This is a genomic window from Arthrobacter sp. MDT2-16 (assembly GCF_054510925.1).
The window spans coordinates 1-113,605 of record NZ_JBTNDP010000005.1; the positions used below are offsets into that span (position 1 = coordinate 1).

Genomic DNA, 113,605 nt, shown 5'->3' on the forward strand with positions numbered 1-113,605 from the left:
GTAGCCGATGGTCACGTCGTTGCCGTTCACATTCGCTCCCTGCAGGGGTGCGAAGGACTCCGAGGTGCCGAACAGGCCGGTCTTGACGGTGACCCAGCTCGGATCCTGGGTCTGGTCATCCAGATACACCTGGCCGACCGAGCCGATCTTGGCGCCGTGGGAATCCAGGACATGGCCGCGGCCCGAGAGGATGGTGTCGATGTCGTTCTGCGTGATCATAGAAATCTCTTTTCGTGGAGGGTCAGGCATGATGCCCGGTCACTGGTAGTGAGTATCAGCCGGTGCAGCGTTGTCCGTATCGGGATAACGGTGCTGGCGACAGGTACTAGCTGGTAATGAAGGCCCGCGTCAGGAGCCTATGTTGAGGTCCGGCGTCAGTGGTCGGTGATGCCGGCCTGGTGGTTGATGCCGGCCTGGTCGACCTTGCGGTGGAAGCTCATGCCGGCCTTGCCGCCGAGGATCGCGCCGATCAGGGGGACGAGGACCGCGATCGCCAGGCCGATCAGACCGCTGGCGGTCAGCAGACTGCCATCAACCGGAATGCGAGGTGCGCCACCGATGCTGGAGAGGATGTTGAACTGATCGCCCGCGATAGCGGCGAGGATCGCGACGACGATCGCGATGATGATGCCCCACAGCCACACGGCCACACCCTGCTTCACACCGTCGAAGCGGGCCATGCGCCCGGCGACGTAGCCGCCGCAGTAGTAGGCAAGGAACAGGACGATCGCGAGCACGATGCCGCTGACGATCCCGAGCGTCTCTGCGTTCTGTGTGGCCTGGTTCGCGGCGTCGGATGCGCCGCTGGTGTTCGCCGCTCCCACGCCAACACCGATTGCCGTCGCGAGGGCGCCGAGCAGGACGGTCATCCCGATGGCGGTGAGCCAGCCGAAGAATGCCGAGCCCCACTTGATACCGCCGAAGCGTTCCTTCTGCGCAGCAACGACGTCGTTTCTGCGGCTCTTGGGGGTACTGGCCCCTGAGGTGTTGTGCTCTGCCATGTCAGATCTTCTTTCGTCTCAGATACACGAGCCGCTTCGTGGGGACCTTCTGTGCGGTGCGCCTTCGACAGAGTGTCGGAGAATCCACGATGAAAGGCCCCGCCGCGCCAGCGTGCGGGTGATTGTTCGCCCCTGTTCGGGCGGTGAAAGAGCGTCTTCATAACTCCTTCGCAGAGGCAGCGCCCCCGCTTACAGGACCTAAGCATACTGATAGTAAGTTTACTTGTCTTCTCCGTCCGCGTGCTTCTACTGTGGACATGACACCTGCTGGTGGCACTCAAGGGGCGCCCTCAAGACCGGCCCTTACTCGTACGAAGAGGACGAGAAGAAGAGGACGAGATGAGGTCCATAGGTGGGTGGCCCTTCCCCGCCCTCAAGGCGCGTAATGCCGGCTAAGAACGTTAACAGTCCGTAGCAAGGAATCAGAGAGGTCGGGAAGAGAACGAGGTGGCTCTATCAGCGGAGGAACGCCGTCAATGGCGTGAGCTCGAGCGGCAGCTGACCCCGGAAACCTCCACGATGGCCCAGCCAGCCAGGAATCGCGATATCAAGCGCCACACGACTGGTTCGGTCGGTTCAATCATCGCCCTGGTCGTTGTGCTGGTCGCCTTCTCTGTGGTGATCCTCGCCGTCGTCGTGAAGGTCCTGCTTCTCGGTGTCCTGGGATTCGTCCTGATGATCTTCGGCGGAACACGCTTCCGAATTCCTGTACGCGAAGGTCCGCCGGCAAAAGCAATAGCCCCGGCATCTAGGGCGTCGTGTGATGAACACTGACTCTTTGTCTTCCCTGCAGCTCCTGGCCGTAGCGGCACGAGCCGACCGGCGGGAATCGGCGTCCTACCTGAAAACGCTCGGACTACCCCAACTTGGCTTCTACACCCTCGAGTACCTCAACGAGCGAAGCCCTATGATGCAGTCTCTCGCAAACACGGACATCGACTCATGACGAAAGAGTCGGTTACGAGACACTCGCGGGCGGAGCTTCGCGGCGCGATGATTACACCCAGTGCCGCTCCGAGCTGGTCGACGTCGACCCCTTGGGGTAGCGCTTCGGGGATCCGCCACGGGCTGCGCGACGGACCGTTGTTGCACGATGTCTAGACCCTCGCACGCTAATGGGAAAGCCGCGAAAGGACCTTAGAGCAACGTGATCTGGGCCAATCCGCCTGTGGCGTTCAGGTGTACCCGGCGCATCAGTGCTGAAGTCTCAGTAGCGCCCGCCTGGGGCGCCCTCACCGGGCTCTTCGTGCGGTGGGTCCTGCGGGACGACGCCGCTTCCTAAGTGCGATGCTAGCGGTGCGCCATGGGGAGTCCGGCGCGGTGTTGCGATGAGCGACTGGCTTACGGACTGGTGACTTCGCCCTACCCGATACGATCCGAAGACAAGAAGACAAACGGTGCAACCGACCGTCCCCCCGCCACCTTCCCGTCGTCAGGAGAACGCAATGTCCTCGTTCGGTGAGGTGCTCGCTCCGCGCCGGTTGGGTATCAGCTTCAGATGGTTGCTCGCGTCCACCTGGACGAGCAACATCGGTGACGGGATCGCCCTCTCGGCCGCTCCGTTGCTGATCGCGTCGGTGACGTCGTCGCCGCTCCTGGTCGCGTCCGGGGCGATGATGCAGATCCTGCCGTGGCTCCTATTCGGACTCCTGGCGGGTTCGATCGCCGACCATCATGACCGGCGCCGACTGGTCATGCTGGCGAACGGGGTCCGGGCCGTCATCGTCCTGGGTCTCGTGACCGTCCTCGTGACCGGTCACGTGAGCATCTGGGTGGTGCTCGTCTCGGCTTTCCTCTACGGAACGGCCGAAGTCTTCGCGGACACGGCCGGCAGCACGCTGCTTCCCATGACAGTGCCATCGGCCGATCTCGGAGTCGGCAATGCCCGCCTGCAGGCCGGATACCTCGTGGCCAACCAACTCGTCGGACCGCCGCTGGGCGCTTTCCTTTTCGCTGTCGGCTCGTTCTGGCCATTCACCGTGCAAATCCTCTGCGTGAGCCTCGCCGTCGTCCTCGTCTCGAAGATGGCGAGGACGCCTCCTCCGCAGCGGGACGTGACTGCTCTCGACGACGGCATCAAGCCTCGGCCCATCCGGGAGGGTCTTTCCTGGCTACGTGGCAACGCGCCCGTCCGGACGCTGATCCTCATCATCCTGATCTTCAACGTGACGTGGGCGGCCCCCTGGTACGTCCTCGTGCTCTACGCCACGGAGTACCTCGGCCTCAGCGCCGTCGGCTACGGCCTGCTCGCGACCTCCGCGGCTCTGGGCGGACTCGTGGGGATCAGCTGTTTCGGCTGGCTCGAACGCAGGGTCCGCCTGGCAACCATGATGCGGGTCTGCCTCAGCCTTGAGGTGCTGATGCACCTTGGCTTCGCTCTCACGACGTCGGCCGTGCTCGCCTTCGTGATCATGTTCGGGTTCGGTGTCTATGCCTTTATTTGGGGCACCATCTCGACGACCGTCCGGCAGCGCCTCGTTCCCCTGTCCCTGCAGGGGCGCATCGCGTCCGTCAACATGGTGGGCGTATTCGGTGGGCTCGTGATCGGGCAGCTGCTCGGCGGGCTGATCGCCCAGGTGTGGGGGCTGACCGGGCCGTGGTGGTTCGCCTTCGCGGGCTCCGCCCTCACCCTCGCCCTCCTGTGGAAGGCCATCTCGAACATCTCCGCAGCCCCGCCTGCCCTGGAGTCAGAGGCACCGACCGGTTAGAGATCGGGCTGGGGATTTACCCTGTCGTTGTTGCGGATAGCACTCGAAGTCGCCTACACAGATCAGGGCGTCGCACTCTCAAAGAAATCTGGCAACGAGGTCCTGGTGAACCCGACGGGAATTCCATTCCGGACCATGAAAGCAAGGTTGCAGGGTCTCGCTCGCTGGCAAGTCACGTTCTTCCAGGAACTCGAAACGCTCGAGCAACGGACAAGCAGAGAAGGCTTTTCCATCGACGACAAACGTGCACGCTAAAGGATCGGCTATTGGACGCCGACGGTTCGCGATAAAACCGGGCCCAGCCGCGCCTCGTCTGCCTTCTTACATCCGATCTCCGACCGGCACTGATGAGGAGTTCGCGAGGCGGAGAACTATTCGTCGGGGAAGAAGTGTCACGATGCGGCTCGTCCATCGGTTCGCCTGGCCCGACACACTGCTAACCGGTGACCTCCGCTTGTCCAGCGCGCGGAACGCTGCTGCGACGACCTGCTGTGGCGTTTCGAAGCGCACTCCCTCTTCATCGCTCTGGGAGCTGCGATAGAAATCCGTCTTGGTCGGGCCGGGCGAGAACGCCATGACCGTGACCCCGGTGTCGCGGAGTTCATGCGCCAACGCCTCGGTGAAGCGCAAGACGAACGCCTTCGACGCGGCGTAGACCGCCATGCCCGGTGTGGGCATGTAAGCGGTGAGGCTCGCGATGTTAACGAGGGCGCCCTTCCCAGAACGCAATAGACCAGGCAGGAATGCGCGGCACACGTCCACCACCGCATCAATGTTCACAGCGAGCTGATCCTCGATGTCCGCCCGGGCCATGTCGACGAAGTCCCCCGTGCGCCCGATGCCGGCGCAGTTCACGACCGTGTCGACGTGCACGCCCCTCCTGCCGAGCTCATCGAGGAGACGCGTCCCACTGTCCGGCTGCGACAAGTCGAGGGCGATGGTCGTCACCTCTCTTCCGAACTCTTCCCTCAGTGCCCGGGCGAACCCGTCGAGGACCTCGATCCTCCGTGCGACGAGGACGAGATCCGCACCCCGCGCAGCGAAAGCGCGCGAAAACTCGCGACCTATCCCGGAGCTCGCACCGGTGACGAGGGCGGTTGTGCTCGAGTAGTCCATCTAGCTGCTCCTATAGGTTGACAGGTGTTAACCATAGCGCCGGGTGAACGCGTGTCAACGTGCTTGTGTCGTATCTCCCGCTATGTGCGAAGGTGAAGTCATGACGACGACCGCACGGGCGCGCTCCGGGGATCAGCTGCGCGGCGAGCTCCTCGCCGCGGCGACAGAGCTACTCTCCCAGCGGCTGTCGGTCACTCCACCATCCCTCCGCGAAACCGCACGCGCATGTGGCGTCTCGGCCACGGCTGTCTACCGCTACTTCCCATCGCAGCAGGCATTACTCCTGGCCGTCGCAGGTGAGAGCCTCGCCGACCTCGAGACCGCCGTCGACGAGCATGGGTCAGCTGGCGCGCTACCCATAGACCGCTTGCAAGCGCTACGGGCGATGGCCATCGCGTACGCGACGTGGGCCGTCGCCAATCCGGGGGCGTATCAGCTGCTCTTCGAAGGGCGCGACCTCCTCGAGAACCCGACGGTGATCGACGCCGGCGTCGACCGCTTGCAAGGGCGGCTCGAAGACCGGCTCCGCGGACTGCCTGCCGGCGGCAGGGACGAGACGGTGCAGGCGGAGTTGCTCTGGATTGCGCTGCACGGCTTGGTCGTCACTCGGATCCGCAAAGCGCATCACGCGTGGCGACGAGAGGTAACAGAGGACGCACTGCTCCTCGTTGACGCTTTCACCGCCTGAAACCGCTTCGAGGGTTCGCGGTGCAATGATGCGGAAATGCCCTTCCCATCAAGCCCGCTTGTTCGCTGGAGCAAGGATGAGCGGACATGACTACGGGGGCTGCTGAGAGCTTGAAGGTTGAGGCTCTGTGCTTCAGTAATTCCGTCTGCATAGGTCACAACCACAGGCAGGCCTGCGTCAGCTGGGGCGTCGAACTGGGGCGTTGAATTCGTCGCCAGGGTGACTGCATGACGATTGTGCTGCCTGTCCGCGCCCCTGCTGAGCGGAGCTCGACTTACGACAAGTCGGTGACCATCAGGGTCGACATGGCGATGTTCGGCGAGGTCACTCACTCGGTGCGGGACGCGCGTCCCCCGCGGTCACCGCTCGTCGCCGAGCCGAAGGCGTGCAGATCGAGCTCGATGCTCAGAAGGTCGGAGGCGACTCGCCCACGCACGCTCGTGCCCTGCTCGTCGAGAGGCGGGCTTATGACCGCGGCACCGAGCCGCCCGGGGGCGGAGAGCACGATCGCTCCGGAGACGCTGGACTTCGCGGGGATGCCGATTCCACGCATCCAACGGCCTGAGCCGTCATACACACCGCAGGTCGCCATGACCGAGACGACGTCGCGAGCCACGGCCGGCGGGACGACGCGCTCCTTGGACACCGGGTTGACTCCGCCGCAGGCGAGGGTCGCTCCCATCACCGCGAGTGCCTTCACGTCGACCAGGACGGCGCAGGCGCGAGCGTAGACGGCGACGGCATCGTCGGCGCCGACGTGCAGGGTTCCCTCCGCCCGCATGAGGTGTGCGAGGGCGTGGTTGCGGTCGCCGAGGAGGTGCTCGTTGTGGGCGACGCTTTCATCCACTTCGAGCCGACGCCCGGCGAAGGCGGAGAGGCCTCGGAGGATCCGCTCGTTACGCTCGTCGACATCGCTGCCGTCGATGAGCGATGCCGTGAGCAGCGCTCCGGCGTTGACCATCGGGTTGGGTGGGCGGCCGGTGCCGCTCTCGAGCTTGATCGCGTCGAAGGCTTCGCCGGTCGGTTCGATTCCGATGAGATTCAGGGCCTCGCCGTCCGTGTCCAGCAGGGCCAGGGCGAACAGGAATGGTTTGACCGCCGACTGCACGCTGAATGGTGATTCCGCCTGCGTAGTGCCGCGCACCGTCCCGTCGGGCAGGGCCAGGGCCAGGGCGCATTGGTCGGCGTCCGCGGCGGCGAGTTCGGGAATGCTGTCGTCCACCGATCCGCCGTTCTTTTGCATGACCCGCGCCCGCAGATCCTCGAGGTCATAGGTTCCTGCATCCGGCGTCATCCCTCTACAGTGACACAGGTCGTGCTCAATGAAGGCAGTAACGGGTGCGATCGGCTGCGTGCAGGGAAATGGCCTACAACGACCCATTCGGCTGACCATTCCCTAGCGTGTGCTGGTTGTTGTGAGGATGGCTCTCTCGCCACGGTGGAATGATGGGCCTGCGGGGCTGACTCCGCTGCAAGCATTGAATGGAACCCCGCAATGGCGGTTGCCTACCAGTGTGGCTGCTGAGGACATATAGGTGCGCGTCGCCGGCGCAACAACCACCCAGAGCATCGGCGTGCTGTTGCTGATGCATATCGGTGAATCCGGCGCCCCCGCCACCGACATGCGGCTTGGCCTGGCCTTCGGTGACCTTCACATAGCCGTCGGCGCTGCGGTCCTTGACTTCCGGCCGTCCGTCCCAGCCGTGGGCGTGTTCCTTCCCCCGGAAGCCTCCTTGCCCTCATCGCCGCACTCGGAGGAGGGTACTGGGCCGGCGCCTGGGCCTTCGGGCTCACCGCCTGGGCCTTCCTATCCAGCGAACTCACCACAAGCTCACGACGAAGCTGACCTCACCCCTGTTCCACAAAGGGATCGGCTCACGAGCGGTGTTGGGCGTGCTACGTAGTGAGATGGAGCTTTACCTGCTTGATTGCTGAGGTATTGGTACGCAGCGGTGCGATTGCTTTGCGTGCACAGAGGGCCGCCGCAATCCGCCGGCTTCAGCGGCCATGTGCGCTGTGGCACTCCGACCACACATGATCAGGCTCGGAAGCGGATCGTTGAACGGGACGGTTAGCGGTCCTTCAATCGCGTACAGCGGCCACAGCTTCGATCTCCACGAGTTGATGCTTGTATCCAAGGACTCTCACACCCAACTGAGAGCTCAGGACGTCATGTGCACCGAACGCTCGGCGGACAACCTCCCAGGCAGTGACGAGATCATCTCGATCGGTCGATGCCACGAGCACGCATGTACTGATGACGTCCTCGAGTGTGGCTCCAGCTGCCTTGAGAGCGGTCACTGCTGACGCCATCGAAACTCTGCTCTCCCTCGTGCCTGCGAAGCTCCAGCTTCTCACTTGTCACGACACGGAGAAGTACCGTTCACCGGACTGCCGAGCTTCCTGGCAGCAGGGGCTCCCACCTCAGCACGGCGTCGCGGAGTCCCGCTACAGACATTCCGCTGCTCAGACGCAGAACTGGTCGATCGAGTTGATCAAGCCATGCTTCATGACGTGCCCGGCTTCTGCCGTCGAACGCCGGATCGTCATATCCTTTCGCCCACTCCAGGAAGTCGGACCACGCCGCCTCATCAAAGGCTCCGCCGGCCCGCCGATGGACCTCGCGGGCTTCAAGGCGTCGCAATCTCTCACGCGGGTCCAGCGTCAAAAAGACCACGGCATCACATTCTTCGATGATGCTTTCTCCCCAGCCCATTACTGACCCGGACAGGACCCACCCCTCCCGCGGCACGAAAACGTCGCGCATCAGAGCCCGCCGAGCGTCCTCCGGACGCTTCACCACGTATGGAGGGACGGTGGGCACCCAGAAGTAGTCGTCGGCGTCCGCGTGAGGAACCGACCAATAGTCAGCTAATGCCCTACCGAGAGTCGTCGTACCACTTCCGCTTGCCCCCATCACATGAACCCTCGCGCGCTGCATGACTCAAGTATCGGACGCCTGCTCTGCGAGAAGACCCATGCTGCGCGTCCTCTTCCTCCGCAGCGATGCTGTCTCGACTGCCGCTCGTCAATCGGGCAGGTGCCGGCCTGAGGAGAAGTTGTTGGCTCAGCGAGCGGCGGAGGTCGAATTGCCCTTCACTCGCGTCTCTTCACTTGTTTCACGATGCCGAATGACCAGCGAGGCCGTGATGAGTATCGCCGAGAGCAACACGCAGGGAACCAGCAGGACAGCCGCTGCGATGCCCAACCTCAGGCCGAAGTGACCGCTTCATGACATCCATCGAACTGCACCGTGCCCGTCGAACTCCTGCCGGCAGCGGGAGCGGCTTGCAGGCAGCTGGGGTATCAGGCGCAGCCGAGTAGACCTTTACAGGCTAACTACTTAGAGACACAATCTAGTCATGGAAGTCTCCACCTCAACGCCCCGAGACGCAGCAAGCGTGGACTGGCCAAGCGACTGGCTCAGGGCCACCCTGGGGTTTCTCGCCCTCCGCGCCCTATCCCCTGGTCCCTCCTACGGCTACGCGATCATCAGCGAACTTGAGCGCTACGGCTTGGGCACGATCAAGGGCGGAACTCTGTATCCGCTTCTCACCCGATACGAAGCAGCGGGCTTGGTCACGACGGAATGGAGGGCCGGCGACGGCGGTCCGGGCCGCAAGTACTTCGCCTTGACCGATCAGGGCCGCGCTGAAGTGACACGCCTCAGCGCCGACTGGCTGCGTTTCACCGATGTCACTACCCGCTACCTCGACCAACCTGCCAGGGAGGGCTCCCCATGATCCAGCAGACCAGCGATAAGAAATGGTTCGACCAACTCGTCATGGAACTCCGGCTCCGCCAAGTCCACGGAAGCGCCATCGGTGACACCGTCGCAAGCGCGAAGGAACTCCTCAGCGATACCGGCCAGCAGGCCGAAGAAGCGTTCGGTCCCGCCCGCGACTACGCTGCTGCGCTCGAGCTTCCCGCCGCGCCGAAACACGACTGGGTGCGAAAAGCACTCTGGCCGTCACTGCTCGGGCTTTTGGCCTTCCTGCTCTTCAACCAGGCGGTCGTGTCCTCGACCCGGTCTGAACTACTCCTGGTTTCACCAGCACAACTGGCTCTCCTCGCCACACCCGTGGTGCTCGTAGCCTTCCTGCCGCTCTACCTCGACGCCATTGTCCGACGAATCTGGGCCTGCATAGCGATCACCGCTGTCTGCGCCCTCGCCGGCGTCATGTCCGGCGTCGCCACCCCGACCGACCAGGCCGAAGCATGGCTAGCGCTCGATCCGTTGCCCTGGCTCATCGGCAGCGCCCTGGTCATGGTGGCACTCTCGGTCAGCAACACCATTCGGTCATCCTCCACGACGGACGACGATGACATCACCGACCCGAGCTCGGGGGCAGTGAGTAGCACCGGAACCGGCGCGAGAGTCATCGTTCAGGTCACGAACTGGATGTTTCCCATACTCGCCCTCGCCATGCTCGGCCTTGCACTAGCACTCCGTTGAGTCGGGGGCTTCCTACTCGACGCTGCAATCCAAACAGGGCAGGAGCCAGCCCCCCTCATCACCGCTCGACGGGCTCGCGCCTCCCTCCCCCGGATCGATCGGGCGCTTGCCAGTCCCGTTTAGAGTTGGAGGGTGGTTGCCATGGGGGATGTGCTTGAAGCTGATGGTCTGCTGGTCGGGTACGTCGGCACTCCTGTCTGTGGGGAGGTAAGCCTCGGTCTGGCCTCCGGTGAGGTTCTTGCGGTGGTCGGTTTCAATGGTGCCGGTAAGTCCACTGTTGTCCGGACCCTGGCGGGGCGTCAGGACCCGTTGTCAGGGGACGTGCGGGTTCATGGTCTACCGGTGATGCCCGACGCCGTGGAGTTCCGCCGACAGGTCGCGGCCGTGTTCGATGAGGATGTGTTCTTTCCGTCACTGACGGTACGGGAGCACCTGCTCCTGGTGGCACGGGGTCACTCGGTGAGTTCTCCTGAGGAAGCCGTCGATGCTGAGCTGAAGTTCTTCGGCATCGCGGACAGAGCTCACGCGGTCCCTGACGCACTGTCTTCCGGGCAACGCCGGCGCCTGCTTCTGGCCGCGGGTTTCATCCGTCCGTCGTCACTGTTGTTCCTCGATGAGCCCGAGCACCGTCTGGATCCGGTGATGCGCGATGCGCTGTCCCGACGGATCCAGGGATGCGCTGATGCCGGGACCACAGTCGTCCTGGTCACCCATGATCCCCGGCTGCTGGTTCAGACGGCGACGGCGTGCCTGGTCATCGACGAGACCGTCAGACCCGTGAGTACAGAGCGGGGAGCGCAGATCATTGCAGGTGCCTGAACCCTGGAGGGCGACTGCAGGACTGGCGACGCCCGAGGCTGATTCGGTGCGCCTGGCCCGGAATGTTGTGAGCTTCACCAGGCGCGCGGCCGGGCAGTACAACAGGGCGCGTTCATCAACCCGCGATCTCTTCGTCGACCTGTACTCGAACGCGCTTGCAGGTGCCTGTGTGGTGATGATGGTGGCGTCCCTCGTCGTGGCACTCCGTGGCGAGATCGCGGCGAGAAACATCGGCGGGACCGCCCTGGTGGCCGCACACTGGCAGGTCGTGCCCGCCGGTATCGTATGGATGCTTCTGACCTATCTGGCATTGGTCGGGGTCGTTGTACTGGCCCGCCGGCTAGGACCTGTCACCGTCGGCCAGGCCGAAGGAGCCTGGTGGCTACCGCTACCGGTCGACCGGCGGCCCATGGTCCTCCCGTCGTTTCTCCGACGCCTGGTCGCCGTCGGCGCCGTCGCATCGGTCGCCTACGTGCCGTTCAGTCTCCTGACCGCGCTCGACCGGTCACCTTGGGATCATGCGAACTCGGCAGTGATCTTCGGTGGCGCCTCTATCGTGGCTGTTATCGGAGCCGCGGCCTTGCAACTGACATCTGCGGCCGGTGCACTCCGCGCTACGATCCTTCTCGGGCTCATTCCCGTGGCTGTCCTGCCGTTCCTGGGCTTTTCGATGTGGCCGCTCATCCTGGTCCTCAGCCTGGCTGCGGTGCTCCTCGCCTACGTGGTCCCCCGCGTCGGCGACGTGCGCGGTGTGGAGTTGCAGCGTGGGGGTGCCGTCTCGGGCCACGCCGCGGCATCCATCTTCTTCATCGACATGAACGAACTGCGCCGCTCATTGGTGGCCGCACCCTCCACGCGCGTCAGCCGCCGCGGCTCACGCTATTACGGACGACCCACCCGCCGGCCTCTCACAGCCGTGATTCGCGCCGACGTCGTGGCGTTCCTGCGCCTGCAACCCCCGCCCACCGCCGCCCTGGTATGGCTGGGATCATGCGTCAGCATCACCCTCATCACCCCAGCCCTTCCCGTGTTCCTTCAACTGACCGTGACCCTCATCGCCGGCTGTCTCGTGACGGCAGGGGCGGGAACTATCGCCCGACGGACAGCCGTCATCCCCGAGCTCGACGCGCTCCTACCCGTCAGCCCGGTCCTGGTGCGGTGCAGCCGGATGATCATGCCCGCATCAGCTATGGCAGCATGGATGGGCGCCCTGACCGGAACACTGGTAGTACTCGGTGCTGGCACTTCTTTTCTCGTGCTCCTAGGCGTCCTCGCCGGTCTCGGCATGGGAGCCGGGGCCGCTCGCGCGGCAACACGCCCCGCTACGGACTGGACCACACCACCGGTGGAAACACCCTTTGGCTCCGTACCGCGAGATCAGGTGTCCTCGCTTCTACGCGGGACAGACATGACCGTCCTCTCGATGGCCCCGCTCCTCCTCACGCTCTACCTGGATACCGTCCACCCCTGGCTGCTTCTCGCTCAGATCACCGCGAGCATCACCGCCATCACCGTCCAGGCCTCGACCCCATCCGCACGGTGAGGGATCCGCTTCCGCGCCGACCCCGGGGAGTAGGGTGACGCTGACGGAACGGCTGCAATGTGTTCTCCGCACCAGGAAATCGATGACGGCTAAGTATCAGACCGGGTCTTCTTCTGGTGCCCGAACGCCGACGTCCGGTAAGGGATTTACAGACGTACTGCGTCGGGGCGACACTGCGTGACCTCTGAACCCTCGAACGCTTCTATCGCACAAGCCGAAGAAGGACTCCAGACGAAGGCCACCTGAGCGGATCGGCGCTGAGGCGTTCGGGTGCACCCTTGCAGTACCCGCCTAGGGCTCGAAGTGTTCGAGGAGGGCATTGATGATGCGATGGGCTCGCTCCCGCGTCATGCGCTCGGCCTCGGTCGCCCGCGCAATCGCAATCCCGTCGAGCAGTGCCATGAGAGTAGCCGCGTCGTCGCTCCCGAGAACCGGGTCGACTTGCCGCAGCAACTCCGTGAGCCCGCCTTCCAGGAGACGCCATGATTCCTGATGTGCTCGGCCGATCAGCTCGCTGGTTGCCGCCTTGGATGCGAACGCCAACCAGACCACGGAAGCCGTCCTGGATTCGTCGTCGACTCCACCAAGGATGTGACACACAGCTGCGAGATTCGCGGTCGGCGTCGCGGTCGGTGTGGTCACGGACATCACTCGCTCCATGAATTGTCCGCTGACCCTGTCCATGGCCGCCATGAGCAGGTCATCCTTGGTCCGGTAGTGATGCTGAACCGCGCCGAGGGAGACGCCGGCAGCCTTCGCGACGTTGCGGATAGTCACGTCCTCGATCCCGTCCGACACGAGGATGTCCTGTACCGCCATCAGGATCCGCTCAGTGGCAGGACTAGTCATTCTCTGAGGCTACCGCCATCTGAACAATACAATCGTATTGTATGGTTGCGCCATGACGCGACTTCGATGGGGTGCCACGCTGTGGATCCTCGGCATGCTGACCCTTCCCGCGCAGGCCCTTGCAGCGATGCTCTGGCCTCAGGGTTACTCCTGGGGTTCGAACTTCATCAGCGACCTCGGTGTGACGGAATGCGGGACGTTCGACGCCGGTACGCGGGTGGAGCGCTACATCTGCTCACCGGGGCACGTCCTGGCCAACGGTTCGACGATCGTGAACGGCGCGTGCCTCGCACTCGGCGCTGTCCTGCTGTGGTCGGCTTGGCCGCGAGCGCGGACAGGCAAGGTTGCGATGGCCTTCCTCGCAAGCGGCGGCCTGCTGGTAATGCTGGTCGGGTTTCTGCCCTGGGACGTTCACCCGGAGGCTCATGACACGGCGGCCCTCGCTCAGGCGGCCATGCAATGGATTGGCATGATCCTCCTTGTCTTCGCGCTGCGCAGGAACACTGATGTTGGACGAGCAGCCCTGCTGACGGGCATGAGCGTTCTCGTTTCCATCATCGGATTCGCCCTGTTCGTCGACGCGATCAGCGGCGGCCCCGCACTGATGCTCGGCGTGGGATTCACGGAACGGATCGCCTTTGACACTCTCACCCTCTGGGGTGCGGCGGTTGGCTTCATCCTCCTTGCATCAACCAGGAGGAAGGCGTGATCCTAAGCCTCATCATCGCCTGCGAGGTCGGGTTCTGGATTGCCATCGTCGCCGGGCTGGTCGCCCGGTATGTCTTCCAGCTGAAGACCGTCAGCGCGCTGCTGCTCCTGTGCGCTCCACTGATCGACGTCGTGCTTCTGGTAACGGTCACGATGCATCTGGCCTCCGGGGCGACCGCGTCCTGGCACCACGGACTGGCGGCTATCTACATCGGATTCTCCCTGGCGTATGGGCACCGGATGATCAGCTGGGCGGACATCCGTTTCGCCCATCGATTCGCAGGCGGGCCGGCTCCGCAGAGACTGACCGGGTGGCAGTACACCCGGCGCTGCTGGAGTGACGTCGGGAGGACCCTGGGTGCAGCTCTCATCGCAGCGGGAATCATTGCGCTCATCACATGGTCCGTGGACGACTCCGACCGCACGGCCGCACTCTCCGGATGGATTCACCTACTCGGGATCGCCATCGCGATCGAGGTCATATGGGCGTTCAGCTACACCATTTGGCCGCGCAAAGCGGCCCTACGATCCGGTCGTACAACCACTTCAGGCTGACATGACCCGGCCATCGGGATACCTGCTCGTCGGATGGAGCCGCGCGATGGTTCACCCTCATCGGCACGCAGCTGTGAGCGAGAACCGAACGACGTGACGAAAGGGAGGACCACTAGCCGGTAGTAAGGTAGCGGAGCTTCACGAGCTCCGACCCCGGCAGAATGGTTGCGTCGACCAACCGTAGGCCGCCACGGGAGCCCGCATAAAGCTTGTTTCCCGTTCCGAGTAGAGCGGCGCCGACTAGAACGATCAGCTCGTCGACCAGCCCTAGCTCGAGCAGTGGATTCCACGTCGTTGCACTGCCGAACATCAGCACGTCGCCATCGCCTTTTTCCTTGAGTCGGGTGAGCTCTGCCGGCGCCGCGGTTCTGGGGACGATCCGGGTAGTCCGCGCCCATGGAGCGTCCGGATCCGGCACCATGGAGTCGCTGATGAGAATCGAGGGCAGCGTGGTGACGAAGCGCGCAATGCCGTGTTCGCGCTCGTCCGCAGACGAATCTGCCGCAACCTTCGACCAGAAATCCCAGTTCTCCAAGAACCACGTACGCCCGTACACGAGGGTGCCCGCAGTACTCAGCAGCTCGAGATTATGTGTGTTGAACGCGTCCTCGAAGGGCATCACTGTCAGATCACCGCCAGGGCCTTGGAAGTAGCCGTCGAGCGATGTGAGGACCGACACCACGAGTCTGCTCATGCCGTGAGCATACAACCCCTCCACGCGCGCCCTGCAGGTCCGCATCTGCTCCTCCCCCGTCAGCATCAGGTTGCTGATCACGATCGGCGAATCCGGCTTCTTTCTCGGTGAGCTCGATCTCCTGGCCGTTGTCACCCAGCCAATAGTAGGAACGCGGCCCAGTATCAGGCTCTGAACGCTTGACCATCGTGTACGTCGCACCACCGTGCACCTTCACCGTCGTGGGAAGACCAGAGTCTTCATGGCCTTGGGAAGAGGCTTTCGTGAGGCTGCCCGCGATTCTTCTCTCTTTTGCCGATGGTCTCGACTGCTGCAGCCATACCGAGCATGGCGGCTGAGCCGAAGGTCGCGCCGAAGGCGAGAAGTACTGCCCCTACCGCCCAGAGGCCGCTTGCATCCATTGCAGAAGCCGTGCTGATCCAGGCGAGCGTGAAAGAGGCCGAAAGTACCACCACGGCAACAACGAAGTGCAGAAGGCGATAGGCAAGTCCCACTACCACGATGCCGCACAGCAGGGCAGCCACGCCCTGCCATATCTCGTACGGGCCGGTCATCCTGCCGGTGTCCGGATCGGACTGGTACTCGGTATCCCAGCCGAACCACCCGAACCAGAGCCCTGCGGACAGGAGCGCAATCAGGACGACGGCGGCCCCTTGTTCAACGGGAGACCAGTCACGGCTGCGTGTCAGGCGCATCCTTCACTCCAGATCGTTGCCGGTTCACGTCTTCCGCCCAACCGGCGGATGATCACGTGCTATCACAAGCCGACTGACGCTGCATGGAACAGCGCAGGGTGGAGCTGCCGCCGACAACGAGAACGACGACCAGGCAGACGTAGGAAAGCAGGCCCATGCCCCGGAAGAGGAGGTTCACCAGGGCACCGGCGAACGCCGGCGCGACGATGATTCGTTCGGTTCTGGTCACTGAAGTGTCGTGGCGTCAGCTGGTCAACGGCATGCGCTGCGACACCCAGATCGGGCCGATCCCGGTCATGAACTCGTCGTCGCAGGCCTGCATGATCTGATCGGAAGGCGGTCCATCGCCACTGTAGGAGGACTGGAAGCCGAGCTGGTTGCCGTTCTGTTCAACAAGTGGTCCGACGCCGAAGCCTTTGTCCTGGAGGCAGCCGCGTGTCGCATCAACTGCGTCGCGATACTCGGCCTCGGTCACGACCAGGTCTTCCAGGACCGCCTGCTGGTATCCGCTGGCGCTGTCCCTCATCTGCTGCTTCTCATCCTCGGAGAAGGACGGAGCACTGGCGCAGCCGGCCAGCAGAAGAGCTGAACATCCGATGACACCAGCCGCAGCTGCGGTGTGCCTGGTGATCATGCTCGGGTAGTCGATCATCGGGACCCGGACTGCGGATCGGGGCCAGGAGTCCGCGAAGCGCCGGCGTAATAGGACCGCATGCCGTGCTTCACACCCAGCCGGATGATCAGGTACAGCACAAGACCCATAGCAGCTATTACGACAAGCCATACCAGCAGGATGATGAAAACTTCCGGTCCACCAAGAGCCATTGCAACCCCCATGTTCGCTGTCAGTCGCTCGCTGACCAGAGCCTAGTCCCGCTCTGATCACGGAGCACTCCGGACATGCCAGGGCAGCGCCAGCTGTAGCGGGCGCTCACCGAACCGGGTGATCACCCTCGTCGTCGTTCCATTTGCCGGTTGGCACCTGCGCGGCGAACAGCTGATCGTTCGACGACGCGTCTTGGCCGGAGAAGTCCATCTAGTTCACGCTGAACCCGTCTTGAAGGGTCGACTCGTGCTCCACTGCGGCGGGACAGGTCCAAAAGCGGGAGTAGTTGGCTTCAGCTATGCGGTAGGCCTTGACGCGATCGACCTCGCGGCCACAGGCCGAATCGGTAGTTCCCAGCACGGTGATCGCAGCGAAGAGCTTCGGCACCCAGGTTGTGAAGGGTCTGGCAGGCGGAGATCCCCATCGATAGGATCAACCGAGCTCTACACCTTGTGCCTTCGATACCTGTTCCGGACGGCATCGGATCGTCTGCTCTGCTGTAGCTGATGCGCTCGGTGACGATGTCTCTGCATCGCCTCGTAGGGTCGATGCACAAAGGCCTGCCAGCGCCTGTCCCATGGGGGTTCTCGTGACCGTTGCTTCGCTTCTCGTCGGCTGTGCGGTGGGGTTCTACACCGATGTCAGCAGACGAGATGATCAGGTAACGAGGCGCCGCCTGATCTGGCTCATCGCCGCCATGGCCTGGTGTGCGATCATGCTCACCGCAACCGATGGGCAGGGTGAGCTCGAGAACTCTCTTCTGGCCTACGCCAGCGGGACATTCGTCGGTCTACTCAGCCGGGAATACCACCGCGGTGGACCCCGATGAGCAGTGCGTCCGCTCGTGCTACGGTCCTTGGGTTCTTGCCGCGTCGGGCCCGCGCCGTGCGCTACACCGCTGCATGTCAGGGTTACGCCATGTCCTGCTTCGTGACTGGCACACTGGCCGCATGGCCTTCGAGCGATTCCCGATCCGGAGACTGACCGAGCATCCCTCCAACGCCCTTGATCGACGGATCTGGCCGGCGACCTTGGCACCCGTCGCTACAATCCTCGATAGCGGACTGGATCTCGGCCCGGCTACCGTCCTGGTGGGTGAGAACGGGTCCGGTAAGTCCACCATCATCGAGGCGATCGCGTTGGCCTACGGGCTGTCCCCCGAGGGAGGCTCGACCGGAGCGCAACACAGGACGCGGACAACAGAATCGGTACTCGCCGATCACCTCCAGCTGGTCCGAAACGCCGGCACCACCCGACGTGGGTACTTCCTGCGCGCCGAGACAATGCACGGCTTCTACACCTACCTCGAGTCGAACCCCAGCACGAGCGGGCCGGACGTTTCCTTCCACGAGATGTCTCACGGTGAATCGTTCCTCGAGCTCGTGGTCGATCGGTTTCGTGGATCGGGTCTTTGGATCCTCGACGAGCCGGAATCAGCGCTGTCCTTCTCGGGTTGCCTGGCGTTGCTCGGCGTACTGAAAGAACTCGTCGCGTCGGGGAAGTCTCAAGTGATCCTCTCGACGCACTCACCGCTCCTGGCTGCCCTGCCGAATGCGCAGATCCTCGAAGTCGGCAGCTGGGGCCTACGTGATCGACAGTGGGAAGATCTCGACCTCGTCACAAGCTGGCAGGCCTTCCTCACCTCGCCTGAGCGCTACCTCAAGCACCTCTAGCTGAACGCTACCCCGGGTACGCATACGCTGCACGGCAGTGCGCTGCCGCTGCAATCCTGCTTCCCGGCCCATGAAGGCTGTTGCCAACCGTCCGAGAACGCCCGTGACATCGTTGTCGCTGCAAGCACCGGTACCGGCACCGGCCGTGGCAGCGGAGGCGTCACGTGTCGTCCAAGGCGATCCCGGCGTCGGTCATCGTGCGGATCCACAGCAACCGGATCATCTCGTCAGAACCGCAGCGGCGGCGATCATCGCTGCCTCGCTCGGGCTCGGGAAGCAAGCCGATCTCGTGGTGGCGACGGATCGCGCGCGGTGTAATGCCGACGAGCGACGCCGCATCACCGATGCTGACCGACGCGGCGGAATGAAGGACGACGACATGAGCGGGCCTTCCTTCGGAGGGCGAATGCAAGTCCACCGGACCACGTAACGCTACGGAAGGTGCACCTCCGAGTACTGCGCCCGGCATCCGTGCCAGCAGACGCCTATCAGAACTGGAGCCTCACGAAGCACGTCCACGCGAGTGGGAGGGCCTCCGTCGACACTGGCGACGCTCGCAGTATCAGGAGTATCGGACCAGACCCTTCCTGTGATCGACCGGTCATTCTTGGGCCCGTCCCGCCGAAGGATCCTCTCCCGGGGCTCTTCAGTCTTCGGGGCGGTCTTACTCCAAATGGTGCTCAGGCCCTCCAGCCGAGGACTGCGCCGCCGATCACCATCGCACTGAACAACGTGGCGAGCGACACCGCGGGCACAAGAAGGAGCCAGTAGGAGCGATACAGCATCAACCTGACGCCGATGTAGGTCATGACCGCCCACCACCCAAGAAACAAAGCTACAGCCCAGGGCGGGGCGGCAAGGCCGCTGATCAGGGAGAGATATCCGACCCCAAGCTGCGCCACAGCAGCGCAGGCGGCCACCACTACGAAAAGCACAAGACTTCCGCCATGCCTGACAGCCGGCGAGGGATGGTGCATACCTCAAGTCTATTGAGCCTCAGAGCTGAAGGTGCTGCAGGCAGGACACCTCACAGGGAAGGGCCAGTTCGCTTTGTCAGTGCCCGCAACTCCACCCTGCAACGGACGGGCTCGAGGGTAGCGGCGCCGTCGTCGTGTGCCTGCCACGAGTCGGCCGAAGGGGCCGGGTTAGAGTCGTGGGAGCCCTTGGTGAAAGCAGGATCCGATCTTCCGCCGTATTCCACGTAGCAGTGTCCCCCTTGCTGTGGCGATAGTCCTTGTCATGACCGGTTGCACATCGGGTCAGTCACCCATGCCGACCGTCAGTGAATCGGCGGCGGACGCCGATCCCTCGGTGGTGCTTGCGGACCCCGCGGCCGGCACGCGCGAGGTTCTGGCGGGCACCGGCGGGCAGACCTCCCTCGAGATGAGCCGCGCGCTGTTCGACACCAGTCCTGCCGTCGTGGTGTTCGTCCGTCAGGCGGAGACTGTTCCTGATGTCGCGGACGCCGCTCTCATAACGGCTGTCAGTGCTGCGGTAGGTCTGCGCGTTCCCCTGCTGGTCGTAGGGCCGGGAGGGTCAGATGCCTCAGAGGCTATGGCTGAACTCGACCGCCTCAAGGCTGAGACGGTCGTCGGGTATGGTGATGCGACGGCGGACTGGACTGCCCTGGCCGGGCAGCGAGCCCTCGTCATCGGTCCGACCGGGGAGACCGATTTCGCTGCCGTCCTGAACCTGTCGGTCACCCCGGTTTCTGTTCCGGAGACGGACGTCGCCGCCGCAGTGAGTGAGCTTGATGCGAGCGAGCCACGCCTGATCACCCTGCAACCCCGTCACGGAGCAGCTCCCGCACCGCAGCAGGGCGGACCGGCTGCAACCGCCCGCCCCACGCCCACGGCCCCCGCCCACTCGGCACTGGTGGAATCCGCCACGACAGAGAAGGTCCCACGCTTCACACCTGCGGGCCGAGCAACGGACGCCCTGATTCTGGTGACTCATTCCTCTGCTGTAGCACCGCTGGCCACGGCACGGGCTGCAGGCGCTGATGTCGAGATGGTCGCCGACGCGGACCCACGATCGACCAGCAGGGCGATCGATGCCATCCGGTCCAACGCCGGCCATGCGGTATTCGCGATCGGTGATTCGTTCGGCTCCCGGGATACCTTCGCCCAGCGGGTTCGTGTTGCGGCAACAGCACCCCAATTAGCGGGCGGTGGCCAGACAGCATTTCCCGGCCGTCGGATGGTGGCCCTCTACGGGCACCCCAGCGGCCCTGCCCTCGGAGCGCTGGGTGAGCAGGGCATCGACGAGACGATCGCCCGCGTCAAGGATCTCGCCGCCCAGTACCAGCCGTTCAGCGACGAGCCCGTTGTTCCCGCCCTTGACCTGATTGCCACGGTCGCCAGCGCGGAGCCCGGCCTCGACGGCGACTATTCGAGCGCGACGTCCATCGAGGTCCTTCGGCCCTGGGTCGACGCCGCCGAGGAACAGGGCGTGTACGTCGTGCTGGACCTGCAGTCGGGGCGGTCCGATTTCCTGTCCCAGGCCAAGATGTACGAAGAGCTTCTTGCCCGACCGTCCGTCGGGCTCGCACTGGATCCGGAATGGCGGTTGCTCCCCGGCCAGCAGCCTCTTCAGCAGATCGGCACCGTCAGCACCACGGAGGTCAATGCAACCACCACTTGGCTTGCCGACCTAACGCGGGACCGGCACCTACCCCAGAAGCTCCTCATGATTCACCAGTTCCGCATCGATATGATCAGTGACCGCGCGGCCCTCGACCTCTCACGCACCGAAGTAGCTGTGACGCTGCACGCTGACGGGCATGGGACTCCGGAGCAGAAACTCGACACCTGGTCGGCGCTGCAAACCGTGTCCCCGGCAGGGGCTTGGCCCTCATGGAAGAACTTCTACGATGAGGACCAGCCGATGCTGACACCCGAACAGACGTACTCAGTCATCGACCCCAAGCCGTGGCTCATCACCTACCAGTAACGATCTTCGCGGGCCATCCAGAGCCCGGCCAGGGCTGACTACTCCAGCCCGTGATGCTAGGCCTCCTTGAGGGCCGCCATAGGATCTGCCGATGTCACCATTCCTTGGTGCTGGTGGCTCCGAAGTCAGGGTCGTCGCCTGAATCGTTTGTCCAACCAGGAGTGGATCCGGTAGCGGGATGAGGGTCGGGTGGCGCGTCCTGTAGCGCGTCCTGCCGTGAGGCAACAGGGGTCCGTTCTTCCAGTAGGGAGGAGTGGGCGTGGGCCTCGTCGTACTCCTTCACGTGATCTCCCGCGGGGCGCTGAGCATCCGCGCCGTCCACGTTGTCCGGGCTATCCGCTGTATCGCGAGGATCGGGGGTGTTGCTGGGTCCGTGGCCTTGCTCGTCCATGAGGGTGTGGGCTTCGGCTCGAATGATTTGGTGATCGGTGATGTCCTCGTCTCGCTCAGCGTTCCACGCTTTGATGCCTGCCCAGGCGACGGCGGTGAGGGGGACGGAGAGAACGGCGCCGATGATGCCGGCGAGGACGGTACCTGCGGTGAGCGCGACCAGGATGACCAGAGGGTGGACGTTGAGGGTGTGGCCCATGACGACGGGCTGCAGGAAGTTCCCCTCGAGCTGATTGACGAGGACGACGACACCCAGGACGATCAGGGCGGTCACGGGTCCGTTGGTGACCAGGGCGACGACGGTGGCGAGGGCTCCGGCCAGTGTCGCGCCGACCAGCGGGATGAACGCTCCGATGAATACGATCGCAGCCAGCGGCAGGGCTAGCGGTACTCCGAGGATGACCAGGGCGAGGCCGATGAAGAATGCGTCGACAGCTGCGACGATCGCTGTTCCGCGGACGTACCCGCCGAGCACCGCTACGCTCTGGTCTCCGACTTTCCGCGCCTTGACCAGGCGGGTTCCCTTGAAGGCCCGAAGGACGAACGCCCAGATCTTCTCGCCGTCCTTGAGGAAGAAGAACAGGATGACCACCAGCAGCAGCAACCCGGTGATGAAATTCGTGGCCGCACTGAGCCCGGCCAGCGCGGTGGTGCCGGCGGTGCTGCTGGTGACGAAATCTGCGGCAGCTTCCCGGAGGGCGTTCAGTTGCCCGTCATTCACGGGGATGGGCCCGTCCTGCACGAAATCGATGAGCTGGTTCACGCCCTGTCCGGCGCTGCTGACGAGGGTGTCGGTCTGTCCGATGACGGCGAACACGACCCCTGTCAGGAAGCCACCGATGAGCGAGAGCAGAAGGGCGAAGGACACCCCTGTCGCCAGGGAACTCGACCAACCCTTACGCCGCAGCCAGGACACGAAGGGTCCTATCGCCGACGCCAGGATCAGCGCCAGCAGCAGCGGGATGACGACCAGGCGGACCTGGACCAGGGCGTAGACCACCACGGTGAACAGGGCCAGCAGGACGAGCACCTGGATCGCCTTGTGAGCTGCGCGTCCCAGCGGACCTCCCCAGGGGTCCGCCATGGTGGGTGGACGGACGATCGCTTGTCGTGGAGCTGGTTGCGAAGTGGTAGAGCTCATGAGCAGTGGCCTTTCGGTCCGGTCCGGGTCGGTGCTGAGCTGCGTGAATGACGCTGCTCATTCAAGGCCAAAACGATACTGTCGGGGGCGAGAGTCAGAAGTGGCAATCGTCGTCAAGATGTGTCGCCGGCAGGAGTGCGTGCACCAACGACTCGCCGTTTCCGACAGCTTTGGCTCGAGCTTGACGGAGACCTCTAGTAGGCAGGCGACAGGATGAAGGTAGTGTTCACGAATCCCGATACCCTGATCTGTCGGAAAGCTAGCCGCTGGGGTCGGAAAGATCGAGGAGAAAGTATCTCGAGGACATCGACGTCAGCGCTTCAGCCGCGTATGTGCAACAGGAAGGCTTGCGGGTCGCGGTCGCCGGGTGCTTCTGGTGCTGGTGACAGGACGCGGGTCTCCTGGTAGTCAGGGGAGAACGAGGGCGAGGGCGAGGACTGTGGCACCGAGGCCGAGCAGGAAGTTCCCTGCCGCGAGCAGCAGGAGTGGCCATGCACCGAACGGGGTGTGAGGCCGCGATACATGATGGTGGTAGAACGCGCGGTAGCGCCATTCGGAGACGGCCCAGATCAGTGCCGCACACAGGACGCCGACGAAACCTGTAACCGACCAGGAGGGGTTGCCGAGTAGTTCTGGCAGCAACCTGAAGGCGACAAGAGATCCTAGAGCAACGGACAGCGCAGTGCGCCTCCAGGCCAACGCTGTTCGTTCGGGCTGCAGGCCGACGTCGAACAGCTCCCGGTCACCGCTCACGCAAGCACGATGCCGAGGATGACACAGATACCGGCGGCGCAGACGAGGACGGCGATGACCAGCCCCGAGATCGAGCTCGGGAGGGAACGCTGATGCCGCAGCGACCGCTCCGTACTGAGCCAGCCGAACCACGCCTGAACGGGCGCCAGGACCCCTGCCCCGATGAGCAGGAAGGACGCCGTCAGGCGGAACCCGGGATGCAGGCTCAGTCCGAAGACTTCAAGAGCCACACCTCCGGCGATCAACGCCAACGCGGTACGGATCCAGGCGAGGAATGTGCGCTCGTTGGCCAATGTGAATCGCGGATCCGGATCCTCACCGGCGCGGAACAGGTTCTTCGGGAACCGCTGATCGGTCATGCGCGTACCTCCAGACAGGCGATCATGACGCCCTTACCCTCGCAGCCATGGCAAGCACAGAAGCCGCACATAGCCCTCGACCAACTCTCAGGTGGCCCTCACGCGGACTTCTTCAAGGAGGACCAGCGGTGACGTTATCAGTGACCGAGGTCACCGGCGTTGCAGCGACAGGATCGTCTTTCACGTCGTGTCGCTCATTCGCCTCTCGTGTTCGCTCGTTAGCGTAGTGGTACGAGGTGCTGATTGTGCCTGCGCCGTGGTGGCCGTCTGGGGAGGTCGCCAACCGAGTTCATTGCCGAGGTTTCACCATGCACAATCCACCGAGCCCCTTCTCCGGCCCGGCATCGTCGTCGCTTCCGGTACCGACCCCGCGAGTGCTGATCGTGTCCACGGGACGTGATCGAGGGGCCCTCGCCGCGGCCCGAGCTTTCAAGAGGTCTGGCTGGTACGTGGGCGTAGGAACTCCTGATGGCGGCGGTATCCTTGGTTCCTCGAGCTCGTGCGATGTGACCTACCGTGTTCCACGGCCTCGCAATGACGGAATGCCTTTTGTTGAGGGGGTCCGTCGCGCTGCGGGCTCGGGCGGCTTCGACCTTGTGTTCGGTGGTGGAGATGACTGGATGGCGGCCCTGGCCGCGTACCGCTCGCAGATCCCCGTTCCTGTAGCCCATCCAGACTATGACGTCGTCGAAACAGTGTTGGACAAGGTCAGGCTTGCACAGTTCGCCGAGAAGGCCGGACTGGCGTCTCCGCACACGGAGCTGGCGACCGATCAAGCGTTGGCTGCATGGTCGGGGCCGCTGGTCATCAAGTGCAAGGAGCACTGGGCGCCGAATCAGACCCATCCCTTGCGCATCGAAGCCAAGCTCTTCACCAACGCTGCTACCGCCCGACCGCAGGTCCTCCGAATCCGGGCAGCCGGAGCAGAGCCGATCCTGCAGCGACCCGTCAATGGCAGCCTCGGGGCACTGATCGGGGTCTTCCACGACGGTCGGTTGCATGGGCGGACACAGCAGGTTTCGACCCGCCTATGGCCGACCCCGAACGGGGCATCGGCCCGCGCCTACACGGTGCCCGTGAACGAGGACCTGGTCACGAAGGTCGAATCGATGCTCCTGGAACTGGGGTGGCACGGCCTGGTGGAACTGCAGTTCCTCACCGGCGATGACGGTGTCCCCCACCTGATCGATTTCAACGGGCGTTTCTTCGGGTCTCTCGCCCTCGCCGAATCGGCACGTCCCGGACTCGTTGCAGCCTGGGCCGAGTCCGTTCTGGGATCGAAGAGCCCCGATCTGGGAGACGCGCGTATCGGCGCCCGGTACTCCTGGGTCGCCGGGGATCTGCGACGCGCACGGATAGAACGACGCGGCGGTCTCCTCCGGGACCTCGTCGACACCCTGCAATGGTCTGCCCGCGCCCGCCACAGTATCTGGGACCCGCAGGACATCCGCCCCTCGGTGGTGCTGACGCTGGGGCGCTTCCGCCGGTCCTAGCTCCTGGCTTCTGTGGTCCGATCTCATCGGAACCTGACACAGTCAGCGTGCACCCTGTTGCGGGGCGATCGCCCTTCCCGATCTGGTTGTGCGGAGGTTCGGAGAAGCGCGGATGGGTCGCTCTCAGGCTCGACGTCGCCGGGCGGCCTTGAGCATGTCCAACGGTACGCGGCGTTCCGGGGCCCGCATCAGCACCAGACCAGCGACGTAGGCAGCGAGGACGACGAGTCCGGTCAGTCCGCCCTGCAGCAGTGCTGGTGTACCTTCGCTGAGACGCAGGGCGGTGAGGCCGGCGACGACGGCGACGATACTGATCGCCGTGCTTCGTCCTATCAGCCTCATCCCCTCCCCCACAGCCAGTGCCTGATGCCGGCGCGCCAACAGCCATCCGTTGGCGATCGCTGCGAAGCCCAATGAGGCGCTGGTCGCCAGCGCGATGCCGGCCACTCCCATCACGGGCGCGAGGGAGATATCGCCGGCGACGTTGATGACCATCGCGATCAGGGACACGACCACCGGCGCTTTGGAATCCCCCAGCGCATAGGAGGTGCTGACCATGACTTGCCTCACGCCCATCGCCACCAGGGCAGGCGCGTACCAGAGGACCGCTACGGCGGTCGCCCGGGCGTCCTCGACGGTGAACTCTCCACGACCGTACGCGACGAAGGAGAGTGGGAACGCCGCCACCATCAGGACAAGCGTCAACGGCACCAGGATCGTGACCGTGACCGACAGGCCCCGGTTCACCAGCCGCCTGATCTCCGGGAGGTTGCCGGCCGCTGCCCCGAGCGCCGGGTACAGCGGAACAAGGAGGGATGCGATCAGCAAGGTCTCCGGCAGGTTCACCAGGCGCCACCCGTAGGACAGGGCAGTGATCGCGCCGTCGCCCAGTGTGGAGCCGACAGCCCGGTCGACGAGCGAGTTCACATTGCTGATCGCACTGCCGACGAGCAGCGGTGGCATGAGCCGAGCGATCTCACCGAAGCCTCGATCCCGGACGTCCCAGCGCGGTCGCACCCGCAGACCCAGCGACCGGAGGGGGGGAAGCTGCAGGAGCAACCGCGCCGCGGATCCGATGACGAAACCGACAGCGAGGGCCTCGATGCCGAAGCGGGGGCCGAACAGGCCTGCAGCACCGATCATGATGATGTTGAACGGGACACCCTGCAGGGAGGACCAGACAACTTTTCCATGAGCCTGCGCGACGGCGGCAAGGAGATCCGTGCCCGCGATCAGGACGGTGGCGAGCAGCACGATACGGGTCAACAGGACGGCGAGATCGGCCTGCTCGCCCTCGAACCCGGGCGCGAGGAGGGCTGTCACCGGACCCGCGCACACCCCCACCACGATGGCACCCAGACCGAGAACCACCATGGTGACGGTGATGGCCGTGTCGAAACTTCGATGACTCGCGCAGGTTGATCCTTCAGCCGCGACTTCGCGCGCGATCACGGGAGTGACCGAGCGTGCCATCGCATACGCCACCAGACCCAGAACCACGTTCATCAGGCCCTGCGCCACCAGATAGGCATCCAGTGATGGGCCGGCTCCGTATACGGCTGCTATCACCACGTCCCGGACGAAACCGAAGATCGTGGAGACCGCCGTCAGCGCCGTCACGACGACGGCAGCACGGGAGACACTCACCTGTTTGCCTCCCGACCCGATGCCTTACCCAAACCTCCCCATTCAAGCACGAGCCCGAAAGGGCCGCTAATCAACTCGACAGCAAGGGCACCGTTAGGTGCATGCCCCCAAGCTGTCGCTCCGCCCATCAGTGCTGGTGGTGCCAAGCTGGCAGACTCGGAGGATGGATCTGCCCGAGCTCACCGATCTGTGGCCTGCCGTCGACCCGGCCTTCGGGAACGTCACGCTGCGGGCGTTCCGCCCGGAGGACGCCCCCATGGCCATGGAACTCTCCAGGGATCCCTACGTCCCCGCGATGGGGACTCTTCCCCTCAATGCGGCAGATGACCAGGCACAGCAATGGATCCATCGTCAGCAGACCCGGCACACAGCCGGCACGGGATTCTCCTTCGCAATCGTCGACCACACCGAAGGACGCTGCGCAGGATTCACCGGCCTGTGGGTGCGCGAACTGCCGGCCGGCCGCGCGACGATCGGCTACGGAATCGCCCCGTCCTGCCGGGGCCGACATCTTGCAGCCGATGCGTTGCGCGCTGTCACCTCTTTCGCCTGGACGATCCCCGGACTGCATCGGGCAGAGCTCTACATAGAGCCCTGGAACACTGCCTCCATCAGGACAGCGGAGCGGGCCGGGTACCTCCGCGAGGGACTGCTCCGCTCCTACCAGGAGATCGCCGGCCGGCGACGTGACATGCTGTTGTACTCCGCCGTACGCAATTGAAACCGCCAGGTCAGCAGGCGCAAACCGTAGTCTGGCCCGATGACTGACCGATACGGCGCCGGCATCACCATCGAGGCGCTGTAAGACAACACCTGGCTGATGATCCCGGCATGGGCATACACCGGTACATCGCCGGCAGGTCCGCTGTGCTGCAGGACATCCTTGCCGTCTCAGACCTCACCGCGGAGGAGAAGCAACAGATTCAAGACCTGAACAGCCGCCAGTAATCATCGACGCCCCTCGATCACGTTCTGAAGTGCCTGCTACGAGAGGCGGAACCCGCCGACATCCCTCGAAAAGCCCGCCTGACTCGAAATAGCTCACAGTGTCGCCGACCGCTGACGGATGATCGGCCGCCTATGCCCCCCATATCAAGAACTTCATCGTTGGTTCAGGGGTCCCTATCAATACGGCTTCGGCGACGTACGGGTTTGTCGGCTGACGATCTTGAGTCGCACCATCCGCTGGATCATGACCGGATAGCCGTGCAGCACGAGTCCAGTGAGCAGTATCTGAGCAGATCCTTGGGCATGTCCCGTGGCCGCTGCAAGAACCGCCAGTAGTGCTGTTGCAACAGCACCGAGGAGATGAGCGGTCTCTGACTGCTCGGTTCCCCTGAGAAACCGGGACACCATGGAGGATCCGCTCTCCGAATGTCGCATCCGGCTGATGATTCGGTTCCAGCCCACGGAGTCTAGGAGGCGACGGACCGCCTCAGCGCCGACCAGCGCGTAAACCCGTGGTTCAGTATCCCTGACCCGATAGCGGGACCGTCCGACGTCGACCAGCGCGGGTCCCACCAGCAGAGCCATGAGGAGGAAGCCGGCCTGTGCGACGACGGCGAAGACAGGATGATCCGGACCTATCGCTGACCAGCCCGCAACGGCCAGGCCGACGCCTGTCCCTAGACCTGCAACCACTGAGCCGAAAGGCTTCCCGCGTTCGGCCATCGCCGGCTATCCGGTCGTCGTGCGCGCGACCCGATTGGCAGCTGCAGCAGACCGGGAAAGGATCACGGTTTGTATGACAAGCGCCACGAAGGCGGTAACGGGTCCGGCCGGGCCGCCGGCCAGGAAGTGAGCACTCACTGCTATCAGGATCCCGGCGACACCGGCCACCCACATCCTCCTCACGACAGGAAGAGCTGCGGTGTGCCCTGCGATCCATGCTTCATCGGAGGCTTGGGTGTACCTGGTCCTGATCCCGGCACTGGCGTTCCGGCTGATGAGGCCTTCGGCTGCTTGACGGGTCACGAAGACGCACACAGCAGGCAGAAGGATGAGGGTGAGAAGTAGGACGGCCAGGCCGATAGTCTCTTCAGACACGGTGCGCTACCAGCAGGACGCCCAGGGTCAGTGGCCGCTGGCAATCCGCATGGCCCGATCGTGATCGTGGTTGTCCGTTCCTTCCCAGGGTCATGCTTGTGAGTCTAGACCGAGGTGCTCGACGTATACCGCGGTCGCGCCCGAGCGGGCCGGGACTGTGCAGCGACGCAGGCCGAGGAGTGTGGTGCAGGTCAGGTCTTGTGGTCGAATGACGGGAAGGCCCCTGTCTCTGAAGCGTGTCTCGCCACTGGGAAGAGCAGATGCGGGCGGCGGGGCATCGGCCCCGCCGCCCGCACCTGCGATATTTCCGTTCAGTTCTCCTGATCGCGCTACTGAGGTTTGCCGTTGCCCGGTCGCACGGTGATCTCGGCCGTGGTGGTGGTTTCGATACCGGCGTGGTTGACCGCGGTGGCAGTCAGTTCGAAGCTGCCTTTGAGGCCTTCGATGGGCAGCTCGTAGCGGCCATCGATCCCGGCGAGCTCTTGTCCGTTGAAGGTGACGGTGAGTGAGCGGATACCCGACTCAGCATCTTCTCCTCTCACGTCGACCGTGAGGCCACGCTTGGCACCTACTTTGGTGTCCTTGAGCCCGGTGACCAGCGGTGCTGTCTTGTCGGGCGCCGGGGCGTTCACGTAGGCGATGCTCGGCGCGGGCGGCGTCGTCATTCCCTCGCCGAGGAAGAAGCTCGTGTGAGGGGGCTGGTTGTAGGCGGTGTTCTGCCACGCAACGCCCAGCCGGTACACCGGGTCGTGCATCAGGGTGCGGATCCGGTGCTCGGTGAGATCGGTGGTGGTGAAGATCTTCAAGGACGAATGGTCCGCGCTGCGATAGACGAGCTCCTCGCGCCAGTCACCGAACAGGTCGGCCTGAAGAGCCGGGTTGCCCTTGGTGCCGTTGCCGGTGAGGGTGCCGTCAAGTGTGAGCAGGCGGTCCTCGGTGCTCGACTCCCAGTTCCACTTCGAGATGGTGGGCGTCGCGCCGGTGGCAAGCTCAGCCGGGTCGGTGTAGTCGTGGTCGGTTATCTCGCGCAGCAGGTCCCCGTCCCACCAGGTGAGGAAGTTGGCTGCGGGGATGCTCGTGCCGAGGTCAGTGCCGTCTGCCGCGCGGAGCGATCCGACCTTCGAGTAGAACTTGTAGGTGCCTCCGATTGCCCACGCCTCATTGCCTTCATGGGTCGGGTCGATATCGCCCGCGGCGCCACGGCCGGTGTCACGGGTACCGGGTATCGACCAGAGGATCTCACCGGTCGCCGCGTCGCGCATCGTCGCTGCACGCTGTCCGCTGCTCGGCATGCTCTCGTGCACCGAGTAGACCTCGAGCCCTTCACGGGAGGGGATGTGGTCGGTGACGTGCATCGCGTCGCCGTGACCGAGGCCGGTGGTGTATAGCGGGGTGCCGTCACTGTCGATGGTCATCGATCCGAAGACGATCTCGTCAGCGCCGTCGGCGTCGACGTCCGCGATCGAGAGATTGTGGTTGCCCTGCCCGGCGAACTGGTTGCCAGACGTGGTGGAGTCGAATAGCCAGCGCTCTTCGATCTCACCATCGACGAAGTCGAATGCGGCGATAGTGGTCTTTGCGTAGTACCCGCGGCTGAAGATCATGCTGGGCTTCTCGCCGTCGAGATAGGCGGTGCCGGCGAGGAAGCGGTCCATCCGGTTGCCGCTGGTGTCACCCCATGATGCAAGCTCTCCGCGCCCCGGTACATAGTCGATAGTGTCCAGTGCCGCACCTGTCATGCCTTCGAAGACGGTCAGGTACTCGGGTCCGGTCAGGATACGGCCGCTCGTATTGCGGTAGTCCGCCGCCGCGTCGCCGATGACCGTGCCGGCACCATCGACCGTGGCATCCGCGGTCTTCATGGCGACTTCTGCTCGGCCGTCACTGTCGTAATCGAACACCTGGAACTGTGTGTAGTGCGCTCCAGCGCGGATGTTCCGGCCGAGGTCGATCTGCCACAGCCGGGTGCCGTCGAGCTTGTAGGCGTCGAGGTACACGTTGCCGGTATAGCCGGTACGTGAGTTGTCCTTCGCGTTCGTCGGGTTCCACTTGAGGACGACCTCGTACTCCCCGTCGCCATCGAGGTCACCTACGGATGCATCGTTGGCTTCGTATTCATAGGCCTCACCCGTGGGAGTCGTGCCGCCTGCTGGTCGCTGGAGCGGGATGTCCAGGGACTGATCACCCCACGGCGTGAACTCGTCACTTACAGTCACCTCATGCTGATCGATCAGCGCCGTCACGCGATAGACCGAATCACCGGTTCCTTCCGCGTCGAGCATGTTGGTACTGCCCGTAATCGGGGTCTCAGTGATACGGACGCCGTCGCGGTAGACATGGAAACCGATCGACTCCGCGTCGAGGCCGAGCATGCGCCAGCCCACGTAGACTCCGCCCTCGGTCGTGACGGCGACCGGGGCGCGGTCGAGGTATTCCACCTGGCGGCTCGGTGTGTTGTCCGGCGCCCCCGCGGCCGGCGTCACCACGAGCGTCGCGGCAGCGACGGCGGCAACTGCCGCGGCTCCCAGTGCCCGCCGTGGCATTCGTGGATGGATGAACGAAACCATACTCATCTCCCTTGATGTGTGCTGGTGGAGAAATCTTTGATCCCCCCACCATGGAAAGCGCTTTCCTTAACGGCTCCATGGTGCTTCCGCCTCCGATCTGTTGTCAAGAGCAACAGACGCATCGGCGGCATACCGACTTGGCCCGTCCGTGTGGCGGAAGCCCCAGAAGGACCGCGACACCGCGCAGATCGGGGGCTGGGTGCTGTTGCGGGGGGCGTACCCGTCCGTGCACCAACGGATAGATGACCGCTGGAAGCATCGGCCCTCGCGAGCAGGCAGTGATCCGAGATCTCGGCTCGGTTCCAGGAGGAACCCCAACTGCACGAGAGGCAGCGCCTCACTGCGTCGGTCCGATCGCTGCTATGGAAGACTGCTGGCGTGAAGACCTCATCGCGCGATCACGACCTCGTCCTCTTCGGCGCCACCGGCTTCGTGGGTGAACTGATAGCCGACTACCTCGCGGATCATGCTCCGGCGGACCTGCGTGTGGGACTCGCGGGCAGGTCGAGGGAGAAGCTCGAGGCGGTGCGGTCGAGACTGCCCGTCGCGGCACGTCACTGGTCCATCATCGAGGCCGACACGGAGCACCCCGATTCCCTCGCCGCGCTGGCCGCGGGCACGAAGGTGCTCTTCACAACGGTTGGTCCCTACGCACGGTTCGGACTGCCGGTCGTCGAGGCGTGCGCCCGGGCCGGTACGCATTATGGCGATCTCACAGGCGAGGTGTCCTTCGTCCGCGACGCCATCGACCGCTTCGACGCCTTGGCGAAGACCACCGGTGCGCGGATCGTCCACGCGTGCGGCTACGACTCCGTCCCCTCGGATCTGGCGGTGCTGCTCCTGCACAGGGCCGCGCAGGCCGATGGTGCCGGCGGGCTGACCGAGGTCCAGCTCGTGGCGACGGCCAAGGGCGGCATCAGCGGAGGCACGATCGAGTCGATGCGCGGACAGCTCGACGGCGTGCGATCGGACCCGGTGTTGCGATCGCTCGCAGCGGATCCCTACTCTCTCAGCCCGGACCGAGCGGCGGAGCCCTCGACACGGCAGCCGACCGACCTGGGCTGGATCGGCCGTTCGGAGGACGGCCTGTACACCGCGCCCTTCATCATGGCGTCGTCGAACACCCGAATCGTCCGTCGCAGCAACGCCCTGCAGGGCTGGGCCTACGGCAGGTCCCTGCGGTACGGCGAGGTGATGGGCCTGGGGCGCGGACCTGCGGGCGCCGTCGGCGCCGGGGCGACAGCCGCCGGCCTGCGTGCCTTCGGAGCCGTGATGGCCTTCCCTCCGACACGGCAGGTGCTGAACCGGGTGCTGCCTGCGCCGGGTACGGGCCCGAGCGAGGCCGCGCGGCGTGCGGGCTGGTTCCGCTCCCAGGTGGACGCATCGACGGGGACCGGCCGGCGGTACCGGGCCGTCGCAGCCGGACCGGGCGACCCCGGGTACGCCGCCACCGCCGTCATGGCCGGGGAGACAGCGCTCTCGCTGGCCCTCGACGGCGACAGCCTGCCGGCTGCCGCCGGATCACTCACCCCCGCGACCGCACTCGGCGACGTCCTGGTGGAGCGACTACGCGCCGCCGGCCACACCTACGAGGTCACTTCCCTCACCTGACGCAGGACCGGCGTGTCTACACCGACACTCTCGGTGCCGACACACCGGTCCGGGCCGACCACTCCTCGTGAAATCTCCGGCTCGGTCCCCGACCCGATCCAGGCCCACGACCTGTTGTGGGTGCTCGTGATGGGCGAGGCCGTGGTCCTCCGCGATGGGGTCGAGGAAAGGCGGTGAGCTCGATCGTCCGATGAGCGCGTGTGTCATCAGTCCAGTGGCAACGGCCATCGAGGAAGGTCCGACCTCCCTGTGATTCCGCAGTGTGACAGTAGGATGAAACGCTCGTGATGCGTTGACCGCGTTACCCGACCCGAACAGGAAAGTCGTCGTGCCGACACTGCGTGCTCCCCGATCCAGCATGGCCCGTGCCCTGTCCACCACTGCACTGCTGCTGGTCCTCACCGGTTGCTCCTTCGCCGGTCCACAACCGGATGCCGGGCAGCCTGCTGCAGAATCACCGATGAGTTCGGCACCCTCCGGTGAGTCGGCCACCGATGGGACCGTGACCACGGTCGACGACGCCTGCGCTCGCATCCTCAAGATGGTGCGCACAGCACCCGAACAGCTAGGCACAGACCCGCTGGGACTGCTGATCGAGATCGACGAGATTGCCCGAACAGCCCCGCCGGAGCTGGCCGGCCAACTCACCGAGCTCCGTGACGCCGTCGAGAGCTTCAGGCAGGGCGACGAGTCACTGATCAGTGTGGTGCGCAAGGCCCGACAGCTGCAGGAGCGCTGCTCGGCCTGACGGCAAGCAGTCTGTCCCGAGGCGGTGACCGCTGGCCCGACGTGGCTCGAACACCTCTGGAGCATCGGGGTCCTAGCGCGCGTCGGCTCCGTGCTGTGCCTCGATTGCCGCCCTGAGTTTCTTCATCCCGTCCCGTATCCGCGTCTTCACGGTAGGAGCGGGTATCCCGAGATGCTCGGCCACCTCGTTGTAGGTCAGGTGGGAGAAGTAGGCCAGGGAGATGGCCTGATGCTGCAGCGGTGACAGCACAGCCATGGCTGCCCGCACATCCGCGGCATCCTGACGTCCCAGGACTGCTTCCGTGACGTCGTCGACCCCGGCACACCAGTGCCGCCGTCCCCATCTGTCATCCCGTTCCCTTCGGGAAGTCTCCGCCCGTAGCCGGTCCACTGCACGCCGATGCGCAAGGGTCATCAGCCATGACACCGGGTGGCCCAGCTCCGGCCGGTACCGATCGCCCTGTTCCCACACCATGAGGAACACTTCCTGCGTCACCTCCGCGCAGCTCTCCGGGTTCTGAAGGGTCTTCCGCACCACGCCATAGACCCGGCGGGCGCACTGCTCGTACAGGAGTTGGAAAGCCTCCGGATTCTTCGACCCCACAGCAACAAGGACAGCGACAAGATCCGGCGGGACCCTGCCGGCATCGAAAGGGACACCCGGAGCAGCGCTTACGGGCAGGTTCGCATCAGGCGGCTCGACGGTCAGACCGCTGTCGGGAGAAGACACGGTGGAAGAGATTGTGGGGCTTCCTGAGAGAGACCGGAACCCAGGGCACTCCTCAGCCGTACCAGAACATGACGTACGCGTTCCAGCGACACGGCCATGTCGCAACCTGAGAACAAGAGGATTGAACCCCTTCGCCCTGAATGTAATCCGTCTCGCTGTTCCCCGTCCACTAGCCACACCGACCGCGGGGCAGGGCTTGCGCCGCTGGAAACAGCTGAATCAATCGGGCGACAACAGAGGTGCTGCTGTGTGCACGTGGTGGATTGAGGTGCTGGTTTAATGAGGAGGTTCGGTGTCACCGGCAGCGAATGCGGGTAACAGAAGGAAAGGCACAAGGAAGCAAGGTGGAGGCAGCGGCCATGCGCGGACGCCCTCAGTGGGCCCTGATGATCCAGGTCATGGCCACTGCAGCACTGGAGATGGACGACATCGCCGCCTCCTACCGCGCCCGCGGCGGGACTGCATCACTCGAAACCATTGATGGCTACCTGACGGGGCTGGTTGATCTGCCGTCTCGCGAAAGCGACCTCCTCGCCGACACCGTGAACGATCTGAGCCGCGATACATCATCGACCCCGCCGGTCCCCCACGCAGCGCACGACGCCGCCGACGGGTCTTCCGAAACATCACGACGCGCTCTCGGAGCTGCAGGGGCCTTCCTCCTGTCCGATGCCGAGAAGGAACAAGCACGCCTCGAGGCTGTCGACCGTACGAATCTTCTCGACACAGCGTCCGAAGAACGTTTCGACCGCATCACCCATAATGCCCAGCGGCGCTTTCACGTCAGCACGGCGATCATCACTCTCATCGACGACAAGCGACAATTCCTGAAGTCGGTCATCGGTCCGGTGGAGCAGAACATGCCCCGGACCCGTTCCTTCTGCAACACCACCATCAAGAACTCAAGCCCACTCATCGTTCGTGACACGTTCCGAGATGACCAGTTCAAGTGGAGTCCACTGGTCCTGGGCGAACCCTTCATCCGTTTCTACGCCGGATACCCGCTCCGAGGCCCCGATGGATGGATCGTCGGCACCCTCTGCATCATCGACCAGCACACACGGGCCTTCGCCCAATCCGACGAACGCTCCCTCCGCCGTCTCGCAACGCTCACCGAACTCGAACTCACCGCCTGACGGCCCGCGTAGGAGTATGAGCAGAAGCGCTCACCCACGACTCGTCAGCAGATCCGCATCGCGTCAGCACTTCGACCGCGGACGCGCCACCCCAGCCCGGCGCACTCATGATCGCGGGTACTCCCTCTCCGGCCGGACCAACCCGGCGGCCCTGACCAACCGGCTCGTACTCACTCTGTGCGCTACCCCGCTGGGTACGTACGTGGGTTCATCATCGAGCGGGTCATTGCTGGCACCCGTCGAGGAACAGCCGGTTCTCGTCAGCGGTCATCACCCACGGAGGGAGGACGTCGAGCAGGTAGCTTCTGGCCGTTCGCTGAGTAGTAGGTAGCTGTACAGCGAGTAGAAGAAGGCAGTCGTTGTGTAGTCGCCCAAGCAACCAACGCGTGGTTGCTGCTCGTGTTTCCTCCTGCCCGGCTTCATAGATTGAGTGGTGTACGACTGGATATCCCGCGCGAGGGGACCGCGCCTTCTGCATTCCTTCACGAAGTGTTCGCAGCATTCGCAGCTGCGCCAGAACTCAACCAACAGAAACAACAGGTAAAAATGAACAAGCGCACAGGGCTACTCGCCCTCGCCGTCACTGCCGGTCTCAGCACGTTCTCCGTCGCCCCGGCGTTCGCCACAGCCCACGGGGCCGAACCTGTCGAGCAGGTGTGCGGCGAAGGCACGAGCGGCAAGCAGGACCTCAACGAGCCAGGACTCTCGGAAGTCACTCTCATCGCGCCGCAGGGCCAGCTCATTGCGAGCTACTGCGTCAAAGCCGGTTCCTCCAAGCAGGGCAATGGTCCCGAGACCGTCGTCCTGCCTGTGCCTCAGTCACAGGTGACAATCAGCCACTCAAGCGGCAAGGACATCTCCCACTACTCCTACACGTCGGTTCCCACGCCTGTCGTCGGCACTCCCGTCCCGGAGGGCCCTGAGCTACCTGAGGTCCCCACCCCGGGAACCCCTGAGGTACCCGAGACGCCGGAAACTCCTGAGGTACCTTCCCCGGAGGCTCCCGCGACCCCCGCTGTGCCGGCTCCGGGGCTTCCCGAGACCCCCACGGTGCCGGCTCCCGAGCCTCCCCAAGACGAGACTCCTGTCGAACAGGAGACCCCGGCCGGGGAGCTCCCTGTCGACGGGACTCCTGTCGTCGTCGCTCCTGTCGAGGTGGAAGTCCCCGTGACAGTGGACATGCCCATCACACCCGTCATCGTGGACACCCCCGATAACGTCCTCCCGGTGCTCGACCATCAAGCGGTCGGTGTCTACTACGAGAACTGTGCGGAGGTTCGGGACGTGCTGGGCCGCGCCATCCTCCTGGGTGAGGAGGGCTTCCGTGCGGGGCTGGACCGGGACAGCGACGGTGTCGGCTGCGAGCTCGACACGGACGGCGACCGGACCGACGAGGGCGCCGACAACACCGTCGGCAACAGTGGACCTCTCATGACCGACGAGGACGAGGCCACCGTCGGCACACAGCAGCTGGCCTCCACGGGCACCGGCGAGAGCACGAGAATCGCCGGCGGTATCGGTGCCGGCCTCCTGGCCCTCGGTGCCGGTACGGTCCTCGCAGGTCGTGGCCGTCACCGTGCCATCAAGGCATAGCACGAGTCAGTAGCACGGGAAGGGGCCGGCTCCAACGAGCCGGCTCCTCCCCCGCCGACGTCGACAGAACGTCATCCTTCGCCGATAGCCCCAGTACCAGGCGCTCGTCGTCCCCGTGACGCGCCAACGGCCCCCGGAGTGCTCGCGCGACAATCCCAGCGGCCGGCGCCAGGGCCCGAGCCATGACCCGCTTCGACCGGTAGCATCCCCCTACGGTAGGCATCCACCAGTGCCCGATACGTAAGGGAGAAACAGATGGACATGAAGCTCGAGCTGGTACCGATCGCCGTCACCGACGTCGACCGTGCGAAGGCGTTCTACACGACTCAACTCGGATTCACTGAGGACGTGGATGTGCGACCGACCGACGGCCTGCGGGTGGTGCAGGTCACCCCGCCCGGGTCGGCGTGCTCGATAGGCTTCGGTTTCGGCGCGTCGATGTACGACGACATCGAACCTGGCGCGGTCAGGAACCTGCACCTGGTGGTCGACGACATCGACCGGGCATGTGCGGAACTGGCTGCCCGTGGGGTCGAGGTCTCCCCGGTGGTCGATGTCGGAGGAGGAGTCAAATACGCGTGGATCAGCGATCCGGACGGCAACACCCTGGCGCTCCAGGAGATGCCATGGCGGACGGGAGACCGCTTCTGACGGCCCCCGAATCACAGGGCAGGTGTCAGCGCGGGCTTCCACGGGATGCCGGCGAACGTCACGGGACCCCACTGTTCACGGTCGCTCGAGGTACCGCTCGCGGGTGGGCCGGTCCAGCTTCTCGATCGCGGCACGCACGGCCGTCCGCGACATCTTCTCCGCATATTCGTCGAGATGCACGAGCAGCCGGGCTCGATCGACGTCGCCGACATAGCGCAGCATCCAGCCGACTCCCTTCTGGACGAACTCCTCGCCATCATCGGCGAGGAGCGCGGCAATCCTCAGAGTGTCGTCGGTCTCGTCGCGCCTGAGATAGGCGGCGGTGGCGACTATCGCGCTGCGTCGCTCGGGCCAGAAGTCGGATCGCGCCAGGTCGTAGAGCGGTGTCCGCGGCTTGTCCAGAAGCCAGTGCCCGAGTACCTGATGAGCACCAAGATCGACCAGATCCCAGGTGTTGATCCGGTCGTGCCGCCGGAGATACAGCTCGTACAGTTCCTGGCGCCGATCAGAGGTGACCTTCTTCGCCGTTGCCGATTTACCCATGATGGAGCAGGCGCCTACCCGCACTTCGTGCGTCGGACTCTCGAGCAGCGCTTCGAGCTCCGCCACGGGCATGGACAGGGCAGTCCTGGCCAAGTTGAACACATCACCCATCCGAACGCCGATGAGCGAGTCGTCGCCGGGGAAGAACCGCTCGTACTTGATCCGCTGTTCCTCGGTGGCCATCGAACGCAGCGAGGCCTCGAAGTCAGTGGCAGTTCTCTCCGAAGTCATCGTTGCTCCCTACTGCCTTCAGCCGTTCCGTGCGTGTGCGGGACTGCTCATCATCGTTGATGGCGCGTCAGCCACCGCGGATGCCATGCAGAAACGTTCGCAGCAGACGATGACGGGACCGACCGACACAGTGGCCGGGCTCATCCTGACGCGTCGACGGGCGGCAGAACAATGGTTTCACCCTCGATGACGTGCAGGGCGCCGTGGGAGACGAGTACTGGGCAATGGGCTCGCTCCGCCAATGCGGAGCTGACGGACCCGAGGAGCAGTCCGGCGAACCCGCCGTGGCCGCGGGAGCCGACGACGACCATCGAGGCATGCCTGCTCTGCTGGATGAGGACCTCCACGGCAAGGCCACGCACAACCTGCTGTTCGATGGGGTAGGGAGCTCCATTGGGAAACGCGTCGGTCACGGCCTGGTCCAGGGCCTGGCGAGCGAGCGCTTCGTAATCGTGTTCCGGCGGGGGCGAGTACCGGCCGAAGGCGATGGGGTGCTGCCAAACCGCGAGAGCGCGTATGGTGTCGCCGGCAAGAGGCATGAGACTCACCGCGAGGTGCAGAGCGGCGATCGAGGATGGGGAACCATCGACACCGACGACGATGACGCGGGACTGTGAGGTGGAGGATGCATCCATGACGGCTCCTTCGCTGGTGAGATGCTGCTCCCTATAAGTGTCGCTGGGTACGGTTCGAACAGGTAGGGCCGGAGCCGGATGCGACTACTTCATGATTCCGAAGCCACTCCGGTAGTGTTTATTTCGCCTCATGAAGCGGGGCGCCATGGTTTCTACCGCGAAAATGAGGTCCCTTGTGAGTGATAGCAGCAGGTTGGATCCGGGACAGGCCTTCCCTGAGGATCTGACGTCGATCGACCGGGACGATCTGGACATCCTGAACAGTAGGAATCACCGCTCAAGAGATGACCAGTACATTCGCAACGGTGACGTGGATGCGGAGACCGAGGGTCAGCACCACGAGCTGCGAGAGGAACTGGACCGCAGGCAGGCGATCCGCGACACCCCCATCCCGGCCGATGATGTAGCCGCTGACGCCGGCAGCGAGGCCAAGGAAGCCTGACCTCTCCTCCAGGGTCTCGACCATCTGCTCACGGCGGCTGGGACGACGCCCAGGATCTGGCCATCGACCAGAGCGATGCCCGTCTCGAGCTGAACGCGCAGCGCACCGACTGCCGAGCAACACCGGCAGGCTTGCAGCAGGAAGCCCCGCATCCCCCCAAGGAGCTGCGGGGCTTCTCCGTGCCGCAGTGTTGTCCGGGAGAAAGGTCCTCCTCGACCTGGACGGAGCCCGGTGCGTCCCCTCAACCGGCCCGCTGAACGTCACCGCGCGACTACAGGGATCAGTAGGGATGTCCCGCCGATTCCTTCAGCGCCAGGCACAGATCCACCACACCCCTGGCGGTGTTCTTCAGGATCTCGGTCGATTCGGGTTCGATGGCGGTCTCATCATCGGTGAGAACTGTCCTGATGGTCACTTTGCCGTGCTCGAAGTAGCTGAACGCAGGGAGGCCGGCTGCGATCAGGGCCGCACCATCGGTCTCACTGACGGGGTAGACGACAGCGGGCCCCCCGATCTTCTCTACGACGGTCAAGCCGTCGGCCGAGATGTAGATATTGGCCGGTCCCGAGTTGTCGAGTTCGTCAAGGAAGCCGCCGTCCGGGAGGTCACCGCCGGGTGCGGCTATCACGTCCGTGGTCAGTTCACCCCGGACCCTGATCACCGTCGTCCCATCGCGCTTCACCCGGACTTTCTCGTACAGGTCCTGTACGTCTCCGGCCTTCAGGGTGATCGTGGTGCCGCACGCAGGAAACACGACATCCTCGTAGTACCAGGCAGGCGCTGGCTGGTAACCGTCGGTCTCGGCGGGCGGCCAGGGGGCGGGGGTTTCCTCCTCGTCGTGGGCTGTGGCCGCCGACGCCGACCCGGCGACGAGGGACAGCGTGGCGAGGAGGGAGAGGCACAGCTTCTTCTGACTGTTCATTTCAGGCTCCTGAGTTCGGCAGGAGCCCGGTTGCCGCGGATCCTGCCCCGATAAGCAATGGATGCCGTGAAGGCGACGGGTCCGACGACGGGACCGGCATTGCCGTGTCCGTCAGTCCGGGCGCACATCGCGAAAAACTACGCCCGCTCCATCAGGCAGTCAAGAGAATCCGGGGTCGGCCGACTACCCCATCTGATCCCGCTGTTGCACGAAGCGAAGTTGTCGGCGCAAGGAGAGCATGGCGGCTGCCGGGCTTCTCGATGCGAGATCGGTCGGTGGTCGTGCTCGACGCGACGACGAAGCCTCAGGCCGGTCTGGTGGCGGGCCCCGATCCTGGCATCCCGGCGTCCCATGCGGCGTCCGATCCGGTTCGACTCCCTGGGTGCCCGAAGTGGGACTCGAACCCACACACCTTTCGATACTGCATTTTGAGTGCAGCGCGTCTGCCAATTCCGCCATTCGGGCCGTCCGCGCCGCGGCCGCAGGTGAGAAAGCTGACTTCCGCCTCCGCCGGTGCGCGAATCCACTCTACATGCCGATAGTCTGTTTCCGGGAACGGGAGCACGCCGTCCACGGACCCGTCTGAACGCCATCGTGATCAAGGAGCAACTGTGTCTGAACCCACCGAATCCACGCCCGCCGGACCCGCTCGCCGGGTCATCGTGGCCGAGGACGAGACGCTCATCCGACTCGACATCATCGAGATCCTGCGGGGGGAAGGCTACGAGGTCGTGGCGGAGGCCGACAACGGGGAGAAGGCCGTGGCGCTCGCCGAAGAGCACAAGCCGGACCTCGTGCTCATGGACGTGAAGATGCCCGTCATGGACGGCATTACTGCCGCAGAGCAGATTGTCAAGGCCCGGATCGCTCCCGTGGTGCTGCTCACGGCCTTCAGCCAGAAGGAACTCATCGAGCGCGCACGCGACGCCGGTGCCATGGCGTACGTCGTCAAGCCCTTCACGCCCGCAGACCTCATCCCGGCGATCGAGATCGCGATGTCGCGCTACGAGGAGATCAAGGCTCTGGAGGCCGAGGTGTCCGACCTGCAGGAGCAGTTCGCGACGCGCAAGCTGGTGGAGCGCGCGAAGAGCCTCCTGACCACGAAGATGGGCCTCACCGAGCCCGAGGCCTTCCGCTGGATCCAGAAGACCTCCATGGACCGCCGCCTGAGCATGCGCGAGGTCGCCGAGACCATCATCAACCAGGTCAACTGAGAAGCGCATCCACCGGCGCGCAAACGCCGGGAACGAACAGGAAGACCCCCACCCTGCCGGGTGGGGGTCTTCCTGTCGACCAGGGAGAAACTACTTCTTCTTGACCGGCCAGGGACCGACGCCCTCCTTGATGTAGGAGGTGTGTCCATCCGGAAGCTGCCCGGCGTCGGTGATGTCACCGACCCGGTGCACCTTGATGGAATTGGTCGAGCCGGCCTGTCCGGGAGGGGACCCGGCGGCGATGACCACGAGGTCGTCCACCTCGACGAGGCCCTGCTCGAACAGTACCTTGTCCACCTGGGCCGTCATCTCGTCGGTGTGCGCGACGAACTCGACGAGCTTCGGCTGGATACCCCAGATGAGGGACATGGCGTTCAGCGTCGACTGCACCGGGGTGAAGGCGAAGACGGGCTTCTTGGGGCGCAGGCGGGACAGGCGGCGCGCGGAGTCACCGGACTGGGTGAACGTGCAGATGTACTTGGCGTCCAACTGGTCGGAGATCTCGACGGCGGCACGCGTGATGGCTCCACCGCGGGTCTTCGGCTTGCTGCCCAGGGGCGGCACTCGCTCGAGGCCGTGACGCTCGGTGGACTCGATGATGTCAGCCATGGTGCGTACGGTCTCGATCGGGTACTTCCCGACGCTCGTCTCGCCCGAGAGCATGACGGCGTCCGCGCCGTCGAGTACTGCGTTGGCGCAGTCGGAGGCCTCCGCGCGCGTGGGGCGGGGGTTGTCGATCATGGACTCGAGCACCTGCGTGGCCACGATGACAGGCTTGGCCCAGCGCCGCGCGAGCTCGACGGCGCGCTTCTGCACGATCGGGACGTCCTGCAGCGGCAGTTCGACACCGAGGTCGCCACGCGCCACCATGATGGCGTCGAACGCATCGATGATCTCCTCGAGGGCGTCCACGGCCTGCGGCTTCTCGATCTTGGCGATCACCGGGACGCGGCGGCCCTCCTCGTCCATGATCTCGTGGACGCGCTTGACGTCACCGGCGTCGCGCACGAAGGACAGGGCGACCATGTCGACGCCGATGCGGATGGCCCAGCGGAGGTCCTCCTCGTCCTTGTCGCTGAGGGCGGGGACATTCACGGCGACACCCGGCAGGTTGATGCCCTTGTTGTTGGACACCATGCCGCCGACAACGACCTCGGTGGTGACACTCGTGTCGTCGACCGCCGTGGCTCGCAGGGACACCTTCCCGTCGTCGATGAGGAGCAGGTCGCCGACGTTGACGTCCTGGGGCAGTCCCTTGAACGTGGTGGAGGAGATCTCCTGCGTGCCCTCGATGTCATCGACGGTGATGGTGAAGACGTCGCCCGGGGCGAGGGCGTGCGGGCCGTCGCTGAACCGTCCCAGGCGGATCTTCGGGCCCTGGAGGTCGGCGAAGATGCCGACGGGCTTGCCGAGCTCCTGCGCGGCCCGGCGGACGTTCTCATAGGTGTTGCTGTGCACGGTGTAGTCGCCGTGGCTCATGTTCATCCGGGCCACGTCGACGCCCGCCTTGAGCACGGCCAGGGTGTTCTCGTAGCTCGCGATTGCGGGACCGAATGTTGCAACGATTTTTGCGCGTCTCATAAACCTAGCCTAGTCGTGTTGGGGTAGAAGGTGTGGTGGGAGGGGCCGGTCAGAGCACGGCGATGGAGCGGTCCGTGGGTGCGACGGGCGCGGGCAGCTTGGTGGAGCCCATCAGCCACTTGTCCACCGCGGCCGCGCAGGCGCGGCCCTCGGCGATGGCCCAGACGATGAGCGACTGCCCGCGTCCGGCGTCTCCCGCCGAGAACACCCCCGGCGTGTTGGTCATGTAGTAGCCGTCGCGGGCCACGTTCCCGCGCTCGTCGAACTCGGCGTGGACCTGCTCGGTGATGCCCGCGGGCTCCGCCCCGGTGAAGCCCAGCGAGAGGAAGACCAGGTCCGCGGGGATCTCGCGCTCGGTGCCCGCCTTCGGTATGCGGCGCCCGTCCACGAACTCCGTCTCCGCGACCTTGATACCGCGCAGCACGCCGTCGTCGCCGACGAACTCGACGGTGGAGGCAAGGTAGCGTCGCTCCCCGCCTTCCTCGTGGGCGCTCGCGATGTCGAAGAGGGTCGGGAAGGTGGGCCAGGGCTGGTCGGGGCGGCGCTCGGCCGGCGGCTGCTGCCCGATGGCGAGCGTGGTGACGCTGGCGGCTTTTTGCCGGTGCGCCGTGCCGAGGCAGTCGGCGCCGGTGTCGCCGCCGCCGAGGATGACCACGTGCTTGCCCTCGGCGTGGATCTGGTCCTCGACCGCCTCGCCGGCGACCACGCGATTGGCCTGGACGAGGTAGTCCATGGCGAAGTGCACGCCCTCGAACTCGCGCCCCGGGATGGGGAGGTCGCGCGGTACGGTGGCACCCGTGGCGACGACGACGGCGTCGTACCGCCGCCGAAGCTGCCCCCAGCTGATGTCCTTGCCGACGTCGACGCCGGTACGGAAGCGCGTCCCCTCGGCCTTCATCTGGTCGAGGCGGCGCTCGAGGTGGATCTTCTCCATCTTGAAGTCGGGGATGCCGTAGCGCAGCAGGCCGCCGATGCGGTCGTCGCGCTCGTACACGGCCACGGTGTGGCCGGCGCGCGTCAGCTGCTGCGCGGCGGCGAGGCCGGCGGGGCCGGAGCCGACGACGGCGATCGTGCGGTCGGTGAGCCGCTCCGGTGGGTGCGGTTCCACCCAGCCCTCCTCGAACGCCAGATCGGCGATGGAGACCTCGACCTGCTTGATGGTCACGGGCGGCTGGTTGATGCCGAGCACGCACGAGGACTCACACGGCGCCGGGCAGAGCCGGCCCGTGAACTCCGGGAAGTTGTTCGTGGCGTGCAGCCGCTCGATCGCCTCGCGGCCCTTCTCCCGGAACATGAGGTCGTTCCACTCCGGGATGAGGTTGCCGAGCGGGCAGCCCTGGTGGCAGAAGGGAATGCCGCAGTCCATGCAGCGTCCGGCCTGCGCCTTCAGGACGCCGTTCTCCTGCGCCTCGTACACCTCCTTCCAGTCCATGATGCGCACCGGTACGGGGCGGCGTGGCTGGGTCTGGCGCTCGCGCACCTTCAGAAATCCGCGTGGGTCAGCCACCGGTTACCTCCAGGATCTTGGTCCACGCCTCGGCACCGTCGGGATCGAGTCCCTGCTCGACGGCGGTGGCGCGGGCGCCCAGGACCGCGGCGTAGTCGCGCGGCAGGACCTTCGTGAATCGCTCGACGGTGTCCTCGAAGGACTCGAGCAGGCTTTCGGCGAGAGTGGACTCGGTCTCCTCGACGTGCTGGATCAGCAGGCGTCGCACGATCTCGACGTCCTCGGCGTCGAGCCCCACGAGCAGGAGCTCGCCGTTCTCGAGGCTTTGCTTGTTGACGCGGGCGCGGTCGAGGTCCAGCACGAACGCGGTGCCACCGGACATGCCCGCGCCGAAGTTCCGGCCCGTGCGGCCGAGGATCAGCGCCTGGCCGCCGGTCATGTACTCGCAGCCGTGGTCGCCGATGCCCTCGGCGACGGCCGTGGCACCGGAGTTGCGCACGAGGAACCGCTCCCCCACCTGGCCGCGCAGGAACATCTCGCCGCTCGTGGCGCCGTAGCCGATGACGTTGCCGGCGATCACGTTGCGCTCCGCGCGGAACACGTTGGTGCGGTCCGGGCGGACGATGATACGCCCGCCGGACAGTCCCTTGCCCACGTAGTCATTGGAGTCGCCGAGCAGCCGCAGCGTGATGCCCGCGGGCAGGAAGGCCCCGAGCGACTGCCCCGCCTGGCCCGTCAGCGTGACGTCGATGGTGTCCGTCGCGAGCGTGTCGAGCCCGAAGGTCCGCGTGACCTCGTGGCCCAGCATGGTGCCGACCGAGCGGTCCGTGTTGACGACGTCGACCGAGATCCGGACGGGCGAGCGGTGGTGCAGCGCGTCGGCGCTCATCTCGATGAGCTTGTTGTCGAAGTGCTGGTCCAGCTCGTGGTTCTGCGGGAGCATGTTGCGCATCGGCTCGCCGGAATCGAACTCATTACCGCGCAGGATCGGGTCGAGGTCCAGGCCGTCGGCCTTCCAGTGCTCGATCGCCTCGCGTGCATCGAGCAGCTCGCTGTGGCCGATGGCCTCCTCGAGCGTCCTGAAGCCGAGCTCGGCGAGGATCTCGCGGACCTCCTCGGCGATGAACTCGAAAAAATTCACCACGAACTCCGGCTTGCCCGTGAAGCGGCTGCGGAGCTCGGGGTTCTGCGTGGCGACGCCGACCGGGCAGGTGTCGAGGTGGCAGACACGCATCATGATGCAGCCGGACACCACGAGCGGTGCCGTCGCGAAGCCGAACTCCTCGCCACCGAGGAGAGCGGCGATCACGACGTCGCGCCCGGTCTTCAGCTGACCGTCCACCTGGACGACCACGCGGTCCCGGAGGCCGTTGAGCATGAGCGTCTGCTGGGTCTCGGCGAGCCCCAGCTCCCAGGGGATGCCCGCGTGCTTGAGGGAGTTCAGCGGGCTCGCGCCCGTGCCGCCGTCGTGGCCGGAGACGAGCACGACGTCGGCCTTGGCCTTCGTGACGCCCGCGGCGACCGTGCCGATACCCACCTCGGACACGAGCTTCACGTGGACGCGCGCCCTCGGGTTGGACCGCTTGAGGTCGTAGATGAGCTGCGCGAGGTCCTCGATGGAATAGATGTCGTGGTGCGGCGGCGGGGAGATGAGGGCGACACCGGGCGTGGAGTGCCTTGTCCGGGCGATCCACGGGTAGACCTTCTGGCTCATGAGCTGGCCGCCCTCGCCTGGCTTGGCTCCCTGCGCCATCTTGATCTGGATGTCGTCGGCGTTGGTCAGGTAGAGGCTCGTGACGCCGAACCGACCGGAGGCCACCTGCTTGATGGCGGACCTCCGCTCAGGATCCATCAGGCGCTCCACGTCCTCGCCGCCCTCGCCCGTGTTGGACTTCCCGCCGAGGCGGTTCATCGCGATCGCGAGGGTCTCGTGGGCTTCCTGGGAGATGGAGCCGTAGCTCATCGCCCCGGTGGAGAACCGCTTGACGATGGACGAGACGGGCTCCACCTCGTCGATGGAGATCGGCTCGCGTGCGTCACCGCGGAGCTTCAGCAGCCCGCGGAGCGTCATGAGGTCCTTCGACTGGTCGTCCACGCCCTGGGTGTACGCCTTGAAGATGTCGTACCGGCGCTCACGCGTGGCGTGCTGCAGGCGGAAGACCGTCTCGGGGTTGAACAGGTGCGGCGGGCCCTCACGGCGCCACTGGTACTCCCCGCCGTTGTCGAGGCCGCGGTGCGGATCCTCGATGCCGTCCTGCGGGTACGCGCTCTCGTGACGCGCCGCGGTCTCGGCCGCGACGACGTCGAGCCCCACACCGCCGAGCTGCGTCTGCGTGCCGTGGAAGTACTCGTCCACGAGCTCCTGCGACAGGCCGAGCGCCTCGAAGGTCTGGGCGCCGCAGTAGGAGCTGACCGTGGAGATGCCCATCTTGGACATGATCTTCAGGACGCCCTTGCCGAGGCCCTTGATGAGGTGCGCCACGGCCTTCTCGGCGGTGACGCCGGTGATGTCCCCGTTGCGGACCAGTTCCTCGCAGCTCTCCATGGCCAGGTAGGGGTTGACCGCGGAGGCGCCGTAGCCGATCAGAACGGCGACATGGTGGACCTCGCGCACGTCGCCGGCCTCGACCACCAGGGAGGTCTTGGTGCGGTTGGCACTGCGCAGCAGGTGGTGGTGCACGGCACTCGTCAGGAGCAGCGACGGGATGGGCGCCCACTGGGCATTGGAGTCGCGGTCGGAGAGCACCACGTACTCGACCCCGCGGTTGAGCGCGCTGGAGACCTGCTCGCAGATCTCCGCGAGCCGGGCGCGCAGGGCAGCCTCGCCGCCGTCGTGCCGGTACAGGCCGCGCACTCGGACGGTGAGGCGGTCACCGTCGTCGGTCTCGAGGTTGGCGATCTTGGCCAGCTCGTCGTTGGTGATGACGGGGAACCTCAGCGCGATCTGCTTGGAGCGCACCTGCCCGGTGGAGAGCAGGTTGCCGTCGGGGCCGATCGTGACGCCCATGGAGGTTACGAGCTCCTCGCGGATCGAGTCCAGCGGCGGGTTGGTGACCTGGGCGAAGGACTGCACGAAGTAGTCGAACAGCAGGCGGGGGCGCTTGGAGAGCACGGCGATGGGCGTGTCCGATCCCATCGCACCGAGGGGCTCGGCACCGTTCTTCGCCATCGGGCCGAGGAGGATACGCAACTCCTCCTGCGTGTACCCGAAGGTGCGCTGGCGGCGGTTGATGGACGCCTTCGTGTGGATGACGTGCTCGCGCTCCGGGAGGTCCTCGAGCTGGATGAGATTCTCGCTGACCCACTCGCCCCACGGGTTCGCGGCCGCGACCTCGGCCTTGATCTCCTGGTCCTCGATCAGCCGGCCTTCCTCGGTGTCGACGAGGAACATCTTGCCCGGCGAGACGCGGCCCTTACGGACAACGCGGGAGGGCTCGACGTCCAGCACGCCCACCTCGGAGGCGAGGATCACGAGGCCGTCCTCGGTGACCCAGTAGCGGGCCGGACGCAGTCCGTTGCGGTCCAGGACGGCGCCGACGAGCCGCCCGTCGGTGAAGGACACCGCGGCCGGTCCGTCCCACGGCTCCATGAGCATCGAGTGGTACTGGTAGAAGGCGCGGCGGGCGGGATCCATGGTGGCGTGGTTCTCCCACGCCTCGGGGATCATCATCATGATCGCGTGCGTGATCGGGCGCCCGGAGAGCGTCAGCAGTTCGGCGACCTCGTCGAAGGACGCCGAGTCCGAGGCCCCCGGCGTGCAGATGGGGTAGAGCTCCTCCGGGGCGTCCCCGAGCAGCGGGTGGGACAGCTGCGACTGCCGCGCCCGCATCCAGTTTCGGTTGCCCTTGACGGTGTTGATCTCGCCGTTGTGCGCGATGGTCCGGAACGGCTGCGCGAGGGGCCAGGACGGGAACGTGTTGGTCGAGAAACGCGAGTGCACGATCCCGAGCTTGGTCTTGAAGCGCTCGTCGGAGAGGTCCGGGTAGAACGGCTCGAGCTGCGCCGTGGTGACCATGCCCTTGTAGACGATCGTCTTCGACGACAGCGACGGGAAGTAGACCCCGAACTTGTTCTGCGCGCGCTTGCGGACCCGGAAAGCCTTGGCGTCGAGGTCGGAGGCATCGCCGTCGGCGGGCGCGAGGAAGAGCTGCACGAAGTGCGGCATGCAGGCACGGGCCATGGCGCCGACGAGGTCGGCCTCGACGGGGACCACGCGCCAGCCGAGCACGTCCAGGCCCTCCGCCTCGGCGATGGACTCGAGGCCGGCGCGGGCCGTCTCCTCCCCCTTCGCCTCGGCCGGGAGGAACGCCGTTCCCACGACGTAGGAGCCGGCGGCCGGCAGCGGGAAGTCGACGACGGCGCGGAAGAACTCGTCGGGGACCTGTGTCAGGAGGCCGGCACCGTCTCCGGTGCCTTCGTCCGCGCCCACGGCACCACGGTGCTCGAGGTTCCGGAGCGCCGTCAGCGCGGCGTCGACGATATCGTGCCCGGGTTCACCGCGGAGGGTCGCGATGACGGCGAGACCGCACGCGTCCTTCTCGTTCTCCGGGTCGTACAGGCCGGTGGCGTCAGGGACGGCGGCGAAGCGCCGGAAGGGAGACTCCACGGACTCGTCCGTGGACGGCGTCGTTCCCGGGTTCTCCCCGGTCGGCATTTCTGGGGTCACAGCAGTCATCAGATAAGGATCCTTCCCCCATGATGGAGCGTCGGGAGGGGACAGCCTTTGGCCCCGCGGTCACCGCTGCTCGAAGAGCGGCACCGTCTGTCGGTCTTGTGCGTTCCACCGGCGCCGGCGCTGCCGGCACTTCTGGCGGTTCGCCACTGCACTTGTGCCGCGCCGGGTCAGGGGCGGTCGCGGTGCGGGCTCAGAAGGTGATCCGGCCGTCGCACCGATGGTCCACGCCGGTGTGGTGTTGCGTCCTTCAAGGGCGGTGGCCCAGGGACAGACTACGGGAACCGGTTCCTGAGGGCGCCGCGTCAGCGGAACCCTCAGCAGCACGGAGGGTTACTCAGGAGCCGTTGTTTCGGAAAGATTACCACGGTCGTTCCGCGCCCTCTGCGCCGTGTCCGCGGCGTGGCTACCTGTGGCTGAAGCGTTATGGGTGGCGCTCCGCGGGCCCGTCCCGTCGGCCATCCCCGGAGCGGCGTCGTCGTCCGTCCCCATACCTGTGGCGGTGCCCGCGGACGTCTCTTCCGCCGCACCGCTCTCGGTGTCCTGCTCGCCCGCGGCCGGGGTGTCGCTCGAGCCAGCTGTGACGGTGCCTGCATCCGCTGCGCCCTTCGGTTCGCGCCCGGGGAGGTAGACGGACGTCTCCTCGACACGGTCACGCCGGAGGGACAGGTGGACGAGGATCGCCAGGGAGACGAGGAAGACGGCGATGCTCGTCCAGACGTTGAGCCGCTGCGTGACACCGAAGAGGGTGACCATCTCCGCGTCGTCGATGCGGAGCGTCTCGATCCAGACGCGCCCGAGCGTGTAGTAGGCCGCGTACAGCCAGAACATGCGTCCGCCACGGAGCCTGAACTTCCGGGCGAGCAGCAGCAGCAGCGCCACGCCGGCGAGGTTCCACAGCAGCTCGTAGAGGAAGGTCGGGTGGAACAGGGTGCCGGGCGCCTGGTCGGCGGGGAAGTTGACGTTGTCGGCGTCGATCTGGAGGCCCCAGGGCAGGGTGGTGGGCGCGCCGAAGAGCTCCTGGTTGAACCAGTTGCCGAGCCGGCCGACGGCCTGTGCGAGGAGCACGCCCGGTGCTGCGGCGTCGGCGAAGGCGGACAGCTTCACACCGGCGCGTCGGGCTCCGATCCATGCGCCGACGGCACCCAGGGCGATGGCACCCCAGATGCCGAGTCCGCCCTGCCAGATCTGCGGGATCCGGGCGAGATCCCCCTCGGGACCGAAGTAGGCGTCGGGCGAGGAGAACACATGGTAGAGCCGCCCGCCGATGATGCCGAACGGGATGGCCCAGATCGCGATGTCCCACACGGCGTCCGCATGGCCGCCGAAGCCGACGAAGCGCTTCTGCGTCAGGACGAGGGCCAGGAGGATGCCGGCCAGGATGCAGAGCGCATAGGCGTGGATGGTGACCGGACCGAGGGCGAAGCTCGCCCACTCCGCGGGGGGACTCGGGATCGACGCCGCGACGCCCACGGCGCTCGTTCCCGCGATCACGCCGACCCTCCCGCCGGTGTCTTCGCCGCGCCGGTGCTCAGCTCGCGTGCGAGCTCCGCGACGGCGTCCACGCCGCCGTCCCGCAGGGCCGCCACGAGGGCCGTCCCCACGATCACGCCGTCGGCATAGGCACCGATCTCCCGGACCTGGGCGGACGAGGAGACTCCCAGTCCCACGCAGACACGCTCGGCGCCGGCTCCATGTGCGGCGTCGACCACGGCGCGCGCGGCGGCACCGACGGAGGTCCGGGCACCGGTCACGCCCATGACCGAGACGGCATAGACGAAGCCCCTGCTCGCGTCGACCGTGTTCTGCATGCGCTGCGGTGACGTGGAGGGAGCCACGAGGAACACACGGTCCAGGCCCAGCTCCTCGGAGATCTCGAGCCACTCCGCGGCTTCGTCGGGGATGAGGTCCGGTGTGATGAGCCCGGCACCGCCGGCGGCGACGAGGCGCTCGGCGAAGGCGCGGACGCCCATCCGCATCACGGGGTTCCAGTAGGTCATCACCAGGACGGCGGCGTCGGTCTCACGCGTGATGCCCTCGACGACGTCGAAGATGCGGGGCACCGTGAAGCCGTTGGCCAGCGCCTCGACGGTGGCCTCCTGGATGACCTGCCCGTCCATGACGGGATCCGAGTAGGGGATGCCGATCTCGATGAGGTCCATGCCGTTGCTCGCCATGGCGATGCCGGCGTCGATGCTGGTCTGTACATCGGGGAAGCCCCCTGGAAGATAGCCGATGAGGGCCGCGCGGCCCTCGCTGCGGGCTTTCTCGATAGCAGCCGCGGCCCGCGACCCGCCGAGAACCCGGCCCGGTCGGTCTGCTGGATGCGTGGTCACAACTGCTCACCCTCCTCGGCGATCTCCTGCTCGGCGCTGTCGTCCGGCAGGAGGTCGAAGTAGCCCGCGGCGGTCGCCACGTCCTTGTCGCCGCGGCCCGAGAGGTTCACGATGATGATCCGGTCCGACGGCCGCTCCTCCGGGCCGAGGCCCGCAGCGAGGCGCCGGCCGACCTTCATCGCACCGGCGAGCGCGTGCGCGGTCTCGATGGCGGGGATGATGCCCTCGGTCCGACTCAGGAGCTGGAAGGCCTCCATCGCCTCGGCGTCGGTGATCGGCTCGTAGTTCGCCCGGCCGATGTCGGCCAGGTGGGCGTGTTCGGGGCCCACCCCGGGGTAGTCCAGGCCCGCGGAGATGGAGTGCGACTCCATCGTCTGACCGTCCTCGTCCTGCATGAGGTAGGACCGGGCACCGTGCAGCACACCGGGACGCCCCAGCGTGATGGTGGCGGCGTGCCGCCCGCTTTCGACGCCGTCGCCGCCGGCCTCGAAGCCGTGGAGGGCCACGCCGCGGTCGTCGAGGAAGCCGTGGAAGAGGCCGATGGCGTTGGAGCCCCCACCCACACAGGCGCAGACGGCGTCGGGAAGCCGGCCGGTCTGCTCGAGGATCTGCTCGCGTGCCTCCTCGCCGATGACCTCGTGGAAGTACCGCACCATCGCAGGGAAGGGATGGGCTCCCGCCGCCGTGCCGAGGAGGTAGTGCGTGGTCTCCACGTTCGCCACCCAGTCGCGCAGGGCGTCGTTGATCGCGTCCTTGAGGGTCTGCGAGCCGTTGGTGACGGGGACCACCGTGGCACCGAGCAGCTGCATGCGCGCGACGTTGAGGGCCTGGCGGCGCGTGTCCTCGGCGCCCATGTACACCACGCACTCGAGGCCGAGAAGGGCCGCGGCCGTCGCACTCGCCACGCCGTGCTGGCCGGCGCCGGTCTCGGCGATGACACGGGTCTTGCCCATGCGCTTGGCGAGCAGGGCCTGGCCCAGCACGTTGTTGATCTTGTGGGAGCCTGTGTGGTTGAGGTCCTCGCGCTTGAGGAACACGCGGACGCCGCCGCAGTGCTCGGCGAACCGCTGCGCCTCGGTGAGCAGGGATGGCCGGCCGGCATAGTTCCGGTTCAGGTCCGTGACCTGCGCGGTGAACTCGGGGTCGGCCTTCGCCTTGTCGAAGGTGTCCTGCAGTTCGTCGAGGGCCGCGATCAGGGATTCAGGCATCCATCGGCCGCCATACGCGCCGAAGTAGGGACCCGGGGCGTGGCGGAGGCTCTCGTCGTGGCTGAGGAAGGCCTCGGCCGTCCCGGCGTCGATGCCTTGCGCCGTTCCGGCGTCGGCTCCGTCTGCTACTCCGGCGTCCGTGCCGGGGAGGCCCGTGCCCTGGTGCATGTCGGTCATGGCTTCAGCGTTCCTGTCCTGTTGGTCCTGGCCCGGACGGGGGTGCCGTCCGGTGTCCTCTCGAACCGGTGGCTGCCGGTCCTTGCTGCTGTTCGCTGCGCTCGTGGCGCCTGTCCGCCCCGGTTCTGCGCCGCGGCGCCGAGGGAGGTCCGTCTCAGCCTCGCGCCCCCGCGCCGGCGGTCCGGGCCGCACGGCCTGCCTGCCGGAAGGCGTCGATCGTCGCCGCGGGGTCGTTGTGGCGCACGAGCGCCTCCCCCACGAGGACGGCGTGAGCACCGCTGCCGGCGTAGTCACCGACATCACCGGCGTCACGCACTCCCGACTCGGCGATGACGACCGTCCCGGACGGGACGAGGTGCGCCAGCCGGGCGAACACTCCGCGGTCGATCTCCAGCGTCTTCAGGTTACGGACGTTCACGCCGATGATGGAGGCCCCGGCGGCGACAGCGCGGCGCACCTCGTCCTCCGTGTGCGTCTCGACGATCGCGTTCATCCCGAGTTGGTGTGTCAGCGCGAGGAACGCGGCGAGTTGCTCGTCCGTGAGCGCGGCGACGATCAGGAGGACGACGTCGGCGCCGTGGGCGCGTGCCTCCCAGATCTGGTACTCGTCCACCGTGAAATCCTTGCGCAGCACGGGGATGTCCACCGCGTCCCGCACGGCGTCGAGGTCGGCGAGCGAACCACCGAAGCGCCGCTCCTCGGTCAGCACGGAGATGACCGCCGCGCCACCCCGCTCGTAGGACGCGGCAAGAGCTGCGGGATCGGGGATGTCCGCCAGTGCGCCCTTGGACGGGCTGCTGCGCTTCACCTCCGCGATGACGGCCAGCGAGCCCCCCTGGCCCGCACCGAGCGCCTCGAAGGCATCGATGGGCGGGCGGGACCCGAGGGCCGCCGCGCGCACGTCCTCGAGCGGCCGGACACGGCGGCGCTCCGCGAGATCCTCGCGGACGCCTTCGATGATCTCGTCGAGGACGGTCATCTAGTGCGCGTTCTTCTTGAGCTTGGATCCACCCACGCCGTAGCCGATCTTGCGCAGGATGAATCCGACGATCAGTCCCACGAACATGACGCCGATCCCGGCCCAGAACAGTACGGTCCCGAAGTCCTTGTTGCCCTCCGTGCTGGCCAGGATGAACGCGAACGAGGCCACGGCCGCACCGGCCAGCATGATCAGCACGCAGGTCCAGGCTGCAGGGCTGTTGCCGTGACCGATCGTCTCGTCGCCCATCTGGGCGTGGTTGGCGGGGGTGTTGCGGGTCTCGGATGCCATGGGAAATCTCCTTCGAACGGGTCTCGTTCCATTCTGCCATCTACAGGTCGGCGCGGCGGAATGCGGGACGCCGGGCCGGGACCGGTGCTCGCGCGGTCGGGCGGCAGCACCGATGGTCCCCTGTCCCCTTCCGGCTGCACGTCGCGTACCATCCAGCGTCAGGGCATCCGCTTCCGACGGAGTGAGGACGATCATGGGCAAGGTCGCTTGGGGATTCACGTGTTCCATCGACGGGTTCATCGCCGCACCCGGCCATGACATGAGCTGGCTTGCCGCCGGGGAACCGGTGGCGGACGGGCTGACCGAACGCCTGGCGGGTGAGGTCTCGGTCATCATCGCCGGCAGGGCCGGGTACGACGCCGCTCGCGCCCAGCGGGACGAGCGGGACGAGATGACCGCGGAGGCATACGGCGGCGCCTGGTCGGGAACCGAGTTCATCCTCACGCACCGCCCGCAGGAGATCGCCGACGATCCGTCGATCATCGCGCTGGACTGCGGCATCGTGGAGGCGGTGGAGCGCGCCCGCGCCATCGCCGGCGGCGGGGACATCCAGATCATCAGTGCCGACATCGCACGGCAGGCCCTCGAGCACGACCTCATCGACGAGCTGCAGGTCTTCGTCGCCCCGGTCTTCCTCGGGGACGGTACCCGCATCTTCGACGTACCCGGCGGGCGCCGCTACGACTGGGAGCTCGTGCAGACCTATGAGGGCGCGGAACGCAGCTTCGGGCGGACCTATCGTCCGAAGCGCGACCGGCCGAGCTGACGGCCGGCACGTCAGCAGGCCGGGTCACTTCTTCCCGGGGGCAACCGCTCCCCGGTAGAGTGCGGGCGACCGCTTGCCCGTCACGGGCACCGTCGAAGGGATTGCGCATGCCGGACACCACCTGCCACATGTCGATCTCGCTCGACGGTTTCGTGGCCGGGCCGGATCAGAGCCGCGACCACCCGCTCGGCCGGCGGGGCATGGAGCTGCACTTGTGGCACCTCGGCGACGGGCGCGCCAACGAGGCCGACGCGATCGCGGGCAGCTGGCTGATGCGGCCGCGCGGCGCGTACGTCATGGGCCGCAACATGTTCGGACCGATCCGCGGCGAGTGGGACGACCACTGGCTCGGCTGGTGGGGGCCCGAACCGCCGTACCATGCGCCCGTATTCGTGCTCACCCACCACGCGCGGCAGCCGGTCGAGATGGCGGGCGGAACGACCTTCCACTTCGTCACCGACGGTTTCGACGCCGCCTTCGCACAGGCCCGGGCAGCGGCCGGCGGGAACGGCGTGGACATCGCCGGCGGCGCCTCCACCGTTCGGCAGGCCCTCGCGGCCGGGGTCGTCGACGAACTCACGCTCGACATCGCGCCCGTTCTGCTCGGCTCCGGCGAGCGGATATTCGACGGCACGGGAGAGTTCGGATTCCAGCCGGTCGAGGTGCTGCACTCGTCACTGGCCACCCACGTCCGCTACCGCCGGGTGGGCTGACGTCCGATCGTCGAGGCGTCCACCGCGTTGCTCCTCCGGATCTCCCCTGCGGATGCCGGAAGTCCCCTGCGGATGCCGACGAGGGATGCCCGGCCGTCCCATCGAGCGCGACACTGCGGGTGTCGATCGACGACGGCCTGCGCGTCAGCGCGTGGGGTCGTTGCCGCGCGAGAGCTCGTCCCAGCTGTCGATCTCATCGGCGTGACTGCTCGCCCTGGCTCCGCGCTTCGAGGGCTGTCCGGGATCCCAGGGCCCCGCACCATCCGCTCCACTGCGGTCCTGCTCAGCAGCATCGGAGGTCCCGGCATCGCCCGTCGGCGCATCCGTGGTTGCTGCATCGGGTCCGTCGATGCCTTCAGGCCCGTCCGGCACGACGCCGGGGGCCACGTCTCCGGTCGACGGCAGCGGGGCGCCGGGTTGGCCGCTGCCCGGGGGCGGGTGGACCGCGCGTGACGCCCCGGCGTCGTACCGCCTGTTGACGCCCCACGTCCGGCCGGCGAGGATCACCCACGCCGCGGCCAGGACCAGCAGGACGCCGGAGGCGACGGCGAGCCACGGCATCGCGCTGCCGGTCACCTCGGCTCCCGCGTCGCCGCTGACCCCGATGGCCGCGCCGATGGCAGGCTCCGCGGCGGCGGACGGATCGAGGGCGACCGTCAGGCTGGACAACGTGATCCCGATGCCGGACAGCACGAGGATCACCGCGACGACCCAGCGGGCCACGCGCCCCGCGATCGAGACGGCGAGGGCCGCGGCCAGTGCGACGAGCGCGAACGCCGTGACGGGGGTCGCCGCGTCGCTGCCGGGGATGGTGAGGTCGGGTGTCTGGACGGCGTCCTGGGGCAGGCGCACCGTGAGCCAGGTCTGCGTCGTCGAGCCGAACGCCAGGAGCGCTATGACCACGATGCCGAGGACCACGATGCCGCGCCGGGTGGAGCGGCCGCGGTCCGGGTGCCCCGCGGTGCCGACCGTGCTCACGGCACGTCCGCCGTGGCGGGCTGGGTGCCCTGCGCCGTCGGTGTGGCTCCGTCCAGCGGGGCGTCCGCCGCCGTGGCGTCGACGCCGTCCGCCGTCGCCGGCCGCAGCCCGGCCGCCGTCAGCGCGGCGCGCAGGGGCGCTGCGGCCTTGTTGACCGTCTCGATGGCCTCCGCTTCCAGCACGGAGTCGGCGACGATACCACCGCCGGACTGCACGTAGGCCTTGCCGTCCCGCAGCAGGGCCGAGCGGATGGCGATGGCCATGTCCATGTCGCCGGCGAAGTCGAGGTAGCCGACCACGCCGCCGTAGATCCCGCGCCGGTGCGGTTCCACCTCGTCGATGAGGCGCAGGGCCCGGGGCTTGGGGGCACCGGAGAGGGTCCCCGCGGGGAAGGTCGCGGCGAGGACGTCGTACGCGCTCTTCGCCGGCGAGAGCCGCCCGACCACGGTCGACACCAGGTGCATGATGTGGCTGAACTTCTCCACCTCCATGAACTGGGTGACGTCCACGCTGCCGGGCAGGCAGACCTTGGAGAGGTCGTTGCGGGCCAGGTCGACGAGCATCAGGTGCTCCGCCTTCTCCTTCGTGTCCGCGCGGAGCTCGACGGCGAGGTCGCGGTCCTCCTCGGTGGTCCTCCCCCGGGGCCGCGAACCGGCGATGGGATGCGTGATGACCTCGTCGCCCGTGACCGTCACAAGGGCTTCCGGCGAGCTGCCCACGATCGAGTAGCCCCGACCGTCGGCGTCCTCGAGGCTGAAGAGATACATGTAGGGGCTCGGGTTGGTGGTGCGCAGGATCCGGTACACGTCCAGGGCGGAGGCATCGCACTCGATCTCGAAGCGTCGGCTGATCACCACCTGGAAGACGTCGCCGTCGACGATCGCACGCTTGCCGCGCTCGATGGCCCTCAGGTAGTCGGGCTCGAACCAGGACTCGCGGACGCGGTCCATGGACTGGTCGGCCGTCGGGGCGTCCCCGGCCATCACCGACACCGCGAGCTCGGCGGGCGCCACGAGCTTGGCGAGCATCGCACGGACACGCGCGACGGCGTCGTGCCACGCCTCGTCGACGCGCTCGTCGGTGCCGTCGAAGTTGATGGCGTTGGCGACCAGCGTGAGCGAACCCTCCGAGTTGTCGTGGATGGCGAGGTCCGAGACGAGGCACATCGCGAGCTCGGGCAACAGGAGGTCGTCCTCGGGCGGGCTCGTGAGCCGCTCCCAGTGCCGGACGGCCTCCCAGCCGACGAAACCGACCATGCCGGAGGTGAAGGGAGGGAGGTCCCGGAACCGTTCGGTGCGCAGCGCCTCCACCGTGAGGCGCAGGGCCTCCACCGGGTCGCCGCCCACGGGCACGCCGGCGGGCGGTTCGCCCAGCCAGTGCGCCTGGCCGTCGCGCGTGGTGAGGGTGGCGCGGGACTGCGACCCGATGAAGGAGTAACGCGACCAGACGCCGCCGACCGCCGCCGATTCCATGAGGAACGTGCCCGGCTGCCCGGCTGCGAGCTTGCGATAGATGCCGATCGGCGTGTGAGCGTCCGCCAGGACCTTCAGGTGCACGGGCACCACGCGGCGCGCCTCGGCCAACGCGCGGAACTCCTCGAGGGTGGGGCTGATGGTACCCAGCTGCTGCATCGGGTCAGGATCCTTCCGGGGCGGGACGGTCGGCGGTCACGGCGGGCAGGGCGCGCCCGTCGAAGCAGGTCCTGGTGCCGGTGTGGCACGCCGCGCCTTCCTGGTCGACGGTGACCAGCAGGGCGTCGCCGTCGCAGTCCAGGGCCACGCTCCGGACCCACTGCCGGTGACCGGAGGTGTCTCCCTTGCGCCAGTACTCCGCGCGGGACCGCGAATAGAAGGTGACACGGCCGCTGGTGAGGGTGCGCCGGAGGGCCTCCTCGTCCATCCAGCCGAGCATGAGCACCTCCAGCGTGTCGTACTGCTGGACGACGGCGGCGACGAGGCCGGCGTCGTCCTTCTTGAGGGCTTCGGCGATCGCCGGATCGAGAGCGGCACGCTCCTCGCCGGGCAGCCGGGCAGCGGTTTCGGACTCGTGCGGGGACGTTGTGGAGGAAGGCATCACCTCGATTCTAGTGCGGTCGCGCCGACTCGCGTCCTGACCTGCCGCCGCCTGCGCGCAGCATGCTATTTTCAGCAGTGATGCACTACGTGACCCCGTCCCGCGAAGTCCTGGCCGAGACGCTCCTGGCGGCCGGCCCAGACGCCCCTACGCTGTGCGAGGGGTGGCAGACCCGCGATCTCGCCGCGCACCTCTACCTGCGGGAGCACAAGCCGACGCTCGGCGTGGGGATGGTCGTGCGGAGGTTCGCGTCCGTGACCGAACGTGCCATCCGGGAGACCGCCGAGCGTGCGGCATCTCCCGCCGGGTACGAGGCGCTGGTGAACCGCTTCCTGGCCGGACCGTCCGCGCTCTCGCCGATGCGCATCAACTCGATCGACAGGAGCGCCAACCTCATCGAGTACTTCGTGCACACCGAGGACGTCCGCCGCGCCACCACCCGATGGGCGCCCCGGGCACTCGACGAGGACTACGCCGACGCCCTGTGGGAGGAACTCGTCAAGCGCGCAGCCATCCTCTACCGCGGGGTGGATCTCGGCGTCGTGCTGGTGCGGCCGGAGGGGCCGCGGCACGTCGCCAAGCGCGCACCGGTCTCCGTGGCGATCGTCGGCGATCCCGGCGAGCTGCTGATGCACGCCCACGGTCGGCGCCGGCAGGCCCTGGTCACCTTCGAGGGCCAGCCCGACGCCGTCGCCCTGCTCGAGAGCGCCGACATCGGCCTCTGAGGTCCTTCTCGATCCGCACGGAATGACCGGTGGGAACGCCGCAGCGGCTCTGAGCTGCTGCGCCGGGCGCCCCAGCCGGCCGGAGGGACCTACCGGACGGGGAACCCTGCGTCGCGGATGGCGGCCTTGACCTGGGCGATGGCGTCCGTAGGACCGAAGTGGAACACCGACGCGGCGAGCACGGCATCGGCGCCGGCCTGCACCGCGGGAGGGAAGTGCTCCGGCTTGCCCGCTCCCCCGGAGGCGATCAGCGGCACACCCACGGCAGCACGGACGGCCCGGATGAGCTCGAGGTCGAAGCCCTCCTTGGTGCCGTCTGCGTCGATCGAGTTGAGCAGGATCTCCCCCACGCCCCGGTCCGCGGCCTCCTTCGCCCAGGCCACCGCGTCGATCCCCGTCCCCTTGCGTCCCCCGTACGTGGTGACCTCGAACCCCGACGGCGTGCTGTCATCGCGCGTACGGCGCGCGTCGAGGGAGAGCACGAGCACCTGGGCCCCGAAGTGCCCGGTGATCTCGTCGATGACGGACGGCCGCGCCACGGCGGCGGTGTTGATGGACGCCTTGTCCGCGCCGTAGCGCAGGAGACGGTCGACGTCGGAGACCTCGCGCACTCCCCCGCCCACCGTCAGCGGGATGAAGACCTCCTCAGCGGTGCGAGCGACGACGTCGAAGGTGGTCTCGCGGTTGCCGGAGGACGCGGTGACGTCGAGGAAGGTCAGTTCGTCGGCGCCGGCACGGTCGTAGCGGTGCGCGAGCTCCACCGGATCGCCGGCGTCGCGCAGGTCGGCGAAGTTGACGCCCTTGACGACGCGCCCGGCGTCGACGTCCAGGCACGGGATGACGCGGATCGCGACGGTCATGGCCGGTCCTAGATCCTGCAGGCGTGGATGGTGCTGACGAGGATGGCGCGCGCGCCGAGCTCGTACAGCTCGTCCATGATGCGATTGGTCTTGGTGCGCTTGACCATCACGCGGACCGCGACCCACTCGGAGTCGCGCAGCGGGGAGATCGTCGGCGACTCGAGCCCCGGCGTCAGGGCCGCGGCCTCGTCGACGAGGTTCGTGCGGATGTCGTAGTCCATCATCACGTACTGGCGTGCCACGAGGACGCCCTGCAGGCGGCGCAGCAGCACGTCGAGGCCTGCGGGCGCCTCGACGCCGGCCCGGCCGATCAGCACGGCCTCGCTCTGGAGGATCGGCTCACCGAAGATCTCCATGCCCGCGGCGCGCAGGGTGCTGCCGGTCTCGACGACGTCGGCGATCGCGTCGGCGACGCCCAGTCGCACCGAGGACTCTACAGCGCCGTCGAGCCGGACGACGTCGGCGCTGATGCCACGCTCGGCGAGGTAGTCCCTGAGGAGTCCCTCGTAGCTGGTCGCAAGGCGCCTGCCCTCGAGCTGCTCGACGGCGGTGAAGTCGCCCACGGGTCCGGCGAAGCGGAACGTGGAGGCGCCGAACCCGAGCTGCAGGAGCTCCTCGGCCTTCACCTGCGCATCGAGGAAGAGGTCACGGCCGGTGATGCCGACGTCGAGCGTGCCCGACCCGACGTACACCGCGATGTCGCGGGGACGGAGGAAGAAGAACTCGATCTCGTTCTCGGGATCGACGAGCACGAGTTCGCGGGAGTCGCGGCGCTGGCGGTAGCCGGCTTCGGCGAGCATGGACGAGGCGGCCTCGGAGAGGGCGCCCTTGTTGGGGACTGCTACACGGAGCATGGGAGTCTTTCGGTGGAGGAGGAGGTGGCGGGCTGGAGCCGCGGGCGGGATGCGCCGGCGCGGCTACAGATGCTTGTAGACGTCCTCCAGCGTGAGACCCTTCGCGAGCATGAGCACCTGCAGGTGGTAGAGCAGCTGGGAGATCTCCTCCGCGGCGTCCTCGGTGGATTCGTACTCGGCGGCCATCCAGACCTCGGCGGCCTCCTCGACGACCTTCTTGCCGATGCCGTGCACGCCGGAGTCGAGCTCGGCGACGGTCCGCGAGCCGGCAGGGCGTTCGGCGGCCTTCGCGCTGAGTTCCTCGAACAGGGATTCAAAGGTTTTCACGCTCCCTAGGCTATCGGCTCGGCGGAGCCGTACGGTCACGCGGATCGGACGGTGTGACGGACGCCTCCGGCTGCCGCCGTCCTCGGGCGCTGAGGGGTGCTGCGTCCGCGGCCCCCCGGGGTCCGGGCGCCGGGCAGTGGACGACGGCGGCTGCCGATCGGACGGTCAGCGCAGCGTCGGATCCGGCAGCAGCGTCTCGATGCTGGGCTTCGCGGTGCGCTGGGCGCGCGCCCAGATGAAGAAGCCGACGAGCGTGAACCCACCGTAGAACACGTACATGAAGGCGCTGGCGTAGTAACCGGCGCTGAAGAGCAGCGGCACGCCCACGACGTCGACGGCTACCCAGACGAGCCAGAACTCCACCCAGCCCTTCGCCATGCCGTAGGTTGCGAGCAGCGACCCGACGAAGGTCCAGGCATCGGCCCACACCGGCTCGTAGGAGCCGAGCACGCGGAACAGCGGGGTCAGGGCCAGGGTGCCGATGACCATGAACCCGACCATGCCGATCCGCGCCCGCCTGCCGGCCCACTGCGGCGTCACGGCCTGTCCGCCCTGCCGGCGGCTCGCCCGCCACTGCTGCCACCCGTAGACGGAGACGGCGATGAACATGACCTGGCGCCCGGCCTGCCCCAGCAGGTTGGCGGCGCTCGCGGCGCCGAACAGGGACCCGAGGAACACGGTCAGGAGCAGGAGGTTGCCGATGATGCCGACCGGCCAGGCCCAGACGCGGCGGCGCATGCCGCCCAGGGCGCTGAGCAGGCCGAAGACGTTGCCCACCACTTCGCGGAGCAGGAGGGAGCCGTTGCCAACGGGGATGCGGGCCTCGAAGAGCCACTGCAGAAAGTCCATGCCGTTCCTTTGCCGATACGACGGCTCCGGGAAATGGCAGGAGGAGGGATGCCCTGCCGCTGTGGTACCACGACGGGACCGCAGCCCGACGGAGGGCAGCGGCGGACCCCTGCTGTTCGTGCTTCTCCCATCCAGACTTTGACTGTCGGTCCCGGAATTCCACCGGCTCAACCGCCCCTGCTCCGCGGGTGCGGAACATCAGGCGGGTCGCGGACTATCACCGCCGGTTCGGACTTACACCGACCCCGGAGCACGTACTGGGCCGATTATTTCACAGGGCACAGGCACACGCCGCCCGGAGGTCACAATTCGTCCGAGAGCGATACGCGCCGGACGACGCCCGAAGGGCGGGACACCCTGGGGTGTCCCGCCCTTCGAGGGCGGGCGCGGTTGCTCCGCGCCCGCCGTCCCTGCGTACTGCCGGGTGGAAGGGCCGGTCAGCCCTCGGTCCTCGGGGCGCCGTCGGCCTTCGGCTTCGCGTCGACGCCGGCCTCCTTGCGCTGCTGGGGTGTGATGGGCGCGGGCGCGGCCGTCAGCGGGTCGTAGCCGCCGCCGGACTTCGGGAAGGCGATGACGTCGCGGATCGAGTCCGTCCCCGCGAGCAGGGAGACCACGCGGTCCCAGCCGAGCGCGATCCCGCCGTGGGGAGGCGCCCCGTACTTGAAGCCCTCGAGCAGGAAGCCGAACTTCTCCTGGGCCTCCTCGGCGCCGAGGCCCATGACGGCGAAGACGCGCTCCTGGACGTCCCGCTGATGGATGCGGATGGATCCACCACCGAGCTCGTTGCCGTTGCAGACGATGTCGTAGGCGTAAGCCAGGGCGTTCTCGGGGTCGGTGTCGAAGCTGTCGAGGAACTCGGGCTTCGGGGACGTGAAGGCGTGGTGCACGGCCGTCCACGCGCCACCGCCGACCGCGACGTCGCCGGCCGCCACCGCGGCGGACGCCGGCTCGAACATGGGAGCATCGACCACCCATACGAAGGCCCAGTCGCCCTCCTTGACGAGGCCCGTGCGCCGTCCGATCTCGACGCGGGCCGCGCCGAGGATGGCGCGTGAGGACGCGTGGTCACCTGCCGCGAAGAAGATGCAGTCGCCCGGGTTCGCACCGGTCGCGGCGGCCAGGCCCTCCCGCTCGGTGTCCGTCAGGTTCTTGGCCACGGGTCCGCGCAGGCTGCCGTCGTCGTCGATCAGGACGTAGGCGAGGCCCTTGGCTCCGCGCTGCTTGGCCCATTCCTGCCAGGCGTCGAGCTGGCGGCGCGGCTGCGAGGCGCCGCCCGGCATGACGACGGCGCCGACGTAGGGCGCCTTGAAGACGCCGAACCCGGTGTCCTTGAAGAACTCGGTGAGCTCGGTGAGCTCGAGCCCGAAGCGGAGGTCGGGCTTGTCCGAGCCGTACTTCGCCATGGCGTCCGCGTAGGTCATGCGGCGGATGGGCAGGGGGATCTCGACGTCGATGAGCTTCCACAGCGCGGAGACCAGCTGCTCGCCGAGGGCGATGATGTCGTCCTCCTCCACGAAGCTCGCCTCGATGTCGAGCTGCGTGAACTCGGGCTGCCGGTCGGCGCGGAAGTCCTCGTCGCGGTAGCAGCGGGCGAGCTGGTAGTACTTCTCGAAGCCGCCCACCTGCAGGAGCTGCTTGAAGAGCTGCGGCGACTGCGGCAGGGCGTACCAGGAGCCCGGGGCGAGCCGCGCCGGGACCAGGAAGTCGCGGGCACCCTCGGGTGTGGAGCGCGTCAGGGTGGGCGTCTCGATCTCCACGAAGCCGTCCTTGTGGAGCAGCTCGCGTGCCACCCGGCTCGCCTCGGAGCGCAGGCGCAGGTTGGCCTGGGGGCCGGGACGGCGGAGGTCGAGGTAGCGGTGGCGCAGGCGCGCCTCCTCGCCGACCTCGACGTGCTCGTCGATCTGGAACGGCAGCGGGTCCGAGGTGTTGAGGATCGTGACGGTATCGGCGATGACCTCGATGGCACCCGTGGCGAGGGCGGGGTTCTCGTTGCCCTCGGGGCGCTGGTGCACGGCGCCGACGATCTGCAGGACGTACTCGTTGCGCAGGCTGGAGAACACGTCCTCCTCCCGCACCACGACCTGGGCGACGCCGGACGCGTCACGGAGGTCGAGGAACGCAACCCCGCCGTGGTCTCGGCGGCGGGCCACCCACCCTGCCAGCGTGACCGTTTGTCCTACGTGCTCGGGCCGAAGGGAGCCGAGTTCATGCGTGCGGAGCACAGCATTCCTTCCCACAGATGTGTCAGATGAGTCGCAGGCTCCGGAAGCACCTGCCTAGAGTTGGCTTGAACGCCATCAACATTACCGGTCCCGGTTCGACCGCCCGGACAGGCGACCAGCGGCCTGCCGCGCTCGCCCGGTCCTGTCCCGATTCCGACCTCAGCCCCATCCGGGCCCTACCTCGAGGAGCGCCATGGCGCAGCAACCGGCACTGCGGCGAGCGATGGGCGGCTTCGACGCCACGACCGTCGGGGTCGGCGCCATGATCGGCGCGGGCGCGTTCGTGGTCTTCGCCCCGGCCGCCGCCGCCGCCGGTGGGCTGCTGCCCCTCGCCGTCGTGATCGCCGGTTTCGTCGCCTACTGCAACGCGGCGGCGACGGCGTCCCTCGCCGTCCGGTATCCCTCCAGCGGCGGCACCTACGTGTACGGGCGCGAGCAGCTCGGTCACTGGCCCGGGTTCCTCGCCGGCTGGGGGTTCGTCACCGGCAAGCTGGCGTCCTGCGCAGCCATGGCCCTCACGTTCGGGGTCTACGCCGCGCCCGGTGCCGCGAAGGCCGCCGCGGTGGCCGCCGTCGTCGGGTTGACGGTCGTCAACCTCTTCGGGGTGACCCGCACCGCTCTCGCGACGCGCGTGATCGTCTCGATCGTGGTGCCCGTCCTCGCGTTCGTGATCGTCGTGGCGTTCGACTCCCCCGCGGTCGCGGACCAGGGTGCGTCCGGGCCCGCGGGCGTCGGGGGCGTCCTGCAGGCCGCAGCCCTGCTGTTCTTCGCGTTCGCCGGGTACGCGCGCATCGCCACCATGGGCGAGGAGGTCCGGAACCCGGGCCGGAACATCCCTGCGGCGATCTTCGGCGCCCTCGGGTTCACGCTCGTGCTCTACGTGCTGCTGGCGCTGTCCCTCCTGCATGCGTTGGGGCCCGCCGGTCTGGCCGGGACCACGGCACCGCTACGCGAGGTCATCGATGCTGCCGTGCCGGGAGAGGGCTCGACCGGTCGCGCCGGTGCCGTCGTCACCATCGCCGCGGCGCTGGCCAGCCTCGGTGCGCTGCTCGCCCTCATCGCGGGCGTGGGCCGCACGAGCCTGGCCATGGCCCGCGGCGGCGACCTTCCCCGGGTGCTGGCGAGGATCTCCACACGGCATGCCGTCCCCTGGGTCGCGGACATCGCGACGGCCGGTGTCGTGGTGGTCCTGCTGCTCGCGACCGACGTCTTGATCGTCGTCGGGTTCTCCAGCTTCGGCGTGCTGGTGTACTACGCCGTCGCGAACATCGCGGCATTCACGCTGACCGACCGGCAGTGGTACGCACCGCGCTGGCTCAACCTGGTGGGCGCGGCCGCGTGCCTCCTGCTCGCCTTCACCCTCCCTGGGATGTCGGTCCTCACGATGCTGGCCGTGCTGGCGGTCGGACTCGTCGCCCGCGCCGTCGTGCTGAGGCGTCGCCGACGGGCCTGACGGCCGCTGCCGGGTCAGGCCGTGGCGACCACCGGGCGGAGGTCTGTCTCGGGCGGCGCCCAGGAGGCCGGATCGGCGGCGGTCTGCTCACCGGACCGGATGTCCTTGACCTCGTGCGCGCCCTCCGACGACGTGAACCACACGAAGGGGATGCCGCGGCGGTCGGCGAACTTGATCTGCTTGCCGAACTTCTCGGCGCTCGCCGCCACCTCCGCGGGGATGCCGCGGCTCCGCAGCGCCGCGGCGACGTCCTGCGCCTCGGACCAGGCGTCGTCGTCGGCGAGCGTCACGAGCACGGCAGTGGGGACGGACCGGGAGACCGTCGCGAACCCCTGGCTGAGGATGCGCGAGACGATCCTCGTGACCCCGATGGACAGCCCGACGCCGGGGAAGGTGCGGCTTCCCTTGCGGGCGAGGGCGTCGTAGCGGCCGCCGGAGCAGATGGACCCGAGTGCCTCGTGGCCGTTGAGGACCGTCTCGTAGACGGTCCCGGTGTAGTAGTCGAGCCCGCGGGCGATGCTGAGGTCCGCGACCACGCGGCCCGGTGCCCGCCGTGACGCCTCTCCGACCACCTGGCGCAGCTCCTCCAGTCCCTCCTCGAGGAGCTCGTTCGTCACTCCCAGCGCGCGGACCTGCTCCACGAAGGACGTGTCGGCGGTGCGGATGCCGGCGAGGTCGAGGGCGAGGCGCACCTGCTCGTCGTCCGCTCCTACCTCGTCACGGAGCAGCGCTCCCACCTTCTCGGGACCGATCTTCTCGAGCTTGTCGATGCTCCGCAGGACCGCCGCGGTGTCCTCGAGACCGATCGCCCGGTAGAAGCCCTCTGCGAGCTTCCGGTTGTTGACGCGCAGCGTGAAGTCCGGGATCGGCAGGGCGCCGAGGGCTTCCACGACGGCGAGGGCCAGTTCGACGTCGTACCGGAACGGCAGGACGCCGTCGCCCACGACGTCGATGTCCGCCTGCGTGAACTCGCGGGCGCGGCCCTCCTGCGGGCGCTCCCCGCGCCAGCACTTCTGGATCTGGAACCTGCGGAACGGGAAGGCGAGGTGCCCGGCGTTCTCCACGACGTAGCGCGCGAACGGGACGGTGAGGTCGTAGTGGAGTGCGAGCCCGCTCTCGGAGGCGGTGGCCTCATCGGCCTGCAAACGGGAGACCGCGTAGACCTCCTTGTCGATCTCGCCCTTGCGCAGCAGGTGCTCCACGGTCTCGACCGCGCGGGTCTCGATGCTGGAGAAGCCGTGCAGTTCGAACGTCCGCTGCAGCACGCCGAGCACGTGGAGCTCGATCAGGCGCTCCTCCGGGAGCCATTCGGGAAAGCCGGACAGTGAAGCCTTGCGGGCCATGGGATGGGTCTCCTCCTGCTGGGGGCCGGTCTCCGCCGTCACGGGCGGCGCGGCGGACCGGTTCTGCGGCCTCAATCCTAGGTCCCGCCGGGGGTCCGCGGAAAAAGCGGGTCCATGGGGTGCGGGTACGGCCGCTCGACGGAATGCGGCGTTCCGCGCCATGACGCGGATCGGGACCCAGTGGGTAAAGTAACCTCAGGGCAGGTTCCGCGTTGCTCCGGCGATCGGTGGATGCAGAGGAAACTCGTTGGACGGGCTTCCCCGTCCCCCGACCGGCCGGGCCGATGGGCTCCCCCCTGAATGAAATGGCCCCGGCGTTGCTCACGGCCATCCGACGAGCGAAAGACTTCTAGCGGTGACAGACAGTCAGCAATCCGACGAAACGACCATCGGCCAGGACACGCAGCAGGACGCCGAGGCCGGCGATGGCACCTTCACGCCCGCAGCCGGCGCCCCTGGTGTGACCGGAGCCCAGCACACGGAACTGCCCCCTGCGGAGGTCGATGCAGCCCAGGCGGACGCCGCCGGAACCGCGGAGGCGGAAGCATCGGCCGTGCCGGACACGTCGGAACCCATGGGCGGAGCATCGGAGGCACCGGCAGACGCCGACTCCCCCGACCAGGACGAACCCGACGAGCGGTCGGACGGTACCACCCCGACGACATCCCCGGCCTCCTCACCGGCCGACGCGCCGGCTGCCGCCGCCGCACCAGCAGGCACTGACGCCGACGAGCGCTCGACGGACACCCCCGCAGCCGAGCCGTCGGTTCCGCTCGCGCCCGAGCCAGCTCCGCTGAGCACGCCCTCGCCCCGCCTTGCCGCATCCCGTGCGCCGCTGCCCACGGCCATGGCGCCCCGACCGTTGAAGAAGGCCGCCCAGCCCCTGGCGGCACCCCCCGCCCACAGCACCTCCCTCGAGGAGGCCGGGAAGTTCGCGCGTGTCGAGGAGGACGGCCACGTCTTCCTCGTGGTCGACGGCGTCGAGCACCCCGTGGGCCAGTACCCCGATGCGACCCGCGAGGAAGCACTGTCCTACTTCGTGCGCAAGTACGACGACGTCGTGAGCCAGGTGGCGCTGCTGGAGCAGCGCGTCCAGGTCAAGGCGCCGTCGTCGGACATGGCGAAGACCGCCAAGCACCTGCGCGCGCAGGTCGGTGAACGGAAGATGGTCGGCGACGTGGTCGCGCTGGAGGCGCGGATCGACGCCCTGCTCGAAGCCGTCGGCGGCCTGGAGAAGGCGGAGCGGGCAGCGCAGGACGCCCTGAAGGCGAAGGAGCTCGCCGCCCGCGAGTCGATCGTCGCCGAGGCGGAGGAGCTCGCCGGCCGCGACCCCTCCACGGTGCAGTGGAAAGCCAGCAGCACGCGCATGAACGAGCTCTTCGAGCTGTGGAAGGCCGCGCAGAAGAACGGACCCAGGCTCGGACGCGGCACGGAGGACGCGCTCTGGAAGCGGTTCCGATCCGCACGGACGGTCTTCGACCGCCACCGCCGCGCCTACTTCTCCCAGCTCGACAGCGACAACGCGGAGGCGAAGCAGGCGAAGGAAGCGCTCATCACCCGCGCCGAGCAGCTCTCGACCTCCACGGAGTGGGGCCAGACCGCCGCCGAGTACCGCCACCTGATGGACGAGTGGAAGGCGTCGAAGCGCGCCAGCCGCAAGGACGACGACGCCCTGTGGGCCCGGTTCCGTGCAGCCCAGGACCGCTTCTTCGAGGCCCGCAAGTCCGCGAACGAAGCCGTGGATGAGGAGTACGCCGGCAACCTCACGATCAAGGAGGCCCTGCTCAAGGAGGCCCAGCAGATCCTGCCGATCAGGGATGTCGCCGCGGCCAAGAAGGCGCTGCAGTCCGTCCGTGACCGCTGGGACGAGGCCGGCAAGGTGCCGCGTGCCGACATGGGCCGGATGGATGCCGGACTCCGGCAGGTCGAGGATGCCGTGAAGGCGGCCGACGATGAGCACTGGACGAGGACGAATCCCGAGACGAAGGCACGCACCAACAGCGCGCTCAGCCAGCTCGAGGCGACCATCGCACAGCTCAGGGACGACCTCGCGGACGCGGAACGGGCGGGGAACGCGAAGAAGATCGCCTCCGCCCGGGAGGCGCTGGCCGCACGGGAACAGTGGCTCGAGATGCTGCAGAGGTCTGCGCGCGACTTCTCCTAGCCTTCGGCGTAGCGGAGCGGACCCCTCAGGGGGTCCGCTCTTGCGTTCGCAGGGGCTCCCTACCCTCGGGGACGGAACCGAGGTGGGCGCGGGGACGACGCGCCACAGGACAGAAATGCGCTCGACCGTGCCGCACTCCTGAGACCACCTGCGGGTGCACCGGCGACGCACGACGGACCGGTTCGCGCCGAGCCTCTTCGCCGAACAACGGTAGCCGGGGGCTCGGATACAACACACCCGAGCCGCCCGGCAATCGTGGAAGGATCCCGCGAATCAGCCGAGGACAGCGTTGGCGATGAACAGCAGCGGGATCGAACCGGCCCATACCGCCGTCGTGATGCCCGACCAGCCCTTGAGAGCTGCGACGCCGTCAAGACCGGCGAAGCGGGTCACGACCCAGAAGTAGGAGTCGTTGAAGTAGCTGAAGACCATCGAACCGGCTGTGCAGGCGAGTGCCGCGACGATGGGGTCGATACCCAGGGAGCCCACCAGCGGCGCCGTCACGGATGCGGCGGTGATCATCGCGACTGTGCCCGAGCCCTGGGCGATACGAACCAGTGTCGCGATGAGGAACGGCACCAGGAACGCCGGCAACGGAGTGCCGGCAATAGCCTCGGCGAGGGCATCGCCAACACCCGAGCTTCGCAGCACCTGTCCCAGTGCTCCACCGGCACCGGTGATGAGAAGGATCAAGCCGGCCGAGGCCGCGGCCTCACCGAACCAGCCCTGAACCTTGGAACGCGGGGTCCAGCGGGGCAGCAGCACGTAGACCGCGAGGATGACGCCGATGACCAGTGCAACAACGGGATTGCCGATGAACGCCAACGGCACGGCCCACGATGACGGCGTGTACTCCCCGGTGCCGACGACGCCCTGGTTGTTCTGGTCGATCGCGCCACTGACGGTGTTGAGGATGATCAGGAGCAGCGGCACCAGCAGTGGCAGCGACGCAACGAAGGCGCCGACCCGGTGAGGCTTGGCGCCTGCAGGAGGTGTGCCGAGACCGGTGTCGTCGATCTCCATCGACGGGGTATCGTCACCTTCTCCGGCGCCGCCGTCGTGCTCCGCGACAGCAGTACTGCCGCGACGTCCGCTCACGGCGTGTGCCGTGCCGTAGACGGCCTCCCGGACGGACGCGTTCATGGAAGGCTCGATCTTCGGGCCCATCCACTGGGCGTAGAGGACGACGATCGGCAGCAGCAGGATGGTGAACACGAGCCCCGCAAGGATCAGCGCCCCGAGATCGGCGCCGAGGATGCCGGCGACAGCCAGCGGACCGGGCGTCGGAGGCACCAGATGGTGCGTCAGCGTCATACCGCAACCGAGGGCCAGTGCAAGGGTGATGTACCCGGCGCGCTTGACCCGGGCAATCGAACGGGCCAACGGGTTCATGATGACGTAACCGGAGTCGCAGAACACCGGAATGGAGACCAGTGCGCCCACACTGCCCAGGGCCCACGGCTCACGGCCCTTGCCGAAGAGCTTGAGGAAGGCCATGGCCAAGGAATTGGCGGCGCCCGAGACCTCGAGGATCTTGCCGATCCCGACACCCAGACCGATCACGATGCCGATCGACGCCAGGGTGTTGCCGAAGCCCGTCGTGATCGACGAGACGATGTCGAGCGGCGCCTGGCCGGCAACGATACCGGTCACCAGCGCAGCGATCAGGAGTGCTACGAACGCATCGAGCCGTGTCCTCAGCACCAGGACGATGATGGTGGCGATACCCAGGACGAGCGCTAGAAGAAGTTGTATGTCCACGTACTGCTCCTCGGTCACTGAGCAGGCCTCGTTGCCGTCTCAGGTGGTCACACCGGCCGGGTCGATTCTTTTGACGGGCACTGTGCTGCCTGTCACACTAACACCGGACATAAGACATCTGACAAGTGCCTTTAGACACCGAGTTACGAAAGCGCGGATCAGTGATACTCGAAGAAGAGTTGCTCAGAGGTTACCCACCCGTCCAGGCCATCGACCCGGAGGTCATCGCCGCCGCCGTCGAGGCCTCCGGACGGATCTTGGTAGTCCTCGATGACGATCCGACCGGCACCCAGTCAGTTGCCGACCTTCCGGTCCTCACCTCCTGGGAATCGGACGATTTCGCATGGGCGTTCGCCCAGCGCATCGATGGTACACCGGCACCGGCGGTCTACGTCCTGACCAACACCCGCAGCCTCGACCCGGAGACCACAGCGTCGCGCAACCGGGAGATCGTCACCAATTCGCTTCATGCCGCCGAGACTGCGGGGATCACCGTCGGCTTCGTCAGCCGCAGCGACTCGACCCTCCGCGGTCACTTCCCGCTCGAGACCGACGTCATCGGCGCAACCCTGCTGTCACGCACGGGCATCGGGACCGACGGCGTCCTCCTGGTGCCGGCCTTTCCCGACGCCGGCCGCATCACAATCGGTGGCACTCACTACTTGCGTGGCGATGACGGCGCGGTCACTCCGGTCGCCGACACCGAATTCGCCCTGGACGCCACCTTCGGATTCACGTCATCGGACCTCGGTGACTATGTGGCTGAGAAGACTGGCGGGGCGGCCGGTGCCGTCATCCGGCTCGACCTCTCGACCATCCGCTCCGGCGCGGAGGGCATTGCCGACGCTCTGGAGGCGGCGGCCGATGCCATCCCTATCGTGGTCGACGCCGTCACCGAGGACGATCTCCGGGCACTCGCCCTGGGCCTCGAGGAATCCGAACGACGCGGCAAGAAGCTGCTGTACCGGGTGGGTCCACCGTTCGTCCGTGCCCGGATAGGCCAGGGCGAGCGCACGCCGCTGACGGCAGAAGACGTGTTCATGGGCCTGGACGCTCCCGCCTCGGGTGGGCTGGTCGTGGTGGGCTCCCATGTGGGGCTGACCACCCGGCAGCTGGACGCCCTAATCGCACGGCGGCCCGAGGCCCGGCTCGTCGAGCTCGACGTCGAAGCCGTCCTCGATCCGGAACGGCGGCATACCGGTGTGGCGGAAGCCGTCCGGGCCGTCGTCGACGGCCTCCCATCCGGCGAGGTCATCCTGCATACCAGCCGCCGCCTGATCCGGTCCGACGATCCGGAGCAGAGCCTGGAGTTCGCCCGTACCGTCTCGCGGGCAGTGGTCGACGTCGTCCGGTCCACGATCGCCGAGACCCCGGTGCGCTTCGTCATCGCCAAGGGTGGCATCACGTCCTCCGACGTCGCCGCACACGGGCTCTCGATCCGCCGTGCGCTGGTGCGCGGACCGATGCTGCCGGGCATTGTGTCCCTCTGGCAGCCGGCCGACGGCCCGGCCGGTTCCATCCCGTTCGTGGTGTTCGCCGGCAACGTCGGAACCGACACATCCCTTGCTGACGTGGTCGATGTCCTCCGCGTCCCCGCGACGGGTTCCGCCGCTACCACGGGCGCCACTCATGAAGTATGACCCTGAGCGCGCGACGGTCGCCGTCCTCGGTCTCGGTGCCATGGGCCTGCCGATGGCAACCCGGCTGGCCGGCAGGTTCGCGGTGACCGGGTACGACTCCATGGGGGCCTCACGGGAGAGGGCCGAGAAGGCAGGACTCCCGTGTGCAGCGACGGCCACCGACGCGGTGACCGATGCCGGGATCGTGCTGCTCGCAGTCCGAGACGCCGCTCAGGTGGAGGATGTCCTCTTCGGCGACGACGGGGTTGCGGCTGCTCTCATGACAGGCGCCACCGTCGTGATGACCAGCACCGTGGGGATGGACGCAGTCGCTTCCTGGGCCGAGCGGCTCGGCGACCTGGGTGTAGCGCTGGTCGACGCACCGTTGTCCGGCGGGCCGGTGCGAGCCGGCGAGGGTGATCTGCTGATCGTGGTGGGCGCTGATCCATCGGCCCTGGACACCGCTCGGCCCGTCCTGGAGCGGCTCGCGTCGACGCTGACCGTCATCGGGAACAAGGCCGGTGACGGCCAGGCGATGAAGACGGTGAACCAGCTGCTCTGCGGCGTACACATCGCTGCGGCTGCGGAGGCTCTCGCGCTCGCCGATGCGCTCGGGCTGGACCAGCCGCTGGCTCTTGCTGCGCTCGAGACCGGGGCGGCGTCGTCGTTCATGCTGTCCAACCGGGGGCCCCGCATGGTGCAGGGGTACGACGACCCTGCCGACGTGCTCAGCAGGCTGGACATCTTCGTCAAGGACCTCGGCATTGTGGGAAAGGCAGCGCGGACGGCAGGACTTGCGGCGCCGGTCGCTGCGGCCGCCGAGCAGCTGTTCCTGCTGGGCCAGACCCAAGGCCTGGGCAGTGCCGACGATTCCTCGGTGATCAAGGTGGTCGCACCGCAGCGGCGCGCCGCTGCGGTGGACGCCACCGCTATGAACACCGCGGGAGGGGAGGCCGATGGCACGGAGACCGCTTGCTGAATCGGTGTTCGACGACATCCTCGAACGGATCATCGACGGCACGTACCAACCCGGAGCGGCACTTCCCCCGGAGAACGACCTGGCGGCTTCCCTGGACGTCAGCCGGTTGACGGTCCGCGAGGCGCTCAAGCAGCTCCAGGCGCAGCACGTGGTGCAGATCAAGCGTGGCTTGGGGACCTACGTCAATCCGGCCGCCCAGTGGACCGATCTGCAGGCCATCCTCAGGCACGCATCGACCACCGCCGACTCTCCCGACGTGTCGTTGCGCCTGCTGGAGGTCCGGCGGATGGTGGAAACCGGTGCCGCTGAGCTGGCCGCGCTTCATGCCACCGACGAGGACCTGGTCAGGATGGCGACGGCCAATGCCGCGTTGCGGACGGCCCACGAGGCGCGCGACCTCGACGCTGTCACTGCGGCGGACATCGCGTTCCATGACGCGATCTTCAGGGCCTCGGCCAACCCGTTCCTGCCGGTCGTTCTCGGACCGCTCAGCAAGTTGCTGTACACGATGCGGCGGGAGACGTCGTCTTTCCACGAGGTACAGCAGCACGCCATCGCGCACCACACGTCGGTGCTGGAGGCCATCCGTACCCGGAACCCGGAGATGGCGCGCCAGGCGATGCAAGCACACATCAACCAGACGTACGACGACTACGAACGTTTCATTCGCCCGCAAAGACAACACCAGGAGATCACGTGACTTTTCCGATCGAACGCACCGCAGTTCTCACCGGAGCAGCGTCGGCCCGCGGCATCGGCCGCGCGACCGCCGACAGGCTGGCCCGCGACGGCTGGTCGGTGGCAATCCTCGACATCGACGGCAGCGCAGCGGAAGAGGCCGCAGCGGACATCGCGCAGCGGCACGGTGTGCAGACAGTCGGCGTCGCCGCCGATGTCTCCGACGAGGCGTCCGTCGATGCCGCCCTGACCACCGTCGAAGCATCGGTGCCGCCGATCGTCGCACTGGTGAATCTCGCCGGAATCAGTTCCCCCACCGAGTTCATGCAGGAGACCAAGGAAGCCTGGGAGCGGGTGTTCGCGGTCAACATGACCGGCACGTTCCTGGTCACGCAGCGCGCCCTGCACGGGATGATCGAGCGCGGACTCGGCCGCGTGGTCAGCATCTCCTCCATCTCGGCACAGCGCGGCGGCGGCACCTACTCGAAGGTGGCCTATAGTGCGTCCAAGGCCGGCATCATCGGCTTCACCCGCGCCCTGGCACGTGAGATGGGCGAACACGGCATCACCGTCAACGCCGTCGCTCCCGGACCGGTGGACACCGACATCATGGGCGGCACCCTCACCGAGGAACGCAAGCAGGACATGTCCAGGGACATCCTGATGGGGCGGGTCGGAACCGTCGACGATATCGCCGCCCTGATCTGCTTCCTGGTGGGACCTGACGCCGGTTACATCACCGCCGCCACCTACGACATCAATGGTGGTCTGCAGATCTCCTAGCCACCGGGAATGGGGCGGGTCCCTGTCGGGATCCGCCCCCATCAGCTCTCCCATGGTCTTCCGGCACAGGTTGTCCACATCGGCACCGGAGGGCTTCTTCGTGCCCTCGGCGGTGGGGATGCTGGAGCAATGCCACCCCTGGACAGTTCCGACGCCGCAGCACCGCCCGAGAGGATCCTCGGTGCGGACGGGCGGCCCCTGACCTCCACCGGGGGCGCACTGTTCCAGGCCGGGGAGGTCTTCACATCGGCGGAGCTGCAGGCCATGCGGCTCGACGGACTCGTGCGCCTCGTCATCGGAGACACCTATCTCCGCAGCGACTTCAGGGAGGATCCCGCGTCGAGGGCGCAGGCCGCGGTCCGCTGCGTCCCCGCGCCGCTCCGGGCACGCGTGGCCCTGGGCCGTACCTGTGCCGCCTGGATCTACGGGTGCGCTCCCCCGCCCGCACTGATCAGCCTCGTCACGGACCATCGGCGTCGCACCACGGCTCTGCCGCCGTTCTCGCCCGCCGTGATGCATCAGGTGGCGCTCGGGCCCTTCGACGTCAACCTGGTGGGCGGGGTGTCCGTGACCACGCCCCTGCGGACCGCGCTGGACATCGCGGTGCACGGGGAGGACACCGACGCGGTGCCCATCCTCCGGGCCATCGGCAGCGCCGGGAACCTGGGCTGTCCCCTCCGGCTCGTCGAGGCGGCACTCGTCACCACTCCGCGCGTGCCGGGCAAGACCAGGGCGCTCACGCGGCTGCGCCTCGCGCGCCAGCATCGGTGCCGGGTATGACCGCGAACCGTCAGGGGCGGCGCTGGGAGCCCGTAGTCCGGTACACGTCGAACACGCCGTCGATCCGGCGTACGGCGCTGAGGATGTGGCTCAAGTACTTCGGATCGCCCATCTCGAACGCGAAGCGCGACATCGCCACCCGGTCCGACGACGTGTTGACGTTCGCGGCAAGGATGTTGACGTGGTTCTCGGCGAGTACGCTCGTCACGTCGGACAGCAGGCTCTTGCGGTCCAGCGCCTCCACCTGGATCTCCACGAGGAACACGCTCGACTGCGTGGGCGCCCACTCCACGGGCACGATCCGGTCCGGCTGGTCGCGCAACTCCTGCACGTTGCGGCAGTCGCTGCGGTGCACGGAGACACCCGAACCGCGGGTAACGAACCCGATGATCGGATCCGGCGGCACAGGCGTGCAGCAGCGCGCGAGCTTGACCCACACATCGCCCACACCCCGGACCGTCACGCCCGAGTCGGAGAACTTGGGACGCCGCGGCTGCGTGGCGACCGCCGTCTCCGCGATCTTGTCCTCGGCGCCCTCGTGGCCGCCCATGAGTGCCACGAGATGCTCGATGACGTTCTGCGCGGAGGTGTGGCCGTCCCCGACCGCGGCATAGAGGGCCGAGATGTCCTGGTGCTTGAGTTCCCCCGCGACCGTCATCAGGGCGCTGTGCGTCATCATGCGCTGCAGCGGGAGGTTCTGCTTGCGCATCGCGCGCGTCAGCAGCTCCTTGCCCTTGTCGATGGCCTCCTCGCGGCGCTCCTTGGTGAACCACTGCCGGATCTTGTTCCGGGCGCGCGGGCTCTTGACGAAGCCCTGCCAGTCCTGGCTGGGACCCGCCCCCTCGGCCTTGGAGGTGAAGATCTCCACCCAGTCACCGTGGTTCAGCTCGCTGTTGAGGGGCACGAGCTTACCGTTGACCCGGGCGCCGATGGTCCGGTGCCCCACCTCGGTATGCACGGCGTACGCGAAGTCGACCGGCGTCGACCCCGCCGGCAGCGCCATGACCTCGCCCTTGGGCGTGAAGACGAAGACCTCGCGGGCGTTGATCTCGAACCGCAGTGAGTCGAGGAACTCGTCCGGGTCCGAGGTCTCCTGCTGCCAGTCCACGAGACTCCGCAGCCAGCCCATGTCGCCGTTGTCCGACGCCTCGAGCTGCCGGCCGCCGCTCTTGTACTTCCAGTGCGCGGCCACGCCGTACTCGGCGCGCCGGTGCATGTCGTGGGTACGGATCTGGATCTCCACGGGCTTCCCGCCTGGTCCGATCACCGTGGTGTGCAGCGACTGGTACATGTTGAACTTGGGCATCGCGATGTAGTCCTTGAACCGCCCGGGCAGGGGGTTCCAGCGGGAGTGCAGCGAGCCGAGGGTCGCATAGCAGTCGCGCACGCTGTCCACCAGCACGCGCACGCCCATGAGGTCATGGATGTCGTCGAAGTCCTTGCCCCGGACGATCATCTTCTGGTAGATCGAGTAGTAGTGCTTGGGGCGGCCCGTGATCGTCGCCTTGATCTTCACCGCCCGGAGATCCTCATCGATCTGGTTGCGGACGAGGCTGAGGTGCTTCTCCCGCTCGGGTGTCCGGTCCCCCACCATCCGGACGATCTCCTCGTACACCTTCGGGTGCAAGGCGGCGAACGATAGATCCTCGAGCTCCCACTTGATGGTGTTCATGCCGAGGCGGTGCGCGAGCGGCGCGAAGATCTCGAGGGTCTCCCTCGCCTTCTTCGCCGACGACGCCGGCGAGACGAAACGCCAGGTACGGGCGTTGTGCAGCCGGTCGGCGAGCTTGATGACGAGGACCCGGATGTCCTTCGCCATGGCCACGACCATCTTGCGGACGGTCTCGGCCTGCGCGGCGTCGCCGAAGGACACCTTGTCGAGCTTGGTGACGCCGTCCACGAGCATCGCGACCTCGGGCCCGAAGTCGCGTTTGAGCTCCTCGAGGGTGTACGAGGTGTCCTCCACGGTGTCGTGCAGGAGTGCCGCCGCGAGGGTGGTGCCGGTCATGCCGAGTTCGGCGAGGATCGTGGCGACGGCCACGGGATGCGTGATGTAGGGATCGCCGCTCTTGCGCGTCTGGCCTTCGTGGCTCCGCTCGGCCACGAGGTAGGCCCGCTGGATGAGGTCCAGGTCCTCGCGCGGGTTGTTCGCCCGGACGGTGCGCAGCAGCGGCTCGAGCACCGGTGAGTAGCCGGAGGACCCGCGCCCGGTCAGCCGGGCGATGCGCGCCCGGGTCCGGCCGCGACGGCCCGGAGCCGCCTGGTCGGCGCTCGTCGCCGACGGCGCCGAGGTGGGCGAGGCCGGCTGCACGAGCCCCCGGCCGAGACCGGAGCGCGTGGCATCGGTGGCGACCGGTCCGGGGACGCCCGGCGCCACAGCACCCTGATCGCCTCCGGGGTTCACCGCTTCAGCCATGTCCAGTCCCTCGATCTCGATCCGGGATCCCGTGAGGATCGCCTGCGCCGCACGTCAGGCGGCATCTCCAAGTCTAGCCGGGCCGGAAGCGCCTAAGCCGCAGGGGCCCGTACGGGCCCCTGCGGCTGAGGACGGCTGGTTCGGGCCGGGTGCCGTCAGACGGCCGACGCCTCGAGCGTGCGCCGCGCGAGGACCTTCTTCTCCTGCTTCCTCAGCTCCGGCTCGTTGAGCCGCAGCGCCGCGTACAGGGGGGCGGCGATGAAGATGGTGCCCAGCGTGCCCAGGATGATCCCGATGAACAGGGCCAGCGAGAGATCCTGGAGGGTGCCGGCACCCAGCAGGAACGCGCCGATGAACAGGATCGACGCGACGGGCAGGATGGCCACCACCGAGGTGTTGATCGACCGCACGAGCGTCTGGTTCACCGCGAGGTTCACCTGCTCGGCGAAGGTCCGCTTCGTCGAGATGGTGATGTCCGCGGTGTTCTCGCGGATCTTGTCGAACACCACCACGGTGTCGTACAGCGCGTAACTGAGGATGGTCAGGAAGCCGATGATCGCCGACGGCGTGACCTCGAAGTCGCTGAGCGAGTACAGGCCGGCCGTGACCACCATGACGACGACGAGCGCGGCCATCGCGGCCAAGGCCATCTTCCACGTACGGAAGTAGATGGCCATCAGGACGGCGGCCAGGAAGACGAAGACCCCGAAGCCGATCAGGGCCTGACGGCTGACGTCCTCGCCCCAGGTCGGGCCGACGAAGCTCGAGGTCACCTGGTCCTCGTCGACGCCGTACCCGCTGACGAGGTTGTCCCGGACACTGAGCGTCTCGTCGTCGGACAGGCGCTCGGTCTGGATGCGCATGGTGTCCGCGGCGATGTTGGTCACGCGCGGGACGGCGTCGGTGACGACGTCGGTGACGGCGCGCTCACCGATGGCGACGTCCGTGTTCTCCGTCGCGGAGACGGTGAACTCCGAGCCGCCGCGGAAGTCGATGCCGAGGTTGAAGCCGCCCTTGACCACCGGGATGAGGATCGAGATCAGGAGCGCGATGCCTGCGATGAGGAACCAGAGGTTCCGCTTGGCGACGAAGGGGTAGGAGCGCTTTCCCGAGTATAGCTCGTTGCCGAACGTGGCGAAGCTTGTGCGGCTCATTCGTTGGTCTCTTTCTGGGAGGAACCGGTGCGCCCGGCGACGGAGGAGCCGGTACGAGCGGCACGGGAGCCGGTGCGCCCGGCGACGGCGGGTTCCGCGCGGTCGATGGCGAGTTCCGCGTCCTGGGCGACGGAGGATCCGACGGCCGAGGACCCGGTGCGCCCGGCGAGGGCTTTCTGCTGCTCCGCGCGACGGCGCTCGGCGATGGTCATGCGCCGCTCGGCCTCGGCCGTGGCTCCCTTGTTCTTGGCGCGGGCGACGACGACGGGCTTCTCGCCCGGCTCGCGCAGTCGGCCGGCGCCGCGGTAGAGCGGGATGCCACCGAGGCGGCTGGGGTCCAGCCCGGACCACGGGTGGCCCTCGCCGAAGAACTTCGTCCTGGCCAGCAGACGCAGGACCGGGTGCGTGAACAGGAAGACGACCACGAGGTCGGCGATCGCCGTGAGGCCGAGCGTGAAGGCGAACCCGCGCACGTTGCCGACGGCCACGAAGTACAGCACGAGGGCTGCGAGGAGGTTCACGGCCTTGGACGCGAGCACGGTCCGCTTCGCGCGGCGCCAGCCGTTCTCCACGGCGGAGACGAGGCCGCGGCCGTCGCGCAGTTCGTCACGGATGCGCTCGAAGTAGACGATGAAGGAGTCCGCGGTCTGCCCGATGGCGACGATGAGCCCGGCGACGCCGGCGAGGGACAGCCGGTAGTTCTCGGTCCAGCCGAGGATGCAGATGGCCAGGTAGGTGAGGATGCCCGCGACCACCAGCGAGGCGATGGTCACCAAACCCAGCAGCCGGTACTGGAACATCGAGTAGACGGCGACGAGCAGGAGGCCGATGAGGCCGGCGATCAGGCCGAGGCGCAGCTGGTCGGCGCCGAGGGTCGCGGAGATCTGCTGTTCGCTCTGGATCTCGAAGCTGATGGGGAGCGCGCCGTACTTGAGCTGCTCCGCCAGGGCCGCGGCGGACTCCTCGGTGAAGTTGCCCGAGATCTGGGGGTTGCCGTCGGGGATGACGGCGTTGGTGGTGGGCGCGGAGACGATCCGACCGTCGAGCACGATGGCGAACTGGTTGCGGGGGTCGCCCTGGCCGATCGCGTACAGGCGCTCGGTGACGGTCCGGAAGGTGTCGGTTCCCTCGTCGTTGAAGTCGATGGTGACGGCCCAGGTGTTCAGGGACTGGCCCTGCGCGCCGCGCTGCAGGCCGTAGCTCGCGGTGGAGATGTCCGTGCCGGGGACCTCGACGGGTCCGAGGATGTACTTGCCCTGCGAGTCGGGCTCGCACGCGACCATGGGCTGGTCGGCGGGCGCGGGCTCCTCGGCGGGTTCCAGGGCTGCCGGATCGAGGCAGTCGAGCGCCTCGAACTCCTTGTACAGCTCCGGTGTGATCCAGTTCGGATCGCTCGCGTTCTGCGGCTCGGCGGCCGGCTTGGGCAGCTGATCGTCCGGCGTCGGCGTCTCTGCAGCCGCGGCCTGACCCGGCCCTCCGGCGAGGACGGGGCGGAACTCCATCTGCGCCGAGGCCTGAATGAGGTCGCGCGTCTGCGCGTCCGGCGTGCCGGGAAGGGACACGATGACGTTCTGGCCCGACTGCGTGTTGATCTCGGCCTCCGCGACGCCGGAGCCGTCCACACGCTGGCGGATGATCTCCACGGCCTGGTCGAGCTGTTCGGGCGTGATCTCGCTGCCGTCCTGGACCCGGGGCGCGAGGATCATCTGCGTTCCACCCTCGAGGTCGAGGGCGAGGCGGGGGCTCCAGCTCGCGGTGCTCCAGTAGGAACCCGCTCCCAGCAGGATCGCGAGCAGTGCTGTCAATGCGCCCAGCCAGACAAGTGTCCGCTTGGCTGCCGTCCCGGGACCGGTACGAGGCATGATGGATGTCCTTATTCAGTGGCGCGGCTGCTGCGCCGGATTGATTCTGACGGGCGCGGCGTGATGACCGGCCCTACGGAATGCTAGTTGTCGGGGGTCGCTTTGGGGTCGCGGGGGTCCCGCGCGTCGCGGTTCTCCTGGACGGCCTCACGGTCGAGGCGCCCGAGGGTCTCCTCCGGGGTCTCCGTGCCGCCCGCCGTGGGTGCCGACGCCGCGGTGGACCCAGTGGACGGCGTGCGGTCGATGCGGTCGTCGCTGATCGAGGACGCGTCGTCGGGCACGGAGGCACCGTCGACGGCGGGCTCGACGGCCGGGTCGACGACGGCCGCGGTGTCCTGCTGGACCACCTTGGACAGGGCCTGCGTGTGGACCGTCGCCAGGTTGCCCGGAGAGAGCTCGAGGACGGCCTTGTTGTTCTCCTGGTCGATCGAGACGATCGTGCCGTAGAGCCCGAACTGCGTCATGACCTCCGTGCCGGGCTCCATCTGCGTGCGCATCTCCTTCACCTGCTGCTGCGTCTTGCGCTGCCTGCGGAACATGGTGAAGATCAGGAACGCCAGTGCCAGCGGCAGCAGGAGGGAGAAGATGTCGAAGGGAGGGGCATCTCCGGTGGCTGTCTGGGCGACTACGTGTGCAAGCACTGGGAATCCGTTCCTGGGACTGGGTGTGGTGGGGGGCACGCCTGTGCCCTGGCCCACTTCTGTCCACACCAGTGTAGGGGGGAATGCTGGACGTTCCGCGCGTCAGGAGTCGGTCTGCGCCCAGCTGTCAAGGCCTGATTCGGCGTCGAGCAGCGGTTCCGGCGCCACCGAGAACAGGTCCTCCGGCATCGCCGCGGCGGCGTTCTGGGGCATCTCGAGGCCGAGGTGCTTCCAGGCGGCAGCCGTCGCGATCCTGCCGCGCGGCGTCCGTCCGAGCAGTCCCTCGCGGACCAGATAGGGCTCGGCGACGGTCTCGACGGTCTCCGGCTCCTCGCCGACGGCGATCGCCAGCGTCGAGAGTCCCACCGGCCCGCCGTTGAACTTCGTGATGAGCGCGGTGAGCACGGAACGGTCCAGGCGGTCGAGTCCGCGGGCGTCCACCTCGTACATGTCCAGCGCAGCACTCGCCGAGCGGGCATCGATGAGGTCCACTCCGTGCACGAGCGCCCAGTCCCGGACGCGGCGCAGCAGGCGGTTGGCGATACGCGGCGTCCCCCGGGACCGGCTCGCGATCTCGGCGAACGCCGCGGAGTTCACCTTCATGTCCATGAGCATCGCCGAGCGGCGGAGCACCAGTTCGAGTTCCTCCGTGGAGTAGAACTCGAGGTGCCCGGTGAAGCCGAAGCGGTCCCGGAGGGGACCGGGCAGCAGCCCGGCGCGGGTGGTCGCGCCCACGAGGGTGAAAGGCGGCAGCTCGAGCGGGATCGCCGTGGCGCCGGGACCCTTGCCGACGATGATGTCGACGCGGAAGTCCTCCATGGCCATGTAGAGCATCTCCTCGGCCGGCCGGGACATGCGGTGGATCTCGTCGAGGAAGAGCACCTCGCCGTCGGTCAGGGAGGAGAGGATGGCGGCGAGGTCGCCCGCGTGCTGGATCGCGGGTCCCGAGGAGATGCGCAGCGGAGCGTTCATCTCGGCTGCGATGATCATGGCGAGGGTGGTCTTGCCGAGGCCGGGAGGCCCGGAGAGCAGGACGTGGTCGGCGCTGCGGCCGCGGAGGCGCGAGGCCTCCAGGACGAGCGAGAGCTGCCTCCGGACCCTCTTCTGTCCCACGAAGTCGTCGAGGTTCTTCGGCCGGAGGGCGGCCTCGATGGCGCGGTCCTCGGGGTCGGCGGCCGGCGCGACGAGCGGTGCCTCCTGGGGTTGCTTGTCCGTCATGAGCCGACCCTCGTGCGTGCCGAGCTGCGGGCGCCGTCCTGACCGAGCCGGCGCAGCGTCAGCTTCAGGATCTGCCCGACGTCACCCGTCGCGGCCACGTCGGGCGCGTCGGCGACGGCGGCGTCGATCGCGGCGCCGGCATCCTTCTCGGACCAGCCGAGGCCCATCATGGCGGTGAGGACCTGCCCCTGCCAGGTCTGCGCGGGAACGCCGGGCTTCGACTCGAGCGGGACGAGCTTCCCGGCGAGCTCGAGCACGATCCGGCGGGCACCCTTCGGGCCGATGCCGGGCACCTTGCTGAAGGCCTTGTCATCGCCGGACGACGCCGCGATGCGGATGGCCTCCGGCGTGTGGACGGCGAGGACGGCGAGGGCCAGGCGGGGGCCGACGCCGCTGACGGCCAGGAGCGTCTCGAAGACCTCCCGCTGGTCCGCGTCCTCGAAGCCGAAGAGCGTCATGGAGTCCTCGCGGACGATCATCGCGGTGGCGATCGAGGCCTGCTCGCCGACGCGCAGAGCCGCGAGGGTCTGCGGTGTCGCCTGGACCTGCATACCGAAGCCGTTGACGTCGAGGACGGCGGAGTGCAGGCCCACGTGGGTCACTGTTCCGCGCAGGGAACTGATCATGAAGGGCTCCAGTGCAGGTGCTGACGGGGACGTCCGGGCGGTCACCGGCGTCGAACATACGTTCTAATCGTCAAAGATACCGGTGATCCGCCGATCGATCGAGTCGCCACACCGCCGGGTGCGCAGCGCGAGGCGGCAGCCGGGTGTCGGACGGAGCGGCATCACCGGGCGTCAGGACGTCGGCCGACGGGCCCCGCTCAGCGGCGTCGCGCCCGCGCCTCGGCCTCGGCCCAGATGCGCTGCGCCGGGGTGACGGATCCCCCCGATGCCGCCGCGCCCTGCACTGCCACTCCCCTGCGCCACGCGTGCGTGATCGCGAGGGCCAGGGCGTCGGCGGCGTCGGCCGGCCGCGGGGCCGTCTCGAGCCGGAGGATCTTCGTGACCATCTTTGTGACGGCGACCTTGTCCGCCTGTCCGTTGCCGGTGACGGCGGCCTTCACCTCGGTGGGGGTGTGGAGGGCCACCGGGATGCCACGCCGCGCGGCGGAGACGATCACGACGCCGGAGGCCTGGGCGGTTCCCATGACGGTGCTGACGTTGAGCTGGCTGAAGACGCGTTCCACGGCGAGGACCTGCGGCTGGTGCAGGTCCAGCCACGAGTCCACGGCCTCGGAGATCACCAGGAGCCGTTCGTCGAGGCTCCTGCCCGCCTCCGTACCGACCACCCCGACCGCGACGAGCGTGGAGCGCCGGTTGGGTTCGATGTCGACGACGGCGAGCCCGCAGCGGGTCAGGCCGGGGTCCACCCCCATCACGCGGTAGGTCACGGCGTCACCGGGCGGGCGGGGTGGGTAGGGAGGTGGGCGATGTCAGTCGTCGTTCTCGAGCTCGGCCAGGACCTCGTCCGGCAGGTGCGCGTTCGAGTAGACGTTCTGGACGTCGTCGAGCTCCTCGAGGGCGTCCACGAGCTTGAGGAACTTCCGGGCACCCTCGGCATCCAGGTCCACCTGCATGGACGGCACGAACTCGACGTCGTCGGTCTCGTACTCGATACTGCTCTCGTCGAGCGCGGCGACCACGGCCCGGAGGTCCTGCGGCTCGGAGACGATCTCGAACGTGTCCGACGATTCCTTGACCTCGTCCGCGCCGGCGTCGAGGACGGACATGAGCAGTTCGTCCTCGGTGAGGCCGTTCTTCGGGAGCGTCACGACGCCCTTGCGGGCGAACAGGTACGACACCGAGCCGGGATCGGCGATCGTGCCGCCGTTGCGGGAGATCCCGAGGCGCACCTCCGAGGCGGCACGGTTCTTGTTGTCCGTCAGGCACTCGATCAGCAGGGCCGAACCCTGGGGGCCCCGCGCCTCGTACATGATGGTCTGGTAGTCCACGGCCTCGCCGAGCAGGCCGGCGCCGCGCTTGACGGCGCGGTTGATGTTGTCGATGGGCACGGAGGTCTTCTTGGCCTTGGAGACGGCCAGCTCGAGTCCCGGGTTACCCGCGACGTCGGCGCCGCCGGCCCGTGCCGCGACCTCGATGTTCTTGATCAGCTTCGCGAAGGACTTCGCGCGCTTGGCGTCGATCGCAGCCTTCTTGTGCTTGGTTGTTGCCCACTTGGAGTGCCCCGACATGCTTACGCTTCTCCTCTGATCATCCGGATAAAGAGTTCGTGGACCCGCCGCTCCCCCGTCACTTCCGGGTGGAAACTCGTGGCCAGCAGGTTCCCTGAACGCACTGCGACAATTCTAGCGACCGGCTCCAAGTCGGCTCCCGGTGCGGCATCGGACGGGCCGGCCTGCGGCGTCTCGGCGGCGGGCACCTGCGCGAGCACCTCGACGTCGGCCCCCACCTTCTCCACCCATGGCGCGCGGATGAAGACGGCCCGCACGGGATCATCTCCTGCAGCGGGGCCGGTTGCCGCGAGGCCGGCGAACGCGAGATCCGCCTCGAAGGACTCGCGCTGGCGGCCGAAGGCGTTGCGCCGCACCACGATGTCGAGGCCGCCGAGCGTCTGCTGCGGATTGCCGTGCCGGTCGGTCGAGGGATCGGCGATCACGTCGGAGAGCAAGATCATGCCCGCGCAGGATCCGTAGACCGGCAGCCCCCCGTCGATCAAGCCGCGCAGCGGTTCCGCCAGCCCGAAGGTCCGCGTCAGCTTGTCCATCGTGGTCGATTCTCCGCCCGGGAGGATCAGGCCGTCGATCGCTGCGAGCTCCGAGGCGCGCCGGACGGGCACGGCGCGCGCGCCGAGAGACTCGACGGTCGCGATGTGCTCCCGCACGTCGCCCTGCACCGCGAGTACGCCGACGACGACGTCGCGGCCTGTGCGGGGCGTGCGACCGGCGGATCCGGCGGTCTCCGGGGCGACGGTCGGAGCGGCGTCGGACAGGGCGACGGACAGGGCGCCGGGCACGGGGAACGGCGCCGAGGACGGGGAGGTCATGCCTCGATTCTAGGCCGTGGCAGCGCCGGAGCCGGCGTCGAACGGTCTCGCGTGAGCAGCGCCTCGCCGCCGCGTCCCGGGAACCCCGACGCGCCTGCGATAATTTGTTGGCATGAATCCCCTTCCAGTTCTCGTGGGCAAGGCCGTGCGCGTCGCCTCCCGCCTGCGCGGCGGCGGCTCCGCATTCCCGGGCCTCGTGGTCGAGCGCCTCGACCCCGGCTTCATGGGCCGCGCGCTGTCCACTCTCCCCCGCGGCGTCGTCGTCGTCAGCGGAACGAACGGCAAGACCACCACCACCAAGATGGTGGTGGAACTGCTCGAGGGCCAGGGCCTGACGGTGTTCACGAACCGCACCGGCAGCAACTTCACGCGCGGTGTCGCGGCAGCCCTCCTGGGCGAGGTCGACTGGCGCGGGCGGCTCGAAGCCGACGTCGCCGTCCTCGAGCTCGACGAGGCGCACGCCGTGCACTTCGTGAAGCTCGTGCCGCCGCGGTACTCCCTGCTCCTCAATGTCCTCCGCGACCAGCTCGACCGCTTCGGCGAGATCGACGCCACCACGCGCCTGCTCGAGCGCATCGCACTCGCCACCACGGGGACGGTCGTCCTGAACCGGGAGGACCCCCGCGTCGCGGGCCTGGCCGCGTCCATCACGACCGCAGACGTCGTCTACTTCGGCCTCGACGCCTCGCTGCGGAGCACGTTCCCGAACGACGACGAGCTGCGCGGCGCCGAGGGGATCGCCCCCGCGTCGGCGCTGCCAGCCGACGTCGTCCTCCGTTCCGTCGACGGCAACGCGGCCTCCTTCGAGGCGGACGGCACGACGACGCACACCGAGCTGCGCCTGCGCGGGGTCTACAACATCTTCAACGCCGCCGCCGCCCTCGCGGCCGCCCGCGCCGTCCTCGGCGGTACTGCCGACGACGCCCGGCTCTTCTCCTCGCTCGCCGCGGTGGAGCCCGCGTTCGGGCGCGGGGAGAGCCTCGTGGTCGACGGCCAGGCCCTCGAACTGGTGCTCGTCAAGAACCCCAGTGGATTCCGCCTCGGCCTGAAGTCCTTCGACCCCGCAGGCTGCGCGACCATGATCGCGATCAACGACAACTACGCGGACGGGCGCGACATGTCCTGGCTGTGGGACGTGGACTTCGATTCGCTCGGCCTCGGCGGCGTCGAGATGGTCAGCGGCGTACGCGCCTACGACATGGCGCTGCGGCTCAAGTACGACGACGTGCGGGTCGGCGCCGTCGACCCCGACATCACGGAGGCGCTGAAGCAGTTCGTCCGGGGGTCGGAGGGCCGCCCGAAGCGGATCTTCTGTACGTACACGGCCATGCTCGCGGTCCGCCGCGAGCTCTCCAAGATCACGAAGGTCGAGGTTGTCTCCTGATGAGCGACGCACCATCCGCCAGCGCCCTCACGGAGGCACCCGCCGATCCCTCGAAGGGCAGCCTGCGGATCCTGCAGCTGTACCCGCGCGAGATGAACATCTACGGCGACTACGGGAACGTCCTGGTCCTCAAGCAACGCCTCGCGTGGCGCGGCTACGGGGCGGAGATCCTCGAGCACAATGCCGGCGACGCTTTCCCCGACGACGTCGACATCATCATCGGCGGCGGCGGCCAGGACAGCGGGCAGGTGGTGATCCAGGACGACCTGCAGGCCATCGCCCCGACGCTCCGCGCCCTGGCGGAGGACGGCACGCCCATGCTGCTGATCTGCGGGCTGTACCAGCTCTTCGGCAAGGTCTTCCGCACGCACGACGGCACCGTGATCCCCGGCATCGGTGTGCTGGACCTCGAGACGCGGGGCGGGACGGAACGCCTGATCGGCAACGTCGTGGCCACCAGCGAGGAATTCGGCGAGATCCACGGCTACGAGAACCACAGCGGCCAGACCTTTCTGGGTGCAGGGCTGAAGCCCCTCGCGACCGTGGTCAAGGGCGCGGGCAACAACGCCGAGGACAAACACGAGGGGGCGCGCTACCGCAACATCGTGGCGAGCTACCTGCACGGTTCACTACTGCCGAAGAACCCCGCGATCGCCGACTTCCTGCTGCGCACCGCGGCCGAACGGAAGTTCGGTGCGTTCGACGACGGCGGCGTGGACGACTCGCTCGCAGACCTCGCCCGGCAGCACGCGGGAGCAAGGCCGCGGTAGGTCCGCCCGGGGCGCCGTGTCCTTGCGGGCGCCCTGCGAGGGACAGCACCCCGGCTTCCGCGTCAAGGGGCGTGGACGCCGCGCCCTGCGGGCGAGCCCTGCCGGTAGCGTTCGTGGGGACGGGCCCGACTGGGCCTGCACCCCACTGGACCCCGATGCGGGTCCGCGGAAGGAGCGTCATGGCCAAGGGAGTAGCAACCGTCTGGGTACCCGTCGAGGACATGGGCAGGGCCCTCGCGTTCTACCGGGACACCCTCGGACTGGACGTCACGATGGAGCAGGAGGACTGGTCCACGGTCGACGCCGGCGGGCTGACCATCGGACTGAACGCCCGCGAGAACACGCACGGTGGGCGGGGCGGCGGTGCCGTCATCAGTCTCCAGCCCGAAGGATCCATCGAGGACGAACTGGAGCGCATCTCGTCCCGCGGAGGTGCAGACGTCCGGGGCGAGATCAGCGAGTACCCCTGGGGCCGGATCCTGCCGTTCAAGGACAGCGAGGGCAACGACCTCCAGCTCTACTCTCCCCCGACCGAGGGCTGAGCGCCGCTCGATCGTGACTCCCGCCGGCGACAGGACGATTGCGGACGCGTAACAGTCGGCCGGCTTCCCTGTCGCCCGGCACCGCGGAGTGGGAGGGTCGGCGGATCCGAGGCGTGTGGCGGACCGATGGCCACCGGGCCCGTGACCCTCATCGTGGGCGGCTAGCCGGACTGCTCGTCCGCATCCGTCCCGGCGGCCCGTGCCGCGCCGGTGCGGAGATCTCGGGGACGTGATCCGGTCACGGAAGGCGGAGACCGACGTCGTCCCGATGACGGCGTGCACGCCGGAAGCTGAGCATGCCTCCGACGATCGCCGCGAGTCCGCCGATGATGCCGCCCACGACGGCGCCCTGCGCCATCCCGCCGAGGAACCCCTCGCCCGGAGTGACGTCGAGTCGGGGTGCGGGAACCAGCGGAGCACCGGTGAGGACGGTGTACGTCACGGCCGCGAAGGTCAGCGCCATCACGGCGCCGAAGACCACGATGCCCACCATGGTGGACCGGGCACCGGCGTTCTCGGCGAGTTTCCGGGGATGGACGTCCCGTCGCTTGGCGTACCAGGTGGCAGCCGCGGACGGCAGGATCGTCACCGCCAGCAGGACCACGGGCAGCAGCACCGCCCCGAAGATGGACGCGACCAGGGCGCCGACGAGACCTGCATAGAGTCCCGTCGTCAACCCGAAGGAACTCGACTCCATGAAGACGGCCCGCTCACGTTCATCCCCGTAGGCCGGACTGTCCAGGTCCATGATGCGTTCCGCGACCCGATCCAGCAGGGTGGGCTTGTGCGTCATCGTTTTTCTCCCGGATCGTTGGTGAACAGTTCCTCGACGGTCCCGCCCAGGGCGCGGGCGATGCGGAGGGCGAGATAGACCGAGGGGGCATAGTCGCCCTGCTCGACGGCGATGATCGTCTGGCGGCTCACACTCACGAGGTCCGCCAGCTCCGCCTGCGTCATTCGCTGCTCCTTACGGCGATCCCGGATCGGATTCACCGTGCCAGTCTCCCTGGGAACCATGGGGAGATGTTAAGGATCATTGACATCAGAAGTCAAGGATCATAGACATCGTGGAGTCATCGACGGGACCGGGCAGCTCATGTCGGGGCTGGAAGAACCCAGGATGTCTCCTGAGTGCGACGTGGGAGCCTCGTTGCGGTCATGCATCGGAGGTTCCCCTGCCGCTCCCGCCCTGCCTACGGTCGAAGGACGGAAAACCACGACCAGCAGGAGGAACCGCGATGACCGGATACGCAGGAACCGGGCACGACGCCCGGACGCCCAAGGGATATCGAGTCGCCCGGAAGGGTGCGCTTCTCCTCCTGGGACTGGGCATGATCACCGGATGTGCGACCAGTGAGGAGGACTGGAATTCGACCGCGGTAGGAGATGACAAGAGCGTGGGCGATGTGGACCTGCGCAGTGTCCTGCTGGTCACGCATGAGGAGAATGAACCGGCCCGCCTCCTGGGTACGCTCGAGAACAACGGGGACGAGGCAGTGGATGTGAGCATCAGTGATGCCGACGAGACCACGACCCTCACGATCCCGGCGGAGGGAAGCATCCCGCTGGACACCGTCGCAACCCTGCTGCGCACAGCGGGGGACGCACCCGGCGCCCGCACGACGCTCACCGCTACGACCGAAGCCGGCCAGGTGGAGCTTCTCGTCCCCGTCGTCGATGGGACCCTCGATCCGTACAAGCCCTACCTGCCCGACTGAAGCGCCACCGTCGCCATCATGCGGGTGCAAGCTCGGACGGCGGGGCAGGGATCGGCCGTGCAGGGAAGCCCGAGCAGCAGAATGCCCGCACTTCCCTGCACGCCGGGTCATCGGCCAGGGCGACGGCGGAGTCCGACGGCCGACACCCTTGTCAGGGGATATCGCTCCTCAGCGCGTCCTTCCGCAGTTCGCGGGAGTCGTAGTCGGTGAGGAAGCCCTGGCGCTCCAGCGTCCGCGCGCTCTCCCGGACCGCCTGGACGTAGGCCCCGTGGTTGCGATAGAGGCCGTCGATCACGTCCTGGGGCAGCGGCCGCTCGTATCCGGCGATGAAGCAGAACGACGCCCCGGTCGCCGCGCCGTACCAGGTGCTCGTCGGCACATCGAGGAACGGCGAGCGCAGGCCCCCCTGCACATTGCCGAACTCGTCCAGCACGGGAACGCCGTCGCGCACGAGGATCGGCTCCGCGCGCGGCGGTGCGACACCCTCGCGGACCCAGAGGTCCATATTGCGGAGCGCCGCGTTGAAGAAGATGGAGCTCGGGAACCTGCTGCGTGGACCCTCGTTGCACGATGCCGGCGGGACGCTGCGCCCGGCCGCGATGATGTCGGCGGAGGACGCCGAGAACGTCAGTTCGTCGGGCGTCGCGTGCCCGGCCCCGGCCATCTCGTAGTGGCGGTACTGGTCGCCGGGGGCGTCGCTGTCGGCCCGGCGGGAGCCGATGCCGAGCAGGTAGTCGGACTGCGACATGATCCGCATGATCGGTACGCCCACGTCCGTGAACTGGCGTCGCACGTCCGTGGCCGGGGGCGCAGGCTCGCACTGGTTCATGGGGTACGCCCCGGCGAACCCACCGCCGGCGACGGCGACGATGTACGCGTCGTAGATCGGTGCGCCGTCGGACTCGACCACGAGCGGATGCACGCCGTTGATGTAGTTGACCAGGTAACCGCCCGTCTGGGAGTAGCCGAACCCGTACGCGTATTCCACCTGCGTGCTCCGGGATCCGTAACGCAGCGGGTTCGCCGCGTCGTCGCTCTTCAGCCACGCCCCGACCTGGGAGTAGATGTCCCAGATGAGCCCGTTCTCGGTGGACCTCGAGGAGTCGGTCGCCACCGTGGCGCAGTTGGCCGGATCGCTCAGCGGGAGCGGATTGGCGAAGGAGAGGGACGCATAGCGCTCGGGGTCGAAGTTCTTGAGCGCCTCGACGGCGATGGGCTTGGCGGTGATGCCCACCCAGGCGTCACCGTTGGCCACGATCTGCTCCTGGGCGACGGCCCAGCCGATGTTGAGGTCGAACAGGTTGCTCGGGTTCAACATCTCCACCACCACGTTGCCGCTGAAGTCCCTGCCCTTGGCCGGCTTCCGGACGAGGACGCGGGTCGTGTAGGGCGCATCGGGGGTGCGGATCTGCGCGGGTCCGGTGGTCGGCCAGGTGTAGACATTGGAGGCACCACTGACCAGGTACTCCTCCTCCACGTAGCCGATACTCCCGAGATCCTGCGGGACCTCCTGGTGGTCGGCCGCTCCGAACGGATAGGACTCGGCCGTCGTCGCAAGGGGACCCTGGACGGCGGGGATGGGGGTCGCGCGCTCGTCCGCGGCACCCGGCGTCGTGCGGGGCGGAGACGCCGTGGCCGGGACGGCCGAGAGGCCGACTCCGGTGAGGGCGAGGGACAGGGACAGCAGGATCGATAATCGGGAACGCGTTGACATGGGTGCTCCTTCTCGGGACCGGGCAGCGCTGCCCGGCATGCTCCGCGGCACACCGGCGTCGGTGCCGGGTACCCCTGCCACGCGTCGATGCCCCTGTCGGGCCCCCGGATCATCAGGTAGCGAAGCATTCCGACAGTAGGGAGCCCGTGCCCGCAGGGTCAAGGGTGATGCGGAGAAGTGCAACAACGTGCAAAAGTTGGTTCCCATGAGCAACCCTTTTCTCGAACAGAGCACCCTCGACTACCAGCTGCCGCCGTTCGCCGCCATCCGGGACGAGCACTACCTGCCCGCCTTCGACGCCGGTTTCGCCGAGCACCTCGCCGAAATCGGGAGGATCACGGGCTCCGATGAGGCGCCTACCTTCGAGAACACGGTCGTCGCCCTCGAACGTGCGGGCAGCACGTTGGACCGCGTGGCACGCGTCTTCTTCAGCAACTCGGTCAGCCACGCCACCGCAGCCATCCAGGAGCTCGAGCAGCAGGTCGCTCCGCGCCTTGCCGAGCACGAGGACAACATCAGGCTCGACCGGGCCCTGTTCGAACGGATCCGCCAGGTACCCGTCAACGGGCTCGACGACGAGTCCGCGCGGCTCGTCGAGGAACACCTCCGCAGCTTCGTCCGGGCCGGCGCCGAGCTCGACGACGACGCGCAGGCCACGCTCCGCCGCCTCAACGCGGAGCTCTCCGCGCTCAGCACCGAGTTCTCCCAGAAACTCATGAAGGACACGAACGAGTCCGCGCTCCTGCTCCAGACCGCCGAGGAACTCGACGGGCTCTCCGCCGATGCGATCTCGGCCGCAGCGACAGCGGCCACGGACGCCGGCCATGAGGGCAAGTACCTCCTGACGCTCATCCTCCCCACCGCGCAGCCCGCCCTGGAGTCGCTCACGAACCGGGACGTCCGCCGTCGCCTGCACGAGGCATCGGTGAGCCGCGGTGCACGCGGCAACGACGCCGACACGCTCTCGATCACCACCCGCATGGTGACCCTCCGTGCCGAGCGCGCTGCGCTGCTCGGCTTCGACTCGCATGCCGCCGCCGCGACCGACAGCCAGACAGCGCCCTCACTCGAGGCGATCCTGGACCGGATGCGGGAGCTCGCCGCTCCGGCCGTCCGCAACGCCCGCAGTGAGGCGGAGGAGCTGGAGGCCGAGGCGGGGCACGCCATCGAGCCCTGGGACTGGGCCTTCTACGCGTCGAAGGTCCGGAAGGCGAAGTTCGACGTCGACCTGGACGCCCTGCGCCCCTACTTCGAGCTCGAACGCGTCCTCCACGACGGCGTCTTCTACGCCGCCAACCGCCTCTACGGCCTGACCTTCACGGAACGCCCGGACCTCGTGGGCTACCACCCCGACGTCCGCGTGTGGGAGGTCTTCAACGAGGACGGCTCCGGACTCGGCCTGTTCCTCGGCGACTTCTACACCCGCGACACGAAGAGCGGCGGCGCGTGGATGAACTCCTTCGTGGACCAGTCCTCGCTCGAGGGCACGCACGCCGTCGTCATCAACAACCTGAACATCTCCAGGCCGGGAGCAGGTGAACCGACGCTGCTGTCCTACGACCAGGTGGTCACCACCTTCCACGAGTTCGGCCACGCCCTGCACGGACTCTTCTCGGACGTCACCTATCCGCTGTTCGCCGGCACGTCCGTGCCGCGCGACTTCGTCGAGTACCCGTCGCAGGTCAACGAGATGTGGATCCTCTGGCCCGAGATCGTCGCCAACTACGCCCGCCACCACGAGACCGGCGAGGCGCTCCCCCAGGACGTCATCGACCGCATCCATGCGGCAGGCGCGTGGGGCGAGGGCTTCGAGACGACGGCATACCTCGGCGCCACGCTGCTCGATCTCGCCTGGCACTCCATCCCCGCCGGCACCGTGATCGAGGACCCGCTGGCCTTCGAGGCCGCGGCGCTCGCCGACGCAGGGGTCGATTTCGCCCCCGTCCCGCCGCGGTACCGCACCTCCTACTTCAAGCACATCTTCGCGGGCGGCTACGCGGCCTCCTACTACGCCTACATCTGGAGCGAGATGCTGGACGCCGATACCGTCGAGTGGTTCAAGTCCTCGGGCGGACTCACGCGCGAGAACGGCGACCACTTCCGGCGAGAGCTGCTCTCCCGGGGTAACAGCATCGACCCGCTGGAGGCCTTCCGCCGATTCCGTGGACGCGACGCCGACCTCCATCCGCTGCTGGTACGCCGCGGCCTGGCGTGACGGGGATCCCTGGCGGGGTCGACGCATGGTGACGATCGCCCAGTGCCAGCGCCTCCAGGCCTCCTGGTTCGCCGCACTCGCCTCGGCCACCGGCGGGAAGACCTTCTCCACGCATGGCTGCACCTGGGTGTGGCTGCCCGCGCGTCGGGAGCTGATGATGATGTTCCCTGAGAGCGTCACGGCCTACGCGGTGCGGCCGGCACTGGCCGAGGGCAGCCGGCTCGGTGCCACATCCGCCCGGGTCTGGCTCAACGGCGCAGTGGACCCCGCCGAGCTCGGAGCGCTCGGATTCGCGCCGGGCTGGCAGCCGTGGTGGATGGCGGCTCCGGTGTCCGCCGTCGTGCGGTCGGGCGACGACGACGCCGTCCTCACCACCGAGGTGTTCGACTACTCGGGCCCCCTGGCGGAGGAGTTGCGGGTGGTCCGGACGCAGCCGCGGCAGGCATGGCACGCGGTGACACGGGACACCGACGGCGGCAACATCTCGGGTGCTGCGTACTCCTTCCGGCCGTCCGGCGTCGCAGGCCTCACCGGACTCGGCGGCATCCACCACCTCGAGGTCCTGCCCGCCTACCAGCGCCGGGGCCTGGCGACGGCCCTGCTGAGCACCACGGCACGGGCGGCGGGCGCGGCCGGGGCGATGGATCTCGCGGTGAACGCCACACCTGAGGGCTACCGGTTCCTCTCACGGCGCGGGTTCACCCTGCTCGGCCGCGGCCGGACCTACGCCCTCGATCTCTGAGGGCGGACGCGTCGCTACTGTGGTGGCATGACGACCGACCCACGCACATCCCCTCCTCCGGCCGCCGAGAAGACGGCGCGGCACTGCGGCCACCTCGACATCCTCCGGGAACTGCTCGACGGCACGACGGGCCAGTGACCCGGCGTCTCTTGACCCTGCCCCCGGGGCCGGGTTGACGCTCGGGGTGTGGCAGGACAGCCACGACGACATCACAGGGAGGTACCGGTGCCGCTCATGAGCAGTGGGGCCTTCAGCCGCCGGACGCGACTGAGCAGCAAGGCGCTGCGCCTGTACGCCGAGAGCGGCCTGCTCCCACCCGCACGGGTCGATCCGCGCAACGGCTACAGGTACTACGGAGACCACCAGGTAGCCGACGCGCGCCTGATCATCCTGCTGCGCGGGCTCGACATGCCGCTGGGCACGATCGCCGCCGTCCTGGCGCAGGACGCGAGCCGGCGCGCCGACCTGCTCGCCGCGTACTGGACCAGCGTCGAGGCGACCCGGTTCGCGCAGCGGCATCTGGCCGCGTACGTGATGTCGCAATTCATCGAGGGGAAGGAGAAGCAGATGGATGTGAGGACGAGGGAATGCGATTCCATGACCTACGTGACGGAGAGGAGGCGGGTGCGGCCGGACGAGATCCCGGACTTCATCCGCCTGTCGTGCAACCGGCTCGCACCGGTGGCCGAGGGACTCGGTGGCTGGGCAGGACCGCTGACGACCATCTACCGGAGCCCCGTCAACGACGACACGGACGGTGTCGTGGAGAACGCGATCCCGGTACGCGGCGGGGTGCTGCCGACCGACGTCTCCGGCGAGACGAACGTGCTCGTCGAGCCGGCCGGAGAACTGGCCTACGTCCGTATCACGCAGGCCGAAGTGGTGTATCCGCAGATCCTCACGGCCTATGACGAGGTGTACGCATGGCTGTCCCGCGAGGGCCTCACGCCCTCGCTCCCCCCGCGTGAGATCTATTTCGCCCCGTTCGACGACGCCCACCCCGAGGCCGAGGTGTGCGACGTCGCTGTCCCCTTCCGAAGGTAGCGCGGGAGGGCCCCGATGCGGAGAGGACCGCAGCCGATACGGCTACGGTCCTCGCCGCTCCCGATGGGAGATCCTGCTCCGGTACGACCCGCCGAGCTCGCGCCGGGCTCTACTACCAGCCGCGCTCTGCCAGGCGGTGGGGCTGGGGGATCTCCTCGACGTTGATACCGACCATGGCCTCGCCCAGACCGCGCGACACCTTGGCGATCGTGTCCGGGTCGTCGTGGAACGTGGTCGCCTGGACGATCGCGTTCGCACGCTCCGCGGGGTTGCCGGACTTGAAAATGCCCGAGCCCACGAACACGCCGTCCGCGCCGAGCTGCATCATCATGGCGGCGTCCGCCGGAGTGGCGATGCCGCCCGCGGTGAAGAGGACCACGGGCAGGCGGCCCGCGGAGGCCACCTCCTTGACGAGCTCGTACGGCGCCTGGAGTTCCTTGGCGGCCACGTAGAGTTCGTCCTCGGCCATCGAGGACAGCCGGTTGATCTCCGAGCGGATCTTGCGCATGTGCATCGTGGCGTTCGACACGTCGCCGGTGCCCGCTTCACCCTTCGAGCGGATCATCGCGGCGCCCTCGTTGATGCGGCGCAGGGCCTCTCCGAGGTTGGTGGCGCCGCAGACGAAGGGGATGGTGAACTTCCACTTGTCGATGTGGTTGGTGAAGTCCGCGGGCGTGAGCACCTCGGACTCGTCGATGTAGTCGACGCCGAGGGACTGCAGGACCTGCGCCTCCACGAAGTGGCCGATGCGCGCCTTCGCCATGACCGGGATGGACACGGCCTCGATGATGCTGTCGATCATGTCGGGGTCGCTCATGCGCGAGACGCCGCCCTGGGCGCGGATGTCGGCAGGAACCCGTTCGAGCGCCATCACGGCTACCGCACCGGCGTCCTCGGCGATGCGTGCCTGCTCGGCGGTGACGACATCCATGATGACGCCGCCCTTGAGCATCTCGGCCATCCCGCGCTTGACCCGGTTGCCGCCGGTCTGAGCTGTGGTTGCCGAACGGTCTTCAACGGTGGACACGATTTGCCCCTAAAGGTAGATAAAAGCTGACCCTTCATGATACGGCCCTGGGCATCACTCCCCCGATCGCCGGCCGGGTACCGTCACCGGCCGTCACGCTTCGCGGTCGCTCACCCCCGATCCGACCGTGCGCAGCGCCCTGCGACGGCGACAGGGCCCTCACCGGCGCGTGGTCACGTCCCGGGGCGGGACCACGTCCCGTCGGTCGAGCTCGTCCAGCACCCTGTCCAGGCCCCCCGACCAGGGTGAAGGCCGCACCCGTCCCACAGGTCCGGCAGGTCCGGCACGTCCGGCCGGCATGCAGGGCGGCACCGCAGCACGCTGCAGCAGACTCAGGTCCCACTCGGAGACTATGTGCAGATCGGCGGGCAGCCATTCATTCCCGTGTGTCATCAGTGTCCTTCCCGCAGTCGTCGTTCGCTGCTGGTTAGACGGACCGGGCCGGTCCGGTTCATCGGTCCGCCGTGCGGGACGGGGTTCGGGCTGCAGGCGAGCACCGTCGGCCCCGGAACCGTCCGGGCCGACCTCCTCCCATGGCTCGGTCCCGGACGGGAGATCATCGTCCCGCGGCTTCCCTCACCCCGGACCCGTGACGTCCACCCGTAAGCTCCTCAACCTCAGCCTTTGAGCAGGATTGACTCAGCGCCGTCAACCGGCCGATGGCCGCTGATAGCTTCACGAATGACATCAGCCTCTCGTGCGGACCTACTCGGGGTCTGCGCGAGGGCGTATTGGCATCAAGCAGCTGGGGAGCTTGCTCATGCACTCACGCAACCGCGAAGAACTCATCGTCGACAACCTGCCACTCGTCGGGTATCTCGTCTCGAGCCTCTGCGCCCGCGCCACGCATCTCTCACGGGACGATCTCGCATCGGTGGGAGCCATCGCCCTCATCACCTCGGCGGACTCGTTCGATCCCACGCTCGGGGTGCCCTTCGGCGCCTACGCGCGCCGTCGGATCACGGGAGCGTTCGCCGACGAGATGCGGTCCAACGACTGGGCCCCGCGATCGGTCCGACGGCGGATCGGCGACACCCTCGCGGCGCAGGACACCCTGGCGGCCTCGCTAGGCCGGACGCCGACCGTCGAGGAGCTGGCCATGACCCTCGGCGTGAGCCGGCAGGAGGTCCACGCGGCGCTCGACGACGCCGCGCGCTCCGTGCAGACCCTCGACGAGACCGTGCTCGACATCGTTCCCGCGCTCGATCAGCTTCCCGAAGCATCCCTGCTCGCCGGCGAGCAGGTACGACACCTGCGCGCTGCTGTAACGCACCTGCCGGAGCGGATGCGCCACATCATCGAGCAGGTCTTCTTCGAGGGCAGGTCCGTCACCGAGGTCGCCGCAGAACTCGGCACCACCCACTCCGCGGTTTCGCAGCAGAAGTCCGAGGCACTGCGCCTGCTGCAGGACGGACTCGCGACCCACTACTCCGATGCCTCCGCAACCCCGTCGGCGCCCGTCTCCCGGATCTCACCCAAGCGACGTGCCGAGTACCTCTCGGCGCTCGGCACCGCACTGTCTCCCCTGCGTGATGGTGCGACAGCGCTCGCAGGCGCCCGCTCCCCGGCTTTCGCCTCCGCCTCCTGACCTGAGCCCTCGACGGCCGGTGTGGCCTGCCGGCATCCCCTCCGGCGTGAGCGCCTTCCGCATCGGACGCGGCAGGCCGGATGTCGGCACGCCCGACCGGCGGAAGACCTTCCCGGCGGCTCTTCGGCAGCTATTCGGCGGATGCGTCGGTGGACGCGCCGCGCGCCCCCGGCCCCGACGCTCCCAGGGGGTTCGACGACGTCGGCCCGGTGTCCAGCGACTGACGGCGGACGGCCCTCACCCTCTGGAACACCGTGACCAGGCTCGCTGCGGCGAGGATGACAAGGACTGCCAGCAGGACACCCTCGGGCAGGCCCAGGCCCGTCAGTCCCGTGACCACGAGGACGGAGACGAGACGCTCGGCCCGCTCGGCGAGGCCGACGTTCGCCGTGAAGCCCAGCGATTCGGCCTTGGCACGCACGTAGGAGACGATCATTCCGAGCACGAGGCAGGCCAGGGCGGCGATCGCGATGGCCGGATTCCGTCCGCCGGTAAAGAACCAGATCGCGACGCCGGCGAAGAGCGCACCGTCGGCGAAGCGGTCCAGCGTCGAGTCGAGGAAGTTGCCCCAGGGGCCGCTGTGACCCCTCGTGCGCGCCATGATGCCGTCGAGCACGTCGGAGAACACGAAGAGCGTGATGAAGACCGTGCCCCAGAACAGCTGGCCGAGCGGGTAGAAGACGAGCGCGCCGCCGGCCACGCCGACGGTGCCCACGATCGTGACGGCGTCGGGTGTCACGCCCCATCGCAGCAGCAAGCGGGCCAGTGGCGTGAACAGTCGGGTGAAGAAGCCCCGTGCGTACCTGTTGAGCATCAGGCCACCGATTCCGGGACGTCCCCGGCCGAGGGCCAGGCCGCCGCTACCTGCTCACGGACCTCACCGAGCGTCTGCGTGATGGCCTTGGTCTGGGCGATGATCGGCAGGAAGTTGCCGTCCCCGCCCCAGCGGGGCACCACGTGCTGGTGGAGGTGGGCGGCGATGCCGGCACCACCCGTGACGCCCTGGTTCATGCCGAGGTTGAAGCCCGACGGATTGGACACGCGCCGCAGCACGCGCATCGCGGTCTGGGTGAGGGCCGCGACCTCGGCCGTCTCCGCCTCGTCGATATCCGTGTAGTCGGGGACGTGCCGGTAGGGGCAGACGAGGAGGTGACCGGCGTTGTACGGGAACAGGTTGAGCAGCACGAAGGCGTACGTGCCGCGGTGGACGATCAGGGACTCCTCGTCGCTCAGCTGCGGCGCGTGGCAGAACGGGCAGGACGCCTCGGACGTCACCTGCTCCTGCCCTCCCTTGATGTACGCGAGGCGGTGGGGGGTCCACAGGCGCTGGAAGGCGTCGGGCACGCCCGCGAGCTCGAATCCGTCCGTCACCGTCGCGTCTCCCGGATATGCCGCCGTCGTGCCCTCCTCCAGGCTCCCCCCGCCTTCCATCAGAGTGTGGCCTCCCTGGTCCGGACCGCCTCCACGATCCGGCGGACGGCCTCGTCCACGGGCACCTGATTGTCCTGACTGCCGTCACGGAAGCGGAAGGAGACGGCACCGGCCTCCTGGTCCTCGCCGCCGGCGATGAGCACGAACGGGACCTTCTCCTTGCTCGCCGTCCGGATCTTCTTGGGGAAGCGGTCGGACCCGGCGTCGACCTGCGCCCGGATGCCCTCGGCTTTCAGCCTGTCGACGACGTCGAACATGTAGTCGTTGAACGCCTCCGCGACGGGGATCGCGAGCACCTGCACCGGCGCGAGCCAGGCCGGGAATGCCCCGGCGTAGTGCTCGGTCAGCACGCCCATGAAGCGCTCGATCGACCCGAAGAGCGCCCGGTGGATCATCACAGGACGCTGGCGCGACCCGTCGGCCGCCTGGTATTCGAGCTCGAAACGCTCGGGCAGGTTGAAGTCCAGCTGGATGGTCGACATCTGCCAGGTGCGCCCGATGGCGTCACGGGCCTGCACGGAGATCTTCGGTCCGTAGAACGCGGCTCCCCCGGGATCCGGGACGAGCTCCAGGCCGGAGGCCTCGGCGACCTCGGCGAGGGTGCGCGTGGCCTCCTCCCAGATGTCGTCCGAGCCGACGGACTTCTCCGGGTTGCGGGTGGAGAGTTCCAGGTAGAAGTCCTCGAGGCCGTAGTCCTTGAGGAGCCCGAGGACGAAGTTCAGCGTCCCCGTGAGCTCGTCCTTCATCTGCTCGCGGGTGCAGTAGATGTGGGCGTCGTCCTGGGTCATCCCCCGGACGCGCGTGAGGCCATGGACCACACCGGACTTCTCGTACCGGTACACGGACCCGAATTCGAACAGGCGCAGCGGCAGCTCGCGGTAGGAGCGCCCGCGGGACCGGAAGATCAGGTTGTGCATGGGGCAGTTCATGGGCTTGAGGTAGTAGTCCTGCCCGGGCTTGCGCACCGAGCCGTCCTCGTTGAGCTCCTCGTCGACGTGCATCGCCGGGAACATGCCGTCGCGGTACCAGTCGAGGTGGCCGGAGACCTCGTAGAGGTGCCCCTTGGTGATGTGCGGCGTGTAGACGAACTCGTAGCCGGCGTCGGTGTGGCGCTGCCGGGAGTAGTCCTCCATCGCCTTGCGGATGATCCCGCCCTTGGGATGGAACACCGGCAGGCCGGAGCCCAGCTCGTCGGGGAACGAGAACAGGTCCAGCTCCGTGCCGAGGCGGCGGTGGTCACGGCGCTCGGCCTCGGCCAGGCGCTCCTGGTACGCCTTCAGGGCGTCCTTGGTGGGCCAGGCGGTGCCATAGATGCGCTGCAGCTGCTTGTTCTTCTCGCTGCCGCGCCAGTAGGCCGCCGCTGAGCGCGTCAGCGCGTAGGCGTTGGAGATGAGCTTGGTGTTCGGCAGGTGCGGACCACGGCAGAGGTCCTTCCACACGACGTCGCCTGACTTCCGGTCCACGTTGTCGTAGATGGTCAGCTCGCCGGCGCCGACCTCCACGGACGCACCGTCGTCGTCCGTCGCCCCGCCCTTGAGGCCGATCAGCTCGAGCTTGTACGGCTCGTCCTGCATCGCCTCGCGCGCCTCGTCCTCGGAGACGACGCGGCGTACGAAGCGCTGGTTGGCGTTGACGATCTTCAGCATCATCTTCTCGAGCTGCTTGAGCTCGTCCGGCGTGAAGGGCTCCTCGACGTCGAAGTCGAAGTAGAAACCGTCGGTGATGTACGGGCCGATACCGAGCTTCGCGCCCGGGCGCAGCTGCTGCACGGCCTGCGCCATGACGTGCGCGGCGGAATGGCGCAGCACCTCGAGACCTGCAGGATCCTCCAGCGTGACGCCCTCCACGGACGCGCCGTCGGGCAGTTGCTGGTCGAGGTCCTTCAACTCGCCGTCCACGCGCATGACGACGACGTCGCGCCGCTCGCCGAACAGCTCCGTGCCGGTGGTGCCCGTGCTCGCCTGCTTCTCTTCGCCGTCGACGATGAGTTTGATAGGCTGCGGCGCTGACACGGGGAGTCTCCTTGATGCTGGGAAATAGATGCCCGAACGGGCGCGGCGGGCGCCGGTGAGGTCCGGGACCGCCGTGCTGATCGTATCGGGTGGTCGAAGAGCCGACCAACAAGCACGCCGCTGAGGACGCCGTCGGTATGACGCCGGACGGGCAGCGCGGGCGTGGCATGACGGGATGCAGCGCGAGGAATGGCGCGACGCCGATCCGCGTTGACGAGGATGCGGGCGCAGTGAGCGCCCCGCCTACCGACACAGGGCGCAGCAGACCCGCGCCCGGACCGAAGGAGCACCGTGGAGTACACGCCAGAAGCCGGATCCATCACCATGTTCTCCACCTCGTGGTGCGGATACTGCCGTCGCCTCAAGTCCCAGCTCGACGCCCAGGGCATCGGCTACAACGAGGTGAACATCGAGGAGGTCGAGGGGACGGCCGAACTCGTGGCCTCCCTCAACGGCGGCAACCAGACGGTGCCCACCGTGATCTTCCCGGACGGCACCACGGCGACGAACCCCTCCCTCGCGGACGTGAGGACCAGGCTCGCCGCCTAGCACCCACCCGCCCAGCACCCACCCCGCGCGAACACCTTCCCCGCACCCGGCGCGTCCCCCATATGCTGGAAGCGGTGCGCCCCTGAGCTGGGGCCACCGCTCCCAGCGGAAGGACAGCGAGAACATGGTGCACAGAGTTCAGGGCGTCGTGGTGCGGGCGAAGGATGCCCCCGCCGCCATCGAGACCATCCTGGTGCCGGATCCGGGACCCGGGGAGGCGCTGGTCGACATCCTCACCTGCGGCGTCTGCCACACCGACCTGCACTACAAGCAGGGCGGCATCAATGACGAGTTCCCGTTCCTCCTCGGTCACGAGGCCACCGGCGTGGTCAGCGCGGTGGGCGATGACGTCACCACCGTCGCACCGGGTGACCGCGTGATCCTCAACTGGCGGGCCGTCTGCGGCGAGTGCCGCGCGTGCCGCCGCGGCGAGCCCCAGTACTGCTTCGACACGCACAACGCCACCCAGAAGATGACGCTCGAGGACGGCACCGTCCTGTCCCCCGCGCTCGGCATCGGTGCCTTCGCCGAGAAGACCCTCGTGGCTGCCGGGCAGTGCACGAAGGTGGACCCCGCAGCGGACGCAGCGGCCGTAGGCCTGCTCGGCTGCGGCGTCATGGCCGGTATCGGTGCAGCCATCAACACGGGCAACGTCTCCCGGGGCGACTCGGTGGCCGTGATCGGGTGCGGCGGTGTCGGGATCGCCGCCGTCGCCGGTGCGAAGCTCGCCGGAGCCACCACGATCATCGCGGTCGACATCGACGACCGGAAGCTCGAGCTCGCGAAGGGCCTCGGCGCCACCCATGTCCTCAACTCGAAGGAGGAGGACCCGGTGGAGGCCGTTCGCGCCCTGACCGGCGGTAACGGCGCCGACGTGGTGATCGACGCCGTCGGCCGCCCCGAGACCTACAAGCAGGCCTTCTACGCACGCGACCTCGCCGGGACCGTGGTGCTCGTCGGTGTCCCCACGCCGGACATGACCATCGAGCTGCCGCTGCTCGACGTCTTCGGGCGCGGCGGCTCGCTGAAGTCCTCCTGGTACGGCGACTGTCTGCCCAGCCGCGACTTCCCCATGCTCGTGAGCCACTACCTGCAGGGCAACCTCGACCTCGACGCCTTCGTCACCGAGCGGATCCGGCTCGACCAGGTCGAGGAGGCCTTCGAGAAGATGCACGGCGGAGCCGTCCTCCGCTCTGTGGTGGAGCTCTGATGGTGGCGCGCGTGGAGCACCTCGTCACCTCCGGCACCTTCTCCCTCGACGGCGGCACCTGGGACGTGGACAACAACGTGTGGATCGTGGGCGACGACGACGAGTGCGTGGTCATCGACGCCCCGCACGACGCCGGCGCCATCCTCGAGCAGATCAACGGACGCACCGTTCGCGCGATCCTCCTGACGCACGCGCACGACGACCACATCCGCGCCGTCGGAGACCTCTTCGACGCCGTCCACGCACCGATCCACCTGCACGACGGCGACCGCGAACTCTGGGACATGGTCTTCCCCGCGCTGAGCCCGGACCAGTCGATCAGCGACGGCGACACGATCGACGTCGCCGGCGTGACGATCACGGCCCTGCACACCCCAGGCCATTCCCCCGGCTCGGTCTGCTACTACCTCGAGGAGGCCGGCACGGTCTTCACCGGCGACACGCTCTTCCAGGGCGGCCCGGGAGCGACGGGGCGCTCCTACAGCGACTTCCCGACGATCATCGAGTCGATCCGCACGCGTCTGCTGACCCTGCCTCCGGAGACCATCGCCCGCACCGGCCATGGCGACAGCACCACGATCGGAGACGAGGCCCCGCACCTCGAGGAATGGATCCAGCGCGGGCACTGACGCCGACAGGCGGAGGAGGTAGCAGGGCCGGGCGCTTCGGGGCCGCGCGCAGGTGTGCGGCCCTGAAGCGCCCGGCGTGGTGGGCAGGGCGGGCCGGACTCCGCCCGGTGATGGCCGACATCGGCCACTGCAGTCGGTGATCGCCCGGCAGACGCGCAGCCCGCCGACGCCGTCGACGTCCTCACACCGGACGCGGCGCATCCTGCACGTCGAGGTGGACGACGTCGGCGTAGGCGGCCAGCAGCGCGGTCTCGACGTCGTCGACCGTGACCCCGGGTGCCAGGTCCTGGGCCGCTCCGGCCGTGGCGGGGCGCCACACGAGGCCCAGGGCCGCGTAGACGTCGGTGAGCACGGCTCGCAGGGGCTCCGCGTCCTCCACCACGATCACGGACGAGAACAGCCACGCCCCGGCGACGACGCGCTGGGCGGTCCCGACGAGCTTGACTGCCGGCACGCCGCCGCGCCGGCCGTGCACCGTGAACTCGCCGGGGCAGTACTCCCCCGGTACCTCGCCCACGTGCGCATCCAGACCCACGTCGGTGAGCACCCGCGCGAACAAGTCGCCGAACGCGCCGAAGCGGGCACGCGTGCCCACGACGGCGTCGGCGGCCGGTTCGACATGGTCGACGATCAGGCACCCCCGGTGATACGCGGCGGCGCGGCCACCGGCCCGGCGGACGAGGGGCGCGAATCCGTGCGCGGACGAGGCGTCGGCGGCGTCGGGGAAGCCGGGCAGCCGGGCATCCCGCTGCCCGAAGGCGACGGTGGGGCTCGGCCGATAGAGGCGCACCGTAGCGGGCCGGGTGCCGGCACCGACCTCGCGTAGGAGCTCGATGCCCCGGTCGAGATCGTGGGCCGCGTCATCCGTCGCAGGGTCGACGACGAGTGCCAGCCCGGCTGCGCCCGTCCACGGAGTGCTCATCCCTCCATCGTAGGCAGTGGTGAGCACCCAAGGCGCCGCGGCGATGCGCGGAGCGGTACGGCGGACGGAGGACGGCGCCCGAGGGCCGGGACCCGCGCGCCTGCTCGTGGCGTGGACGGGCAGCACGGCGTCCTGCGTGCCGTGCGCGATGAACACCGCCGGCTGCCGCTAGCGTCCGCCGTCGATCCGGCGGCTGCGCTGCTCGATGCCGGGCGTGCCGTAGGGGTAGTCGCCGAAGGTGGGGGTGCTCACCTCGTCGAGACGGCCGAGCTCCTCCGGTGTCAGCTCCAGTCCCGCCGATGCGAGGTTGTCGGCGAGCTGGTCCTGTGTCCGCGCGCCGAGGATCACGGACGTGACGGCGGGTTGCGCCGCGACCCAGGCCAGGGCCACATGGGAGGCGCTCGCTCCGCGCTCGTCGGCGATGCCTGTCACGGTGTCGATGATCCGCCAGGTCCGCTCCTGCGCATTGCGCTTCTCCCAGGCCTCCATGCCGCGCTTCGGGTTCTCGCCGAGGCGCGTGGCGCCGGTCGGTTCGGTGTCCCGGGTGTACTTGCCGGTCAGCCAGCCGCCGCCCAGCGGGGACCACGGGAGCATGCCCATGCCGGCGTCGAGCACCGCCGGGACGATCTCCGCCTCGATCTCCCGCACGAGCAGGGAGTACTGCGGCTGCAGCGTCACCGGCAGCGAGTAGCCGCGCTGGCGGGCGATCTGGTACGCCTTCGTGAGCTGCCAGCCCGTGTAGTTGGAGAACCCGTAGTAGCCGATCTTGCCCTGGACCACGGCTTCGTCCAGGAAGCCGAGCGTCTCCTCGAGCGGCGTCAGCGGATCCCACGCGTGCACCTGGTACAGGTCCACGTGGTCGACGCCGAGCCGCGTCAGCGATGCCTCGAGCGCTCGCCGGAGGTGGCGACGGGACAGACCCAGATCGTTGACGTCGTCGCCCATCGGGAACCGGCCCTTGGTCGCCAGGACCATCCGGTCCCGCTCCGCCGGGTTCTTCGCCAGCCACCGGCCGATGATCTGCTCGGAGGTGCCGGCGGTGTACACGTCCGCGGTGTCGATCAGATTGCCGCCGGCCGCTGCATAGTCGGAGAGGATGGCGTGCGACGCCGCCTCGTCGGACTCCGCGCCGAACGTCATGGTGCCGAGGGCGAGGTGTGACACCGAGGTGCCGCTGTTGCCGAGTTTCCGGTAGTCCATCGGGTACTCCTTCGTTCGGGCGCCGTGCGACGCCGTCGTCGGTGGATGGTGCTCGTGCCGGCGGCACGGAGAGGGGCGCCGTCGAAGGACGGCGCCCCTCGACGCAGCGATCAGTCGCTGACCGTGACGCCCTTCCAGAAAGCGTAGTGATCGCGGATGTTCTCCGCCGCTTCCTTCGGTTCGGGGTAGGTCCAAGCTGCATCGGCATTCCGATGGCCGTCGACCTCGAGACTGTAGTAGCTCGCCGTGCCCTTCCAATGGCAGACGGTGCGCGTCTCCGACGGGACGAAGTACTCCTGGGAGATCGACCCCGCCGGGAAGTAATGGTTCCCCTCGACCATCACGGTGTCGGTCGACTCCGCGATGACCCTGTCCATCCAGATCGCTTTCGGCATGCTTCCTCCTCCTCGGACCCCACGGACGTCCGGGCGCGGTGCGCCCCATCCTGGGGATAGCTGTCGCACGGCGCAACGACCGAGCGGCCCGGAGCATTCCGGTCAGAGCTTGCGGACCGTGAGGATCTGCTCGAGGCGGCCGAAAGGTCCGTCGACGTCGTGCACCACGCTGGAGGTGAGGCCCACACCGTGCCCGCCGAAGGTGACGCGAGTGTCCAGGCCCAGCCACTCGCCCCGCGGGATGCGGTGCAGGTGGATCTGGAGGTCCACGTTGGGGAACATCCAGCTGTCACCCCCGGGCGCCACACGGGAGGCGATGCCGTTGGCGGCATCCATCATGCCCACCAGCCGCACGACGTCGGGGGCCGTTGCGCCCTCCACCATCGCGTAGGGGTTGCGCAGCCACACCCGGCCCCGCCCCGGGCGGTGTCCCGGGACGACGCGCACCTCGAGCGACCGGATGAAACCGCCGGGCCACGCCGTCATGCCGTCGTAGGGCCCTGCCTCCTCCGGTCCGGGGATCCGCGGGTCCTCGACGGCGGCGACGGCGCCGGTGTCCTGCGTGCTCAGACGCCATGCTCTCGCCACGATGGCCGTGCGGCCCTCGGCCTCCATACGGGCCTCCAGCAGCTCGATGGTGCGCCCCGGCCGGACGACCGCGGTGGCCACCTCGAACTTGCCGCCCGGGATCATGCCGAGGATGTCGAAGCTGAGGCGGCTCAGCTGCATGCCCTCGCGCGGCTCGCACTCCAGCAGGCACTGCGTGAGCAGGCCGGAGATGGGGGCCATGTGCTGTTCCTCGGGGTTCCACGCACCCTGCGCGTGGACCGTCGACTCGAAGGTCCCGCCGCCGAGGTCGCGGTAGAAAGAATCGGACACTGGAAAACTCCTTCGTCGGGGAAAGCCGCGGTCCTGCTCGTACGGATGGGCCGCTCGGACCGGCGTCCGGGCGGCGCACCCGCCCCATGCTAGTGGAGGAGCCCGGCGGCGGCGCTCCGCGGGACCCGACCGCCACGCTGCGGCTGTGACGGCTGATCCCGCGGCGGGAGATCGGCGCGGGATGTCAGGGTGGAATAGAGTTCCGGCACCCGGGGTTCAGTTGATTGACCGGACCCGCGTTCCAGGGGCCCGGTCGTATCGACCACACAACCCCGGCCTGCAAGGAACTCCTTCATGCGCGGCCGGAGCAGATCGAACCGAGCGGATCATCATGACCCAGAGTCCCCCGTCCCGCGTCTCCGACGCGACACCGAACCCGGGTGCCGGTGTGCCTCCGGGCGCCATGGCCGGCCCCTCGCCGGAGGCTGCGCTCAGCCCGGCCGACGACGCAGTCCGCTCCACGGCCACGCAGGACACCCTTCCGGCCCGCGACAAGCTGGTCATCACGCTGCTGCTCATCTCGGCGTTCGTGGTCATCCTCAACGAGACGATCATGGGCGTGGCCATCCCGCGCCTCGTCGAGGATCTGGGCATCACCGTGGGCGCGGGCCAGTGGCTGAGCACCGCGTTCATGCTCACCATGGCCGTCGTCATCCCCGTGACCGGGTTCCTGCTCCAGCGCTTCAACACGCGCCCGGTCTTCATGGCCGCCATGAGCCTGTTCAGCCTCGGCACGCTCATCGCGGCGCTGGCACCAGGCTTCGAGGTGCTGGTGGTCGGACGGGTGGTCCAGGCCAGCGGCACCGCGATCATGATGCCCCTGCTCATGACCACGGTGATGACGCTCGTACCGCCCGCCTCCCGCGGCAAGATCATGGGCAACATCTCGATCGTCATCTCCGTGGCACCTGCTCTCGGCCCCAGCATCTCCGGTGCCATCCTCAGCGTGCTCGACTGGCGCTGGATGTTCTGGCTCGTCCTGCCGATCTCGCTCGCAGCCCTCGGTTTCGGGACGGCCAAGATGCAGAACGTGACGACGCCCCGGAGATCCGCGATCGATGTCCTGTCCGTCGTCCTCTCCGCCGTCGCCTTCGGCGGGATCATCTACGGCCTCAGCCAGCTGGGTGAGGCCTCGACCGGCAGCCCGGTGCCGGCATGGGCGCCCCTGGTCGTCGGCCTCGTGGGCCTGGGCGCCTTCGTGGCCCGGCAGCTGCAGCTGCAGCGGAGGGATGCCGCCCTCCTGGACCTCCGGGTCTTCACCTCGCGGAACTTCACCATCTCCATCGTGGCGATCGCGGTGAGCATGATGGCGCTCTTCGGGACGATCATCCTCATCCCCATCTACGTGCAGACCGTCCTCGGCATGGACCCGCTGGTCTCCGGACTACTGCTCCTGCCGGGAGGACTCGCCATGGGCCTGCTCGGCCCCGTGGTCGGCCGGATCTACGACCGGCGCGGGCCGCGCGTACTCCTCGTCCCCGGTGCGTTCCTGGTCGCCGCCGTCTTCTGGTCGATGACGCAGGTCACGGAGACCACCCCGGTCTGGCTGGTCCTCGTGGCGCACGTGCTGCTGAGTGTGGGCCTCGCGCTCATGTTCACGCCGCTCCTGACATCGGCCCTCGGGTCCGTCAAGCCCCGCCTGTACTCGCACGGCAGTGCCGTGTTCGGCACCGCGCAGCAGCTGGCCGGCGCCGCCGGCACGGCCCTGTTCATCTCGGTGATGACGCTGCGGAGCACGGCCCTCGCCTCCGAGGGCATCGGCGAGGCGGCTGCGCTGGCCGGCGGGATCCGGTCCGCGTTCCTCTACGGCGCGCTGATCTTCCTGCTCGCCGTCATCGCCTCGTTCTTCGTCCGTGCTCCGAAGGAGACCGGGGACTCCCCCGCTCCCCTGCACTAGGAGGGATCAGCCGGGGCGGTGACCCGCGCCGGGCGGGAAGCGTCAGGAGGAAGGCTGGCGCAGCTCGATGTAGCCGTCGCTGGTCACCCTGGTCTCGTAGACGGGCTGGGGCACGGCCGCGGGTCCGCGGTAGTTCTTGCCGTCGTCGAGCCTGAACATGCTCTCGTGCCACGGGCACGTGATGCAGCCGTCCTGGATGGTGCCGTCCTCCAGCGGCCCGCCGAGGTGGTTGCAGACGCTGTCCATCGCGGTCAGCTTCCCCTCGTGCCGCAGCAGCAGGATGGGCACGCCGTTCGTGCGCACGGTGTGCCTGCCGCCTTCGACGACGTCGGCCTCACTCGCCACGCGCGTCCACTCCGTGGGCGCCTCGTGCCATGCCGTCCGATTGACGTTGACGCCGTTGGCGTAGCTCAGGTGACCGCCGAGGTACGCACTGAACAGCATGGAGCCGAGGCCGCCCAGCCCGAGCAGGACGCCGAGGGCACGCCTGTCCTTGGCCCGGGCGACGGCGGAGGCGGTGTACAGGCTGAGGGCGAGGGAGTTGCCGGCGGCGTGGACGATCCCGACGCGGCGCTCCTTCTCCTGCGTGTCCGACCAGTCGTGCAGGCCCGTGATGGCGGTCGGCACGGCCGAGAGGATCCCGACGGTCACGAGCAGATCGGCGGCTTTCTGCGTGTCCTTGCCCCCGGTGAGGTCGAGGAACGAGGCCATGCTCCAGGCGCCCGAGGGAATGACGATCATCATGGGGTGGAGGTGGTGGCCGATGGCCGTGCCGCTGAGGATGTTCCGGATGGTCCGGGGCTGGACGGCCTTGCCGACCACGGCGGCGACGGGATCGGCGATCCTGTCCAGGGCCTTGGCGTTCTCGAGTCCGTCCAGCATCACCTTGAGGATGTTCATCCGTTGCTCCTTCTGATCCGGGACGGCGGCTCGCCGGTCCAGCGGGTAGGCGCGGTGCCGCCCGAACCTACCGTCCCAGCAGGCAGCGGAGGGGACAACCCCGCGACGCCCGGGGAGGTTCCGCTTGGCGAGAACCAGAAACGGTGCGAGAATCCCGAAGGACCGCCGGACCGTGTCCCGCTGCGCCGGTCGGGACGCCGGCAGGCCGCGTGCATACCCTGCTTCCGCCACCCTCCTTCAGCCCCCACCGAGAGGACCTGCCGTGCCCGCCGTCCCGCTGCGCCTGTCCGGTCATCCGGAGGTCGCCCTGACGGCCGACTGCGGGAGCTGCTTCGCCCTGTGCTGCTCGGCGCTGGGCTTCGAACGGTCCACGGACTTCGGGCACCACAAGCCGGCCGGAACCGCTTGCCACAACCTCGCCGCCGACTTCTCCTGCACCATCCACGCGCGGCTCCGCGGCGAGGGGTACAGGGGCTGCACCGTGTTCGACTGCTTCGGCGCCGGCCAGCACGTGGCGCAGGACCTGTTCGGCGGGAAGAGCTGGACGGCGCACCCGGAGGTACGCGCACCGATGTTCGCGGTGTTCCCGATCGTCCGGCAGCTTCATGAGGTGCTGTGGTACCTCGACGAGGCCCAGCGCCTCGCAGCCCGGTCGACCGCCGTACCCCGGGCGGTAGCCGCCGCCGTCGACGCGCTGGTCGAGGAGACCATCGGCCTGACACGCCTGCAGCCGGAGGATCTTCCCGCCGTCGACCTCGCCGAGCTCCGCCGACGGGTCGGTGACGCCCTCGGGGACGTCAGCACCGGTGTCCGGGCGGCTGCAGGGGCGCAGCGCGTCGCCCGGCGCCCGATGGGCGCGGACCTCCTCGGCGCGGACCTGGCAGGGCGATCACTGCAGGGAACGAACCTCAGGGGCGCCTACCTCATCGCAGCGGACCTCACGGGTGCCGATCTCCGCTGGGTGGACCTGCTGGGAGCGGACCTCCGCGACGCCAGGCTGCACGGCGCCGACCTCTCGCGCGCCCTGTTTCTCACGCCCATGCAGGTCGCTGCTGCCGCGGGTGACCGGAGGACGCGCCTTCCCGAGCGGATCGAGCGCCCGTCGCACTGGGCGGACTGAGCGCGATCCGGCGCTTCCGCCGGAGTGTCGCGGCGGCGCGCACGCGCGCGTCCACCCGCCACTTGTAGCCTGAGGGAACGACGCCGGGCGGGGGCACCGAAGGCGGGAACGGATGGGGATGCACCACGGCACGGCAGATCGGTCCTCCGCGTCTCCGACGTACCTCCGGAAGAATCTCCTGGGAGTCCTGGTGGCCCTCACCTCCGTCGGGGTGACCGTCGGGATCCTCGCCGGCGTGGTCCCGCCCGACACTTCAGGCAGCGACACGGCCGGGGCGGCCAGCACGTCCGACGAGCCGTCGAGCACCGCGTCCGAGGAAACGCCGACTGCCCCGCCCCCGGAACGCCCCGCGCCCACGAGGCCCGATCCGCCTGCGGACCCGCCTCAGCCCGCCGTCGGCAGCATCGCCCGGAACCCGGCCACGGGCAGGCCGGAGGTCGTGGTGCCCGACATCCGGGATACCGCAGTCCTCATCGGTGATTCGCAGTCCGCCGGGCCGGACACCTGGCCGCAGGCCGCGCTACGCACCCTCGGCTATTCCGTGAGCTTCGCCGGCGCGGGCGGCACCGGCTTCGTCGCGGCGAACAGGGTGGGCAATGCCAACTACTACGATTCCCTGATGCGCGGCGACTGGGTGCTGCCCCACGGCAGGCCCGGCCTCGTCGTCA

110 protein-coding genes, 1 tRNA gene and 1 riboswitch (1 of these 112 cut by a window edge) are annotated in these 113,605 nt (G+C 67.8%); of the genes, 47 read left to right on the plus strand and 64 right to left on the minus strand.

The window, feature by feature from the left end:
• Both ACX80N_RS10055 and ACX80N_RS10060 read right to left on the minus strand, forming a co-directional pair.
• On the minus strand, positions 1-219 hold a 219-nt coding region (locus tag ACX80N_RS10055), incomplete at its 3' end, for a PRC-barrel domain-containing protein (RefSeq protein ID WP_459339281.1).
• Positions 220-374: 155 nt separating this feature from the next.
• On the minus strand, positions 375-1,001 hold the full coding sequence (locus ACX80N_RS10060; RefSeq protein ID WP_459339282.1) for a hypothetical protein: 627 nt from the start codon (positions 999-1,001) through the stop codon (positions 375-377).
• Between the two features lie 447 nt (positions 1,002-1,448).
• On the opposite strand from ACX80N_RS10060, the gene ACX80N_RS10065 reads away from it, so the two are divergent.
• Positions 1,449-1,775 (plus strand): DUF3040 domain-containing protein, encoded by a 327-nt coding sequence (locus ACX80N_RS10065; protein ID WP_459339283.1) that lies wholly within the window; start codon positions 1,449-1,451, stop codon positions 1,773-1,775.
• A 671-nt stretch (positions 1,776-2,446) separates the two neighbouring features.
• A complete protein-coding gene (locus ACX80N_RS10070) occupies positions 2,447-3,709 on the plus strand; it encodes an MFS transporter (RefSeq protein ID WP_459339284.1) in 1,263 nt (420 codons plus the stop codon).
• A 321-nt stretch (positions 3,710-4,030) separates the two neighbouring features.
• Here the strand turns inward: ACX80N_RS10070 and ACX80N_RS10075 are convergent, their stop codons facing one another.
• Positions 4,031-4,825, minus strand: coding sequence for an SDR family NAD(P)-dependent oxidoreductase (locus tag ACX80N_RS10075; RefSeq protein ID WP_459339285.1), 795 nt, complete (start codon positions 4,823-4,825; stop codon positions 4,031-4,033).
• Positions 4,826-4,925: 100 nt separating this feature from the next.
• Here ACX80N_RS10075 and ACX80N_RS10080 point away from each other — a divergent pair, with 100 nt between their 5' ends.
• Complete coding sequence (locus ACX80N_RS10080; protein ID WP_459339286.1) at positions 4,926-5,513, plus strand: TetR/AcrR family transcriptional regulator; 588 nt, start codon at positions 4,926-4,928, stop codon at positions 5,511-5,513.
• 328 nt (positions 5,514-5,841) lie between these two features.
• Here ACX80N_RS10080 and glsA read toward each other — a convergent pair whose 3' ends face one another.
• From glsA to ACX80N_RS10095, 3 genes are all read right to left on the minus strand, one after another.
• The gene (glsA, locus tag ACX80N_RS10085) at positions 5,842-6,807 is read right to left on the minus strand and encodes a glutaminase A (RefSeq protein WP_459339287.1); all 966 of its coding nucleotides are present in this window, start codon (positions 6,805-6,807) and stop codon (positions 5,842-5,844) included.
• A 788-nt stretch (positions 6,808-7,595) separates the two neighbouring features.
• The gene (locus tag ACX80N_RS10090; RefSeq protein ID WP_459339288.1) at positions 7,596-7,826 is read right to left on the minus strand and encodes a RidA family protein; all 231 of its coding nucleotides are present in this window, start codon (positions 7,824-7,826) and stop codon (positions 7,596-7,598) included.
• 70 nt (positions 7,827-7,896) lie between these two features.
• Positions 7,897-8,454, minus strand: a complete 558-nt coding sequence (locus ACX80N_RS10095; protein WP_459339289.1) for a P-loop NTPase family protein — start codon at positions 8,452-8,454, stop codon at positions 7,897-7,899.
• 421 nt (positions 8,455-8,875) lie between these two features.
• On the opposite strand from ACX80N_RS10095, the gene ACX80N_RS10100 reads away from it, so the two are divergent.
• From ACX80N_RS10100 to ACX80N_RS10115, 4 genes are all read left to right on the plus strand, one after another.
• Positions 8,876-9,256 carry a PadR family transcriptional regulator gene (locus ACX80N_RS10100; protein WP_459339290.1) on the plus strand — a complete coding sequence of 127 codons (381 nt, stop codon included), beginning with the start codon at positions 8,876-8,878 and terminating at the stop codon, positions 9,254-9,256.
• Entirely contained in the window at positions 9,253-9,969 is a 717-nt protein-coding gene (locus tag ACX80N_RS10105; RefSeq protein WP_459339291.1) for a hypothetical protein, read from the plus strand. The genes ACX80N_RS10100 and ACX80N_RS10105 overlap by 4 nt, the downstream gene beginning before the upstream one ends.
• Before the next feature lie 141 nt (positions 9,970-10,110).
• Complete coding sequence (locus tag ACX80N_RS10110) at positions 10,111-10,788, plus strand: ABC transporter ATP-binding protein (protein WP_459339476.1); 678 nt, start codon at positions 10,111-10,113, stop codon at positions 10,786-10,788.
• 67 nt (positions 10,789-10,855) lie between these two features.
• On the plus strand, positions 10,856-12,331 hold the full coding sequence (locus ACX80N_RS10115; protein ID WP_459339292.1) for a DUF6297 family protein: 1,476 nt from the start codon (positions 10,856-10,858) through the stop codon (positions 12,329-12,331).
• Between the two features lie 291 nt (positions 12,332-12,622).
• Here the strand turns inward: ACX80N_RS10115 and ACX80N_RS10120 are convergent, their stop codons facing one another.
• Positions 12,623-13,180 (minus strand): TetR/AcrR family transcriptional regulator, encoded by a 558-nt coding sequence (locus tag ACX80N_RS10120; protein ID WP_459339293.1) that lies wholly within the window; start codon positions 13,178-13,180, stop codon positions 12,623-12,625.
• Between the two features lie 94 nt (positions 13,181-13,274).
• Between ACX80N_RS10120 and ACX80N_RS10125 the strand changes: the two genes are divergently transcribed.
• Both ACX80N_RS10125 and ACX80N_RS10130 read left to right on the plus strand, forming a co-directional pair.
• Entirely contained in the window at positions 13,275-13,889 is a 615-nt protein-coding gene (locus ACX80N_RS10125) for a DUF998 domain-containing protein (RefSeq protein WP_157940146.1), read from the plus strand.
• A complete protein-coding gene (locus tag ACX80N_RS10130) occupies positions 13,886-14,443 on the plus strand; it encodes a hypothetical protein (protein ID WP_459339294.1) in 558 nt (185 codons plus the stop codon). The genes ACX80N_RS10125 and ACX80N_RS10130 overlap by 4 nt, the downstream gene beginning before the upstream one ends.
• 112 nt (positions 14,444-14,555) lie before the next feature.
• Here ACX80N_RS10130 and ACX80N_RS10135 read toward each other — a convergent pair whose 3' ends face one another.
• The 4 genes from ACX80N_RS10135 to ACX80N_RS10150 all read right to left on the minus strand — a co-directional run bounded on the left by ACX80N_RS10135 (position 14,556) and on the right by ACX80N_RS10150 (position 16,466).
• A complete protein-coding gene (locus ACX80N_RS10135; protein ID WP_459339295.1) occupies positions 14,556-15,218 on the minus strand; it encodes a dihydrofolate reductase family protein in 663 nt (220 codons plus the stop codon).
• Between the two features lie 158 nt (positions 15,219-15,376).
• Positions 15,377-15,832, minus strand: a complete 456-nt coding sequence (locus ACX80N_RS10140) for a hypothetical protein (RefSeq protein WP_459339296.1) — start codon at positions 15,830-15,832, stop codon at positions 15,377-15,379.
• A gap of 52 nt (positions 15,833-15,884) precedes the next feature.
• Positions 15,885-16,061, minus strand: coding sequence for a hypothetical protein (locus tag ACX80N_RS10145; RefSeq protein ID WP_157940148.1), 177 nt, complete (start codon positions 16,059-16,061; stop codon positions 15,885-15,887).
• Positions 16,062-16,076: 15 nt separating this feature from the next.
• Positions 16,077-16,466, minus strand: a complete 390-nt coding sequence (locus ACX80N_RS10150) for a hypothetical protein (protein WP_459339297.1) — start codon at positions 16,464-16,466, stop codon at positions 16,077-16,079.
• Positions 16,467-17,247: 781 nt separating this feature from the next.
• On the opposite strand from ACX80N_RS10150, the gene ACX80N_RS10155 reads away from it, so the two are divergent.
• A complete protein-coding gene (locus tag ACX80N_RS10155) occupies positions 17,248-17,487 on the plus strand; it encodes a hypothetical protein (RefSeq protein WP_459339298.1) in 240 nt (79 codons plus the stop codon).
• Positions 17,488-17,608: 121 nt separating this feature from the next.
• Positions 17,609-18,331: an AAA family ATPase gene (locus ACX80N_RS10160; RefSeq protein WP_459339299.1), complete on the plus strand. Its 723-nt coding sequence runs from the start codon at positions 17,609-17,611 to the stop codon at positions 18,329-18,331.
• A gap of 160 nt (positions 18,332-18,491) precedes the next feature.
• Here the strand turns inward: ACX80N_RS10160 and ACX80N_RS10165 are convergent, their stop codons facing one another.
• Positions 18,492-18,749: a MerR family transcriptional regulator gene (locus ACX80N_RS10165; protein WP_459339300.1), complete on the minus strand. Its 258-nt coding sequence runs from the start codon at positions 18,747-18,749 to the stop codon at positions 18,492-18,494.
• A gap of 262 nt (positions 18,750-19,011) precedes the next feature.
• Entirely contained in the window at positions 19,012-19,308 is a 297-nt protein-coding gene (locus ACX80N_RS10170) for a hypothetical protein (protein ID WP_459339301.1), read from the minus strand.
• 292 nt (positions 19,309-19,600) lie between these two features.
• On the opposite strand from ACX80N_RS10170, the gene ACX80N_RS10175 reads away from it, so the two are divergent.
• Positions 19,601-21,283: a hypothetical protein gene (locus ACX80N_RS10175; RefSeq protein WP_459339302.1), complete on the plus strand. Its 1,683-nt coding sequence runs from the start codon at positions 19,601-19,603 to the stop codon at positions 21,281-21,283.
• Between the two features lie 94 nt (positions 21,284-21,377).
• On the opposite strand, the gene ACX80N_RS10180 is transcribed toward ACX80N_RS10175, so the two are convergent.
• The 3 genes from ACX80N_RS10180 to ACX80N_RS10190 form a co-directional block, all read right to left on the minus strand.
• Positions 21,378-22,814 (minus strand): AI-2E family transporter, encoded by a 1,437-nt coding sequence (locus ACX80N_RS10180; RefSeq protein ID WP_459339303.1) that lies wholly within the window; start codon positions 22,812-22,814, stop codon positions 21,378-21,380.
• Between the two features lie 408 nt (positions 22,815-23,222).
• A complete protein-coding gene (locus ACX80N_RS10185) occupies positions 23,223-23,567 on the minus strand; it encodes a DUF202 domain-containing protein (RefSeq protein WP_459339304.1) in 345 nt (114 codons plus the stop codon).
• The gene (locus ACX80N_RS10190) at positions 23,564-23,926 is read right to left on the minus strand and encodes a YidH family protein (RefSeq protein ID WP_105030759.1); all 363 of its coding nucleotides are present in this window, start codon (positions 23,924-23,926) and stop codon (positions 23,564-23,566) included. The genes ACX80N_RS10185 and ACX80N_RS10190 overlap by 4 nt, the downstream gene beginning before the upstream one ends.
• A 542-nt stretch (positions 23,927-24,468) precedes the next feature.
• Here ACX80N_RS10190 and ACX80N_RS10195 point away from each other — a divergent pair.
• Complete coding sequence (locus ACX80N_RS10195) at positions 24,469-25,419, plus strand: ATP-grasp domain-containing protein (protein ID WP_459339305.1); 951 nt, start codon at positions 24,469-24,471, stop codon at positions 25,417-25,419.
• 123 nt (positions 25,420-25,542) lie between these two features.
• Here ACX80N_RS10195 and murJ read toward each other — a convergent pair whose 3' ends face one another.
• Positions 25,543-27,066, minus strand: coding sequence for a murein biosynthesis integral membrane protein MurJ (gene murJ / locus ACX80N_RS10200; RefSeq protein WP_459339306.1), 1,524 nt, complete (start codon positions 27,064-27,066; stop codon positions 25,543-25,545).
• A 163-nt stretch (positions 27,067-27,229) separates the two neighbouring features.
• On the opposite strand from murJ, the gene ACX80N_RS10205 reads away from it, so the two are divergent.
• The gene (locus ACX80N_RS10205) at positions 27,230-27,787 is read left to right on the plus strand and encodes a GNAT family N-acetyltransferase (RefSeq protein WP_459339307.1); all 558 of its coding nucleotides are present in this window, start codon (positions 27,230-27,232) and stop codon (positions 27,785-27,787) included.
• A 404-nt stretch (positions 27,788-28,191) separates the two neighbouring features.
• Here the strand turns inward: ACX80N_RS10205 and ACX80N_RS10210 are convergent, their stop codons facing one another.
• From ACX80N_RS10210 to ACX80N_RS10220, 3 genes are all read right to left on the minus strand, one after another.
• Positions 28,192-28,737, minus strand: a complete 546-nt coding sequence (locus tag ACX80N_RS10210; protein ID WP_459339308.1) for a glycosyl-4,4'-diaponeurosporenoate acyltransferase CrtO family protein — start codon at positions 28,735-28,737, stop codon at positions 28,192-28,194.
• A gap of 6 nt (positions 28,738-28,743) precedes the next feature.
• A complete protein-coding gene (locus tag ACX80N_RS10215) occupies positions 28,744-29,112 on the minus strand; it encodes an SdpI family protein (RefSeq protein WP_459339309.1) in 369 nt (122 codons plus the stop codon).
• A 329-nt stretch (positions 29,113-29,441) separates the two neighbouring features.
• A complete protein-coding gene (locus ACX80N_RS10220) occupies positions 29,442-31,685 on the minus strand; it encodes a rhamnogalacturonan lyase (protein ID WP_459339310.1) in 2,244 nt (747 codons plus the stop codon).
• A 372-nt stretch (positions 31,686-32,057) separates the two neighbouring features.
• On the opposite strand from ACX80N_RS10220, the gene ACX80N_RS10225 reads away from it, so the two are divergent.
• Together ACX80N_RS10225 and ACX80N_RS10230 are read left to right on the plus strand one after the other, a co-directional pair.
• Entirely contained in the window at positions 32,058-33,290 is a 1,233-nt protein-coding gene (locus ACX80N_RS10225; protein WP_459339311.1) for a saccharopine dehydrogenase family protein, read from the plus strand.
• Positions 33,291-33,750: 460 nt separating this feature from the next.
• On the plus strand, positions 33,751-34,038 hold the full coding sequence (locus ACX80N_RS10230) for a hypothetical protein (RefSeq protein ID WP_459339312.1): 288 nt from the start codon (positions 33,751-33,753) through the stop codon (positions 34,036-34,038).
• A 72-nt stretch (positions 34,039-34,110) separates the two neighbouring features.
• Here ACX80N_RS10230 and ACX80N_RS10235 read toward each other — a convergent pair whose 3' ends face one another.
• The gene (locus ACX80N_RS10235) at positions 34,111-34,944 is read right to left on the minus strand and encodes a sigma-70 family RNA polymerase sigma factor (protein ID WP_459339313.1); all 834 of its coding nucleotides are present in this window, start codon (positions 34,942-34,944) and stop codon (positions 34,111-34,113) included.
• 167 nt (positions 34,945-35,111) lie between these two features.
• Between ACX80N_RS10235 and ACX80N_RS10240 the strand changes: the two genes are divergently transcribed.
• The 3 genes from ACX80N_RS10240 to ACX80N_RS10250 all read left to right on the plus strand — a co-directional run bounded on the left by ACX80N_RS10240 (position 35,112) and on the right by ACX80N_RS10250 (position 38,147).
• The gene (locus tag ACX80N_RS10240; protein WP_459339314.1) at positions 35,112-35,903 is read left to right on the plus strand and encodes a GAF domain-containing protein; all 792 of its coding nucleotides are present in this window, start codon (positions 35,112-35,114) and stop codon (positions 35,901-35,903) included.
• Positions 35,904-36,449: 546 nt separating this feature from the next.
• Positions 36,450-37,496 carry an excalibur calcium-binding domain-containing protein gene (locus ACX80N_RS10245; RefSeq protein WP_459339315.1) on the plus strand — a complete coding sequence of 349 codons (1,047 nt, stop codon included), beginning with the start codon at positions 36,450-36,452 and terminating at the stop codon, positions 37,494-37,496.
• Between the two features lie 255 nt (positions 37,497-37,751).
• Positions 37,752-38,147, plus strand: coding sequence for a VOC family protein (locus ACX80N_RS10250; protein WP_105030772.1), 396 nt, complete (start codon positions 37,752-37,754; stop codon positions 38,145-38,147).
• A gap of 75 nt (positions 38,148-38,222) precedes the next feature.
• Here the strand turns inward: ACX80N_RS10250 and ACX80N_RS10255 are convergent, their stop codons facing one another.
• Positions 38,223-38,921 (minus strand): DNA alkylation repair protein, encoded by a 699-nt coding sequence (locus ACX80N_RS10255; protein WP_459339316.1) that lies wholly within the window; start codon positions 38,919-38,921, stop codon positions 38,223-38,225.
• 140 nt (positions 38,922-39,061) lie between these two features.
• A complete protein-coding gene (locus ACX80N_RS10260; RefSeq protein ID WP_459339317.1) occupies positions 39,062-39,556 on the minus strand; it encodes a universal stress protein in 495 nt (164 codons plus the stop codon).
• A 175-nt stretch (positions 39,557-39,731) separates the two neighbouring features.
• Here ACX80N_RS10260 and ACX80N_RS10265 point away from each other — a divergent pair, with 175 nt between their 5' ends.
• The gene (locus tag ACX80N_RS10265; protein WP_459339318.1) at positions 39,732-39,998 is read left to right on the plus strand and encodes a hypothetical protein; all 267 of its coding nucleotides are present in this window, start codon (positions 39,732-39,734) and stop codon (positions 39,996-39,998) included.
• A gap of 280 nt (positions 39,999-40,278) precedes the next feature.
• Here ACX80N_RS10265 and ACX80N_RS10270 read toward each other — a convergent pair whose 3' ends face one another.
• Together ACX80N_RS10270 and ACX80N_RS10275 are read right to left on the minus strand one after the other, a co-directional pair.
• Positions 40,279-40,920 carry a hypothetical protein gene (locus ACX80N_RS10270; protein WP_459339319.1) on the minus strand — a complete coding sequence of 214 codons (642 nt, stop codon included), beginning with the start codon at positions 40,918-40,920 and terminating at the stop codon, positions 40,279-40,281.
• A 383-nt stretch (positions 40,921-41,303) separates the two neighbouring features.
• A tRNA-Leu gene (locus ACX80N_RS10275) sits at positions 41,304-41,385 on the minus strand.
• Positions 41,386-41,531: 146 nt separating this feature from the next.
• Between ACX80N_RS10275 and ACX80N_RS10280 the strand changes: the two genes are divergently transcribed.
• Positions 41,532-42,134, plus strand: coding sequence for an ANTAR domain-containing response regulator (locus tag ACX80N_RS10280; RefSeq protein WP_105030776.1), 603 nt, complete (start codon positions 41,532-41,534; stop codon positions 42,132-42,134).
• A 90-nt stretch (positions 42,135-42,224) separates the two neighbouring features.
• On the opposite strand, the gene pyk is transcribed toward ACX80N_RS10280, so the two are convergent.
• From pyk to ACX80N_RS10320, 8 genes are all read right to left on the minus strand, one after another.
• Positions 42,225-43,715, minus strand: a complete 1,491-nt coding sequence (gene pyk, locus ACX80N_RS10285; RefSeq protein WP_459339320.1) for a pyruvate kinase — start codon at positions 43,713-43,715, stop codon at positions 42,225-42,227.
• 49 nt (positions 43,716-43,764) lie between these two features.
• The gene (locus ACX80N_RS10290) at positions 43,765-45,222 is read right to left on the minus strand and encodes a glutamate synthase subunit beta (protein WP_459339321.1); all 1,458 of its coding nucleotides are present in this window, start codon (positions 45,220-45,222) and stop codon (positions 43,765-43,767) included.
• Positions 45,215-49,816, minus strand: a complete 4,602-nt coding sequence (gltB, locus tag ACX80N_RS10295; protein ID WP_459339477.1) for a glutamate synthase large subunit — start codon at positions 49,814-49,816, stop codon at positions 45,215-45,217. The genes ACX80N_RS10290 and gltB overlap by 8 nt, the downstream gene beginning before the upstream one ends.
• A gap of 351 nt (positions 49,817-50,167) precedes the next feature.
• Positions 50,168-51,328: a prolipoprotein diacylglyceryl transferase gene (lgt, locus tag ACX80N_RS10300; protein WP_459339322.1), complete on the minus strand. Its 1,161-nt coding sequence runs from the start codon at positions 51,326-51,328 to the stop codon at positions 50,168-50,170.
• The gene (gene trpA, locus ACX80N_RS10305; protein ID WP_459339323.1) at positions 51,325-52,170 is read right to left on the minus strand and encodes a tryptophan synthase subunit alpha; all 846 of its coding nucleotides are present in this window, start codon (positions 52,168-52,170) and stop codon (positions 51,325-51,327) included. The genes lgt and trpA overlap by 4 nt, the downstream gene beginning before the upstream one ends.
• Positions 52,167-53,546, minus strand: coding sequence for a tryptophan synthase subunit beta (gene trpB, locus ACX80N_RS10310; RefSeq protein WP_459339478.1), 1,380 nt, complete (start codon positions 53,544-53,546; stop codon positions 52,167-52,169). The genes trpA and trpB overlap by 4 nt, the downstream gene beginning before the upstream one ends.
• A 163-nt stretch (positions 53,547-53,709) precedes the next feature.
• On the minus strand, positions 53,710-54,534 hold the full coding sequence (gene trpC, locus ACX80N_RS10315) for an indole-3-glycerol phosphate synthase TrpC (protein WP_459339324.1): 825 nt from the start codon (positions 54,532-54,534) through the stop codon (positions 53,710-53,712).
• Positions 54,535-54,825, minus strand: coding sequence for an HGxxPAAW family protein (locus ACX80N_RS10320; RefSeq protein ID WP_105030783.1), 291 nt, complete (start codon positions 54,823-54,825; stop codon positions 54,535-54,537). It lies immediately after the preceding gene.
• 193 nt (positions 54,826-55,018) lie between these two features.
• Between ACX80N_RS10320 and ACX80N_RS10325 the strand changes: the two genes are divergently transcribed.
• Positions 55,019-55,591, plus strand: a complete 573-nt coding sequence (locus tag ACX80N_RS10325) for a dihydrofolate reductase family protein (protein WP_459339325.1) — start codon at positions 55,019-55,021, stop codon at positions 55,589-55,591.
• Positions 55,592-55,698: 107 nt separating this feature from the next.
• Positions 55,699-56,304, plus strand: a complete 606-nt coding sequence (locus ACX80N_RS10330) for a dihydrofolate reductase family protein (protein ID WP_459339326.1) — start codon at positions 55,699-55,701, stop codon at positions 56,302-56,304.
• A gap of 144 nt (positions 56,305-56,448) precedes the next feature.
• Here ACX80N_RS10330 and ACX80N_RS10335 read toward each other — a convergent pair whose 3' ends face one another.
• The 3 genes from ACX80N_RS10335 to hisI are packed head-to-tail and all read right to left on the minus strand — an operon-like array spanning position 56,449 to position 59,355.
• Positions 56,449-57,282, minus strand: coding sequence for a Trp biosynthesis-associated membrane protein (locus ACX80N_RS10335; protein WP_459339327.1), 834 nt, complete (start codon positions 57,280-57,282; stop codon positions 56,449-56,451).
• Complete coding sequence (locus ACX80N_RS10340; protein ID WP_459339328.1) at positions 57,279-58,913, minus strand: anthranilate synthase component I; 1,635 nt, start codon at positions 58,911-58,913, stop codon at positions 57,279-57,281. The genes ACX80N_RS10335 and ACX80N_RS10340 overlap by 4 nt, the downstream gene beginning before the upstream one ends.
• A gap of 4 nt (positions 58,914-58,917) precedes the next feature.
• Positions 58,918-59,355, minus strand: coding sequence for a phosphoribosyl-AMP cyclohydrolase (hisI, locus tag ACX80N_RS10345; RefSeq protein ID WP_459339329.1), 438 nt, complete (start codon positions 59,353-59,355; stop codon positions 58,918-58,920).
• A gap of 80 nt (positions 59,356-59,435) precedes the next feature.
• On the opposite strand from hisI, the gene ACX80N_RS10350 reads away from it, so the two are divergent.
• Positions 59,436-60,080, plus strand: a complete 645-nt coding sequence (locus tag ACX80N_RS10350; protein ID WP_459339330.1) for a TIGR03085 family metal-binding protein — start codon at positions 59,436-59,438, stop codon at positions 60,078-60,080.
• A gap of 89 nt (positions 60,081-60,169) precedes the next feature.
• Here the strand turns inward: ACX80N_RS10350 and hisF are convergent, their stop codons facing one another.
• From hisF to aspS, 5 genes are all read right to left on the minus strand, one after another.
• Positions 60,170-60,940, minus strand: a complete 771-nt coding sequence (hisF, locus tag ACX80N_RS10355; RefSeq protein WP_459339331.1) for an imidazole glycerol phosphate synthase subunit HisF — start codon at positions 60,938-60,940, stop codon at positions 60,170-60,172.
• An 8-nt stretch (positions 60,941-60,948) separates the two neighbouring features.
• The gene (gene hisG / locus ACX80N_RS10360; protein WP_459339332.1) at positions 60,949-61,794 is read right to left on the minus strand and encodes an ATP phosphoribosyltransferase; all 846 of its coding nucleotides are present in this window, start codon (positions 61,792-61,794) and stop codon (positions 60,949-60,951) included.
• Positions 61,795-61,857: 63 nt separating this feature from the next.
• Positions 61,858-62,121 carry a phosphoribosyl-ATP diphosphatase gene (locus ACX80N_RS10365; protein WP_105030423.1) on the minus strand — a complete coding sequence of 88 codons (264 nt, stop codon included), beginning with the start codon at positions 62,119-62,121 and terminating at the stop codon, positions 61,858-61,860.
• A 165-nt stretch (positions 62,122-62,286) separates the two neighbouring features.
• Positions 62,287-62,970: a nicotinamide riboside transporter PnuC gene (pnuC, locus tag ACX80N_RS10370; RefSeq protein WP_459339333.1), complete on the minus strand. Its 684-nt coding sequence runs from the start codon at positions 62,968-62,970 to the stop codon at positions 62,287-62,289.
• Positions 62,971-63,085: 115 nt separating this feature from the next.
• A riboswitch (FMN riboswitch) is annotated at positions 63,086-63,227 on the minus strand.
• 180 nt (positions 63,228-63,407) lie between these two features.
• The gene (gene aspS, locus ACX80N_RS10375; RefSeq protein ID WP_459339334.1) at positions 63,408-65,192 is read right to left on the minus strand and encodes an aspartate--tRNA ligase; all 1,785 of its coding nucleotides are present in this window, start codon (positions 65,190-65,192) and stop codon (positions 63,408-63,410) included.
• A gap of 193 nt (positions 65,193-65,385) precedes the next feature.
• Here aspS and ACX80N_RS10380 point away from each other — a divergent pair, with 193 nt between their 5' ends.
• On the plus strand, positions 65,386-66,645 hold the full coding sequence (locus ACX80N_RS10380; RefSeq protein ID WP_459339335.1) for an APC family permease: 1,260 nt from the start codon (positions 65,386-65,388) through the stop codon (positions 66,643-66,645).
• Positions 66,646-66,659: 14 nt separating this feature from the next.
• Here the strand turns inward: ACX80N_RS10380 and hisS are convergent, their stop codons facing one another.
• Positions 66,660-67,988 carry a histidine--tRNA ligase gene (gene hisS, locus ACX80N_RS10385; RefSeq protein ID WP_459339479.1) on the minus strand — a complete coding sequence of 443 codons (1,329 nt, stop codon included), beginning with the start codon at positions 67,986-67,988 and terminating at the stop codon, positions 66,660-66,662.
• A 574-nt stretch (positions 67,989-68,562) separates the two neighbouring features.
• On the opposite strand from hisS, the gene ACX80N_RS10390 reads away from it, so the two are divergent.
• Positions 68,563-70,152, plus strand: coding sequence for a DUF349 domain-containing protein (locus ACX80N_RS10390; RefSeq protein WP_105030576.1), 1,590 nt, complete (start codon positions 68,563-68,565; stop codon positions 70,150-70,152).
• A gap of 273 nt (positions 70,153-70,425) precedes the next feature.
• On the opposite strand, the gene ACX80N_RS10395 is transcribed toward ACX80N_RS10390, so the two are convergent.
• Positions 70,426-71,931: a GntP family permease gene (locus tag ACX80N_RS10395; RefSeq protein WP_459339336.1), complete on the minus strand. Its 1,506-nt coding sequence runs from the start codon at positions 71,929-71,931 to the stop codon at positions 70,426-70,428.
• A 143-nt stretch (positions 71,932-72,074) separates the two neighbouring features.
• Between ACX80N_RS10395 and ACX80N_RS10400 the strand changes: the two genes are divergently transcribed.
• The 5 genes from ACX80N_RS10400 to ACX80N_RS10420 all read left to right on the plus strand — a co-directional run bounded on the left by ACX80N_RS10400 (position 72,075) and on the right by ACX80N_RS10420 (position 76,752).
• Entirely contained in the window at positions 72,075-73,553 is a 1,479-nt protein-coding gene (locus tag ACX80N_RS10400) for a four-carbon acid sugar kinase family protein (protein ID WP_459339337.1), read from the plus strand.
• Positions 73,543-74,511, plus strand: coding sequence for an NAD(P)-dependent oxidoreductase (locus tag ACX80N_RS10405; protein ID WP_459339338.1), 969 nt, complete (start codon positions 73,543-73,545; stop codon positions 74,509-74,511). Before ACX80N_RS10400 ends, ACX80N_RS10405 begins: the two co-directional genes overlap by 11 nt.
• 4 nt (positions 74,512-74,515) lie before the next feature.
• The gene (locus ACX80N_RS10410) at positions 74,516-75,211 is read left to right on the plus strand and encodes a FadR/GntR family transcriptional regulator (RefSeq protein WP_459339339.1); all 696 of its coding nucleotides are present in this window, start codon (positions 74,516-74,518) and stop codon (positions 75,209-75,211) included.
• Positions 75,208-75,972, plus strand: a complete 765-nt coding sequence (locus tag ACX80N_RS10415; RefSeq protein ID WP_105030430.1) for an SDR family NAD(P)-dependent oxidoreductase — start codon at positions 75,208-75,210, stop codon at positions 75,970-75,972. Before ACX80N_RS10410 ends, ACX80N_RS10415 begins: the two co-directional genes overlap by 4 nt.
• Before the next feature lie 129 nt (positions 75,973-76,101).
• Positions 76,102-76,752, plus strand: a complete 651-nt coding sequence (locus ACX80N_RS10420; RefSeq protein ID WP_459339340.1) for a hypothetical protein — start codon at positions 76,102-76,104, stop codon at positions 76,750-76,752.
• A gap of 10 nt (positions 76,753-76,762) precedes the next feature.
• Here the strand turns inward: ACX80N_RS10420 and ACX80N_RS10425 are convergent, their stop codons facing one another.
• The 9 genes from ACX80N_RS10425 to pdxT all read right to left on the minus strand — a co-directional run bounded on the left by ACX80N_RS10425 (position 76,763) and on the right by pdxT (position 87,049).
• Positions 76,763-79,168, minus strand: a complete 2,406-nt coding sequence (locus tag ACX80N_RS10425; RefSeq protein WP_459339341.1) for a RelA/SpoT family protein — start codon at positions 79,166-79,168, stop codon at positions 76,763-76,765.
• A 155-nt stretch (positions 79,169-79,323) separates the two neighbouring features.
• Positions 79,324-80,322: a protein translocase subunit SecF gene (secF, locus tag ACX80N_RS10430; RefSeq protein ID WP_459339342.1), complete on the minus strand. Its 999-nt coding sequence runs from the start codon at positions 80,320-80,322 to the stop codon at positions 79,324-79,326.
• Positions 80,319-82,184 carry a protein translocase subunit SecD gene (gene secD, locus ACX80N_RS10435; RefSeq protein ID WP_459339343.1) on the minus strand — a complete coding sequence of 622 codons (1,866 nt, stop codon included), beginning with the start codon at positions 82,182-82,184 and terminating at the stop codon, positions 80,319-80,321. Before secD ends, secF begins: the two co-directional genes overlap by 4 nt.
• A gap of 83 nt (positions 82,185-82,267) precedes the next feature.
• A complete protein-coding gene (gene yajC, locus ACX80N_RS10440; protein ID WP_459339344.1) occupies positions 82,268-82,825 on the minus strand; it encodes a preprotein translocase subunit YajC in 558 nt (185 codons plus the stop codon).
• A 102-nt stretch (positions 82,826-82,927) separates the two neighbouring features.
• Complete coding sequence (gene ruvB / locus ACX80N_RS10445) at positions 82,928-84,043, minus strand: Holliday junction branch migration DNA helicase RuvB (RefSeq protein ID WP_459339345.1); 1,116 nt, start codon at positions 84,041-84,043, stop codon at positions 82,928-82,930.
• Entirely contained in the window at positions 84,040-84,669 is a 630-nt protein-coding gene (gene ruvA / locus ACX80N_RS10450; RefSeq protein WP_105030435.1) for a Holliday junction branch migration protein RuvA, read from the minus strand. The genes ruvB and ruvA overlap by 4 nt, the downstream gene beginning before the upstream one ends.
• 197 nt (positions 84,670-84,866) lie before the next feature.
• Positions 84,867-85,436, minus strand: a complete 570-nt coding sequence (gene ruvC, locus ACX80N_RS10455; RefSeq protein ID WP_105030436.1) for a crossover junction endodeoxyribonuclease RuvC — start codon at positions 85,434-85,436, stop codon at positions 84,867-84,869.
• 42 nt (positions 85,437-85,478) lie between these two features.
• Complete coding sequence (locus ACX80N_RS10460; RefSeq protein ID WP_105030437.1) at positions 85,479-86,237, minus strand: YebC/PmpR family DNA-binding transcriptional regulator; 759 nt, start codon at positions 86,235-86,237, stop codon at positions 85,479-85,481.
• A 2-nt stretch (positions 86,238-86,239) separates the two neighbouring features.
• Complete coding sequence (pdxT, locus tag ACX80N_RS10465; RefSeq protein WP_459339346.1) at positions 86,240-87,049, minus strand: pyridoxal 5'-phosphate synthase glutaminase subunit PdxT; 810 nt, start codon at positions 87,047-87,049, stop codon at positions 86,240-86,242.
• A 112-nt stretch (positions 87,050-87,161) separates the two neighbouring features.
• Here pdxT and ACX80N_RS10470 point away from each other — a divergent pair, with 112 nt between their 5' ends.
• The 3 genes from ACX80N_RS10470 (at position 87,162) to ACX80N_RS10480 (ending at position 89,745) form a co-directional block, all read left to right on the plus strand.
• Positions 87,162-88,433 (plus strand): MurT ligase domain-containing protein, encoded by a 1,272-nt coding sequence (locus tag ACX80N_RS10470; RefSeq protein WP_459339347.1) that lies wholly within the window; start codon positions 87,162-87,164, stop codon positions 88,431-88,433.
• On the plus strand, positions 88,433-89,203 hold the full coding sequence (locus tag ACX80N_RS10475) for a type 1 glutamine amidotransferase (RefSeq protein ID WP_105030440.1): 771 nt from the start codon (positions 88,433-88,435) through the stop codon (positions 89,201-89,203). Before ACX80N_RS10470 ends, ACX80N_RS10475 begins: the two co-directional genes overlap by 1 nt.
• A 179-nt stretch (positions 89,204-89,382) precedes the next feature.
• Positions 89,383-89,745 carry a VOC family protein gene (locus ACX80N_RS10480; protein ID WP_459339348.1) on the plus strand — a complete coding sequence of 121 codons (363 nt, stop codon included), beginning with the start codon at positions 89,383-89,385 and terminating at the stop codon, positions 89,743-89,745.
• 238 nt (positions 89,746-89,983) lie between these two features.
• Here ACX80N_RS10480 and ACX80N_RS10485 read toward each other — a convergent pair whose 3' ends face one another.
• Positions 89,984-90,538 carry a hypothetical protein gene (locus ACX80N_RS10485; protein ID WP_459339349.1) on the minus strand — a complete coding sequence of 185 codons (555 nt, stop codon included), beginning with the start codon at positions 90,536-90,538 and terminating at the stop codon, positions 89,984-89,986.
• On the minus strand, positions 90,535-90,762 hold the full coding sequence (locus ACX80N_RS10490) for a helix-turn-helix transcriptional regulator (protein ID WP_105030444.1): 228 nt from the start codon (positions 90,760-90,762) through the stop codon (positions 90,535-90,537). The genes ACX80N_RS10485 and ACX80N_RS10490 overlap by 4 nt, the downstream gene beginning before the upstream one ends.
• A gap of 221 nt (positions 90,763-90,983) precedes the next feature.
• Here ACX80N_RS10490 and ACX80N_RS10495 point away from each other — a divergent pair, with 221 nt between their 5' ends.
• Entirely contained in the window at positions 90,984-91,463 is a 480-nt protein-coding gene (locus tag ACX80N_RS10495) for a hypothetical protein (RefSeq protein WP_459339350.1), read from the plus strand.
• Between the two features lie 151 nt (positions 91,464-91,614).
• On the opposite strand, the gene ACX80N_RS10500 is transcribed toward ACX80N_RS10495, so the two are convergent.
• Positions 91,615-93,177, minus strand: coding sequence for an alpha/beta hydrolase domain-containing protein (locus ACX80N_RS10500; RefSeq protein WP_459339351.1), 1,563 nt, complete (start codon positions 93,175-93,177; stop codon positions 91,615-91,617).
• A 205-nt stretch (positions 93,178-93,382) separates the two neighbouring features.
• Between ACX80N_RS10500 and ACX80N_RS10505 the strand changes: the two genes are divergently transcribed.
• From ACX80N_RS10505 to ACX80N_RS10520, 4 genes are all read left to right on the plus strand, one after another.
• Positions 93,383-95,392 (plus strand): M3 family metallopeptidase, encoded by a 2,010-nt coding sequence (locus tag ACX80N_RS10505; protein ID WP_459339352.1) that lies wholly within the window; start codon positions 93,383-93,385, stop codon positions 95,390-95,392.
• 25 nt (positions 95,393-95,417) lie between these two features.
• A complete protein-coding gene (locus tag ACX80N_RS10510; protein ID WP_459339353.1) occupies positions 95,418-96,134 on the plus strand; it encodes a GNAT family N-acetyltransferase in 717 nt (238 codons plus the stop codon).
• Between the two features lie 27 nt (positions 96,135-96,161).
• A complete protein-coding gene (locus ACX80N_RS10515; RefSeq protein ID WP_459339354.1) occupies positions 96,162-96,272 on the plus strand; it encodes a mycothiol transferase in 111 nt (36 codons plus the stop codon).
• A gap of 96 nt (positions 96,273-96,368) precedes the next feature.
• Positions 96,369-97,178 (plus strand): MerR family transcriptional regulator, encoded by an 810-nt coding sequence (locus ACX80N_RS10520; RefSeq protein WP_459339355.1) that lies wholly within the window; start codon positions 96,369-96,371, stop codon positions 97,176-97,178.
• A 112-nt stretch (positions 97,179-97,290) separates the two neighbouring features.
• On the opposite strand, the gene pdxS is transcribed toward ACX80N_RS10520, so the two are convergent.
• A complete protein-coding gene (gene pdxS / locus ACX80N_RS10525; RefSeq protein ID WP_105030451.1) occupies positions 97,291-98,205 on the minus strand; it encodes a pyridoxal 5'-phosphate synthase lyase subunit PdxS in 915 nt (304 codons plus the stop codon).
• Positions 98,206-98,965: 760 nt separating this feature from the next.
• Between pdxS and ACX80N_RS10530 the strand changes: the two genes are divergently transcribed.
• Positions 98,966-99,793: a sigma-70 family RNA polymerase sigma factor gene (locus ACX80N_RS10530; RefSeq protein ID WP_459339356.1), complete on the plus strand. Its 828-nt coding sequence runs from the start codon at positions 98,966-98,968 to the stop codon at positions 99,791-99,793.
• 130 nt (positions 99,794-99,923) lie between these two features.
• Here the strand turns inward: ACX80N_RS10530 and pgsA are convergent, their stop codons facing one another.
• From pgsA to thrS, 3 genes are read right to left on the minus strand one after another with little or no spacing between them, the layout of a single operon-like run.
• Positions 99,924-100,607, minus strand: coding sequence for a phosphatidylinositol phosphate synthase (pgsA, locus tag ACX80N_RS10535; RefSeq protein WP_105030454.1), 684 nt, complete (start codon positions 100,605-100,607; stop codon positions 99,924-99,926).
• Positions 100,607-101,224 carry an HIT family protein gene (locus tag ACX80N_RS10540; protein WP_420808204.1) on the minus strand — a complete coding sequence of 206 codons (618 nt, stop codon included), beginning with the start codon at positions 101,222-101,224 and terminating at the stop codon, positions 100,607-100,609. Before ACX80N_RS10540 ends, pgsA begins: the two co-directional genes overlap by 1 nt.
• On the minus strand, positions 101,224-103,236 hold the full coding sequence (gene thrS, locus ACX80N_RS10545) for a threonine--tRNA ligase (protein WP_105030455.1): 2,013 nt from the start codon (positions 103,234-103,236) through the stop codon (positions 101,224-101,226). Before thrS ends, ACX80N_RS10540 begins: the two co-directional genes overlap by 1 nt.
• A 291-nt stretch (positions 103,237-103,527) precedes the next feature.
• Here thrS and ACX80N_RS10550 point away from each other — a divergent pair, with 291 nt between their 5' ends.
• The 3 genes from ACX80N_RS10550 (at position 103,528) to ACX80N_RS10560 (ending at position 105,624) form a co-directional block, all read left to right on the plus strand.
• Positions 103,528-103,785, plus strand: a complete 258-nt coding sequence (locus ACX80N_RS10550; RefSeq protein ID WP_105030456.1) for a mycoredoxin — start codon at positions 103,528-103,530, stop codon at positions 103,783-103,785.
• A gap of 124 nt (positions 103,786-103,909) precedes the next feature.
• On the plus strand, positions 103,910-104,995 hold the full coding sequence (locus tag ACX80N_RS10555; protein ID WP_105030581.1) for an S-(hydroxymethyl)mycothiol dehydrogenase: 1,086 nt from the start codon (positions 103,910-103,912) through the stop codon (positions 104,993-104,995).
• The gene (locus tag ACX80N_RS10560; protein ID WP_105030457.1) at positions 104,995-105,624 is read left to right on the plus strand and encodes an MBL fold metallo-hydrolase; all 630 of its coding nucleotides are present in this window, start codon (positions 104,995-104,997) and stop codon (positions 105,622-105,624) included. The genes ACX80N_RS10555 and ACX80N_RS10560 overlap by 1 nt, the downstream gene beginning before the upstream one ends.
• 181 nt (positions 105,625-105,805) lie before the next feature.
• Here ACX80N_RS10560 and ACX80N_RS10565 read toward each other — a convergent pair whose 3' ends face one another.
• Complete coding sequence (locus ACX80N_RS10565; RefSeq protein ID WP_459339357.1) at positions 105,806-106,546, minus strand: lipoate--protein ligase family protein; 741 nt, start codon at positions 106,544-106,546, stop codon at positions 105,806-105,808.
• Positions 106,547-106,565: 19 nt separating this feature from the next.
• Here ACX80N_RS10565 and ACX80N_RS10570 point away from each other — a divergent pair, with 19 nt between their 5' ends.
• The gene (locus tag ACX80N_RS10570) at positions 106,566-106,718 is read left to right on the plus strand and encodes a hypothetical protein (RefSeq protein ID WP_459339358.1); all 153 of its coding nucleotides are present in this window, start codon (positions 106,566-106,568) and stop codon (positions 106,716-106,718) included.
• Here the strand turns inward: ACX80N_RS10570 and ACX80N_RS10575 are convergent.
• From ACX80N_RS10575 to ACX80N_RS10585, 3 genes are all read right to left on the minus strand, one after another.
• Positions 106,715-107,746: an aldo/keto reductase gene (locus tag ACX80N_RS10575; protein ID WP_105030458.1), complete on the minus strand. Its 1,032-nt coding sequence runs from the start codon at positions 107,744-107,746 to the stop codon at positions 106,715-106,717. The genes ACX80N_RS10570 and ACX80N_RS10575 overlap by 4 nt on opposite strands.
• A 110-nt stretch (positions 107,747-107,856) precedes the next feature.
• A complete protein-coding gene (locus ACX80N_RS10580; RefSeq protein WP_105030459.1) occupies positions 107,857-108,141 on the minus strand; it encodes a DUF427 domain-containing protein in 285 nt (94 codons plus the stop codon).
• 102 nt (positions 108,142-108,243) lie between these two features.
• On the minus strand, positions 108,244-109,020 hold the full coding sequence (locus tag ACX80N_RS10585; RefSeq protein ID WP_459339359.1) for a thioesterase family protein: 777 nt from the start codon (positions 109,018-109,020) through the stop codon (positions 108,244-108,246).
• A 403-nt stretch (positions 109,021-109,423) separates the two neighbouring features.
• On the opposite strand from ACX80N_RS10585, the gene ACX80N_RS10590 reads away from it, so the two are divergent.
• Positions 109,424-110,917 (plus strand): MDR family MFS transporter, encoded by a 1,494-nt coding sequence (locus ACX80N_RS10590; protein WP_459339480.1) that lies wholly within the window; start codon positions 109,424-109,426, stop codon positions 110,915-110,917.
• 42 nt (positions 110,918-110,959) lie between these two features.
• On the opposite strand, the gene ACX80N_RS10595 is transcribed toward ACX80N_RS10590, so the two are convergent.
• A complete protein-coding gene (locus tag ACX80N_RS10595; protein ID WP_459339360.1) occupies positions 110,960-111,817 on the minus strand; it encodes a Rieske (2Fe-2S) protein in 858 nt (285 codons plus the stop codon).
• Positions 111,818-112,079: 262 nt separating this feature from the next.
• Between ACX80N_RS10595 and ACX80N_RS10600 the strand changes: the two genes are divergently transcribed.
• Together ACX80N_RS10600 and ACX80N_RS10605 are read left to right on the plus strand one after the other, a co-directional pair.
• Positions 112,080-112,937 (plus strand): pentapeptide repeat-containing protein, encoded by an 858-nt coding sequence (locus tag ACX80N_RS10600; protein ID WP_459339361.1) that lies wholly within the window; start codon positions 112,080-112,082, stop codon positions 112,935-112,937.
• Positions 112,938-113,127: 190 nt separating this feature from the next.
• Positions 113,128-113,605 carry the 5' portion of an SGNH/GDSL hydrolase family protein gene (locus ACX80N_RS10605; RefSeq protein WP_459339362.1) on the plus strand. It continues 410 nt past the right edge of the window, so the window shows 478 of its 888 coding nt (coding positions 1-478); it begins with the start codon at positions 113,128-113,130; the stop codon falls past the right edge of the window.

Coding starts and splice junctions, on each gene's coding strand:
- ACX80N_RS10175 (WP_459339302.1), top strand. CDS start 19,601: ATGCCGACCGTCAGTGAATCGGCGGCGGACGCCGATCCCTCGGTGGTG.
- ACX80N_RS10180 (WP_459339303.1), bottom strand. CDS start 22,814: ATGAGCTCTACCACTTCGCAACCAGCTCCACGACAAGCGATCGTCCGT.
- ACX80N_RS10390 (WP_105030576.1), top strand. CDS start 68,563: ATGGGCGGAGCATCGGAGGCACCGGCAGACGCCGACTCCCCCGACCAG.
- pnuC (WP_459339333.1), bottom strand. CDS start 62,970: ATGGACTTTCTGCAGTGGCTCTTCGAGGCCCGCATCCCCGTTGGCAAC.
- secD (WP_459339343.1), bottom strand. CDS start 82,184: ATGCCTCGTACCGGTCCCGGGACGGCAGCCAAGCGGACACTTGTCTGG.
- pyk (WP_459339320.1), bottom strand. CDS start 43,715: ATGAGACGCGCAAAAATCGTTGCAACATTCGGTCCCGCAATCGCGAGC.
- ACX80N_RS10580 (WP_105030459.1), bottom strand. CDS start 108,141: ATGCCGAAAGCGATCTGGATGGACAGGGTCATCGCGGAGTCGACCGAC.
- ACX80N_RS10575 (WP_105030458.1), bottom strand. CDS start 107,746: ATGGACTACCGGAAACTCGGCAACAGCGGCACCTCGGTGTCACACCTC.
- ACX80N_RS10515 (WP_459339354.1), top strand. CDS start 96,162: ATGACGACCGACCCACGCACATCCCCTCCTCCGGCCGCCGAGAAGACG.
- ACX80N_RS10100 (WP_459339290.1), top strand. CDS start 8,876: ATGGAAGTCTCCACCTCAACGCCCCGAGACGCAGCAAGCGTGGACTGG.
- ACX80N_RS10420 (WP_459339340.1), top strand. CDS start 76,102: ATGCCACCCCTGGACAGTTCCGACGCCGCAGCACCGCCCGAGAGGATC.
- ACX80N_RS10140 (WP_459339296.1), bottom strand. CDS start 15,832: ATGCGCCTGACACGCAGCCGTGACTGGTCTCCCGTTGAACAAGGGGCC.
- ACX80N_RS10460 (WP_105030437.1), bottom strand. CDS start 86,237: ATGTCGGGGCACTCCAAGTGGGCAACAACCAAGCACAAGAAGGCTGCG.
- ACX80N_RS10540 (WP_420808204.1), bottom strand. CDS start 101,224: ATGGAAGGCGGGGGGAGCCTGGAGGAGGGCACGACGGCGGCATATCCG.
- ACX80N_RS10090 (WP_459339288.1), bottom strand. CDS start 7,826: ATGGCGTCAGCAGTGACCGCTCTCAAGGCAGCTGGAGCCACACTCGAG.
- ACX80N_RS10250 (WP_105030772.1), top strand. CDS start 37,752: ATGGACATGAAGCTCGAGCTGGTACCGATCGCCGTCACCGACGTCGAC.
- ACX80N_RS10495 (WP_459339350.1), top strand. CDS start 90,984: ATGACCGGATACGCAGGAACCGGGCACGACGCCCGGACGCCCAAGGGA.
- ACX80N_RS10505 (WP_459339352.1), top strand. CDS start 93,383: ATGAGCAACCCTTTTCTCGAACAGAGCACCCTCGACTACCAGCTGCCG.
- pdxT (WP_459339346.1), bottom strand. CDS start 87,049: ATGACCTCCCCGTCCTCGGCGCCGTTCCCCGTGCCCGGCGCCCTGTCC.
- gltB (WP_459339477.1), bottom strand. CDS start 49,816: ATGCCGACCGGGGAGAACCCGGGAACGACGCCGTCCACGGACGAGTCC.
- ACX80N_RS10260 (WP_459339317.1), bottom strand. CDS start 39,556: ATGGATGCATCCTCCACCTCACAGTCCCGCGTCATCGTCGTCGGTGTC.
- ACX80N_RS10255 (WP_459339316.1), bottom strand. CDS start 38,921: ATGACTTCGGAGAGAACTGCCACTGACTTCGAGGCCTCGCTGCGTTCG.
- glsA (WP_459339287.1), bottom strand. CDS start 6,807: ATGACGCCGGATGCAGGAACCTATGACCTCGAGGATCTGCGGGCGCGG.
- ACX80N_RS10330 (WP_459339326.1), top strand. CDS start 55,699: ATGCCGGACACCACCTGCCACATGTCGATCTCGCTCGACGGTTTCGTG.
- ACX80N_RS10380 (WP_459339335.1), top strand. CDS start 65,386: ATGGCGCAGCAACCGGCACTGCGGCGAGCGATGGGCGGCTTCGACGCC.
- ACX80N_RS10230 (WP_459339312.1), top strand. CDS start 33,751: ATGAGTTCGGCACCCTCCGGTGAGTCGGCCACCGATGGGACCGTGACC.
- ACX80N_RS10195 (WP_459339305.1), top strand. CDS start 24,469: ATGCCTTTTGTTGAGGGGGTCCGTCGCGCTGCGGGCTCGGGCGGCTTC.
- trpB (WP_459339478.1), bottom strand. CDS start 53,546: ATGCACCAGGGCACGGGCCTCCCCGGCACGGACGCCGGAGTAGCAGAC.
- ACX80N_RS10080 (WP_459339286.1), top strand. CDS start 4,926: ATGACGACGACCGCACGGGCGCGCTCCGGGGATCAGCTGCGCGGCGAG.
- trpC (WP_459339324.1), bottom strand. CDS start 54,534: ATGACCGTCCTCGACGAGATCATCGAAGGCGTCCGCGAGGATCTCGCG.
- ACX80N_RS10070 (WP_459339284.1), top strand. CDS start 2,447: ATGTCCTCGTTCGGTGAGGTGCTCGCTCCGCGCCGGTTGGGTATCAGC.
- ACX80N_RS10425 (WP_459339341.1), bottom strand. CDS start 79,168: ATGGCTGAAGCGGTGAACCCCGGAGGCGATCAGGGTGCTGTGGCGCCG.
- ACX80N_RS10105 (WP_459339291.1), top strand. CDS start 9,253: ATGATCCAGCAGACCAGCGATAAGAAATGGTTCGACCAACTCGTCATG.
- ACX80N_RS10270 (WP_459339319.1), bottom strand. CDS start 40,920: ATGAACAGTCAGAAGAAGCTGTGCCTCTCCCTCCTCGCCACGCTGTCC.
- ACX80N_RS10120 (WP_459339293.1), bottom strand. CDS start 13,180: ATGACTAGTCCTGCCACTGAGCGGATCCTGATGGCGGTACAGGACATC.
- ACX80N_RS10490 (WP_105030444.1), bottom strand. CDS start 90,762: ATGGTTCCCAGGGAGACTGGCACGGTGAATCCGATCCGGGATCGCCGT.
- ACX80N_RS10125 (WP_157940146.1), top strand. CDS start 13,275: ATGCTGACCCTTCCCGCGCAGGCCCTTGCAGCGATGCTCTGGCCTCAG.
- ACX80N_RS10530 (WP_459339356.1), top strand. CDS start 98,966: ATGCACTCACGCAACCGCGAAGAACTCATCGTCGACAACCTGCCACTC.
- ACX80N_RS10095 (WP_459339289.1), bottom strand. CDS start 8,454: ATGCAGCGCGCGAGGGTTCATGTGATGGGGGCAAGCGGAAGTGGTACG.
- ACX80N_RS10220 (WP_459339310.1), bottom strand. CDS start 31,685: ATGAGTATGGTTTCGTTCATCCATCCACGAATGCCACGGCGGGCACTG.
- ACX80N_RS10325 (WP_459339325.1), top strand. CDS start 55,019: ATGGGCAAGGTCGCTTGGGGATTCACGTGTTCCATCGACGGGTTCATC.
- ACX80N_RS10480 (WP_459339348.1), top strand. CDS start 89,383: ATGGCCAAGGGAGTAGCAACCGTCTGGGTACCCGTCGAGGACATGGGC.
- ACX80N_RS10590 (WP_459339480.1), top strand. CDS start 109,424: ATGGCCGGCCCCTCGCCGGAGGCTGCGCTCAGCCCGGCCGACGACGCA.
- ACX80N_RS10205 (WP_459339307.1), top strand. CDS start 27,230: ATGGATCTGCCCGAGCTCACCGATCTGTGGCCTGCCGTCGACCCGGCC.
- ACX80N_RS10060 (WP_459339282.1), bottom strand. CDS start 1,001: ATGGCAGAGCACAACACCTCAGGGGCCAGTACCCCCAAGAGCCGCAGA.
- ACX80N_RS10160 (WP_459339299.1), top strand. CDS start 17,609: ATGGCCTTCGAGCGATTCCCGATCCGGAGACTGACCGAGCATCCCTCC.
- hisI (WP_459339329.1), bottom strand. CDS start 59,355: ATGCCTTCCTCCACAACGTCCCCGCACGAGTCCGAAACCGCTGCCCGG.
- hisS (WP_459339479.1), bottom strand. CDS start 67,988: ATGGCCCGCAAGGCTTCACTGTCCGGCTTTCCCGAATGGCTCCCGGAG.
- ACX80N_RS10340 (WP_459339328.1), bottom strand. CDS start 58,913: ATGCAGCAGCTGGGTACCATCAGCCCCACCCTCGAGGAGTTCCGCGCG.
- ACX80N_RS10520 (WP_459339355.1), top strand. CDS start 96,369: ATGAGCAGTGGGGCCTTCAGCCGCCGGACGCGACTGAGCAGCAAGGCG.
- ACX80N_RS10320 (WP_105030783.1), bottom strand. CDS start 54,825: ATGGCATCCGAGACCCGCAACACCCCCGCCAACCACGCCCAGATGGGC.
- ACX80N_RS10595 (WP_459339360.1), bottom strand. CDS start 111,817: ATGAACATCCTCAAGGTGATGCTGGACGGACTCGAGAACGCCAAGGCC.
- ACX80N_RS10170 (WP_459339301.1), bottom strand. CDS start 19,308: ATGCACCATCCCTCGCCGGCTGTCAGGCATGGCGGAAGTCTTGTGCTT.
- ACX80N_RS10075 (WP_459339285.1), bottom strand. CDS start 4,825: ATGGACTACTCGAGCACAACCGCCCTCGTCACCGGTGCGAGCTCCGGG.
- ACX80N_RS10245 (WP_459339315.1), top strand. CDS start 36,450: ATGAACAAGCGCACAGGGCTACTCGCCCTCGCCGTCACTGCCGGTCTC.
- ACX80N_RS10510 (WP_459339353.1), top strand. CDS start 95,418: ATGGTGACGATCGCCCAGTGCCAGCGCCTCCAGGCCTCCTGGTTCGCC.
- ACX80N_RS10560 (WP_105030457.1), top strand. CDS start 104,995: ATGGTGGCGCGCGTGGAGCACCTCGTCACCTCCGGCACCTTCTCCCTC.
- ACX80N_RS10555 (WP_105030581.1), top strand. CDS start 103,910: ATGGTGCACAGAGTTCAGGGCGTCGTGGTGCGGGCGAAGGATGCCCCC.
- ACX80N_RS10470 (WP_459339347.1), top strand. CDS start 87,162: ATGAATCCCCTTCCAGTTCTCGTGGGCAAGGCCGTGCGCGTCGCCTCC.
- hisG (WP_459339332.1), bottom strand. CDS start 61,794: ATGCTCCGTGTAGCAGTCCCCAACAAGGGCGCCCTCTCCGAGGCCGCC.
- hisF (WP_459339331.1), bottom strand. CDS start 60,940: ATGACCGTCGCGATCCGCGTCATCCCGTGCCTGGACGTCGACGCCGGG.
- ACX80N_RS10565 (WP_459339357.1), bottom strand. CDS start 106,546: ATGAGCACTCCGTGGACGGGCGCAGCCGGGCTGGCACTCGTCGTCGAC.
- ACX80N_RS10190 (WP_105030759.1), bottom strand. CDS start 23,926: ATGACCGATCAGCGGTTCCCGAAGAACCTGTTCCGCGCCGGTGAGGAT.
- ACX80N_RS10475 (WP_105030440.1), top strand. CDS start 88,433: ATGAGCGACGCACCATCCGCCAGCGCCCTCACGGAGGCACCCGCCGAT.
- ACX80N_RS10110 (WP_459339476.1), top strand. CDS start 10,111: ATGGGGGATGTGCTTGAAGCTGATGGTCTGCTGGTCGGGTACGTCGGC.
- ACX80N_RS10485 (WP_459339349.1), bottom strand. CDS start 90,538: ATGACGCACAAGCCCACCCTGCTGGATCGGGTCGCGGAACGCATCATG.
- ruvB (WP_459339345.1), bottom strand. CDS start 84,043: ATGACGGACAAGCAACCCCAGGAGGCACCGCTCGTCGCGCCGGCCGCC.
- ACX80N_RS10500 (WP_459339351.1), bottom strand. CDS start 93,177: ATGTCAACGCGTTCCCGATTATCGATCCTGCTGTCCCTGTCCCTCGCC.
- ACX80N_RS10405 (WP_459339338.1), top strand. CDS start 73,543: ATGAAGTATGACCCTGAGCGCGCGACGGTCGCCGTCCTCGGTCTCGGT.
- ACX80N_RS10350 (WP_459339330.1), top strand. CDS start 59,436: ATGCACTACGTGACCCCGTCCCGCGAAGTCCTGGCCGAGACGCTCCTG.
- secF (WP_459339342.1), bottom strand. CDS start 80,322: ATGAGCCGCACAAGCTTCGCCACGTTCGGCAACGAGCTATACTCGGGA.
- ruvA (WP_105030435.1), bottom strand. CDS start 84,669: ATGATCAGTTCCCTGCGCGGAACAGTGACCCACGTGGGCCTGCACTCC.
- ACX80N_RS10150 (WP_459339297.1), bottom strand. CDS start 16,466: ATGATCACCAGGCACACCGCAGCTGCGGCTGGTGTCATCGGATGTTCA.
- ACX80N_RS10210 (WP_459339308.1), bottom strand. CDS start 28,737: ATGGCCGAACGCGGGAAGCCTTTCGGCTCAGTGGTTGCAGGTCTAGGG.
- pgsA (WP_105030454.1), bottom strand. CDS start 100,607: ATGCTCAACAGGTACGCACGGGGCTTCTTCACCCGACTGTTCACGCCA.